This is a genomic window from Gluconobacter sp. P5H9_a (assembly GCF_018812085.1).
Classification (GTDB): domain Bacteria; phylum Pseudomonadota; class Alphaproteobacteria; order Acetobacterales; family Acetobacteraceae; genus Gluconobacter.
On sequence record NZ_JACRVW010000002.1, the window covers coordinates 57,672 to 173,014 of the forward strand.

Genomic DNA, 115,343 nt, shown 5'->3' on the forward strand with positions numbered 1-115,343 from the left:
GTCGAGTGGGCATTTGACGAAGAAACGCGCGTTCTGACGGTATCATCGTCTCACGGGGAAGATGGCGAAGAAGAGTGGATTCAGCACGCGAAGCTACGGGTTCTGGCGAATGAACCATGGGCAGCAGACCCGGTGGCTCCTGAAAGTCTTCAGGACAACCTGCAACACTATATCCCTTCAGAGGCGTTCTATGCGCGGCTTGCAGAACACGGCTTTTCATACGGCCCCGCTTTCCAAACGATCAAAGAGCTGAAGGCTGGCGAGGGTATTGCCTATGCACGCCTTGAATTGGCCGAGGCACAAAGCATCGCAGAGTATTTTCTTCATCCGGCACTACTTGATGGTGCTTTCCAGGCATTGATCGGTGCCGGATACAGTGCTGCGGAAGAGAGAGTTTTTGTTCCGACGGGTGCGCGCCAGATCGTCTATCGCGGCGGACAGCATAAAGTCCTTCTGGCTCATGCGACTCTGACACGCCGTTCCGAAACCGGTATTGAGGGCGATATCCGACTCTTTACGGAACAGGGTGAGCCTGTTGCTGAAATTTTCGGCTTCAAGGCGCGGGCTATCCGGAAACTGACCGCTACAAATATGGGTTCGGACAATGTCCGCCGTTTCTATCGTCCCGCCTGGGTTCAGACGGAATTGCTCCCGCATTTTGCGGAGCCTTTAACCGCACTGGCTCTGGGACGTGACAGCTCTTTATTGGAGCAATTCAGCCAAATCTCTGCTGCTCAGGGGATCATGGTCGACACCCTGAAAATTGACGGTCTGGATCAGACGGAATTGGCAGGCGCATTGTCTCAAACGGCTGATGCAATCCTCTATCTGTGCTCATCCAACGAAGGGGAAACCGGACAACAGGGCATCGCAGAAATTTTGCGTCTTGTTCAGGCAGTCAAGATTTCGGAAGACAGCGAAACTGCGCCAAAATGTCTGATCGTAACGCGGGGAGCAGTATCTGCAGAAGCTCTTCAGAGCGATGATCTGGATACGGGGCAGGCAGCCATTCGGGGGTTTGCACGAGGGATCGCATCAGAGCGACCAGATCTTGCGCTTCGGATCGTCGATATCGGACGCACTGTTGATGAGGCTGTCTTGCAGCAGCTATGCGCAGAGATCGTTCACCAGGATTCAGAAGACGATATTGCTCTGCGTGCTGGCACACGGTCTGTGGGGCGGTTAACACCTTCGGAAACCAAGCCAGACCCCGTTCCAACACTTTATCATACGAACGAAACGTTTGACGGGAAGCTTGTTGGAGTACGTCTTGTCAGCGCATCAAATGGTTCGCTGGACCGATTGCATCATGAGCGGTTTATCTCGGAGCCGTTGCAGCGTGGCCAGGTGCTATTTCGGACGCTCGCTGCAGCGCTGAATTTCAAGGATATCCTGAAAGCAACGGGCCTTATTCCGCAAAGTGTTGTGGATGATACGTTCCATGGCGAAAGCCTTGGCATGGAAGCGTCTGCTGAAGTGCTCGCTGTCGGCGAGGGCGTAACGGACTTCGTGCCGGGGGAACGTTATCTCGTCTCATGGCCGGGGTGTTTTGCGTCTCATTTCACTGCCGACGCTGAAAGCATTTTTGCGCTTCCCATTGAAGGGCTTGGGTCTCCACTTGAAGCCGCCACACTGCCCGTCGCTTTCATCACGGCGTATTATGGTCTGTGCCGTCTGGCTCATCTTGAAAAAGGTGAAACAGTCCTGATCCATTCCGGGACTGGTGGCGTGGGTCTGGCGGCGATCCAGCTGGCAAAGCGGGTCGGAGCACGGATTTTTGCGACTGCGGGTACTCTGGAGAAACGGCAGTACCTCAAGGATCTTGGATGTGAAGGCGTTTGGGACTCCCGGTCGCTTGAGTTCGCGGAAGGGATCAGAGATGTCACGCAGGGGCGGGGTGTCGATGTTGTACTCAACTCATTGCCCGGAGAAGGGCAGACACACAGTCTGTCCATCGTTGCCCCCTATGGACGTTTTGTAGAAATCGGGAAGAAAGACATCATCGAGAAGCGTGGGCTACCGCTAGCGCCTTTCAACGAAAACCTATCGTTCTTCTCGCTCGATCTGGATCGCATGATGCTGGAGCGGCCTGCGTTGATGCGTTCCCTCCTGTCAGACGTTGCAGAACTGTCCAAAATGGGCGCAGTGCAGCCTCTCCCTCTGGAGAGTTTTCCTGCGCAGGATGCTGCAGGAGCCTTCCGTCTGCTGGCTTCTGCAAAACATATGGGTAAGGTCGTTATCGATTACTCCAATCTGGATAATCTCAAAGCCTCACCATTGCCGCGGACACAGCCTCAGGTAGGGGATGGCAAGACTTACCTTGTTACAGGAGGCCTGAGTGGCTTTGGCTGGGCAACGGCTGAATGGTTGATTGAGCAGGGGGCCCGGAGTCTCGTCCTGCTAGGCCGCAGGACACCAGAGGAAACCGGAATCAGCGAGCAACTGTTGGTTCATCGTGCTGCGGGTGTGCAGGTTCATACCATCCAGGTCGATGTCTCTCATGAAGAAGCCATGAAAGATGTCTTCGATGAGTTGGCCTTCACAAGCAATCTTCCGCCGATCAAAGGCATTTTCCATTGCGCTGGCATGCTGGACGACGCCCTGATCTACAATCTGGACGAGGAACGGATTAGTCGGGTTCTCGAGGTAAAAGCTAAGGGAGCAATCATCCTTGACCGTTTGGTCAGTGGCATGAGCCTGGACTATTTCGTGCTGTTTTCTTCCGTGACTACGCTTCTGGGGAACATTGGGCAGAGCGCTTATATCGCAGCCAATGCCGTTCTGGGCGCAATAGCGGCTAATCGCTGGAAAGATGGAGAGGCTGCTCTGGCAGTAGACTGGGGGGCTATTGCGGATGTTGGCATGCTGAGCCGGAACGAAACGGCAGCCCGCGCTCTGGAAGCGGCTGGTTTGAAGGGTATGTCGGCCCGGGACGCACTGGGACACATGCGGGAAATGCTGGCGCTAGAGCTACCCGAGGTTGCTTGTGTTGAGATTGACTGGAAAAAGTGGGCACAGATCGTTCCTGGGGCAAATGTGTTAGCGCGCTTTTCACTGGTACGCCTTGCCGATGCCAGTAACGGGGCGACCAGTGAACGTCTAGCCACGCTCTCGGCGTTGCCGGAGGATGAGCGTCTTCCTTATGTTGTGGAGCAGGTCAAAGTTCTAATCGCCCAGACCCTGCATCTGGAGCCGACAAGCATTGACGACCGTGCACGTCTTTCTGAACTTGGGATCGACTCTCTGGCCGGCGTTGAACTTCAAACGGCCTTGCGGGTAGAATTTGGTGTTGAAGTTTCCATCCTTGTTCTCGCACGTGATGAAAGTATCCGGAAAATGTCCCAGTTTCTTTTGAACAGGGTCAAGATCGGCCAGACGGCACAACTGCCATGATACAGCCCTTCGCCACAGTCCTTGCCGCTGATGGCAAGGAAATGCTGGACTGGCAGCGGAGTACGATCGTTGATGCGCTGTTCTTTCATGCGTCAAGAACGCCGGACCTCAAAGTCTATACTCTGCTCGGAGACGGTGAGAATGAGACGGATGCTGTAACAGCGTCTCAACTTGCCGCACAGGCAACGGCGTTGGCTACATGGCTGCGACGCATGCTTTCGCCGGGCTCCCGTGTATTGCTCCTGTATGAGAGCAGTCTTGATTACATTCGTGGGCTTCTCGGGTGTTTGTGCGCAGGACTGGTGCCTGTCTCAGGAGTGTACCCAAAGGCTTTTGGAGCACGGGACCGGTTTATCGCATTGAGGGACGATGCCGAGGCTGCGGCCGTTATCGGAAACCGCAGTATTCTCACAGAATTTCAGAAGGTTTGCCCTGATAAAATCGATGGTCCACGATTTCTGTGGATACCGACAGACAAGATCCGCCCGTCTGCAAAGCCCGAGAGTGTGGCACATCCTTCACCGGAGGACGTCGCGCTTATTCAGTACACGTCTGGCTCGACCCGTACGCCGCGGGGTGTTCTGCTCACGCACCGCAATATTGCACATAATCTCTTCCGTCAGGCAGAGGCTTTTGGGTATCGGCAGGGCGATTGCGGCGTTAACTGGCTCCCTCTCTCTCATGACATGGGATTGATTGGGGGCGCCCTCATGACACTGGCAACGGGAGGGCGCTGTATTCTGTTGCCGCCAGAAGCTGTTGCTGAAAAGCCGATACGGTGGTTGCAGGCTATTAGTCATTATAGGGCAACGCTTTCCGGCGGCCCGAATTTCGCGTACGGAATGTGCGTGAGGTCTATCGCCCCCGAAGAGGTTGCATCGCTGGATCTGTCCTGCTGGGAAGTGGCGTTTAACGGGGCAGAATATATCCGCGCCGAGACGATGCAGTCGTTCACAGAACGTTTTGCGTCATCCGGGTTTGATGAACGTGCGTTCTTTGCATGTTATGGCCTCGCGGAAGCCACCTTGCTGGTCACAGCCAGCGAGCGCGGGCAGGGCGTATCATTTTGGGAGTTTTCGCGCGATGGTTTGGCGCACGGTCATGCGATGCCGCCGCACAATATTCTCGATAGACGCCTCTTGGCAGGCTGCGGGAGGCCGCCCTCAGATATTATCGTACGAATTGCCGATGCGGACACTGAAGCGGTCCTGCCGGATGGGGCCGTCGGGGAGATCCGTATTCATAGTCCCGGGGTCGCAACCGGATATGTGAACCGCCCTGTAGAAAACAGCCAGGTTTTTCAGGGGCGTGTTGCGGGCGAAGAGGGAACCTTCCTGAGAACCGGAGACCGAGGTTTCCTGTTGGACGGAATACTTTACGTCACTGGGCGGCAGGATAATCGTATCAGGCTAGGCGACAGTGTTCTGGATCCAGAAGATATCATCGCCTGCCTGGGAGAGTTCGAAGCCGATATTCGGTTATTCTCAACTGCGGTATTTGAGGAAAGCACTGAGGATGGGACGACGCTTGTTCTAGTGACGGAACTGCCCTCAGGATCCGCCGGCGATCTGACGCAATTGGGGAAAGCTATTGGCGAGAAAATCTGTGCACATTTTCCCGCCTCTCGATGCCGTATTATTTTCCTGCGTGCCAGTGCGATCCTGAAAACACCGAGTGGCAAAATCCGCGTAGGGGAAACAAAGAAAGAGCTTCTTCAGGGTAATATTCCGATCCTTGGCGAATATACCTGCAGTCCTCTTGGATCTGGCCGGGTGCGTATTCTGAAAATCGCAGAGGGAAAAATGTGAGCATGCGCAGTCCTTCAGCGCCGCCAGTTCAACAAGCCCCCATTGTGCCAGCACTGGAAGGGCCAGGAGGTATCCGCTTCGATTTCAATGATGGCTGCCGCGTTTTTCTTCCAGCGGGGAACTGGCATGTTGTTCTGAAGGACCTGGATACGCATACGATCCTGTTTTCAGAGGATGTATCTCAAGGGATCGTGCAGAGTTCAAAGCGATATTACCTCCGCTTTCAGATCGAGATTACGAAAGACGGTGAACCATTCTTTACGTATGAAATGAACCTGAAAGACCAGCCTGTTCTTGTTCGGATGCGGGAAGGGGGCATTGGAGATCACTTGGCCTGGTTTGGGCAGGTAGCTGAATTCGCCCGCAAACACGAGTGTCACCTGACATGTATCGTGCGCCCGGATATCGCAAATCTGCTCATCCCAGTTTATCCCCATATTCGCCTTGTATCGACCGAAGAAGAGGCGGGATCAGACTATTACGCCACTTATAAAGTTCTCATTTTTTACAACGACGTTGCCCGGAACCATAGTCCGGTCGATTATCGCGAAGCAGGTCTGGAAACTAATGCGGCGCTCATCCTGGGCCTTTCGCGGACATCGCGTCGGCCCGATGTTGCGATTATGGAGGGAGGGAGACCTCTTGAAGAGCGATATGTCTGCATTGCTACCCAGGCAACATCCCAGAACAAATACTGGAACAATCCTTTCGGCTGGCTGGAAACGATCCGCTTCTTAAAAAAGCGAGGGTATAGGGTCATCTGTATCGACAGAAACCGGGTGAACGGGGTCGGAACAATCTGGAACCATATCCCGTATGGGGCGGAAGATTTCACAGGCGCGCTGCCTCTGGCCGAACGTGCCCGATGGTTGCGACATGCGGAGTTTTTTATTGGTCTTTCCAGTGGTTTGAGCTGGTTGGCATGGGCTGTCGGTACGCCTATCGTGCTGATCAGCGGCTTTACGAGGCCAGATAATGAGTTCGAAACACCCTACCGCGTGATTAACTGGAACGCCTGCAACAGTTGCTCCAATGATATCCGCTGTCAGCTCAATCCAGCCGATTATCTCTGGTGCCCACGACAGAGCGGTACAGACAAGCAGTTTGAATGCACCAGACTGATTTCTTCGCAACAGGTGATCGACACAATCATGCAAATTCCCGACCTTGAGGGAGTGTCAGAATGACCGTTGCCAAAGTGAATGACATTTTCCAGTCGATTATGCTTGCTGGCAGTTCGAGTGCGTCTGTTTCAGCGCCGGTCGCCGAGGACCCATCTAGCGAGACCGATAAAGCCCCGAGAGAAGTGGGGGCAGTAGCCTCGGCGTCATCAACCGAGACGACGACATTTCCCAGTCCTTCAAATGTGGCGACACAGGAGGGGCCTGCAGGCATTCGATATGACTTCAATCAAGGTATCCGTGTTGCGGTTCCAGAAGGGAGATGGCGTATTCGGCTTACCGATCTTGATACTGACATGGTTATTTTTGATGGTGAGGGAAGTGCCTCTACTTTTGAAAGTCGGAAAAAGCATTATCTGAACGCAAGGATTGAAGTCTTTAAGGCGGGCATGCTCGTTTTTTCGCATGACTACGATGCTAAGGGTAAAAAGATAGCCATTCTTATGGCCGGCAATACAATCGGCGATACGGCTGGTTGGGTGCCATATGCTGTGCGTTTTGCACGAGATCATGCATGCGAACTCACAGTGATGGTATCCGCGCAGATGAAAGAGCTGCTGTCTGCGTCATACCCAGATATCAGATTTATTGAAAAGCAGGAATTCAGCGCGTTAAAAGACGATTTTTACGCCACATATTACATCGGTTTATTCTTCGGGGATGAAGATAATATCTGGCAGCCTTCTGATTTCAGGCTCGTGGGATTACACAGAACAGCAGGCTATATTCTCGGGGTTTCTCCCGAGGAAGAGCCTCTGCATCTGGATATTTCTGAAGAAAGACCGATTGAAGAACCCTATGTTGTCATAGCCAGTCAGGCCAGTGCACAGTGCAAATACTGGAATAACCCGACAGGTTGGTATGATGTCGTGGAGTTTCTCAAGAGATCAGGTTACCGCGTTATCTGCATCGATCGTGAAATAAAGTATGGTCAAGGTCTTCACTGGAACCAGATTCCGCATAATGCGGAAGATGAGACGGGGGCACGGCCCCTTCAGGAACGCCTCCAATGGCTGAAGCATGCAGAGTTTTTTGTTGGCCTTTCGAGCGGCTTATCCTGGCTTGCCTGGGCGGCTGACACGCCCGTCGTGATGATTTCCGGATTTACACATCCGATAAATGAGTTTCAGACACCATATCGGGTCTTTAATACTAATGCCTGCAACAGTTGCTGGCACGATATTCGCCATCCGTTCATCCACAGTGATTTTCTCTTTTGTCCGCGCCATGCAGGTACCAGTCGTCAGTTTGAATGCACGCGGAATATTACCTCTGGGCAGGTTATCAGCGCCATTAAGGTGGCGATGGGTAACAGGAGAGCGGACAGACAGACCTAATTTGAACTTGCTTTTAAAACTGCCCTGCTTGCGCTCTGCCTGGAGCACGCTACTGTTCAGGTTCTTACGTATCCGGAAGAACCTGAAAGCAGGAGACCAGATTGCAGTATCCATTGAGCAAAGAGCGCAGCAGTCGGCGTCAGTTTCTGATAGGAAGTGCAGCGCTGTCTTGTAGCGCTCTGGTGGGGTGTGCCTCCTCCGGTGAAGGCAAGTTCTATAAAGTGGATGCCTTGGCTCGACAGGCCGTGAAAGACAGAGAGACACCAGGCGTTGTTCTTGCTGTTGGTCATAATGGCGAGATTGCACATCGTTATGTGTGTGGAAGCCGTGCTTTGGTGCCTGCTCGCGAGCCCATGACCTGGGAAACGCGGTTCGATATGGCCTCTCTGACCAAGCCGACAATGACGGCTCTGGCTGTCATGCAGTTGGTGGAACATGGGAAAATCAATATTGACGATCCGGTGGTGCGTTATCTTCCAGAGTTCGCCGCAAACGGGAAATCGGCAGTTACCCTGCGACTTCTGCTGACCCATTATTCTGGGCTTCCACCGGATATCCCGCTTGATGATCCCTGGAGCGGAAAAGCAGAGGCTGTCCGTCTTGCCATGACATCGCCGCTTGCCAATCCGCCGGGGGCAAAGTTTGTCTATAGCGACATCAATTACATTACGCTGGGCCTGATCGTGGAAAAGGTTACAGGTCAGCCCCTGAACCAGTATGTCGCTGACAATATTCTAACGCCTTTGGGGATGTCTCACTCCGGTTACCTGCCCGATGCTGCATTACAGTCAGATATTGCGCCTACGCAGTATGATGACCAACATCACATGCTGCGTGGTGTCGTGCATGATCCGACCGCCCGCCGCATGGGGGGCGTTGCAGGGCATGCGGGGCTTTTCTCCGATGCACAGGATATGTGCCTGTATGCACAGGCGTTACTAGATCGTCTTGCTGGTCGTCCCAGCACGTTTCCGCTTCAAAGAAGTACATTGGAGTTGATGACAACTCCACAACAGCCCGCTGGGAAAACTGATCTGCGAGGACTGGGCTGGGATATCGCCACGCACTATTCCTCCCCACGAGGAGATCTGTTTCCGGCGAGATCATTCGGCCATACCGGCTTTACCGGGACGTCGCTCTGGATTGACCCTGAGAATGGCAGTTATGTGCTCATTCTGACCAATCGGGTTCATCCGTCCGGGGGCCACAGTGTCGTGAAACTCCGGCATGATATTGCCACGGACGCAGCTCGTGCGCTGGGCGTAGCAGCACACGCCTGAACATGTTCTGAATGACGGACCTGTCAAAGCTCAAAAGTTGACAGGTCCGTCATTTAGCATCGCTTTATCGTCAAGACGTAATGGTGTTAGCCATGCGTCTTGTTGATGAAGTTGACAACATTATCGTGCAGTTCAGTCAGAGCCGGTGCATGGGCATAGACCATGTGACCAGATTCATACTGATGAATTTCGATGTTTGAGGCCAGCTTGTGAGGGATCGGGAGATGCTGCATCTCATAGATCCCTTCGAAGAAAGGCGTCCCAAGATCGTAGTATCCCTGATTGAGCATAATCTTCAGGCTCGGGTTCTGTTTCATGGCGCTTGCAAGATCCGGCAGGACGTTTGGCGCGCCCTTGGCTGGACGACCAGCGCCTGGCTGCTTATGCACGAAGGCCCATTTGCCGATTGAATGGGCGCTGACCTTGTATTCTTCGTAGCCGTCATTGAAAGCCGGGTTTGTGCCGTAATGAAGCGTATTGCGCGCATAATCGTTGAAGGCGGACACATAGGCTGACTGCATCGCGGCAAACTGAGGGTCATAGTCAGGGGTCTGCGCCAGTGGATCAATGGCTGGCCCGGAGAAGCGACTGTCCAGACGGCCTGTGTCCATTCCGTCATCGCCGAGCAGGGTTTTGGCAAATTCGCCACCACTGACGCGTAGGTCAGCTTTCTTCAGGTAGTCGACGGGAAGGCCCGTATATTGGTGCAGTTTCTGGGCCGTTTGTTCCAGCTTTTCGTCTGAGATGGCGGTGCCGTCCTGGAGGGCGCTGGTATAGTCCGTCAGAGAAAAATGTTCGACTTCGCTCAGGAAGGTTTTCAGGTCTTTGGGTTGTGCTGGTAATTTGTGATGATACCAGGCCGTGGCAGCGAAGCTAGGCAGGGCAAGGACATAGGGCTGATCAACGCTGGGGTTTGATTTCACATTGTCGATCGAATTGTCGTAATCCAGAATCTGTGACAACAGCATAACGCCATTCAGATCGATGCCTTTTTCAGAGGCAAGCTGGTTGGCGACGATTGCTGAGCGCGTCGTGCCATAGCTTTCTCCGAACAGGTATTTGGGAGAGTTATATCGCCCGAAACGGGTCAGAAACTGAGCAATGAAGTCCGTGAAGGCTGCGGCGTCCGGATCTGTACCGTAGAACGCTTTTTCCTTGTCTTTGCCGACAAGGCGCCCAAAGCCAGTGCCTGGCGCATCAATAAAGACAAGATCCGTAGCATCCAACGGGCTGTCATTGTTATCAATCAGTTTGTACGGGGCCGCTGCTGTGTGGCTGTCATCTGCGGTGACGATACGATGTGGGCCAAAAGCACCCATATGCATCCAGACACTCGAAGAACCGGGACCGCCATTATAAACAAACGTAATCGGACGGTTCTCTGCATGCGCGCCCTTCTTGAAATAGGCCACATAGAAAATGGAAGCGACGGCATCCGGGTTTTTCTTTTCAGCTTTTGGATCGCTGGGGCCGGTATCGGAATCATCCCACCCCTGGGCATGGACAATCAGCGTGCCGGTGACGGCCTGATAAGGAATGTGCTGACCACGAATGGTTACAGCCCCGTCTGATACGACCTTCTGGGGCGTTGTCAGAAACTGCGATGCTGTTTCAGCCTGTTTGACGTTGTCTGAGACCGGGGCCTCCGCGTGAGCTGTGAGACAGGTGGCTGCCAGCAGGCTAACAGCAAGAAAAGAACGGGTCAGGATGCCTGAACGCATGGGTAACTCCTTACAGATTGAAATTATTTTGTAAGGAATACGGAACCGTTACAAGTTCAGGATCTGGTGAGGGAAATGCGGCACCTCTGAACTGTCACGTTCTGTCTCACGAAACAGGGGCATACCGCACTCTTTTCGTTGAAAATAATATTTTCGCAATCTTCAGAACGATCGTTTTCCGGTAGCTGAATGATGATCCAGACGGATGTCCAGATCATCGTTCCGCTCTGTTTCAGGCTGCGGGCGTCAAACGCTGGATGCGCATGGCTTCCTTGCGATGAGCCCCAAGGATATCCCCCAGGTTTTTCAGCACAGGCTGCCCGTTCTCAACCAGAATTTTGCCGTTGACGATAGTGGTTCCCGCAGTCGCCGGAGCGCAGCGAAGCCACGCCTCCACGGGGTCCGTCAAAGCTCCAGCAAGGGAAATGTCCGACATCTGCCAGATAACCAGATCCGCACATGCCCCGGGACGGAGATGCCCTATCTCATCATCCCAGCCCAGGCAGGCCGCTCCACCGCGCGTAGCCATATCCAGAGCGTCTCGGGCCGTCATGGAATGTGGCCCATTGCGGAAACGACCCAGAAGGAGCGCCATGCGGGTCTCCAGCCAGAGCGATGCATGGTCTGTCGAAGCTGAACCGTCACAACCAAGCCCCACACGCATCCCACGACGCCGCATATCCATGGCATCCGCAGAGCCACCTCCAATCATCATGTTGGAGCAGGGACACTGCGCTGTGCAGACGCCAGCATGCGCCAGACGGTCGATTTCGTTAGAGGAGGGGTAAATGTAGTGTGCCACCCAGGAGCGAGGGCTGGCCCAGCCTACACGTTCGAAATATTCTGTCGGTGTGCAGCCATAGACTTCTGCACAATAGCGGTCCTCATCGTGATCTTCTGCCAGATGGGTGTGTAGCCGGAGGTCATATTTGTCTGCCATGGCAGCAGATTCTGTCATGATCCGTTCGGAGACGCTGAAAAGAGAGCAGGGCGCCAGAGCGACCCGACCCATCGCGCCTGGAGAGGCATCATGATAGGTTTTTACCAGCCTTTCGCTGTCTGCCAGAATGGTCTCTTCGTCCTGCACGACGGATGCGGGTGGCAATCCTCCATCCTCTACGGATCGCGTCATGGAGCCGCGAGTGGCATGGAAACGAAAGCCTATATCCTTGGCCGCACGAAACTGGGCGTCGATCAGAAAGGGCTTGGGATGGACATACATGTGATCCATGGATGTCGTGCAGCCCCCCATCAGCAGTTCAATCATTGCAACCGCTGTTGAAAGGTAAACAGACTCTTCGTCCAGTCCGGCCCAGAGCGGATACAATCCCTGAAGCCACTCGAACAACGTCCCATTGGTTACGGGCGCATAGGAGCGTGTGAGATTTTGATACATGTGATGGTGGGCATTGATCAGGCCCGGAGTTACCAGCTTTCCATTGGCCGATATGATTTTTTCTGCTTGTGGAGCAGCTTCTCCGGAGTGACCTGTGGAATGAACGCGCCCGTCTTTAATGGCGATCCATCCATTTGGGATTTCCCAATCCCGATCAATATACAGAGAAGCATTTGTGATGAGGAGGTTGACCGTCATTGCGGCATCCTTTCCCAATAACCATCAGCAAGCCATGATCACTCATGGCTTTCGCAGAAGGCCCTGTTCCGGAGATGCGAAGTCCGGATCGTCATCAAACTTGCTTTGAGCGGGCGAGGAAGGCTTATCGTAGCATCAGGCTCGTCCTGCTGTCACGAGCCATGTGCAGCCCAGAATTCTGCCTGCAATGCAGCTGCTTCCTGTTCCAGCAGAGGCCCTACGACGTCCACTGGCTGCTGGCCAGCAGCAAAGACGGTCCTGCAAGGGAGATCCAGTGTGGGATTTTCCGCGTGATTGCCGGTCATGTCTTTCAGGTCCTTTTCGGACTGGCCGTAAACCACGCGTCCGATCCCGGACCAGTAGATCGCACCTGAGCACATCGCGCAGGGTTCTGCAGAGCTATAGAGCGTGCACAGGCGCAGGCGTTCTGCCCCATAAGCTTTGCTGGCCCGGCTGGCGAGGAGACGCTCGGCATGGGCTGTCATGTCGCATCCTTCTGCGCTGTAGCCATTACCCTGCTCCATCAAAACAGTGCCTGTCTCGTCCACTAGAATAGACCCGAACGGATGATCCCCGCCGTCACGTGCCTTTCTGGCAACATCGAACGCCATACGGAGAAAACGCAGGTCGTCTGTTTCTGTAATCATGCAATCAGTTCCTTATTCCTTGACCAGACGGCCATTGATCCAGACACGATCAATTGTTTCTGGGGAAGCATGACAGACAATTTTCTGGGCACAGCTGGCGGCACTGTCTTGCGACGATAATCGCAGACTGCCTGATGGGCAGCGAAGCTCCAGCGCATCGAACGCCTGTCCGGGCAGGAGTTGTCCACTTGGCACCCCGAGAGCCTCCGCGCCGCCTCGTGTTGCAAGCCAGAACGCTTCCTGAAAATCTATTCTGTGGTTAGGGAGGCCACGTTTTGTCGGCGGAATTTCCGGGTTTGTCCCGCTTTCCAGCATCCGGGACGCGAGAACGGCCTGTCGCGCATTTTCAAAGATGGACGGAGAATACCCGCCGGAAAGGTCTGTTCCCAGCCCACAGTGAACGTGCTCATCGAGAACGTCGCGAACGGGCAGGGCCGCTCCTGCAAAAAAGGCGTTGGAAATCGGGCAGTGGGCAAGTCCGGCGTTGCGCTCTTTGACCAATGTCCGGTCATTCTGGTTCAGGAACCCTGCGTGCGCCAGAATGGTATGGTCTCGCAGGAGACCAAAAGCATCCAGTGCAGACGTGTCTGTCTGGCCTGTTCTCTCCAGAACATGATGGTGCTCCCAGTCACTTTCTGACGCATGGGTCTGCACTCTGACATTCATCTCTGCGGCTAGTGCGCCAAGACCATTCAACAGTGCGTCGGAGCAGGCAGGAATGAAGCGAGGCGTAATAACGGGCTGGACCAGACCGGCCTCGTTGCCTGGCAAGGCTCGGACGGCATGAATGAAGCGTCGGGTTGCATCGAGAGCCTCCTGAGCGCTGGCCTGACGATAGTCTGGTGGACACAGGTCCGGATGATCCATTGCCACTAGTCCAACGAACCCGCGTTGCCCGTATTTGAGGCATGTGCGGGCAAGAACAAGACTGGCTTCTTCGTGGATCGTGGCAAAATAGAGCGCGGTGGTTGTGCCATTTCGCAGAAGGGTTTGAACCAGGTCCTCATAAACCGTGGCTGCGAAGGCTGCGTCCGAATAGCGGGACTCTAGAGGGAAAGTATATGTGCCAAGCCACTCTTCCAGTGGACGATCCAGAGCCGTGCCAGCTTGAGGCCATTGAGGCGCATGAATGTGTAGATCTGTCAGGCCGGGAACGAGGAGAGTGTCGTCTGGCAGGTGAACAAGAGTTTCACTGCTTTGCAGGTCTTGATAGGCCTTTGTTCCGTAGGTTGCGCGACGCTGAATGATCCCGTCGTCGCCAACCAGAATAGCCACATTTTCCAGAACGGCCTCCTGCGGCGTTCGGGATGCCAGCGCCCGGCCGGTGACGACAAATGCACTCACGACAGAGCACCATACGTCACGCCTTTTCCTTTAAGCCAGCGCCGGTAAGCCACGGACGAACGATCTGCCATGGTCGGAATTTCATATTTTCCATCCAGTGGCATCAGGCGAGGGCGCTGGTTTTCAAGAATGATCCTGTCCTGAAGAAAAATGAATTGCTGGAATTCAACCAGTCCGCCCAGTGAGGAACTGTCGTCGATCAGGAACATCACTGGGTGGGCGCGGGAACGGGTTGCGGTCATCGGTTGGACGAACAGAGCGATGACGTCCTGTCTTTCGGGGGAGGCCGGGCAGGTTTTATAAAGAAGCGTCGAGAACGGCGCGGCAACTCGATAGGTATAGTCAGTTAAAATGCCGCCGGACGCAGAGAGTGCCGCCTGAGGCTGGAAGAATGTACAGTCGGTTGCCCAGATTTCCGCACCGTCTTCTCGTGTTTCGATCTGATACCGCCGAACTTCGGTTTCCGGCTCTGCCCCAAGGATATTGGTATGAACAAAGGGGAAGTGGGCCATATCGAGGAAGTTTTCGACGACCCTTAGGCCTGACGAATGTACGGCAATAGACCCACAACATACCAGCCGGCGGTCTGGCTCAGCGGCCTCGGGAATGGCGGGAATGTCCCGGACTGGCTCTCCAAGAGACGTCCAGAGATAACCGTAGCGTTCCTGCACGGGGAGGGGGCGATTGCCGCAGAGCGCCTGAAACGCATTGTTTTCGTCGCGGGAGATCTCAATCATCCGGTCGAGCAGCATGGTCTGGAAAGTCGCATGTGTCAGATCCCCGACCATAGCCACAGGATACCAGTGTGATAACGTCTCTGGATCGGGGCTGGTCATGGCATGGGCAACCTGCTGCTGGTGACGGATGGGAAGAGTTAATCATGCTCTCCGGCATTGATGGAATACAGAATATTGATAAACCGGAAAATTCTTATTGTGAAATGAGATAAGAAAGGCATGATCCAGTGGTTCGGGAGATTCGTTTCGAAGGGCGCTTTGATCCCGAGCTGTTCCGGGATTTTGCCATTGCCCGGGCGCGCCTTCTGGCCGTGGAGATTACAGACATGTCTGTTTCAGATCATTGTTTTTCAGTTCGGCTGGTGGGTGAAGAAGCACTTCTCGGAATGTTCGAGATGGCATGTCTCCTCGGGCCAGCGGGCTGTATTGTGACAGGCACGGAGAGCCTCGGATGACAGGGTGGTTTCCAGTCGCTCTCAGTATGGATGTTCCCGCTGGAACAGCCGCTCCGGCACGCTTGTCTGGCAAAGAAATTGCTCTTTGGCGTGGCACAGATGGTGAGATCCATGCCTGGGAAGATCGTTGCCCACATCGAGGAATGCGGCTGAGTTTCGGTTTCGTGCGGAACGGAAATCTGGCTTGCCTCTACCATGGCTGGCAGTTTGGAGCAGATTCAACGTGTCGCCACATTCCAGCTCATCCTGAACTCCGTGTGCCGGGCACCATTCGCGCGACAGCTTATCAGGTGCAGGAGCGATGCGGAATGATTTGGGTGAGCCTCGATGAGACGCCATCACTTTCGCCCATGCCGGAAGGCGAGGCGTCAGGCGTTCGGAGCTTGCTGGTTCAGGTGCCTTTGCAAACTGCGCGGACGTCTCTCAATATGGAGGCTTCGAACTGGAAGCAGCAGGATAACTGTCTTTTCGCTGTGCATGAACCAGCAGTTGGCCTGACCATGTTGCATGTTGCGTCATGGACTGTCGCCGGGCAGCGGGAGGCTGCGCGACAAGCTGTGCAGTTACGGGATCGTCTGGAAGCCATCAAGGAGACCGTTTCAGCATGAGGTTACGAGACTGGGCACTTGATGACAGATGCTATGCCGTTCGGCTGGGAGCGTCTCTGATGGGAGTGAAGCTGCCTACGGTCACGGATCATAGTGCCTTGGAAAGTGGCCCAGCTCTTGAACTCGTCGACGATGTTCTTCATGGGCCGTTAGAGATCCTGAAACGGCTCGTGACGCTTCCAGACGTCCTGCAGGAATGGAATTCCGGAACGGACGAAATGACGTGGGCAGCGAACGCCTTGGATAGCTTTTCCATCATGCGCAGGACGGTCATGCTGGCGTCTCTTCCTGTTGAAAATCCCGCCCAGCTTGCGATGCCGTTGATGGGCGAGATTGAAGATCGGCTTGCAGAGAACCGCTTGGACGGTCGATGCTGGGTGTCAGGGGATTATCCAGGAGTTGCTGACATCATGCTGTTTCCAGTCGTCGCCTTAAGCCAGGACCTTGAAGTTCCTTTGGATCTTTATCCCGCGGTTCGGAACTTCATAAGGCACTTCAAGGCGCTGCCTGGGTTCATAACGATGCCAGGAGTGCCGGAATGTCACTGAAAAATCCTCTGATGATCCCGCGGCGCTCGGTACTGGCTGCTTTGGGCAGCTCGCTTGTGATGCCGTCGGCTCTGAAGGCAGCGTCACGTCGTTTTGCGCCCATTCGGGAGGAGGATCTTCTGATTGGCTTTGGGCACACCAGCCCCATCACTGACGGGGGATGGAGCCACGCTCATGATCTGGCGGTTCAAGCCGTCAAACGTGCGTATCCAGCCGTCAAAACCCTCTTTGTCGAGAGCGTGCCTTACTCCGCAGATGCAACCCGCATCTTCCGCCAGTTCGTGGCGGAAGGCGCGCAGATGGTGATTTCCACATCCAACTATGGAGACTTCATTCGCGACGTCGCCGATCGTGCTCCAGACGTTGCATTCATGGAGTGTGATGGTCATGCGGTCAGCAATAATCTTGGCTGGTATTATATCACGCACTGGTACGCCAGTTATGTCATTGGTATCGCCGCAGCCCGTCTGAGCAAAACCGGCAAGCTTGGCTACGTGGCCTCTTTCCCAGTTCCTTCCGTTTATGCCAGTGCGAATGCCGTGCTTTTGGGCGCGCGCTCGGTCAATCCACAGGCCACGATGCGCGTGATCTCCATCAATTCGTGGTTTGACCCGCAGGCTGCAACGGAAGCGGGGGCCGCTTTGGTAGACAGCGGCTGTGACTTCCTGTGCGGGATTATGGACGATCCCGGCTATCTGCGTGTCGCGGAGAAACGCGGCGTCTGGGCTGCGATGTGGAACACGGACATGCGTGAGTTCGGGCCCAATGCATATGTCAGCTCTGTCGTGCTGGACTTTGCTGACTACTATATTCAGCAGGTTGGTGCCCGGATCCGGGGAGAGTGGGCGCCAGAGGGACGTTTTCTCACATTGGCCAAAGGCGTCGATCGGGATCGCTGGGGGCAGAACGTTCCTGAGGCTGTACAGAAAGAAGCCGACGCTGCGCGGGACCGGATGCTGGCGGGATGGTCGCCTTTTCAGGGGCCGATCTATGATTCTGACGGAACGCTGCGGGTTCCAGTAGGCCATGTCATGACTGACATGGAGATGTATAACTGGTCGTGGCAGGTTCAGGGAGTGTCTGGTCTTGGCTGATGTCACGCATGCGTCCAACGCGCCTCCCGCTCATCTTGCAGCAGGAACACCGCCCATTCTGGAGCTGGTGAGTATTGCGAAATACTTTCCAGGCGTCATTGCGAACGAAAATGTTTCCCTGAATGTATTCCCCGGTGAAATTCACGCTCTGTTAGGGGAGAATGGTGCAGGGAAGTCCACATTGATGAATGTGGTAACGGGCCTGTATCAGCCCGATGCCGGGGAAATCATTATTGATGGATATGGGACCACGTTTCCGGCCCCCGACGCAGCCATCGCGGCCGGGATTGGCATGGTTCACCAGCATTTTCGTCTGGTTCCCCGTTTTACCGTCGCTGAAAACCTCCATCTGGGCTGGTCTGAAACACCCCGCCGCCTTGCGGGAAAAGATATTGAAGAGCGTGCCTCCGCACTTTCCAAGAAGTTTGGCCTCCCGATTACGCCCTCGGCCGTTGTGTCTTCTTTGTCTGCGGGCGAGCAGCAGCGCGTTGAAATCCTTCGTGTTCTGTCTCGGGGCGCTCGACTTCTTATCCTCGATGAACCAACGGCTGTTCTCAGCCCCGTCGAAGTCGGCGAACTGTTTTCCGCCCTGCGTCGGTTTCGCTCCGAGGGAGGGGCGGTCGTTATCATCAGCCATAAGCTTGATGAGATCATGGCGCTTGCAGACCGGGTTTCCGTGCTGCGGCAGGGGCGACTGGTGGGTACGCATCAGACGTCCGATGTAACGCCTGACAGTCTCGTAACGGAGATGATCGGACGCCCTGTTACACTTGCAACCTCGTATCCCCGGCAGTCTCCTGCTCCGGCAGGCGGTGGGTCTGAACCTCTGTCTCTGAAACAGGTGACGGTGCGGGATGCCGCAGGCGTGGTCCGTCTGGATAATGTCAGTCTCGCGCTTCGTCCGGGAGAGGTTCTGGGGATTGCAGGGGTGACGGGTAATGGCCAGCCTGAGCTGGCAGAAGTCCTGACCGGATTGAAGGCGGCTGAGAGCGGAACGGTTTGTTTGAATGGCAATGCTGCCAATCGTGCAGACCCGGCAATGTTTGCGCATGCGGGCGTGGGTCACGTACCTGAAGACCGGCTGAAACGTGCCCTGATGCCGGGGCTGAGCGTTGCGGAAAACATGGCACTTCGGGAGTATGACCGTCCGCCGTTTGGTGGACGGTTCAGCTTCTCCATGGCGCAGGCGCGCAAGTTTGCCCAGATGCTCGCAGACCGGGCAGGCGTGAAGCTTCCAGGAACACAGGTGCAAATTCGCGGGTTGTCTGGCGGCAATCAGCAGAGGCTGGTTCTGGAACGTGAGATCAGGATTGCCAGTCATGTTCTGGTGGCCAGTTATCCCAGCCGGGGTCTGGATATCGGTGCAATATCAGCCATGCGGGATATGCTCGCCCGTGCGCGTGACGCAGGTGTTGCCGTGGTTCTGATGTCAGAAGATCTGGATGAAATTTTCGCCCTGAGTGATCGTATTGCTGTTCTGTATGCAGGGCGCCTCATGGGGGTCATGGATCGTGCAGACGCAGATCGGGAAAGCATAGGCGCGCTCATGAGTGGCCGTAATCTGTCGGAGGCCGCATGAGCGCCGTATCCCCTCGCACGCGTCTTACGGTTGTTCCGTCTCATCGTATTGCCGTTGGGCGCGGGCTCTCCATCCTTGCGGCTCTGGGCATTGTAGCAATTACGCTCGCCGCGATGGGACGATCTCCGATCGAACTCGCCGGGCTCGTCGTTCGATCGACCGTCGGGTCGCGCTTTGGCATTGAGGATCTCGCACTCTTCATGACACCTCTGATGCTTACAGGGGCGGCAGTTTGGGTTGGGATTCGTGTCAATCTCTGGAATATCGGGGCGGAAGGGCAGCTTTATGCAGGTGCGACGGCAGCGACGGCTGTTGGTTTGTTCACGCATTGGCCCGCGATTGTCGCACTTCCGGCGATGGTTGTAGCTGGCGCTCTGGCGGGAGCGGCATGGATTTTTATTCCCGCTGCGGCCCGGGCCTGGCTTGGAGTCAGTGAAATTGTTACCTCTCTTCTTCTGAACTTCGTGGCCTCGCTGCTTGTCTATTATCTAGCAACCGGACCGTGGGCCGATCGTGTGACTGGTGCCTTGGCCTCAACCGAACGCCTGCATGTGGCACTTCCGGAGCTCTGGGGGGCGGTTCATCTGGGGTTCTTGCTCGCATTGGGTATTGTTGTTGGCTTGGGAGTAGGGCTCGCGAAAAGCCGGTTTGGTTATGAAACGGCTGTGTGCGGCTCCAATCCGCAGGCTGCGCATTATGCTGGGATTAAGGTCGCTCCCCGTATTCTGGCTGTGCTGCTGCTGTCAGGCGCTTTGGCGGGGTTGGCTGGTGTGTTTGAAGTCGCGGGAACTGTTCACCGGCTTCAGGGTGGCCTTGCCAATAATTATGGATATCTGGGCATTGTCGTGGCGCTTCTGGCTCGTGGGTCGTGCTTTGCCCTTATTCCAGCAGCGCTTCTGATGGCACTGATTCTGGATACGGGGATTGTCCTTCAGACAACTCAGATCAGTTCTTCCGCCGTTCTTGCCATTACCGGTCTGCTGGTCCTTGCCATCGCGGCCGGAGACGAAATGGCAGCCTATGTCCGTGTGAACAGGAACTGATCATGGCACTTCTCAGCGACCTTCTCGGTCATGCCGTTCTGTCAGGCGGTGTTCTGGCGCTTGGTGCCCTCGGCGAGGTGATTGCCGAACGTGCAGGTGTTCTGAATCTCGGGGTGGAGGGCTTGATGTCCCTCGGGGCCGTCGTTGCAGTCATGACTGTGAACGCAACGCCTCATCCATGGCTGGGCCTGCTGGCAGCAGGACTGGTCGGTGGGCTGGGAGCAAGTGTGCTGGCGCTCTCCAGCGTTGTACTTCGTGCCAATCAGGTTCTGTGTGGTGTGGCGGTCACCTTCCTGGGGCTGGGTCTTAGTTCTGTAATCGGGCGGTCCGTTGCCGGTGTTCCGGTCTCTGCTGTTTTCGAACCAGTCTCGATCCCGGTTCTGTCTGCCATTCCTGTTATCGGACCTGCCTTCTTTAGCCAGAATATTCTCGTTTACCTGATCTATCTCGTCTTTCCTGTAATGGCGCATTTCTGGCTGTTTCGGACGCGTTCGGGCCTGGATCTGCGGGCCGTGGGCGAAAATCCGGCAGCGGCAGACGCGGTTGGGGTGCCTGTCATGAAGTACAGGGCTCTGGCCGTGATTGTTGGTGGTGTTCTGGCAGGCGTGGCTGGCGCTGATCTGACGCTCGCTGTCGTGCCTGTCTGGTCAGACGGGATGATCGCCGGACGTGGCTGGATTGCCGTGGCGCTGGTGATCTTTGCTGGATACCGCCCAATTGTTGCCGTTCTGTCCGGGCTACTGTTCGGGCTTGTAACGGCAGTAGGGTTCATGGGGCAGGCCAGAGGCTGGCCTGTTGCACCCGCGATCCTGAATACGCTGCCATATCTCGGGACGGTTGCCTGCATTATTGTGCCGATGCTGGCGTTCGCAAAACTGCGCTCTGCCATGGCGGCTCCCGCAGCGCTCGGGACGCCCTATTATCGAAGTGGAAGATAAGCGAACCGGGTGTGGAGTGGGGCGCCAGCAGGCGTCCCAAACACTTTGGTTTGCACCTTTTCCCCATAATCGCGTACTCTGTCTCTTCATTTAGGCATAGAGGGGAGGCTGATGACAAACATTACGGCACTTATTGCAGACGCCGCAGTTTTTGTTTTTCTTCCATGGGTTGTATGGAGGATACTGAAGAAAACAATACCGATTGTGGTTCTGCCAATACTTGTCGGTATATTGATTTCTGTCTGGCATATCCCTGTAAAATCACTTGGTATTCCATCGGTTTATGGGAGCGATATTGGTTGGGTTGCCGTTCTGGTTCTGGCGTTTACTGCTGGCCTGGAAATGTGGCAGTCCCCTGGAAGCGTGGCGGACGATCATGCCCTGCCAGCGCCGACATTGGGGCGTCTGCTAACGGGTGCGGCTGTTGCACTGGGTGGTCCGCTTCTGGTGGGGGCCATACTCGCCTACGAATTTTTTCTGCCACTTCCCGGATGGCATCCGCCACATGCACAGCCTTGGGTCGCCGCAGCGTCTATTGGCCTGTGCATTGCCGTCAGTGCTTTGCCCGTTCTGATCGGCGTGGTGCGTGAGCTTAATCCGTCGCAACGCCCGTTGGGTCAGCTGGCGCTTAAGCTGGCCGTTGTCGACGATGCTGCTCTCTGGATTGGTCTGGCAATGCTCCAGGTTGCCGAGCGTGGGACGGCTGCCCTTCATGGATGGACGGGTCTCGAAGTCCTCGCGATTGCGCTGCTGGTGGGACTGGCCGTTGCCGGAAACTGGGCTTCCCGTCATTTCAGGAACCCGCCTTCCGCTGTTATCTGGATTGCTGTGCCGATTTATCTTGCTGCCGGTTCGTGGGCCAGCATGCAACTCGGTCTGCACGAACTGATTGGCGCTTACTTTGCTGGCGCGATCATGCCGCCGTCGTGGGTTCGACGGTTGCCTGTTGAGAAGGTGGGAACGTTCTCACTCATCTGGCTCGCCCCAATGTTCTTTGGTCATAGTGGCCTGAATATCGATGGTGATGCTCTGACATGGCCATCCGTGATCGCGTCTTTGTCACTGGTTGCAATCTCGATCGTGACGAAAATTTTGGCGGTCTATATTTACCCGCCTGCATCCGGCCTGAGCAGGCGTCAGGCGTTGAGCGTCGGTGTTCTGTTGCAGTGCAAGGGGCTCATGGAAATTGTTGCTGCAACGATTTTCCACGCCCAAGGCATGATTTCAGAGTTTGCTTTCGCATCTCTGATGGTTCTTGCTGTCATTTCCACGGTCCTGACAGGGCCCATGTTCAAGCTGGTCGCGCCCCGATCTTCTGCGGCGCCTTAATTACTTGAAGTGGAGAGGGGTAATTAATCCCCTCTCCATAATAATGCTTCAAAGCAATCAGTGATGCGTTGCCAGCCAATCGTGGATCTGTTCCTGAGTGGCTTTAATAGCGTCCTGACGGACATTGATCGTATTGACAGCTTTTGCTGTCGCGATTTTTGCACCTGTTGTCTTCGTGGACCACGGATCGTTCTGGAGTGCCTCCAGGACCTGTGGGTTATTGGAGCGTGCGGCGATTGAGGCCAGGAAGTCATCCTGTGACCACGGAGCCAGATGCGTGCGAATATCTGCCTCATGCTCCTTCACCAGTTGCCACACCAGGTCAGGATTTTCGCTCGACGCTGCAGTGACGGCCAGTGACCGTGCAATCCGCCCGTTCGGGATGGCTCCGCTATAGGCGAGGGCCACGTTCTTGTGGATCAGATCCGGGTTGGTTGCGCTGGCAAGAGCTGCGAAGTAGCGCAGTTTGAGTTCTGTGGCCTGGGTGGCCCGAACCTTGTCAGCCATGAAATCATATGTCTGGCCATCCGCCGTCTTCATGGCAATGGTCGTAACGGCACCGACAAGATCGGGACGGAGAGAGGCTGGGTTTGCCTTCCAGAGCGCGAAGCGACGCTTGGCTTCCGCAATCACCTGCGGGTCGTTGAATGTTCCAAGTGCACTGATCACCGATGGCCGCAGCATCGTGTCGAGAACGTTCTCGTGCGGTTTTTGGTCCCATCCTAGACGCGCCAGAACCGGTGCCAGACGGCTGCGAGCATATGTCTGGAAGTCATCACGATCGGCATTGCCGATTTCATACTGATCAATCGTTTCAAGGCGGCTGATGATCTCTTCCAGAACCGCAATGTCGCTCTCATGCGCTGCAGTCAGGCTATCGACCAGATCCAGATAAGACCCAAGTTTGGCCTGTCCTGACCGGAAAAGGGCATACTGGTCCCCGAGCAGGTTGGCGCGATCAACGGGAGCAAATTTGCTGAGGGATGTTGCAAGGGCGCCGAGTGCGTCCTTGTCATAAGAAACACGATAATAGCCGCTCTCGCCAAGATTGAGTTTGAAGGCCGTATCGCAACGGGGGGCTGTGATAGTGACGGGTTCAGTGCCCAGAACAAGGGTTTTTGTCGGAAGTCCGGGGCCGCCAGCCACAACCGGAACGCTCCATGTCAGAGGCTGAGCCTGTGGATCATGGATTGTGAAGCGGCTCTGGGTGAGTGTGTAGGTGGCCTGATCATTCTGACAGAACGATGTGACATTAACCTGCGGGATACCCGGCTGCTCCGTAAAGCTGCGCGCTACCTTGGCAACGTCTTCGCCGGAGGTGGAAGAAAGGGCATTCCACAGATCCTGACTGGTAGCATTGCCGAAGGCGTGTGCTTTCATGTAGGCCCGCATGCCATCACGGAATTTGTCCTCACCCAGCCAGCCTTCCAGCATTCGGATGACCAACTCGCCTTTGCCATAGCTGATGCTGTCAAACGCTGAATTTGCTTCACTGACGTTGTGAATGGTCTGCTGGATCGGATGGGTCGTCGAAAGGGCATCAATGCCCATCGTTTCTTCGCGGGTCTCATGCTGACGTGGCCAGATGTCCCACTGTGGGTTCAGCTTGTCCGTGACCTTGATTTCCATCCAGGACGCAAAGCCTTCGTTGAGCCAGATGTTGTTCCACCAGCCCATCGTCACAAGATCGCCAGACCACTGATGCGCCATCTCATGCGCAACGACTTCGTGAATCAGCTCGCGTGTTTTGGGCGTGCTGTTTTTCGGGTCAAACAGAAGCACATTGTCGATGTATGTGAGAGCGCCCCAGTTTTCCATAGCACCGGCCTGATAATTCCCTGGAATGGCCAGCATATCCATCTTCGGGAGAGGATATTTTACCCCGAAATAGCTGTTGTAATACGGCAGAATGCGCTGGGCTGATTCAAGAGCATACCGCCCCTGTTCCTCAAGGCCGGCTGGAGCATAAACACTCAGGGGTGTGCCATCAGCCTCTCCATGAACGGCTCCCATGTCACCGGCAACAAGTGCCAGCAGGTAGCTGGACATGCGAGGTGTTGGGGCAAAGGAAACGCGCTTGGTCTTCGTGTCCTGCTGCGTGGTGCCGATAATGGGCATATTGCTGACAGCAACATCATCAAACGGCAACGTCACATTCAGCTGGAAGCTGGCCTTGAATGCGGGTTCATCCCACCCGGGGAACATGCGGCGGGCATCAGCAACTTCGAACTGCGTCACCAGCATGCGGCGTGCCTGACCGGTGGCTGACGTATAATCGTTGATGTAAAGGCCATTTGGCGTCTTGAGGATTGGGCCCGTGTAATTGATAGAAAGAGTGTGGGGGCCCTTGGGAACAGGCTGTGAAAAATGCAGTGTGGCAGTTTCTGCAGCGTCATCCTGAGTGATGGTCGCATGCTGCGTCCCATCCAGAACGGCACCAGACAGCTTTAGTCCTGCCTGATTGAGAACAATGTCCTGCGTATCTGTCAGGACCGTGACGTCGATGGTTTCCTGGCCCTTGAGGGTCAGATGTTCCGGGTCTGTTTCGAGATCGATGGCATAGGAGGCCGGAACAACGGTTTTGGGAAGTTGGTCTGGTGTCTGCTGGAAGGAAAACGTTCCTTCGGCATGCGCCACCATGGCAAAGGGAAGACCGGCAAGAAGGGTGCTGAAAGCCAGAAGGCGGCGCATAACGATGCGTATCCTTAATCAGTCAGAATATTGAAGAAACAGCGTAACGCTTTGTTTCAATGGTGGCGCAAGGGTCGCACACTCGGTCCTGACATGAAAGTGGGAGGCAGGTTTGATGCGTCTGTCTCTTTAAACCAAGACCTCCCACCGCAGCCTGTATGACCACGATGGGAGTGTTTCTCTTGTTAGGGCGTGAATACTAAACCGTCGCCATAAGAGCTGCATTTCCGCCAGCAGCCGTCGTATTGGTGCTGCAGGCCCGCTCCTGAACCAGCCATTCCAGTGGGTAACGTCCGTCTGCATCTGGTGTGTGCAGGCAGACTACCGGTCCGTCTTTACGTTCCAGTGCGGCCAAGACCTGCTTACGGTCTGTTGCATCGCCATTGCACAGCGCCACATCCACCTGAACGTCTGTTGATAGTGGGAGGATAGAGTCTCCTAGGGCCGCAGGCGGTGGGGGCAGACGGCGCCAGATTTCCGCAGGGATCGCACAGGCATTCCCAGTGAACAGGGCATCTGTGATTTGCTGACACAGATCCTCAAGTGTAGGCCCTGCACACAGCACGGTGCCTCGTGCTGTCAAAGTGTAAACGTTGTCTTCTCCGACAGGGCCGGGGAGGGAAAGGGTTGTTCCCAAAGGCGTTCCGGCAGGCACAACGGCTCTGAAGTCTGGTGCTATGGCCCTTAACCACTGCCCGGCAAAATTCAGAACAACTGGCAGGTCATGGTGCGCCAGAGCACCCAGTTCAGGGCGTCGGGACAGAAGGCGACGCAGGTAAAGCGGACCACCTGCCTTCGGGCCGGTTCCGGAAAGGCCATGCCCCCCAAACGGCTGAGACCCGACGACGGCACCCACAAGGTTACGGTTGACGTAGATATTTCCCGCATCTGAGATGGCTTTAAGGTCTTCAATCGTACTGTCGATGCGTGAGTGAACGCCGAAGGTCAGAGCATATCCGGTGTTGTTGATGGCTGCCATCAACTGCGCGCGTTCTTCGCGGCGATATCTGACAACATGCAGAACCGGCCCAAAAACCTCTCGCCGCAGAGCTGACAAATTGTCGATTTCAATCAGGGTCGGCGGCACAAAGGTCCCGTTTGCGCACTCTTCAGAAATTGCAGACTGATGGATCGAAAAACCACGAGCGCGCATGTCTTCAATATGGCTGAGAATTCCGCTCTGAGCCTCTTCTGTGATGACTGGCCCGACATCTGTCTGCGGAAGAGCTGGATTTCCCGTACGCAGTTCTGCCATCGCCCCTTTGAGCATCGTCAGAACACGATCCGCGCTATCGTTTTGCAGGCACAGTACCCGGAGTGCGCTGCATCGCTGTCCAGCACTGTCAAAGGCGGAAGACAGCACATCCCCGACGACCTGTTCGGACAGAGCTGAGCTGTCCACAACAAGTGCATTCTGGCCGCCCGTTTCCGCAATCAGAGGAAGAGGTGTGCCATCCGCATTCAGGCGCTCGGCAAGCTGCTTTTGGATCAGCCTTGCGACTTCCGTCGAGCCCGTGAAAAGAACGCCGGTTATGCGGGGATCGGCGACGAGCGCTGCTCCGATTTCGCCACCACCTGGAAGAAGTTGTAGGGCTTCTGCTGGCACTCCGGCATCATAGAGAATGCGGATAGCTTCTTGCGCAATGAGAGGCGTTTCTTCCGCAGGTTTGGCGAGAACACTGTTCCCGGCTGCCAGGGAAGCAGAAACCTGCCCCAGAAAAATGGCGAGAGGGAAGTTCCAGGGGCTGATGCAGACGACGGGGCCCAGTGGGGCAGTATTGTCAGCAGTAAACTCGCGGCGGATTTGGGCAGCATAATAGCGTAGGAAGTCTACAGCCTCGCGGATTTCAGACACCGCATTGGAAAGGGTCTTTCCTGCTTCCCGGATAATCAGTCCCATCAGTCTGGGCATGTCGTCTTCGAGGCTCTGAGCGGCCTTCTCCAGACATGTAGCGCGTTCGGAGACTGATGTGTTCTTCCAGACATCAAAACCCGTTACGGCTTTGCTGATGACAGCCCCTACGCTTTCGACAGCCGTGGGTTTGATGCAGCCAATGACATCTGACTTGTCGGCAGGATTAACGACATCCTCGCCCGCTGTTTCACCAAATGAGACCTCCTTATTCAGGGCAACACCAAGTGTTTTCAGAGTGTTTTCGTCTGCAAGATCCAGCCCATGCGAGTTTTCACGCTCAGGCTGGAAAAGGTCGCTTGGTAGGCGCAGGGTGCTGGGGAGGGCATTGGCGGAGAGCGTGACGGGGTCGGTGATCAGCTCTTCCACCGAAACTGCGGGATCCTGAATTCGGTTCACAAAGGACGAATTCGCGCCATTTTCCAGTAGGCGGCGTACGAGATAGGCCAAGAGCGTTTCATGCGTGCCCACAGGAGCATAGACGCGGACAGGCCGATTCAGCTTTTCCGGACCAACAACTTCTTTGTACAGCGTTTCTCCCATGCCGCGCAGGCATTGAAACTCGTAGGATTCAGACGTGAAATCCGGGCCTGCCAAGGCGTGAATGCTGGCCAGCGTCTGCGCATTATGCGTTGCAAACTGTGGGAAAATGGCGTCTGGAGCAGCCAGAAGCTTCTTGGCGCAGGCAATGTAGGAAATGTCGGTATGGATCTTCTGCGTAAAGAGCGGAAAATCCTCCATCCCATCGACCTGGGCACGTTTGATTTCACTGTCCCAATAGGCACCCTTAACCAATCGGACCATCAGGCGGTGATTTGTGCGACGGGCCAGATCAATCACCCAGTCGAGTACGAACGGCGCACGCTTCTGATAAGCTTGGACTACGAAGCCAATGCCCTTCCAGTCTTTCAGGGCTGGATCGAAACAAAGCGTTTCCAGCAGGTCCAGAGAGAGCTCCAGCCGGTCTGTCTCTTCAGCGTCAATGTTGAAGCCGATGTCATAGTGACAGGCAAGGCGCGCAAGTGCTGTCAGGCGAGGGCCCAACTCGGCGAGAACGCGTTCCCTCTGGAGGCGGTTATAGCGCGGATGCAGTGCAGACAGCTTGACTGAAATACCCGGGCCTTGATAGGCGCCAGCGCCTGCCGATGCCTGGCCAATGGCGTGAATGGCCGTTTCATAATCACGGTAATACCGATCAGCGTCCGCCATGGTCGTGGCGGCTTCTCCCAGCATGTCGTAGGAGTAACGGAAGCCTTTTGCGACGAAGGGTTTGCTGTTTTCAAGCGCGTTCGCGATGGTTTGGCCGGTTACAAACTGCTCACCCATCATACGCATTGCCATATCGACGCCCTTGCGGATCACAGGCTCACCGCACCGCCCGATCAGGCGTTTGAGGCTTCCCGGCAGCGCTTTCGTCTCTTCCGTCGACAGGACCTTGCCTGAGACGACCAGTCCCCAGGTCGCCGCGTTTACGAACAGGGAAGACTTGCGACTGATATGCTCATGCCACTGACCGTTCCCGATCTTGTCGCGAATGAGAGTGTCACGTGTGGGAAGGTCAGGGATACGAAGCAGGGCCTCCGCCAAGCACATCAGGGCGACACCCTCCTGAGAGGAGAGATCGTATTCCTGCACCAGATCCTGAACAATGCCGCTACTGCGGCCTTGACGAAGAGCTTCGACCAACCGCCTTGCTGTCTGACGGGCGAGGGCAGCCTGATCGTCCTCAAGGCGAGCTTCACGTGAAAGCTCCGTCACCCGGGGGGCTTCCGCTACACGGGTATGGTCGGTGATGGCCTGACGTAGCGGGGACCGCGGCGGAACGATGGCTGCAAGGGACGCGAAAGGTGAGGTCATGAGGATACCGCTGTTCTGATGGTCTCTCACAGATATTGAAACGTTTGCGAAACAGGTGCCGGTATTTTAAGGAAGACGACGAATTAAATTCGGTTTATCGAACTTATGGAAAATTATATTTAGCAGGTGGTGCGAAGTGGATGACATAGATCGCAGAATTCTGAGGTTTCTTCAGAAGGATGGCCGCATCACGAACATTGATCTGTCACGGCAGATTCATCTGAGCCCGGCCGCTACGCTGGAGCGCGTTAAAAAGCTGGAGCAAAGTGGGGTAATCCGCGGTTATATGGCCCGTCTGGACCCTGAAACCGTCAATCTTGGGCTACTTGTTTTCATTCAGGTTACGCTGGATCGGACCAGTCCGGATATTTTCGAGGCATTTTCTAAAGCACTCAAAACCATTCCTCAGGTCAGTGAGTGCTATATGGTTGCGGGCGGGTTCGACTATCTGGTGAAGGCGCGGGTCAAGGATATGGCCGCATATCGTAATTTTCTGGGGAAAACCCTGACCCGGCTCCCGGGGGTTCGGCAGACGCACACCTATACCGTCATGGAAGAGGTTAAGGCCGATCCCGAATTGCCGATCTGACGGCCATCATTTTCCCAAGTAGGCAGGATGACGGTATGAGGAACGTTACCTTACCCGTGTTCTAACAATGGAGACGCTCCGCCAGATGATGACGCGCCTTTTCCCGGTCTGGGCCATTCTGGTCTCGCTGGCAGCCATCGTGCTTCCCGCGCCGTTCTTGAAACTGTTGCCGGTCATCACACCGCTGCTCGCGTTTATCATGTTTACGATGGGTGTGTCTCTGACAGTGCAGGATTTTTCCCGCATTGCCCGGCGCCCTTATCCTGTTCTGGCAGGTGTAGGATTGCATTATCTCGTCATGCCTTTGGCAGCATGGGGTATTGCGCATCTGCTCGGTATGCCTCCCGGTCTGGCGACAGGCATGGTTCTTGTGGGCTGTGTCTCTAGCGGCACAGCCTCCAATGTGATGATTTTTCTCTCCAAGGGGGACGTCGCGTTGTCCGTCAGTATTAGTGCGCTGTCTACTTTGGTAGGAATTTTTGCAACACCGTTACTGACACGGCTGTATGTGTCTGCGGGTGTCTCTGTTGATAGCTGGGGGCTGTTTCGAAGCATCATTACCATGGTTGCGTTACCGGTTTTTGCCGGTGTGATCGTCAACACGCTGTGGCATCGGACCATCCAGCGGATTGAGAGCGCCTTGCCACCCGTGGCCATGGTGTCCATTTTGCTGATCATTGGTTGCGTGGTCGCTGGCGCCGGTCCTTCTCTGGCTCAAGCTGGCCCCCTCTTGATCCTCGGTGTCATCCTGCATAACGCTATTGGCTTGTTGGGCGGATACTGGGGCGGCAGACTTCTGGGCTTCGATGAGTCCGTCTGCCGAACGCTTGCTCTTGAAGTCGGGATGCAGAACTCGGCGCTCGCCGCAACCTTGGGCCGTCTTTACTTTTCACCCCTTGCAGCGCTGCCAGGAGCAGTTTTCTCTGTCTGGCACAATGTGTCCGGCTCCGTTCTGGCCGCATACTGGGCCGCAAGGCCTCTCAGTAAAAACACGTCACGAATCAAGGCACCTTGAGGTAATCCTGTATTCGCGGAACCATGAAATCAAGAAAGGCTCGCACTCGCGGTGGGCTCTGATGTCCTGCAGGGAAGAGGGCATGAATGTCTTCTTCGTCCTGTATCGTGGCATCACTCAGAACTTCAACCAAGCGGCCAGTCTTCAGGTCTTCACGGACATGATATTCGCCAAGCCGTGCCAGGCCGACGCCTTGCAAGGCCATACGCCTTACCGTTTCACCATTATTCGCCAGAAGGGGGCCATGCACGCGGCGGTCAATCAGCCGCCCTTTTTCCTGAAATGGCCACACAGGGGTGGTGCGCTGGAAATTGAACCCAAGGCAATGATGGCTGTCTAAATCCGCAACGGTCTGAGGCGTTCCGTGGCGTTCAAGATAGGTGGGTGAGGCTACAATCCTGCGTGGCACCGCCCCCAAATGACGGACTGTGAGACCTGAATCCTGCAATCGGCCGACACGGAAGGCGACGTCTGTCCGGTCAAGGTAAAGGTCCGTTACGTCGTCAGAAAGTGAGAGATCAATCAGGATTTCTGGATAGGCATTCCAGAACGCAGGGAGGAATGGCTCCAGTCCAAGGGTGCCGAACGCAACGGACGCATTGACCCTAACTGTCCCTCTGGGCTGCATGGTTCCCGTTGTGAGGCTGCTTTCAATATCATCGAGATCCGCTATCAGGCTGACAGCGCGCGTATAATAGGTCTGTCCCTCCTGCGTTACGGAAAGGCGGCGGGTCGAGCGTTCGATCAGGCGGACACCCAGACGGGCTTCAATTCTGGCGATGAGCTTGCTGACGGTTGACGGCGTCATGACCAGAAGCCGGGCGGCTTCCGAGAAACTGCCGCTTTCGACTACCCGTAGAAAAACCTGCATTTCGCCAACGCGATTGTCCATCTCGATCTCATCTGTGAACGGGTTGCAGGGACTTTCTTCGAAGCGCGCAAACTCTCAAGCGCGCATGATGCCAAGCGTGGATTGCCACCTGCTTGAACAAGGCCGCTGGAAATGTTCTTCGCTACGAAACGGATTAAGAAATTTCCACAATATATCGTTTAAAATCAGAATTCAGGCGGCTCTTTCTCCGGGCCGCCTGAACCTGAAGTTTAGTGAGCCGAACGAACGTCGTTGCTCTTTTCACGGATGGCCCGGAACTCGGAACCACCTTTCCACGTCGGCCAATCATGCGAGAAGGCCGCATTATATCCGACCTGGCGGACAACATCGACGTCCTGCGCCGCACCTCTGACGTCCCAGTCAGGGCTCCAGGCATCGCAAGCCTGATGATAGCAGGCCATATACGCCGTCAGCCATTTGCTGCCTGCGGCTGTTCCACCCTGAAGAAGATCGAACGGGCCAGCCATATCCATAACCGCGAGAACGGGCACGCCAGCCCGAGCGAAAGGCAGATGGTCCGCACGGTAGAAGGCTCCGCGCTCCGGCATGGCTTCCGGTTGGGTTGTACGGCCCTGCTTAAGGGCTGCGGCTGCGAAGTCGTCCTGCAGAGTGTCCTGTCCAGCGCCGATAATGAAGGCATTATGAGCCGGGCCTGCCATCTGCAGTACATCCATGGTCAGGTTAGCCGCAGTCTTGTCCAGTGGTGCCAGCGGATGGGCGACATACCAGCTCGATCCCAGAAGGCCGCGCTCTTCACCGGTCCAAGAAGCAAAACTGACAGTCCGTTTTGGCTTTGGCCCGTTTTTGAAAGCCCGTGCGATTTCCAGAACGGCTGCAATACCAGAGCCGTCGTCAATCGCTCCGCGCCGAATAACGGTCTTGCCTGCGGCATCGGTGCTTTTGCCAAACGCATCCCAGTGCGCGCCGAACATTACAGTTTCGTCGGGATAATCCGTACCCGTGATCTTGCCGATGACGTTCTGGCTCTGGAGGTGATCGACCTTGACCGGCATGTCCACTGAAAGCGTCGTGTCATGAATATTGACCGGATGGAAATCCGGCGAACGCGCCTGACGACGCAGACGGTTAAGATCCAGCCCGGCCCGTGCGAACAATGTTTTGGCTGCATTGCCTTCGATCCAGCCGATCATCGGTACGGACTTCAGGTCCTTATCGTCGTGAAGAATGTCATACTCTTCACCCTGAGGTGCGACGACCGTGCTCCAGGGATAGGAAGCGCCCGGAGTATCATGAATGATCAGCGCTCCAGCTGCACCGCGACGGGCTGCTTCTTCAAACTTGTACGTCCAGCGGCCGTAATACGTCATGGTCTTGCCGCCAAAGCGGCCAGCGACAGGCTCTTCTGGTCCAGCATCGAAATCAGGATCATTCACCAGGAAGACCGCAATCTTGCCGTGTAGATCAACCTGCTTGAAGTCATTCCAGCGACGTTCCGGCGCCGTCACACCATAGCCTACAAAAACCAGAGGGACGTTCGACAGCTGAAGGCGTTCGATCGGCTGGAGCGTCGACATGACGATATCTGTCAGTTGATGAAGCGGCAGAGTAGCCTGACCCCGTGTCTTGATCGTCGCGATTGCTTTCGGATCAGGACGGGTACGGATCATGGGGACATTCTGCGTCCATCCGCCGTTTTCGCCGCCAGGTTCCAGTCCAAGCTTCTGATACTGATCAATCAGCCACTTGACCGTGACGGCCTCACCTGGGGTGCCAGGGGCACGTCCCTCAAATGAGTCCGATGCCAGAACCCGCATTGTCTCCGACATCCGAGCCGGGTCGATAGGGCCGGAGGCGCCTGCGTCAGACGCTGCGTGGGCCCCGGAAACGCCGATCGCGAGCGGAGCTATGGCGAAAGCGGCAAGAGCGGTCGCCAATTTCAGCCGGTTTCGAAGGGAAGGTTTGTGCATCATGTCCTCAGTCTTTGTCATAACGCGTGTCTGACGAGATGAGGGACACCTTACACATCGTATTGCTGATCAGGAAATGGCATAAAATCATCGGACTGGCTGGTTGACGGAAAACGCGTGGCACCCCCATCTACGATTAATGACCAGTCTCACCATTCCGGTTCTCCTGTCCCGCCATCCTCCCGTTGAGGGGAGTGAAGGCCTTTGTTATGGGCGACAGGAAATGGAACTCAGAGCGGGGTGGGAGGCCCAGGCCGCTGGCCTGCTGACCCTTGCAAAGGGCGCGGGCTGTTCAGTCATCTACACGTCACCATCGGCCCGGTGTCTGTCTGTCGCGCGAAGACTTGAGGCGCAGACCGGGTGGCCGCTGCGTTTGGATGACCGGTTACTGGAGCTGAATTTTGGCCAGTGGGAAGGGCTATCTTGGAATGTTGTGCCAAGGGTAGCTCTCGATAGCTGGGCCGAAGATCCTGAAGGGTTTTCTCCCCCCAAAGGTGAAAGTGGGCGAGCGCTACAGGAGCGTGCGCAGTCTTTCTGGGCAGACCTCGTTCAGGCTGGAGAGGCCGCATTAGTGATTTCGCACGGCGGCCCACTTCGTCTCCTTGATGGGCTTGCCAAAGGAGAGAGGGCCAACCTGCTAGCACCTTCAATGCCGCAGGGCAGCAGCAGGCTCTATTACGTCAGCGTTTGATCCACTGACGTCGGTCCGGGTTTCTTGTTTCCCAGCCCATGCGCTCCAGTTCTGGGGTTTTGGCATGGGCTGCGGGGTATCCGATGCAAAGATACGCGATAAGGTTCCATCCCGGCTCGGCATCGAGAAGGTCTGACACGTGCTCAGGCTCAAGAATGGAGACCCAGCCCAGCCCAACACCAGCCGCCGTTGCGGCCAGCCAAAACGTATGGATAGCCATCACAGCGGACCACGTCGTTGTTTCCGGCATGGTCGCACGTCCGAGACCATGTCCTTGATCCGGGAATGTTTCGCAGAAGACGGCGACATGATGCGGGGCATCATCTAATCCGGCCAGTTTGAGCGTCGCATAGGATGCTGCTTGCTCGCCTTCATATCCCTGTAGGGCTTCCCGGTTACAGGTTTCGAAGCTCTTCCGAACGGCTGCTTTTCGCGCTGGGTTTTCAACGAGCACGAAGCGCCAGGGCTCACTCAAACCAACGGAAGGCGCCAGGGTCGATGCATGCAGGAGATCATCCAGCACCGATGCGGGCAGAGGGTCCCGCTGGAAATGTCGCGTATCCCGACGCCATGTGAAAAGGCGCTCCAGATCTTTTCTGAAATCGTCTGAAAAGGCTGGTGCCGTCATGGTTTATCCGTTGCGTGCAATAGGTTTGTCAGCGCCTGCCGTCAGGACACGGGATGCCAGAGGGCCGAAGAGCAGTCCGATCGTAGCCCACAGAACGATCTGCATCCCCAAGGCTGCCTCGCGGAAACGCCAGAGCACTGTGGCCGGGAAATCTGTTGGAACTTCATTGATATCAGGCATGCCAGCTTGTACGGCGGCCACCAGAATGATGAAGACACCAAGAGAGGCTAGCACACCGTTCCAGTGGCCCAGGCGCCGGATGAGTGGTCGGCTGACCATATAGGATGCCGCTGCCGCGCAAAGCGATAAAGCGATCATACCGAAATAGGCTCCGGTTCGTAGGCCGATGGTGGATGGAAGGCCAACAGCAGGCGGATTGGGAGGATATTTCAGGTCTGGCACCAGCACGAACACAATGAATGCCGCGGCTGCCAGAAGTGTTGATAAGGCCCGCGGCGAAAAGCGGCCTGCGCGACCGTACGCAAAAGCAAAAATGGTCGCGAAAATGCCACCGTAGGCCGCGCCATACATAATGGCAGCGGTGAGAAGCCCGAAAGAGGCCTGAACGCCTCGGCTGATAATTTCCGGTTCAGGCGGATCGCCAGCAGCGAGGTCTTTCGCGCTCTCGAATGCAATCGCAAGATTGACCTGCGGCTCTCCAAAAAAACGTGCAAACACGAACGCAAGCAATGCGGCAGCAATCCCGGCAATCATGCCGCGGCTCAAAAGACGACCTGTCATGAAACTATGCTGCGTTTAGTGGCAGGGGAAGCCGAGAAGATGGCGCCCATCATGAACAAATTCATGAACCGCATGCCCTGAAATCAGAGACGTCGCGCCTTGTTCTGCACCAACAAAATAAAGCAGCAGAAGGCTGAGCACGACCGTAAAGGCAGCCCATGGAAGGAGCGTGCGGATCGGTAGCGCAACCGGTGCGGTGATGCTGGCGGGCAGGTGGGACGGGGAAAGGCTCTGGCTCATAATAGGCTCCGCTGGAAAAGCGCGTTCTGCGGTGGAAAATTGATAAAGGAGGTCTGGCTTCGCAACGTGATTTCACGAGCATTACAGTGGCGCGACCGCACCGGATTTGCGCCGGCTTCTCCCTGCTTCCGCTAGGAGAGAGGATGTAGCGTTTCGTGAGAAAGTGTCAACTTTTCCATGCTGAGGCCAGCACTGTCAGGAGAACGCACTCGGCAAAACTGGCCGTTGCTCCCAGCACGTCTCCTGTATATCCGCCGAGTAGTTTTCGGGCGACGGCGCGAACTCCAAGCATCGTGCACAGTGCGGCAAGAAGAGTTTGGAGGCCCAGTTGTGCGGGAAGGAAAATCACCGTCACGCAAAAGCCGGAAAATAACGCGCCTAGCAGCTGATCCCTTGTCAGGCTGGAGAGCTGCTGTGCCAGCCCATTGTCACGAGCAGGCTTTGTGAGGAACGTCAGAAGAGGGAGTACTGCGCGGGAGAGCGCTCCCGTGACAGCCATTGCCGGCATGACCATTGCAGTAGGCAGCGCTGCTAATGCCTCAACGCGGACGATCAAGCTGATGCCCAGAGCCAGCGCACCATAGCTGCCGATACGACTATCGCGCATGATGGTCAGGCGCTTTTCAGGAGTATGGCCTCCACCACAGCCGTCCGCCATATCCGCCAGTCCGTCTTCGTGCAGGCCTCCGGTTAAGAGAACTTGTAGGCCGACGCTCCAGGCCGACGCTACCAGAGGGGGAACACTCAAGGCGCTCAGCAGCAAGAACATTGATGCGCTGAGAATACCGACAAGCGCCCCGACCAGGGGCCAGCACCAGACAGACCGCGCCAGAGACCAGCCTTCTCCGCTAACGCGCAGCCATCCCAAGGGAAGGCGGGTCAGCAGGCCCGCACCACAGGCGATGTCTTCTCGAATGGTGCGCCAAAGCCTCATTGAATGGAGACTTCTGATTGGGAAACGGCAGCCTCTGCGAACGTCGCCATACCGTTGTGGCAGGCCAATGCCGCTCTGAGGATGGGAATGGCAACGGCAGACCCAGATCCCTCTCCAAGGCGCAAGCCCAGGTCCAGTATTGGTTTCAGCCTGAGGGCATCTGCCAGCTTGCGGTGACCAGCCTCAGCGGAACAATGCGAGAGCTGTGTGTGGTCGAGTGCTGAGGCGGTCAGTTTGATCAATGGCAGCACGGCTGCGGTACAGACGAAGCCGTCAAGCAGAACCGGGATACGATGGTGTCTGGCGGCCAGAACACTTCCGAGTATGGCGGCTAGTTCGTAACCACCCAGACAACGTGCGGCATCCAAGGGGTCGTTAAGTGACGCCGCGTGTGCACACAGAGCCTCATCAATAACAGAAGCCTTGAGGTTAACGCCCGCCTGATCGAGACCTGTTCCGCGTCCTGCCCAGTCCGCGCCTGTGCCCCCCAGAAGTGCTGCGCAAAGTGCGGCGGAGGGGGTTGTGTTGCCAATACCCATTTCGCCTGGGCAAAACAGATCCAGCGCGGGGGATACGGCGGTGTATCCGACCGAGACCGCATCAAGGAATTCCTCGTTGCTCATAGCTGGGAACTCTGTGAAATCTGCTGTGGCCTTTAGATTTCGGACGGGCACAACAGCAAGGTCCGCACCTGCATTCCGGGCAAGCTGATTGATTGCTGCGCCGCCACGCTGGAAATTCGACCCCATCTGGGCCGTAACATCCGAAGGCCACGGAGATACCCCCCGACGGACCACACCATGATTGCCTGCAAAAATCGTTATCTGAACGTGTTCTAACGTTGGTTTCTGATGGCCTTGCCATTCACCGAGCCAAATGGACAGCTCTTCCAACCGCCCGAGGCTGCCGGGAGGTTTGGTCAGAGTTGTGTCTCGCTCCGCTATCAAGGCGGCGACTTTCGGGTCGGGCTCTGGAAGTGTCAGGCAGGCAGTGCGAAGTTCTGCCATGCTGGCGAAAGGAGGCTGACAGGGCGAGGGCATGATGTGCGGTGGCATGAGAGGTCTTTTGTGCTGTTATCAGGGACCATGCAAGAAGAAGGCGCAGGAGACATTGTGGCACAGACCATCATGCAAACAGGACTACCGGATGTGTCACTGGTCCTCGGGGGCGCCAGGTCAGGAAAAAGCCGGATCGCTGAGGCCCTTATCACTGACCTTCCGGCGCCTTGGATCTACCTCGCGACCGGTCAGGCTTTTGATGAGGAAATGCAGGCCAGGATAGATTTGCACCGTACCACCCGTGGGAACAAAGGCTGGCGTACAGTTGAAGAGCCATTTGATATCGCAGGTGTTTTACAGGCCGAGCAGCGCGCGCCGGTCCTGGTTGATTGCCTGACTTTATGGCTGACAAATCTCATTCTGGAAGATCGTAATATTCACACGGCGACGAAAGATCTTCTCGAGGCGTTGCAAACACGGAAAGGCCGGACCGTTCTTGTGGGCAACGAGGTAGGGCTCGGAATTGTCCCGGACAATGCCCTGGCGCGGCGTTTCCGCGATGAAGCGGGTCTTCTTCATCAGAAGATCGCCGCAGTCGCCGGAGAAGTGCTGTTCGTGGCGGCGGGTTTGTCTTTGAAAATGAAATGAGCCCATTTCCCGGACTTTGACACGCTTTCATCCCAGAGATAGGAGAGGGTTTGATGGTTCCTCTGAGAAGAGGATGAAAAGGGAAGCTGGTGCGGCCTTAGAAATAGGTCAAACCCGGCACTGCCCCCGCAACTGTGGACGGTTTTCTGTCCTGCCAGTCTTTCTTTCAGGAAAGGCAGCCACTGGATTTCGATCTGGGAAGGCCCGGTGGGAGAGGAGGTGCTAATGGCGCCTCAGCCGTGAGTCAGGAGACCTGCCATCTGAGCCAAGTGTCATGATCCGGCGGGGTGCCCGGACCGTGAGGGCGCGCCATCATGTGCGTGTCACTTTCGCGACTGCGAAGGCCTTTCATCGCGCCTTTTGTTATGCCGTTGTGGCTGCAAGAGAGACGAATCTATGGCAGATACCCTGCCTTATGCTGAAGCGGGCCAGTCATCCGTTTCGCCAGTTTTCCACGTCTGTGTGACGTGTCGTCGCGGTCTACCGGTTGGGAATGACCCTGTTCAGGGGCGGCAGCTCTACGATGCCTTGCTTGACCAGGCTGCTGAAGGCGATTTCAGCGTCCAGCCCGTTGAATGTATGGCAGCCTGTAGCCGAGGCTGTATTGCCACGCTTTCCATGCCGGAAAAATGGACTTTTGTTCTAGGTGAACTTGGTCCGGAAAAGCTGTCTGACCTGCTGGCTTACCTTCAGCTTTACCGAGCATCGAAAACCGGAACAGTGATGCCGTCAAAGCGACCTGCATCGCTTTCTGATATGGTTATCGCCCGACTTCCATCTTCATTGTCTGCTTCACAGGAACTTTCATGATGTCCCAGACTGTTTCAGGCTCAGGTCGCAAGATTCCGGTTACGATCATCACGGGTTTTCTGGGTGCAGGGAAAACAACCCTTCTGCGAAATCTTCTCGCACAGGCTGATGGGCGCCGTATTGCAATCGTCGTGAACGAGTTCGGTTCACTTGGGATTGACGGTGAAATTCTACGGTCCTGCGGGATCGAAGGATGTGCTGACGAGGATATCGTCGAGCTCACCAACGGATGCCTCTGCTGCACGGTTGCAGACGACTTCATTCCGACCATGGAGGCTCTGATCGATCGTCCTGATCCGCCAGAGCACATCGTGATCGAGACATCTGGCCTTGCGCTGCCCAAGCCTCTTCTCAAGGCATTCAGCTGGCCCGGGATTCGTACCCGCATGACCGTTGATGGTGTGATTACGCTGGTGGATGCACCCGCTGTTGCCGCGGGTCGCTTTGCGGACGATCCGGAAGCTGTTGCTGCACAGCAGGCTGCCGACCCTTCTCTGGATCATGATAATCCGTTGGCTGAAGTCTATGAAGATCAGTTGAATGCGGCGGATCTGATTGTTCTGAACAAGACTGATCTTTTGGACGAAGTCGGGATTGATGCGGTTGAAAAGGGCATTACAGAGGCTGTGCCGCGGAAAGTTATTACGCTGCGCGCAGTAGAGGGACGCCTGGACCCCGCTGTTCTGCTGGGGATTGGTGCCGGTGCCGAAGACGATCTTCAAGCGCGCCCGTCCAATCATGATGGCGCAGATGATCACGAGCATGATGACTTCGAGAGTTTCGTCGTGGTCCTTCCGGAGCAGAAAAGTGCTGAAGCGTTACTCAAACGCCTGAGCGAGGTTGCGGGGCAATTCGATATCCTTCGTATGAAAGGCTTTGCAGCCGTGCAGGGTAAGAAAATGCGATTGGCCGTGCAGGGGGTCGGGACCCGTTTCCGTCATGAATTTGATGTGCCTCTCGCAGATGCAGGCCGGGACGGGCGCCTCGTCGTAATTGGCCAGACAGGCCTAGACCGCGCAGCCATCGAAGCCGCACTGCTGGCGGACTGACCTGATGCATCTGCTTGTCCGGGAACGACACGGAATAGACGATCAGGACGTGGCCGAGGATCTCGGTCATGCGCCTGCTGACGTCGTGTTTCTGTCCTTTTCGGATAGCGATCTTCTGGCGCTTGAGAGGGCCTATTCCCGTCTGAATGAGCAGACCCCGACCGGTGCAGGTTTTTCGTTACGGCTGGTCAGTCTTGCTCGCCTCAGACACCCCATGTCGGTCGATTTATACGTTGAGCAGACCATAGCATCTTCTCGCTGCGTCATCGCACGGCTTCTGGGTGGCGTGGATTACTGGCGCTATGGGGCGGAAGAAATCCGGAATTTTTGTAGCAGGAACAGCATTCCACTGGCTCTGTTGCCCGGAGATGCCCGCCAGGATGCACGGCTTAAAGAGTGGTCAAGCGTCGAAGCAGAAAACCATTCCAGACTCACGGGGTTTTTGAGGGAAGGTGGTCCTGAGAATGCGCGTCGTGCCCTTTTGCTCATGGCTCATCTTGCCGGACATGGAGATGACGTTTCAGGACAACCCGCAGCGCTTCCCCCAGCTGGAATTTATCGCCAGACGACTGCGGATTTTCCTTTAAGAAGCACAATCGTTTTCTACCGCGCTCACCTTCTGGCTGCCGATACAGCAGCGATTGACGGTCTTGCCGATGAACTGGAAAAGTCCGGGGTCGCGACAGATGTTCTATATGTCGCATCGCTGAAGAACCCGGATGTTGCCGAGTGGATTCAAAGCCACCTGATTGAAACCCAGCCAGACATTATTCTGAACGCGACTTTCTTTGCTGCGCGAGGGAAAGAGGGGGCATCTCCTCTTGATATTGCTGCTGTTCCGGTTCTTCAAATTTTGCAGCCTAGTGTGACAGCCTCGGCATGGGCTGAGAGCGGACGCGGCCTGTCGCAGTCCGACCTCGCCATGCAGGTCGTTTTACCAGAACTTGATGGGCGGATTTCTTCGTCTCCGATCTCCTTCAAATCCGAAACAGTTCCGGGGGATGCGGCAAGGCATATGCCCTTTCAACAGGGTATTGCCGCTGCCGCAGAGCAGGCTCTCGCATGGGCAAGGCTTAAAAAAACGCTCCCGCGCGAGAAGCGTCTTGCGATCGTCCTTTCTGATTATCCCGGTGCGGATGGACAGACTGCACACGCCGTCGGGTTAGATACTTTTGCCAGCCTTGAATCCATCTTGAAGGCCTTGAAACAGGCAGGGTATGACTGTGGAGCTGCGAAAAGTCCCGCCAGTATGGCGTTGGTGGAGGCTTTGTGTGAAGACCTGCCGCAGCCCTGCTTGTCTCTGAACGATTATAACGAACTCTTTGCGCGCTTGCCCGCTCCCTTCCGGGACGCTGTGACCCAGAGTTGGGGCACCTCTGCGGAAGACCCCGCCGTTCAGGACGGTTCATTTTGTCTTAAATTCGTTGTGCTTGGTAACATCCTAGTCGCTGTCCAGCCCGATCGTGGCAGCGCGCAGGACCGTAAAGCCCAGTACCACGACCCTGATACACCCCCACGCCATGCCTATATCGCGTTCCACCTCTGGCTACGTCATGTCTGCCAGACAGATGCCATGGTTCATCTTGGAACGCATGGCACACTCGAATGGCTGCCCGGCAAAGCTGTAGCGCTTTCCAATCAGTGCGCTCCCGCCGTTCTTCGCGGCGCTTTGCCGGTTCTGTATCCCTTTATCGTCAACAATCCGGGAGAAGCAGCTTCGGCGAAACGTCGTCTCGGCGCAGTCACCATCGGACATATGACACCGCCTGTTATGAAGGCCGGACTTGATCCGGACATGGCAGAGCTGGAACAACTGATCGATGAGTTTGCAGAGGCTGATGGTCTGGACAGGCGTCGTGGCGCCATTCTGAAGCGTGATATTCTGGACCGAGCCACGCGCATGGGGCTTTTGAGCGAAAGTGGCGTCAAAGCGGGGGAAGGTGACGAAGCAGAGGCTCTGGCGCGGCTGGATGCTTATCTATGTGATGTGAAGGACCTTCAGATCCGTGATGGTCTGCATGTTTTCGGTCAAGTAGCACCACATGCCGAAAAATTAGCCGAAATGGTGTCTTCTGTCGCACAGGTGCCGCAGCAAACGGTTGCTACTCTGATCGAAGCCAGCGCAGATGCGGAAATGAAGGCACTTCTGGCCGGGCTGGAGGGACAGTTCATTCAACCCGGTCCGTCTGGTGCTCCGACACGTGGGCGAGTAGACGTTCTGCCGACTGGCCGCAATCTTTTCACGCTTGATCCGAGAGCTGTTCCCACGGCTTCTGCTGTGGAGCTGGCCCGAACGCAGGCAAAGCAGATTCTGCTGTGTCATTTGCAGAACGAGGGCGAGCCGCTTCAAAGCATCGTTATAGATCTATGGGGTTCCTCCACCCTGCGCACGGGAGGAGAGGATCTGGCGCTGGCTCTGATCCTGATGGGAGTTCAACCTACGTGGGATGCGTCGAGTGGTCGGGTATCAGGATTTGAAATTACACCGCTGGCTGTTCTCGATCGTCCACGTGTCGATGTGACACTTCGGATTTCAGGATTGTTCCGGGACGCCTTTCCGGCACAGATTTCTCTTTTCGATCAGGTGGTTGAAGCTGTTTCCTGTTTGGAGGAAGGCGAGGAATGGAACCCGTTGTCTGCCCGTGTGAGAAATCTGGAAGGTGATGCTCGAAAAATTGCTGGAGCGCGGATTTTCGGTGCAGCGCCCGGTACGTACGGGACAGGCATTGAAGACGCTCTCACGCGGAGTAACTGGGAAGACCAATCTGAGCTCGGTCACTCCTATCTGGACGACAATGACTGGATGTATGGTGGCGGTCGTGACGGGACACGTAGCAGCGCAGCATTGGCCCAAAATCTGGCACGGGCAGATGCAATCCTGCATGTGCAGGACCATGCAGAGACGGATATTCTCGAAAGTCCGGATTTTGCTGCTCATGAGGGTGGGCTTGCAGCGGCGGCAGCTCTGCTAGGGGCCGATCCCGTCCTTTGGCATGGCGACACGTCCCGTGCGGACGCGCCCCGTCTTCGGAGCGTTGAAGACGAAGTGAAACGCATCGTTCGAGGGCGTCTGGCCAATCCCCGTTGGCTGGCAGGGATGCAGCGGCATGACTATCGGGGAGGCGCCGAAATTGCCCGGGGACTGGACGCGCTCTGCGCTTTCGCCGCGACCCTTTCTGTTCGGTTCGACCAACAGTTTGACTTGGTATTTGCCGCAACGCTTGGCGATGACACCTGTGATACTTTCCTGAAAAGCGCTAACCCCCAGGCACGTCAGGCAATGCGCACGCGGTTTCAGGACATGATCCGTCGAAGCCTCTGGCACCCGCGCCTGAATAGCGTGTCTGCGGTGTTGGAGAGTGGGAGCGAATGACAGTCCCCCCCCTTGTTCGCGGCTGGTGTCCGGATATGTTCGCGCCGATGGAAGCACGAGACGGATATCTGGTCCGTATCCGTTCCCCGCTCGGTGGTTTTGAGGGGCCACAAGTGCTGGCTATTGCAGAGCTGGCACGACGTTTCGGAAACGGCGTTGTTGAGCTGACCAATCGTGGCAACGTGCAGTTGCGGGGATTTTCTTCGACTGGTGCAAAACTCGCGTTAAAAAGCGCACTGGCAGAAGGGCTTGTAGATCCTGATCCAGCGAAAGAGCGCCGAAGGGCCATTCTGGTTTCATCCCTTGCTGGCTTGGATCCTGCATGTAATCCGGAGACGTTGGACGTCGCCCAGTCGCTTCAGACGGCGCTTCTTGAAGAAAACGCATTGTCGGCGCTGAGCGGCAAGTTCGGTTGGGCCGTTGATGGTGGCGGGTATGTTCCAGAAGGCACGTTATCAGCGGATATTGCCCTTCAGTCCCGCCCGGATGGATGGTCAGTTGTCTGTGGTGCTATGGAAACCGGAGTGCTGGATAACGCTCGGGCTGTCAGAGCAGTCGTGGTGATGTCCCGGATTTGTGCAGAAAATTCTGACCTTGGCCGACCATCGCGAGACACCGATACAGCAGCATTCGTCCTCGCGAAGGCCGGGCTAGAGGGAATTCCGTGCAAACGGCAAGGTACTTGTCCGGTGTCTCTCATAGGGCCATTGCCGGGGAAGGTCATGGGCGTTGGTGTGCCATTCGGCCGATGCCATACCAAAGACTTTGAGGTCCTTGTCGAACTTACCGGGACATCACGTCTGCGGATCACACCTTGGCGTAGTGTTCTTCTGCCGCAGCAGGACGGAACATGGCCCGGCTTCATCACCAATTTGGAAGATCCATTGTTGCGAGTGGAAGCCTGTATTGGCCGTTCCGGGTGTGCGAAAGCCACCGCAGATGTTGTCGAGACAGCCTCGGCTCTGGCATCTGATGTGCCGCCCGGCTGTGTGCTGCATGTTTCAGGCTGCATAAAGGGGTGTGCGCATCCCCGTGCGGCAGATATGACGCTTGTTGCTGATGACGAGCATTATGAGGTTGTGCGCAATGGGCGCACAACAGACAGGCCATCATGGCACGATAGGGATATTCCGCAGATACGGACCTTGTTGCGTCATGAATTGAAGGAGACACAGGTTTGAGCGCCGGACCCTCTTCCTACGACTATATTCGGGATGGCGCGGCCATTTATGCCCGGTCTTTCGCAACGATCCGTGCAGAGGCCGATCTGTCGGGTTTTACGCCTGAACAGTCCAAAATCGCAGTGCGCATTATTCATGCATGCGGAATGGTGGAGGTCGCAGGGTCAGTCGCCATGACGTCTGATCTTGTTAGCAAAGCGCGTGCAGCGTTGCAGGCGGGTAAGCCAATCCTGTGTGATTCCGAGATGGTCGCCCATGGTGTTACGCGCGCCCGGTTGCCAGCCAATAATGCCGTTATCTGCACGTTGCGCGATGAACGGACGCCAGATCTTGCCAGACAAATTGGTAATACGCGCTCTGCCGCAGCTCTTGATCTTTGGGGCGATCAGATTGAAGGGGCTGTTGTAGCGATTGGCAACGCTCCGACAGCGCTTTTTCACCTTCTCGAGCTCATTGATGCAGGTGGCCCGCGCCCCGCAGCAATTATCGGTATGCCTGTTGGCTTTGTAGGGGCCGCAGAGTCCAAGGATGCACTGGCGGCGCGGCCTGACCTTGCACATGTCATTGTACGTGGCCGGCTGGGCGGAAGCGCCATGGCTGCCGCTGCCCTAAACGCCCTTGCCAGCGAGGCAGAATGACAGCTGCAACAGTTTACGTCGTTGGCGTAGGGCCGGGTGATCCGGAACTTATGACGCTCAAGGCAGCGCGGGTCATTTCAACAACTCCCGTCATCGCCTATTTTTGCCGCCATGACAAAATGGGCCATGCGCGGAAAATCGCTGACTCGCACATTACGCCGGGCGCGAAAGAGCTGCGTTTTGCGTACCCCTTTACGACGGAGCGCCTCGTTAATGATCCGTCCTATCATACTGATATGTCGTCGTTTTACGATGAGTGTGCGAAGCAGATTGCGATCGAAATAGAGGCTGGTCGGAGCGTTGCTCTTCTTTGTGAGGGAGACCCATTTCTGTATGGGTCCGCCATGTATGTGTTTGATCGGCTTGAGCCTGTCGGACCCTGCGAAGTCATCCCCGGAATCACAGGAATGAGTGGATGCTGGACGCAAGCGGCACTCCCCATGACGCATGGTGATGATGTCTTGTGCGTCCTGCCTGCCACTATGCCGGAAGATGATCTGGCTCAGTGGCTGAAGCAGGCTGATGCAGCCGTGGTGATGAAACTGGGACGCAATCTTCCGAAGCTTCGCACAGCACTGGAACGTGCGGGGCGATTGCAGGACGCCGTCTATGTGGAGCGGGGGACGCAGGAAGAGGCCCGTGTTCTGCCACTGAATGACATGGATGGTGCAGCTCCATATTTCTCTCTGGCGTTGTTGCCAGGGCGCCGGGGTGTCCGGTGAGCCAGATCTTCGTCATTGGTCTCGGGCCGGGAAAGCCCAGCCAGCGAACGCCTGAGGCTGAAGAGGCACTTGCTCAGGCAACAGATGTCATAGGATATGGTCCATACGTGGATCGTGTGGATCTGCCAGCTCATATCACTCGTCATCCATCGGATAATCGTGTCGAACTGGATCGCGCTCGCCATGCCCTCGAACTTGCAGAACAGGGGCGTTGTGTGGCGATCGTGTCAGGCGGGGATGCGGGCGTGTTTGGCATGGCAAGCGCCCTGTTTGAAGCCATCGATCACGAACCAGATCGATGGAATGGTATGAATGTCAGGGTCATTCCCGGTGTTTCCGCCGTTCTGGCTGCCGCAGCCCGTATTGGCGCGCCCCTCGGAGGCGATTTCTGCGTCATGTCCCTGTCTGATAATCTCAAGCCCTGGGAGACAGTCTGCCGGCGCCTGACTTTGGCCGCGCAGGCGGGCTTCGTTATTGCGCTCTACAACCCCCGTTCAAAGGCACGTCCCTGGCAGTTGGGCGAGGCTTTCGAAGTGKTGCGTCAGGAATTGTCTGGAACGGTGCCTGTTGCCTTCGCAAGGGCTATTGGAAGGACTGATGAAAGGCTGCACCTAACCGATCTGAGCCATGCTGATCCTGAACTGGTGGATATGAGTACACTTGTTCTGATCGGGACCATTCTGACACGTCGCATCGTGCGGCCGGATGGGCAGGCATGGCTTTATACGTCCCGGTCTGTGCCCGCGTGATAATGGCGTTCCAACCAGCTCAGCGCTTCTTCGACGGTCGTGACACTCTCCGCTGGCGGCAGCGTCGGGCGGTCAATCATGATAACGGGCAATTTCAACGCTCTGGCGGCAATCAGCTTGGCAGCCGTCGCATCAGCTCCAGCATTCTTGGTCACGAGAACCTGCACAGAGTGGTCTCTCATGAGCGCGATTTCGCTGTCCACCGTGAACGGAGGGCGGGCAAGCAGAAGCGTGACGTTAGGCGGCAGGGACAAGGGATCAGGCTGGTCGATACTGCGCAGAATGTAGTGATGATGCGGAGCCTTCTGGAACGGCAGCAGGTCCTTGCGGCCCGTCGTCAGAAAGACAGTGCGCGCGGCCGCCCCCAGCGCTTCTACAGCGGCATCAATACTGGGAACGAACGTCCATTGATCGTCAAGCTGGGCTTTCCAGCTAGGGCGGTCTATCCGAAGCAGAGGACGGCCCATTCGTACACATGCCGTCACGGCGTGTCGGCTCATTTGTGCGGCGAACGGATGAGTCGCGGACACCACTGCATCAATGTTCTCTGTAGCCAAGAACGTTTCCAGCCCCGAAATGCCGCCAAATCCGCCAATGCGCACAGGGATTCCGGGAAGAACTGGATTTTTCGTCACGCCAGCGAGAGAAAAGACTGGCTCGAAATCCTTTCTTTCCGCGAGATGTTGCGCCAGTTGGTTGGCCTGTGTCGTGCCGCCAAGGATCAGAACGCGCATGGATTTGGTTCCTTTGCCGGAGCAGGCCGATGAAGACTCCATGGCTGAGCGTTATCGGAATTGGCGAGGATGGTGTCGAGGGGCTTTCGTCTCTCGCACGTCAGATCGTTCGCCAGGCCGAGTTTGTGATTGGCGGTGAAAGGCATCTTGAACTGGCTGCGAGTTTGATCTCCGGGCAAGCTGAACCTTGGGGTTCACCGTTTTCATCTGGAGTGCGCCGTGTTCTTGAACGGCGCGGACGATCCGTCACCGTTCTCGCATCCGGGGACCCGTTCTGCTTTGGTGTGGGAAGCACGTTGGTACGCCATATTCCGCCAGAGGAAATGCTCTGTGTGCCAGCGCCGTCTTCAATATCCTGGGCCTGCGGGCGCCTTGGATGGGCTGAACAGGACGTGCGTGTCGTGTCGCTCTGTGGGCGCCCGATTGAGACATTGGTCCCGCACCTTCAGCGGACTATGCGGCTGATTGGTTTGTCAGAAGACGGTAGCACGCCGAGAAAAGTCAGTCAGTTTTTGACTGGGCGAGGCTTTGGGCCCTCTCGCATTCATGTCATGGAACGGGTAGGCGGGCTCAATGAGCAGTCGCGTGTAATCGTGGCTTCGGACGGGCTCGAAGATGTCGATCCTCTGAACCTTATGGGAATTGAAATCGAGGCGGCTCCAGGGGCGAAGATGATCCCCCTTTCCAGCGGTTTAGAGGACGATCTGTTTGAGCATGACGGGCAGATTACCAAGCGTGAAATTCGTGCGGTTACGCTTTCAACATTAGCCCCGCATCCCGGAGAACTCCTTTGGGACATTGGTGGAGGGGCCGGGTCTGTCGCCATTGAGTGGATGCTTCATCATCCCGCCAATCGGGCCATCGTCATTGAGAAAAATCCACTTCGGGCGGCGAGAATAGCGAGGAATGCCCTGAAATTGGGTGTGCCGGGACTAAAGATTGTGGAAGGCACTGCGCCTGATGCTTTGCCTGATCTTGAAAGACCAGACGTCGTTTTCATAGGCGGAGGGCTGGCGCAAGTGGATATTTTCATGCAGGCGAGAGCCGCACTCCCTGTTGGCGGACGTCTTGTTGCCAATGCCGTAACGCTGGAAGGTGAAGCGGTTCTATCCGCTCAATATACGCGCTATGGCGGGACGCTAACACGGATCGGCATTGAACGGCTTGATGCTGTGGGTGGGCTGCATGCTTTCCGGCCCGCCATGCGTGTGACGCAATATGCGACAGTGATTTCTGAGGACAGGTTATGATCGTCGCGGGTATCGGCTGTCGACCAAGAGTGGACGAACAATCCCTGCTGGATATTGTCATGCACGTGACGTCTGGCCGCAGGTTCGATCGGCTTGCTGCTCCGGAGTTCAGAAAAGCAGAGCCAGCCATTCCGGAGCTGGCAAAACGTTTGAATGTTGAGCTTGTGTGGATTGATACGGAAAGCCTGACAGAGCGTCAGGTAGAGTGCGAAACCCATTCCGCAATTGCTTTTGAAAAGACAGGATTCAGCTCGGTGGCGGAGGCTTGCGCGCTGGCCGGTGCCGGGCCAAAAAGCCGTTTGATCGTTATGCGGCAGAGTGGAAAAGACGTGACCTGTGCCCTTGCGCAGTCAGTTGAGACATGAGGAAAGAGAACGGATGACGGTTCATTTTATTGGTGCAGGACCGGGCGCCGCTGATCTTCTGACGCTGCGAGGCCGCAATCTTTTGGCCTCATGTAAAGTCTGTCTGTATGCGGGGTCTATCGTCCCGGCGGAAATGCTGGAGCACTGCCCACAGGACGCCCGCAAGGTGAATACTGCGCCGTTATCGCTGGACCAGATCGAGCAGGAATACATCCGGGCACACGCTAAAGGGCAGGACGTCGCGCGTCTTCATTCTGGGGATCTGTCCATCTATAGCGCAGTGGCCGAACAGACACGCCGCCTGGATAGGCTGGGTATTTCCTGGACAATGACGCCGGGGGTGCCTGCATTTGCGGCAGCGGCATCTGTCTTGGGGCGGGAACTCACTGTTCCGGAAGTTGCCCAGACAGTCGTGCTGACGCGCGTCAGTGGCCGAGCGTCTTCCATGCCAGCGCGTGAAACACTCTCAGCCTATGCTGCGACCGGCGCTACACTGGCCATTCATCTGGCAGTGCATGCGCTGGACCGTATCGTTACGGAATTGCTGCCACATTACGGACCGGAGTGCCCTGTGGCGGTGGTGGCACGGGCAAGCTGGCCGGACCAGATGACCATTCGCGCCACACTTGGCACTCTTCTTAAAAAAGCGGCAACTGACCCAGTGGAGCGTACTGCTCTTGTTTTGGTTGGCCCCGCGCTTGCGGTGGATGAATTTCGGGAGAGTGCGCTTTATGATCCGGATTATCAGCGCCGGTTCAGGTCTGGATCATCAGCCGGATGACTGCGTCCTACGCAGTTGCCTTGTCGGTCAAAAACCATAACGTCCAGAGCAATACTGTTGTCTTCCAGAACGCTGCTGGCAAACTGGTACGCAGCCTGTGCGATGTGATTGCCCAGCGGAATATTCTGCCCGGCAGCAAGAAGAAATGCTTCTGCGACCGTGGGGGAAACTGCAATAGCATCGGCCAACTCCGCGCTCGCGCCTGCCTGCATTGCCAGCGCGGCAAGAGCTGGCATATCTACGGTCCCTCGCTTGGAATGCAGATCCATCCGCCCCTGAGCCAGCTTGGTCATTTTGGCGATGCCTCCGCCGATTGTAAGGCGAGGGACCGGGTGTCGACGAATATATTTCAGGACGCCACCTGCAAAGTCACCCATTTCGATCAGCGCTGTTTCAGGCAACCCATAGAACGCCTGAACAGCGCGTTCGGAAACATTTCCTGTGGTCGCGGCCAGATGGGGCAGATGCAGTGCGCGCGCGACGTCGATCCCGCGATGAATACTGTCAATCCAGGCCGAGCAGGAGAAGGGAACGACAATTCCCGTTGTGCCAAGAATGGACAACCCGCCCACAATGCCCAGCCGACTATTCAGCGTTKTTCTGGCCAGCGTAACGCCATTTTCAACGCTGATTGTGACCTCAGCGGAGGCCCCCTGAAGTGCGAGACAGATCATCTGGCGGGGGACGGGGTTAATGGCCGGTTCACCCGGCGGAAGGGGGAGACCCGGGCGCGTAATTGTTCCAACACCATCGCCTGCGCGAAAAATAATATCTTGCCCCTTAGGCAATGGGCGCACATCTGCCCGGATAAGGGCGCCGTGCGTGACATCGGGGTCGTCTCCGGCATCCTTGACGACCGCTGCCCAAGCGCCCGTTTTGTTCATCCCATGAGCAGCCAGTGCAAACGCCGCCTGTTTGCCTCCAGGCAGCGTGATGGACACGGGATCAGGAAATGTTCCAGTCTGGAGCGCTATCCATGCAGCTTTGGCCGCAGCGGTCGCGCAGCTTCCGGTCGTCCAGCCATATCGCAGAGGGGAGCCTTGGGCAGTCATCGGAGACAGGATACGATATTTCATGCTGAAAGCGAGACATGCCATCGGAAAGGATCGCTGATATGACCCGCGCGATCATGATTGCCGCGCCTCGCTCAGGGGGGGGTAAAACGACGGCCACGCTTGGTATTCTGTCAGCTCTGAGGGCCAGAAATATCGAAATTCAGGCCGCCAAAACAGGCCCGGATTATATTGATCCAGCGTTCCATGAGGTTGTAACCGGGCGTTCCAGCTTGAACCTCGATAGCTGGGTGATGATGCCTGAGCTTCTCGAAAGCATGTTGGCGCGTGCGGCTGAAGGTGCGGATCTTTTGGTCGTTGAATCTGCTATGGGGCTGTTCGACGGCTTGCTGGGGCCTGCTGACGCGCGCGGTGCACCGTCCGATATTGCGGCTCGTTTTGGTATTCCGGTTATTCTTGTGCTGGATGTATCAGGGCAGGGCCAGTCTGCTGCGGCCATTGCTCACGGTTTCGCCACGCTCGATCCCGCTCTGCATGTTGCCGGTGTCATCCTCAATCAGGTTGCGTCCCCACGGCATCTGGCTATGGCCCGTGAGGCCATTCTGGCCGCAGGCATCCCCGTTTTGGGTGCATACATGCGGGACACCACTCTGAAACTTCCGGAGCGACATCTTGGCCTTGTGCAGGCACGGGAACAAGACACACTGAAAGACCTTCTTGTTAGCCTACGGGAGAGGACGGAAAATTCGCTTGACCTCGATGCCATCATGGCCGCGGCAGCACCTCTCGATATTGAGGATCATGGCTGTGTTGCCATAAATCCTCCGGGGCAAAGGATCGCGGTTGCCGATGATGCCGCGTTTTCGTTCCTTTATGGGCATGTGGCGCAGAGTTGGAGGAATGCAGGAGCCGAACTTGTTCCGTTTTCTCCGCTGGCAGATCAAGGGCCAGATGAAGACTGTGATGTCTGCTGGCTTCCGGGGGGATATCCGGAGTTACATGCTGAACAACTGGCGGCATCCCGTCACTTTCAATCCCGTTTGGTGAAGTTCTCGGAGACACGACCAGTTCATGGAGAATGCGGAGGCTTCATGGCGCTGGGAGAGTTTCTGGAAGATGCAAACGGTGTGACGCATAAGATGGTGGGCCTTCTGGGGCACGGAACCAGTTTTGCGAAGCGTAAAATGAATCTGGGATATCGTGAGGCGATACTGGCAACAGACTGCGCGCTGGGGTCAAAAGGCAGTATCTTTCGGGGACACGAATTTCATTATGCCCGCGTGATCCAAGCCGGAGCAGACGAGCCTCTCGCAACCTTGAGAGACGGCTACGGCAATGATCTTGGGATGGCCGGAGGCTGTCGTGGACTGGTGTCCGGATCATTTTTTCACGTGATGGCACGTAGAGACAGGAAGTGAGCATGAACACCACGGATGATGCGGCCCGGCACCGGGAAAAAATGCAGAAACGCAAAGACGTGCAGGACAAGGAAGTTGCGTCAAAGACTGTCGAAAAAGGCGTTCTGGCGGTTCACACAGGCCCGGGGAAAGGTAAGTCTACCGCAGCATTTGGTCTCGCGCTGCGTGCGCTAGGCCATGGAAAGCGGGTTGTTGTTGTGCAGTTTATCAAGGGCGCCTGGGTGACTGGAGAGCGCGCTGCGTTGGAACGCTTTGACGATCTGGTAGAGTGGCACACGATGGGCGAGGGGTTCACTTGGGAAACGCAGGATCGCTCAAAGGATATTGCTGCCTGCGCCCGGGCGTGGGAGGTGGCGCAAGCTGCCCTGAAACGCGACGATGTTGCTCTTGTGGTTCTCGATGAACTGAATATCGCCCTGCGATACGACTATCTGCCACTGGAGCAGGTTCTGGAAGACCTGAAGGCGCGTCCTGACATGCAGCATGTCGTCATAACCGGGCGCAATGCCAAACCAGCCCTTGTGGAAGCTGCGGATCTGGTAACGGAAATGACACTGGTAAAACATCATTTCAGTGCAGGTGTGAAAGCTCAGGCCGGGTTCGAATTCTGATGACGCAGCGGAAGCGCCCTAGGGCTCTTATGTTTCAGGGAACGGGCTCCAGCGTTGGGAAATCTGTGCTTGTTGCAGGGATTGCCCGAGCCCTGATACGACGTGGCCTTACAGTGCGCCCGTTCAAGCCTCAGAACATGTCAAACAACGCCGCCGTGACCAGAGACGGAGGCGAAATTGGGCGTGCCCAGGCGCTTCAGGCCCGGGCCTGTGGGGTTCTTCCCACCGTGGACATGAATCCTGTGCTGTTGAAGCCTCAGAGCGAGACAGGATCCCAGCTGGTGGTTCGGGGGAAAGTGCGAGGAACCGTGCGGGCTCGTGCTTATCAGGACGTCAAGACAACTCTTATGCCAGACGTGTTGTCCGCGTTTCGCACTTTGGCGGCAGAAGCTGATATCGTTTTGATTGAAGGGGCCGGATCGGCTTCAGAGGTCAATCTGCGGACAAACGACATTGCTAATATGGGTTTTGCCGAAGCTGCCGATGTGGACGTCGTGCTCATTGGTGATATCGACCGGGGGGGCGTGATTGCCAGCCTTGTGGGAACAAAAATGGTGCTGTCAGGGCAGGATGCAGGGCGGATCAAAGGGTTTATCGTAAACAAAATGCGTGGAGACGCCTCGCTTTTTACCGATGGCATGACCACTATTTCACGCCAGACGGGGTGGGAAAAGCTTGGTCTCGTCACACACTGTACGCATGTTGGTGACCTTCCCGCTGAAGACGCATCTGATCTTGTGAACGAAACGCCAGTAGGCGACGGCTTACGGGTTGTCGTGCCGCAGCTACCCACGATCGCCAATTTCGATGATTTAGACCCCTTGCGATCTGATCCGGGCGTCACTCTGGAGATCGTGGCACCTGGTCGGCCCCTTCCAGTTTGTGACCTTGTGATCATACCAGGCTCCAAGGCGACTATTTCTGATCTGGCATTTTTCAAGAAACAGGGATGGGACATAGACCTGAAGGCGCATATCCGGCGTGGCGGTCGTGTTCTTGGTATTTGCGGTGGGTATCAAATGCTTGGAAAATCCATTGAGGACAAGGATGGGATCGAAGGCCCCCCGGGTCTCGTCGAGGGCTTGTGCTTGCTGGACGTGCAGACGGTTCTGACAAATGATAAGTGTTTGACAGAAGTGAGTGGATTACTGGTGCCGGAAGGGACCCCGCTCACTGGCTATGAAATTCATGTCGGGCGAACTGCTGGTCCTGATACTCAGAGGCCATTTGCAACGGTAGACGGTGAGCCTGAAGGTGCCGTTTCGCCAGACGGACGCGTTTGGGGAACCTATCTGCATGGGGTTCTGTCTGGTGGAGATGCGCGGAAAGCTCTTCTTTCACGTGTAGGGGGCGCCGGGCATTCTGACCTTCAGGATCATGGTGAGCGGGTTGAGGCCGCGCTGGATGCCTGGGCGGACCATCTTGAAGCCTGCATTGATCTGGATGCGCTTCTTACATTGGCTCGACCTGTCTAATCCTTCACAACCAGAACAGAAGGGTGAGCAGGACCAGCACTGCTCCCTGAATGAAGCAGGCCCGACGGTAGAGGGTGAGAGCTCGCCAGAGGTCGTCAGCGGTTGGCGTGGCACGGCCTTCGCCCATCCATGAATCTTCGACTAGAAGGCCGTTATAAACTCTGGGGCCAGCAAGCTTGAGGCCCAACGCACCTGCCATGGCAGCTTCCGGCCAACCGGCGTTTGGGGAGCGATGGTGGCCTGCATCTCGCCGGACTGCTCGAAATGCCTCAGTCGGGTTAGTATCGCGCATCGTGAGTGCTGCCAAAACAAGCCATAGAGCGGATAGACGGGAGGCGGGAAGGTTCACCAGATCGTCCAACTTCGCAGAAGCCCACCCAAAGGCTTTGTGTCGAAGCGTGAGGTGACCGATCATGCTGTCTGCTGTGTTAATTGATTTGTAAGCGGTTGCGCCTGGCAGACCACAGAGGGCAGTCCAGAAAAGTGGCGCAACAACGCCATCGGAAAAATTCTCAGCCAGACTTTCAATAGCCGCGCGTACTACGCCCGCTTCATCAAGTTGCTCAGGATCACGGCCAACAATTATGGAAACCGCTTTCCTGCCACCTGCCAGTCCCGCTGTCTGCAGGCCAGTGTGGACCGCTCGGACATGTTCCCACAGGGAACGTTGGGCAATCAGAGTGCTGGCCATAATTCCTTCCATCCCCCAGGCAAGTAGAGGGGAAAACAGAAGGTGCATGCACTGAAGGGCCATGCAGACAACTAGGAGCGGAAAGCCAACGAGGATCGTCAGGCAGACCATTCCCCATAACCGTTGCCGGAAAGCGCTATCCTGCGAGCGGTTGAGCGAACGATCCAGTCGCGCAATAAGGGCACCAATCCACATGACTGGATGGCCAATCTTGCGAAAAAGCCAATTCGGATAACCGAAAGCGGCTTCAATCGCACAGGCCAGACAGGCAACGGACAGTGTGTGGGACAGGAGGGAGAAAGTCATGGGCCTGTGTGTTTCATCCGGATGGCTTGATCTAGCATGATGCGATCGGTGCTGGAAAACATGCCGGTGCATGGGGGGCAGGTGCGGCAGGTGATGTCGCGTTTCCCGCAGGCCCCGAGGCCTTTCATAGACCTTTCCACGGGCATTAGTCCTTACGAGTACCCCCTTTCTCCCGTAGAGATGTCCATGCTCACCCGGCTACCGGAAACAGCAGATGAGGCGGCGCTCCTAAAAGCAGCAGCGGCAGCTTACGGTGTGCCGAATGAAGACATGATTGTAGCGGGGCCGGGCACACAGTTGCTTATCGCTTTGTTGCCCTTGGTGCTGAAGGCAGAAAACGTCTTCATTTTCGGACCCACCTATTCTGGCCACGAACAGGCATGGAGAAACGCAGGGGTCAATGTGTCGATCGTGACGGATCTTCAGTCCTTAAGAGCTGCCGCAGGGCAGGCAGGGGCTGTGTGCGTAGTCTGTAATCCGAATAATCCAGACGGTCGATGTCTGCCTGTCGAGACGCTTCTGGAACTCTCAAAGCGCTGTGCAGTCTCCGGCGGGTGGTTAATCGTAGATGAGGCGTATGCGGATTTCGAGCATGAAAGTGCTGCCGCATCTTTCCCGCAAACCGGCCTTCTGGTTTTGCGCTCTTTTGGGAAAACCTACGGATTGCCGGGCGTACGGCTTGGTTTCCTTATTGCGTCTGACGGAACGGCGGATCAACTTCGGAAGCTGATAGGGGATTGGGCGGTCAGCACCCTGGCACTCTCCGCAGGACGTCAAGCCCTGTCGGATCAGGACTGGCTGGGTAGAACGAAAGCGCGGTTGGAGCAGGACGCGCAACGTCTTGCAAAAATCTTAAAACGGGCGGGTCTGATCATTAAAGGAAACACGCTTCTGTTCTGTCTGGTCAGTTCAGATGAGGCGGCTTCTCTATGGGCATTCCTCTGTGGATGCGGCATCGTGACCCGCGCGTTCCCGGAGCGCCCAACGGAACTGCGATTTGGTCTGCCGCGGGATAGTGCTGGTTGGGATCGTCTAGAGCGCGCGCTTCAGGAATGGTCAAAGCTCGTAAAATGAAGCTGTTCTGTTTTGCTCTCCCCCCATACCCGTCTGTGAAGCGGAGCGTTTTCCCCGAAAGCGGTGAACAACGTAACACAGAGTGCCTGGAAGGGAGTTTTTGGCCAAAGTCCCTGCCCATCCTGACAGGGTGCAACTCTGATGCAGCATGGCTTGAGGCTCATTCCGAGTGTCCTGTTACCGTGGATGAGCGACTTAGGGGCCATGACTATGGTGATTGGTGCGGACAGAGCCTTAAAACCCTATCGCCAGTAAGTCTGTCACAATGGATGATGGACCCCGATTTTTCACCGCCGGCTGGTGAGAGCCGGACCAAAATGTATGCCCGTCTTGCCGGGTGGCTATCAGACATCAGGGAGGCGCAAAATCCCGTAATTTTGGGGGTGGACGCTGAGGTCGTGCGAGCCCTGACTTTGCTGACAATGGGCCTGAATGCAGAAGCGGTGGGGAAGCTGGATATTCTTCCGCAGAGTTGGAGCGTCCTGTCTTTTTACAGGACGTGGCGGGTCCAGGCCGTTTCCGTTCCGAACAATAGAATAACGTTTGAAGTTATTTTCGGCTCAGAAAACGATCGTTAATCCAAGCGGCTGCGCCGACGGCAACAAGAATGGGCCCGAGAATAAAAAGTACAGCCACAAGGGCCACCAGAATAATAATACCAAAAGACATTTTATTTTTCTCCTTATTCAGAACGGGAACTGTTACGTTCTGAATCACGTTTGCCATAGTTCCTGCGCATATTCGCCAAGTTTATGCTTCACGATAACCTCTGAAAAGGGGAATGATATGCGTTATTTTCTCATGATTCTACTGGGGGCTGTCGTCACCCGTTTCTGGCTGCGGATAGCCTCTGTTCAAACTGTCCGACGGGTCGCTGCACCCGTGCCGGCTCTTCCAACTCTATGATACTTATTTTTGTACGGCAGAGGCATAAGTCAGCCTGTAGAGCGAGCCGGAAAAATCGTCACTAACGAGAATGCTGCCGTCAGGCATTGGTTGAACATCTGCCGGGCGGCCAAAAGTCCGTCCGTTCCGCCGAAAACCCCAGATTAAGGGCTCTGGTTGCTGTGGATGGTCTGTACTATCAAATTTTACTGTAACGACCTGATACCCTGATGGAACGCTCCGGTTCCACGACCCATGTTCTGCAATCAGCAATGCACCATTTAAGGAACGTGACGCGGCAGGGCCTTCGTAAAATCGCAAACCTAATGCTGCGACATGGGCCCCTAGCTTCAGGGCCGGCGGAGTAAACTCACCGCAGGAGTGGTCTGTTCCGTAATGGGGATCGGGGACATCTCCCTGATGGCAATACGGATAGCCGAAAGACTGTTGGGGCCGTGTAAGGGTGTTTAATTCGTCAGAAGGGACGTCATCGCCCATCATATCGCGGCCGTTATCCGTAAACCACAGGTCCTTTCCTGTTTTTCGCCATGCTAGACCAACTGAGTTGCGAATGCCGTAAGCCACGTCCTGCCTGTCGGTGCCGTCGGGCTTCAGGCTGATGATTTTTCCAAAATCACGCCCAACATCGCAGACGTTGCAGGGCGCCCCGATGGTCACGTAAAGCCTTCCATCTGGCCCGAAGGCGATAAACTTCCAAAAATGGTCACCGTCACTGAAGGGCAAATGATCTGTGATGACTTCCGGTTTGGGGGGATCATCCAGATGATCTTCGATATCTCTTAAAACCAGAAGTCTTTCTGGTTCAGCGATATAGAGATCTCCGTCGTGAAATGCGACGCCTGAAGGCGTCTCGAGGGCACTGGCGACAGTTCGGACCTGAACCGGTTTTCCGGGATTCCCAACACTGGAGACGGCATAGACCTTTCCGGGCCCCATCGAGCCAAGGAAAATAGTTCCCCTGTCTCCAAGGGCAATTTCCCGCGCACCACGGACATCAGCGGATACGATCTCTAGATGGAAGCCCCGAGCGACAGACAAATTTTTCGTGGAGGGAGCACCCCATGCTGACGGGACAACGCATGAACCTATTATTGAGACGAGCAGAAGCTTCCGGAGCATGACGCACCTCATTAATGGGGCAGTTCTTGAAGAACAGCGCCGTTCATAGCAAACGGATGAGGGGAACAGAGGTTTTTAGCTAAAGCCCACCTTCTTTCGTGCGCTTATCAGAAAATGTGATGTCACGAAGCATGTCTGGCAGCGGGTTCACCTTATCCTTCCCTGGTTCTCATGCGTTAGCGCCCCAGTTGCTTAATGTACGCAATCTGTCCTGTTCACTGAAATGGCCATACCTCCAGAGAGCTGGTCACGGACAGTCATGGGAGTTCCGGTTCTATGGTCGACACGTCTCCTCGTATGCCGCGTGCAGCAGAAGCAGCTCTGCGAATGCTGGCGCTTGATCTGCATTGGACATGGAATCACGAGGCGGATCTGCTTTGGCAGATGATCAATCCGGACCTCTGGGACAGAACTCATAATCCATGGATCACTCTGACCCGCACACCCAAGGCTCAGCTACGCGATGCTCTGCAGAATGCGGACGTTCGGCGTCTTCTAAAAGCCAGTATAGAGCGCCGCAAATATGAGTTCGAACGTCCAACATGGTTTGCGGAAAACCATGGTCAAACGGAGCTGTCTGAGGTCGCCTATTTCAGCATGGAATATATGCTTAGCGAGGCACTCCCGATCTATTCTGGTGGTCTCGGAAATGTGGCCGCTGATCAGCTTAAGGCGGCGAGTGATCTGGGTGTTCCTGTTGTCGCTGTCGGGCTCCTTTATGCGCAGGGCTACTTTCGCCAGGTTATTACTCCAGCAGGCGAGCAGCGCGCGCTCTATCCGTTTAATGATCCTGACCAGCTTCCAATACAGCCAGTCCTGACCCCGGACGGGGACTGGTTCCGACTTTCTGTCCAGACAGCGACTGGTGAAATCTGGCTTCGGGCCTGGAAAGCCGTTGTAGGCCGGGCAACCCTTTATCTTCTGGATACGAACGATCCGTCCAATCCTCCGGCTGTTCGCTGCATCACAACTCAGCTTTATGGTGGAGATGCGGAGCTTCGCTTACGGCAGGAGATGGTGCTGGGCATTGGGGGCTGGAGGTTGCTGCATGCTTTAGGGCACCGGCCAGATATTTGCCACCTGAACGAGGGACATGCAGCATTCGCAGCGCTGGAGAGGGCCCGCTGCCTTTCGGAAGAAGAGAAAATCCCGTTCGCGCAGGCTCGGGCTATTGTCCGCGCTGGAACAATCTTCACAACCCACACTGCTGTGCCCGCCGGGTTTGATCTTTTCCCGCCCAAACTCATTGAGAGCCATCTCACGTTCTATGCCGAAGAGCGTCTCGGGATGCCCATTCAGGATTTTCTTGCGCTAGGGCGGCTTGATCCAGAGAATGGCGATGAATTCTTCAATATGGCTTATCTGGCCGTTCGAAGTAGCGGTGCTGTCAATGGCGTGAGCCAGTTGCATGGCGCTGTCAGCAGGTCCCTGTTCACGCCCTTATTCCCGCGGTGGCCACAAAGCGAAGTCCCAGTCTCTCATGTGACAAACGGCGTTCACACTCCGACCTGGGATTCAGTAGCGGCTGATGAACTTTGGACCAAGGTCGGGGGGAGAAGTCGGTGGGAAGGCAATCTGGAAGGTCTGGGCGATGCTGTGCGGCGCCTTGACGACACAACTCTTTGGAAGAGCCGGTGTGAGTCCCGCGCAGGATTTGTTCAGGCTCTGGGAGAGGAGCTCTCTGCCCGGCAATGTATCGTTGGTGAAGACGGGCTATGGTGTCTGCCCGCGCCAACCCTGAACCCTGACGCCCTGACAATCGGGTTTGCGCGGAGGTTTGCTACTTACAAGCGCCCGGATCTTCTACTGTACGACGAGGAGCGGCTCGTCCGTCTGTTGCGACATGCTGATCGCCCGGTTCAGATCATTCTTTCAGGTAAAGCTCATCCGCGTGATCAGGAGGGGCAAGCCATGATCACGCGCTGGGTGCGCTTCTGCCAACGTCAGGATATCTTAGGGAAAGTCATATTCCTCGCCGATTACGACATGGCTCTGGCGCAAAAAATGGTTCAGGGAGTGGATCTGTGGCTGAACACACCGCGGCGCCCTTGGGAAGCCAGCGGAACCAGCGGCATGAAAGTTTTGGTGAATGGTGGCCTGAACCTGTCGGAACTCGATGGATGGTGGGCTGAGGCCTATGCGCCAGAAGTTGGCTGGGCGCTCGGGGATGGTCTGGAACATGCGGGAGATCCGGCTTATGACCATTCTGACGCGCAGGAACTCTACAGACTGTTGGAAGAGCATGTTCTTCCTGAGTTCTATGAACGCGATCCCAGCGGAATACCGCGCGCATGGGTGGCGAAAATGCGCGAAAGCATGGCGCGCCTGACGCCTCAGTTTTCCGCAAACCGAACGGTTCGCGACTATACGGAGCAGTTCTATCTAACAGGCGCACAGCGCTACAGACGTCGCTTGGCCGAACACGGGGAGGATGCTGGAACAGTTCGGGACCAGCAGAAAGCCCTCTCTGCCGGTTGGAGTAGTCTCAGGATCGGTGAGGTTGTCATTCCCGAGAGTGGGGGAGAACAGAAAGCTCATGCATTCATTCATCCCGGTATGCTCGACCCTGCTTTGTTCAGTGTTCAGTTCTACGCCAATCCGCAGAATGGTCATCCACGCATCAAGTCCCTGACACAGGCAGAACATCTTCAGGATGGTTGGATTGCCTATACTCTTGAGACAGAGCTCCCTGCGCCTGCGGCAGAGTGTACGCTACGGATCATTCCAGCAGCAGACATTCTCAGCGTTCCACTGGAAGCTCCTTTTATCCTCTGGCAACGTTAGGGCATGAGGGCTTACGCTTCATGAGTGGTCATGCTGGAGGGGAAAGAACAATGATCCGAAGCCTTTTGCCGCAACGTTTGACATTTCGCTTTCTGCCAGAAGCATGGCCTCTCATTCGACATCACCCGATTATTGCTCCATCGTTGAAAAGTGTCAGGCCTCGCCATCGGGTCTGGACGTTCCATGACACGGCATCGGGTCTGCTGTCTCGCCATGATTGGGCGCTGTGCACAGGGCGGGAAGGCCGTTTTTCGGTTCAGGGGCTGGAGCCTGTAGCATGGTCTGGCTTACCGAATATGAAGTCTTCAGAACGATGGGTCTGGTCCAGGAAGGGATTACGTCCCGAGACAACGCTGCTTGAAGCCACTCCGGCTGCGAACCTGGATCTTTCAGGTGCATTGCTCCCAATATACCGATCGGATTTCTGGCAGTTACAGGGGGAGCAGGCGTCTGATGATCACACCATCAGGATTACTCTATCTCGCGGATCGGTGCAGGCTGGAGAATTGGCGGAAGCTGTTTGTACGCTGGATCTGAGGCTGGTCAGAGGGGATGTGCGCAGTCTCTACGGCATGGCGCAGACCCTGAATGATCTGCCCATTTGGCTGACGGGGGAGACCGTTCCTATGAGGGGCGTCCGGCTGGCAACAGGCCTCTATCCCGATGGTGCGATGGTTAAAGCTCCTGTCTTTACAGGTGATGTAACTGTTGGGGAGGGCTGGAGCCAGTCTGTCCGAGGGCTTCTGGCGGCTTTTCTGACTCTTCAGCCATCAGCCGAGCAGGGAAGCGTCGCGGGCGTTCACCAGATGCGAGTGGCTCTTCGGCGGCTACGGACAATCCTGAAAGCCTTTCGCCCTCTGTTTTCAAAAGGCGCGTTTGAGAATGAAGCGAGGGTGTTGCAGAAAATTGGACGATCTCTCGGGAATGTCAGAGATTGGGATGTTTTCCTGACCGAGATTGTACCTAACCACCTGACCGAAAAGGCTCGGGCCGAGTTTAGCCAATTTGCAGAAGAAAGACGATCAAACGCTTTAGGGCAGATGCGGCAGAATTTGACTGATCCTCGCATAACTTCTGCACTGCTTTCTTTGGCGCAGAGTACGGAAGATCCCGCAACTGTCTTTGGGCCAAAACTTACCGGAGCACTTTTGGAAGATCATGCGCCTGTTTTGCTGGATAGAATGGCGCGCAAGGTCCAGCATCGGGGGCGTCATATCGGGAAACTATCAGACCGGCAGCTTCATAACGTCCGCAAGGCATTGAAAGGGCTGCGATACAGTATCGAGACTGTTCTTCCCCTTTATAAGGGCCGCCACCTCGAAACCTACATGAGCCATTGCAAGGATTTGCAGGAACTGTTCGGTCGTTTCAATGATGCCGCAACAGCAGAGGCCCTGGTGAACCAGGCGATCAGTGAAAGGCCGGATCTATCCGAGGCAGGGGACGCGATCATCCAGGCTGCACATCAGGATCGGAAGAAGATCCTTAAGAAACTCCCCAAACGATGGAAGAATTTTTCGAAAGATGCCCCGTTCTGGTGCGAGTGAGGTTATTTCCTTGTGTGTAGCGGAAACCCTTGGTCATGCTCTGGCTTATGATTCTCAGAGGCGGCCGACGAATATGGCTGATTGCTGCCGGGAGTAAAGATCATGGAGAGACGCTGGGTTTTTTTGACAATCATTGTCGTGGTTGCCGGACTTATCATGATATTATTGTGGTCTAGACAGACCGATCCTGGAACGACCGGACCGGATACACATACCGAAAAAACGGCCCCACAAGCTCTGAACGCGGTAGATCCTTACCTATGGAGCCCCGCCCATTTGCAGAGAGCTTATGAAGCCGCCTGAAATATCCCTCAGAAATTCGACCTGAGTGTGAACATGAAGTTCCGCGGCTCTCCATAATAGTTGTAGTAGTAGAGATTGCCCAAGCGCTGATAATAGCGCTTGTTGGCAATATTATTGAGCGTCGCGGAGAGGGAAAGATACTTGTTCCACTGGTATCCCGCCTGAATGGATCCGATGATATATCCACCCTGCGTTACGGTGCGGTTTGTCCCGAAGGTACTGGTCTGCGCATTGAGGCCGCCGCCAATACTCCAGACGTTTTTCTGCGCACCGCGATAGGGTTCGAAACGGTAATGTGTCCAGAGTTTCCATAGATGTTTGGGTGAGTTGCCAGCATAGGTCAGGCCAGACTGTGTCGCGCTACCGTTATTGACGATCCTGTTATCGTTGTAGGTATAGCTGGCATTAATGTCCCAGCCCTCCAGGGGGCGACCGATCAATTCTGCTTCCGCGCCCTGACTGCGCGTCTTACCTGTGGCGACATAGCAGTCATCTATGCCACCAGGGCCACAGATGGCGCCGATTGTGCCGTTATATATAGCCTCATTTTTCTGGATGATCTTGTAGCCAGACAGTGTCATGCCGAGGTGCCCGTGGAAGAACTCTCCCTTGATGCCACCTTCAAGCTGATTGCCACGAACAGGCGCAAGACGTCCCGTTGTGTCAAAGACTGACTGGGGCGAGAAGGTGGAGACGTAACTGGCATACATTGAGATGTTGGGTCGCAAGTGCCAGACCGCGCCAATATAGGGCGTCAAAATGCCTTGCTGGTCGATATCTGTGTTGGTTCTGCCCACATAGGGCGAGATTCGACGTGTCTTGCTGACGTACCCGCTAACGCGTCCACCGATCAGGAGAGCAAAGCTTGAGATCGGTTTGATCTGCGCCTGACCATAAACGCCCCATTGTGTGGACGGCTCCCAATAGCGATTGGTGATTGTAGGGAGGGCAAGGGACGGGATGGCATTGTTGGCACTGATCGGGATTCCAGCCAGGGCCGTATAGGTGCGAGAGTTTGCACTGGCGCCGCCGCCTTCATAGAGGTAACGGTCATAGTTTGCTCCCATCATCAGGACGTGTTTCTGTCCAAAAAGATGAAGAGGCCCAGTGACGTAGGCGTCCAGACCGTCATTGGTCTCATCATAACGTGTGTTGGCCGCGACGAAATTTCCGCTCTTTGCACCGGCATTATAAGCGTTGAGATAAGCGTATTGCAGCGTCGTGGCCGCGATCCGATGACGGTAGTTGAAGCGCCCGCGCCAACCATGAGAAAAAAGATGTTCGAGTTGTGCCTCGACTTCTGTCATGGGCACTTCGGATTTACCCCAGTTCGCGCCTATGAAGGTGCTGGTGGGTAAATCAAGATCTGCACCATTGCTGGCTCTGGGAAGGCCCATGTAGCGGGTGGTATCGTTGCTTTGAGACGTTACAGAGACTGTCAGTGTGTCGTGACGCGTCAGGTGCACATCCGTAACCCCATAGATCGTCCATCGCCGATCATAGGCGTTGCTATAGAACTGATTACGGTCTGTTCCTGCGACGACCAGTCGGGCCGAGACGATTTTCGAATTCACGACGGGGCCGCCAATATCAAAAGTGGCGTGATAGTTGTTCCACGAGCCGGCAGAGAATGAAGCATTCCCCTGGAACTGCTCTGTCGGGCGCTTATGAACGAAATTGACACTCCCGCCTGGTGTGCTGGAACCTTGCAGCATTCCATCCGGTCCCCGAAGGACCTCAATCCGATCGTAGATGGACAAATCGTATTGCTGACTGAACGTCAGACCGCTCATGGAAGGAACGCCGTCATACTGAGCCTGAAGCGAAAAGCCACGGGCTGTATAGCCACCTGTTCCATCACCGTACATGTTAACGTTGACACCAGCGACCTGTTTGAGAGCTGCATCAATCGTATTGAGATTCTGGTCCTTCATCTGTTGACTGCTGAGAACAGAGATGGATTGCGGAATATCCATCGGTTTGAGAAGCATCTTGGTCGTGGAGACCGCGGAAACCGTATAGGTTCCGGTGCCGTCTGTGGACGCATTGCGTCGATGTCCCTGTACAAGAAGCTGTTCAATGCTACCAGGCGTATTATCTTCCTGCGCAACGTGTTTGCGCTGCACATTGTGAGACTGTTTCGAAGCGGAACGTTCCTCTGCGTTACTCGTCGCTAAAGATGATTTCTTGCGTGTATCTGGCGAACCCTCATCAACTGCAGCAGCGAAGGCACCATTGCATGTGCCTGAGAGGAGGAGCGCCGTAAAAAGCATTGGACCAAAATTTGTACGTTGAGGAACGTTCGACGCTGGAAGTCTCATGGAACGGGCTAACTGCCTCCGCTGGAATGAATTTTCACGGGAATTTCAACCGAGTTCCCGTCTTTCTTAAAGTTACAAATGATATTCATTCTCAAAAACTTCAATCTTTAATTCACTCAAATTCGCAGTTGTTACATTCAGCGCAGCTTTCCTGCCACCTTGAGCGGGCAAGTATTTTCTACAAAAAAAGAATTACGAAAGCGGATGTTTTTTCAAGAATCGTGCTGTGTGAAAGTCTTTCTATCCGTTCAGGCGTGAGTTGACCTCACCGTCTGCCTTTGAATGCCAAGCCCTTCGATTTCCACTTCCAAGACATCCCCCGGTTCGAGATAGACTGGGTGAGGCTTGATGCCCACGCCGACGCCCGCAGGTGTACCTGTTGCAATGATATCGCCTGGCATTAGTGTCATGTAGTGGCTGACATGTGAAATGATGCTGCGGACGTCAAAGACCATGTTGGAGGTATGTCCCGTCTGTCGACGTTGTCCGTTGACATCTAACCGCATGGAGAGTGCTTGCGGATCGACAATTTTGTCAGCAGTCACAAGCCATGGTCCCAAGGGTCCGAATGTGTCGCAGCCCTTGCCTTTGTCCCACTGGCTTGTCTGCATCTGAAATGAGCGTTCAGAGACATCATTGGCGACACAATATCCCGCCACATGCTCCAAAGCCTTCTCCGGGGAGACGTAGGCCGCTTTCGTGCCAATAATGACTGCGAGCTCGACTTCCCAGTCCACTTTGGTGGCTTGTTTAGGGATCAGGATACCATCGCTCGGACCCGTCAGGGCAGAGATGGCTTTCATGAATACGATTGGCTCTGAGGGGAGGGGAAGGCCTGCTTCCTCGGCATGATCCCGATAGTTCAGGCCAATGCAGATGTACTTTCCGGCACCTGAGAACGGAATACCGTAGCGTGGTGCTTCTGAAACGACAGGGAGAGTGTTCGGATCAATGGCCCGTAAGGCGTTTAGCTGCTCTGGAGACAGGTGGGCAGCCGTAATATCAGGCAGAATCCCTTTGAGGCTTCGCAGCATGCCAGTGTCATCAATGAGTCCAGGTGTTTCCTGATCCAAGGGACCAAAACGACAGAGCTTCATCCTGCGACACTTTCTGTCCAGAGTGGGGAAGCATGAGATTAGGCATGTTTTGGTTTCTCTTCCAAGGATTGAGGGGCCTCCATTGTTCAAATTGATAACTTCAGTTATTGATATGTTATAACATACGTGTTTGACTATATGGGAGTTTCGGTTATGCCCCTGCTCAATGATGGTTCCCCGGAAGGGGATGAAAAGGGAACGCAGTGAAATGCTGCGGCTGCCCCCGCAACTGTGAGCGGTGAGGCTGATCACGATGGGTTCCGGGAACCCGGCCACTGGGGCGTTAGCCTTGGGAAGGCTCGCGATCTGCCGATGATCCGCAAGCCAGGAGACCTGCCATCGAAAATGGTCATGGACGAAGCGAAAGGGCGGGGTGCACCGGACGCAGCAGGATGGTTCATCCTGCTCATCGTAGTGACGCATTGTTGAGTGAAGTTTGCGTTATCCATGAGGAAAATCAGTTTTGTCGGTGTGTTGCCCGTTGCGGCATTGACCGTTTTTCAGCCTGCGTTCGCCCAGACAGAAGACGTCAGGAAGGCGGCTGCCAAAGCGAAAGAAGAACACATTACGGCGCACGGTCGGGCGCAGCCGCTGAAGGATAGTGCTGTTATCGGGGGCAGGCTCGGGCTGGCGGTTCAACATAATCCTGCGACGATCAATATGATTCAGCGCAGCGTGATGGAGCAGCGCGGTTATGTGCACGCTGAAGACGCCGCAGACAGTGCACCGGGTGTTTCTTCCGGTGGATCTCCAGGAAGTCCGGCGCAGATGATGATGCGTGGCTTCAGCGGAAATCAGGTTTTGATCCTGAGGGACGGAATTTATTACGGCCCGACCACGATGGTGAACCGTCCGCTCAACAGCTTTAATCTTGAGAGCGTTCAGGTTCTCAAGGGGCCGTCGTCTGTTCTGTACGGGCAGGGCGCTGTTGGCGGCACTGTGGATATGCGAACGCGTGACCCTGCGTTTGATGGGCCGCATGCTAATGCTCTGGTATCTTATGGCAGTTTCAATACGTGGAATGCTGGCGTGGGCGGTTCGGTTCCCATTACTGACACGCTGGCCATTCGAAGTGATTTCAGTCGTACCTCGTCTGATGGATACGTTGCTGGCGCAGATCCACACAGCAACGATTTCACGACAACGTTGCTCTGGCACCCTTCGAAGAAATTCACAGCCCGCTTTGGCGTCGACTATCTGACAGATCGCTTGTCGACGTATTATGGAACCCCTTTGGTCCCGCTGGCTCAGGTCCATGATGGTGTGGGCGGCCTGCTGTCGTCTTCCAAGGGATTAGGCGTAAGCCGATCATCGCTCTGGCGGTATTACAATGCCAAGGATGCAAAAGCTGGCTCGGTCAATGTGACCCCGACGCTCTATCTGACGTGGCAGCCAACGGAGAACATGACGTTCCACAATAAGACCTATGTCCTTTACGCCAAGCGTAACTGGAATAACGCTGAGTCCTACAGCTATATCGGTTCAGCCGGGCAGACGGACGCAGCCGGAAACGCCATCGCACCCGGTCGGGTCGGCCGGGATCGGTTCTATGTTTATATGAACCAGCATCAGGTGGGTGACACGCTGGATGGTCAGTTTGATTTTCATGTTTTCGGAATGAAGAACCGTCTGGTCGTCGGTGGAGACGCGTATTATGTGCGGCTCATCCGGAACCGTGGTTTTCCAGACGCGACATATGCAGACAGCGTTTCTCTGAGTAGCCCCGAAAGCACGGCCGGGGGGAGTTTTGCTGGTGAGTATCCATATACAAAATCTCCCACAACCATGGTGGACGCAGGCATCTTCATGGAAGACGTCCTGACCGTGCGGGACGATCTGCGTGTGGTGGGTGGATTTCGTTACGACTGGCTGAAACTGGACCGTCAGAATTATCGTCAGTCCGGTGCGTTCAATCCTGCGACAAGCTTCAAGGGGAATTACAATCCTGCCAACTTCAGGATTGGCCCTGTTTATGATCTGACAGACAACATCAGCCTTTACGGCGTGTACACAACGGCTGAAGATCCGCCGGGCTCCAATATCTTCCTGGTTAATAAAGGCCAGTTTTCACGCCTGAGTCAGTCCAGACAAGGAGAAATCGGCGCCAAGGGGTCTTTCTGGAAAGGGCGTCTGTCCTCTACACTGTCTCTGTACGATATTCGCCGTACCCGAGTTCTCGTTGCCACTGGAGTGGACAGCGTGGCAACGGCGGGCGTTCAGAAGTCACGGGGKGTGGAATGGCAGGGGGACCTCACGCTGGGCAAACACTGGAGCCTGTCGGGAAATGTTGCCTATACGTGGTCTCGTTATGGATCATTTCATCCCTCGACGTCAGTGAATGCCTCCGGGAACGAGGTCCCGAACGTTCCGGCTGTCACGGCTAACCTGTGGGGTGTCTGGTCCCGGGTTGCAGATTTGCCGGTCGATCTGGGGGCTGGCATGCGTTACGTATCTGCCCGCAAGGGCGATTACGCCAACACCCTGAGTCTGAAAGACTATGCGCTCGTCAATCTTTTCGCGGCATGGCACGCCTATCATGGCGTGACGGTTTATGGCCGGGTAGACAATGTGGGAAACAAGCACTTCATTCAGTGGGCTGATACCAGTTATCCGAGTGAAGTGATGCTGGGGGCGCCGCGGTCTTTCTCAATCAGTGTTCAGGCCGGTTTCTGATCGTGCCTGAGGTTGTGCTTCAGACACATGGTGCCGGGTATGACTGCATACTCTCTTTGACGGATTTCTCCGTCAGGGAGGGTGAGCATGTTGCACTCATTGGCCCGAATGGTGCAGGGAAAAGCACGCTTCTGAGGCTCCTTGCTGGATTGGTTTCGCCCACGGAAGGGGAGATAGTTCTGGAAGGAACGCTACTCAACACCCTGTCCAGACCAGCGGTAGCGCGCGAGATTGCATGGCTTTCCCAGACCGATGATGTAACTCCTGAATTCATAGTTGAGGATTATATCGCACTTGGTCGTCTCCCGTTTCGGGGCACTCCTCAGGCGCAGCAGGATACTGCGGCTCTGCAAACGGCGATCCAGTATTTCCGTGTCGAACCTTTTTTAAAACGGTCGATTGGCAGTCTTTCTGGTGGTGAGCGTCAGCGTGTGATGTTGGCGCGATGTCTGGCCCAGACCCCCAAAATACTGTTGCTGGATGAGCCCACCAATCACCTGGACCTGGCGGCCAGAGCAGAACTGTTAAGTTTATTGCGTGACCTTCCTCTGACAATCGTGGCCGTCCTGCATGACCTGTCTTTCGTGCCTGACTTTGCGCCGCGAACTCTCTTGATAAGGGACGGAAAAATCATTCTGGATGGGGCGTCTTCTGAGGTTCTGCTCTCTTCGGAACTAGGGCATGCGTTCGGCTTGAATGTTCATCCCGTTCAACTGGATGATGGCAGCACGACGTTCGTTTTTAGGCCGCGAGGCGCATGAAAACGCCTGCTTTAATTCTGTTTCTCGGGTTTTGTGGCTTTGCTGTACAAACGGCCTTCGCCTACCCGGTTACCGTGCAGAGCTGCGGGAAGCCCGTAACGATCACGCATCAGCCAGAGCATGCTGTCATCCACGACGTTAATATGGCGGAAATGGCTTTTGCTCTGCATTTGCAGCCCTATATTCGTGGTTTGACGGGGATATCAGGCTGGAACAAATACACACCGGGTTTCAAAGCTCAGCAAGGCGATATCCCGGAAATTGCAACTCACTATCCCAGTCTTGAACAACTGCTTGATGCCGGAGCAGATTTTTTCTTTGCTGGCTGGAATTATGGGATGCATGTCGGTGGAGATGTGACACCCGAGACCTTGGCAATTCAGGGTATTCCGACGCTTGTTCTGTCTGAAAGCTGCTTCAGGGCAGGGCAGTCTACGGCTCTTCCAACGTTAGACCTTCTGTATAGCGACGAAGAAAAACTTGGACAGGTTTTTGGCCGGGAGCAGCAGGCTCGGCAACTGGTTGAAGGTTGGCAGAGGCGCGTTCAGCACATTCAGGATCGTCTTAAGGGCCATCACTCGTTACGTGTTTTTCTCTATGACAGTGGACGCGATCGGCCATTTACAGCTGGCCAATATGCCCTCGCGACAGAGTTGATCCGGATCGGCGGGGGCGAAAATATTTTTCGTGATCTACCAACAAACTGGGGCGCTGCCTCATGGGAAAACGCAGGTTTGCGTGATCCTGAAGCTATTTTGGTGATGGATTACGGGGCCGGTGTTTCAGACAGTCTGAAATTTCTGCGAAGCCAGCCATTGCTGATAGAGAGTACGGCCCTGAAGACAAACCGTGTTCTGGTTGTGCGCTATGATGAAATGACGCCGTCTCCCGCCAATATCGATGTGATCGAAAAGATTGCCACCTTTCTCCATCCGGACGCAGCACCTTGATGAAGCGTGTTCTTAGCATCAGCGCTTTGCCGGCTCTGAGTGTGCTGGCATTTTTGGAAGTTACGCTCGGAAGTGCTTCTCTTCCCTGGTATTCGTTGCAAGCGGGTCTTTTGGCCGGTCCAGCCAGCCATGATATTGCTGCCCGGATCATCTGGTCCCTGCGAATGCCAAGGCTGGTTCTGGCCTTCTTGACCGGAGCAATTCTTGCCGGTGCAGGAGCGCTTCTTCAGGCCGTAACCCGTAATCCCTTGGCAGATCCGTTTCTCTTCGGGCTATCCTCGGGCGCAGCGACAGGCGCTGTTGCTGTCATCGTATTGTTGGGGGACGTTTTCGGCGTCTGGACGATCGCTTTTGGTGCAGTCGGTGGAGCATTTCTGGCAACTTCTGCGCTTTTATTGCTGGTCTCATTTAGATCCCGGTCTGGCGCGCGGGTCTCAACGGAACGGATGCTGCTGTCTGGTCTGGCGATTTCCTTTGTCTTCTCTACTCTGACAAACCTGCTAATCTTCTGGGGTGATCGTAATACGGCTCAATCCGTCCTGTTCTGGACGATGGGCAGTTTTTCCGCCGCTCGCTGGTCGGCCCTGCCACTTGTAATGCTGGGGCTTTTGCCCGTGATCTTCGGTAAATGGGCCTTTGGCGCTGATCTGGATGCTTTGATGGCCGGGGAGGAAACCGCAGCGTCCCTCGGGGTACAAACAAGAAAGCTACGGCTTTGTGTTCTCGGCCTTTGCGCGTTTAGCTGTGCAACGACAGTGGCTTTGTGTGGGCCGATCGGCTTCGTCGGATTGATTGTGCCTCATCTCATAAGGCCCATCTGGGGACGGTCTGTTCGAAATATTCTTGTCCCCGCTATGGTCGCGGGGGGGATGCTGACAATCCTTTCAGATCTTCTCAGCCGCTGTCTTTTGCCGTCTCAGGAGCTGCCAGTTGGGATAGTCATTTCTGCGATAGGCGCCTGTTTCCTGCTGGCTCTTCTAACGCGGCGCTGATGTGTCTTTGGCGTGTTTGCCTCAGAGAGATACCGTGATACCGCCGTCCACATACAAAACATGGCCATTCACAAACGAGGATGCTGCGGACGCAAGGAAAATACAGGCACCCGTCAGCTCATCAAGCTGTCCCCATCGACCCGCCGGTGTGCGCTTCTCCAACCACGTTGAAAATTCTGCATCATTTACGAGCGCAGCGTTGAGTGGCGTGTCGAAGTAACCCGGCGCAATGGCATTGCACTGAAGGCCGTGTCTTGCCCACTCTGTCGCCATCCCCTTGGTCAGATTCCCCACAGCCCCTTTGGTGGCCGTATAGGGGGAGATATTCGGGCGGGCGAGGGCCGTCTGGACGCTGGCAATATTGATGATCTTACCCTGTCCACGACCTAGCATATGTCTCGCAACAGCCTGTCCAACATTGAAAATGGACGTCAGGTTTGTTTGAAGAACCTTCTGAAACATCTCTGGTGGGAAGTTTTCCAACGGCGCGCGGTGCTGCATTCCTGCATTGTTGACCAGAATATCAATGGGCCCGGTATCTTCTTCGAAGCGATCGACTGCCGTTCGAACAGCAGCATGGTCGGTCACGTCGAAAGGAAGTGTCTCTACACCTCCCAGTTCCTGGGCGGCCACCGAGAGTTTGGAAGCATCTCGCCCATTCAGAACGACTTCAGCGCCTGCGGCCTGAAGGCCTTTGGCCAGACTGAAGCCGATACCTTGAGACGATCCCGTAATCAGAGCGCGACGTCCCGTCAGGTCAAAAAGAGATACACTCATGGAAAATCCTTCTTCCTTTGCTGTGTCAGCGCTCTGCAAACGCGGATCAGATGAACATTGAAATACCAACGCAGAAGACCAGTCCCAGAACGGCAATAATCGTTTCCAGAACTGACCAGGTCTTGATTGTCTGCGGAACGGTCAGGCCAAGATATTCTTTCATCTGCCAGAAGCCGGCATCGTTCATGGGGCCGAAAGCCACGGACCCTGCGCCGGTGGCAATCACCATAAGTTCTGGCGATACGCCCTGCGAGTGCGCGAGGATCGGCCCCGCAATGCCGGAGGCCGTGCTCATGGCAACAGTAGAAGATCCGCAAGCGACGCGGACGATCGCGGCGAGAAGCCACGCCAGAACGAGAAGTGGAACGTGCGCGCTGACGGCCGCGTCCGTGATAGCTTTTGAAACGCCACTATCAATGAGTTCACGACMAAAGCCCCCGCCTGCACCAACCAGAAGCATGATCAGGGCCGTTGGGCCAAGACACTCATTGGTGAAGCGAAGAATGGTTTCCCGTGAAAAGCCGCGGGCCAGCCCCAGCACGTAAAACGACATGACGGTTGCCAGAAGCAGCGCAATGTCCGTATTGCCGATGAAGTGCAGAAACATGTTTGGTGCGCTTCTCGGAGTCGTAAACATGTCCGCGGAAGAGCCGATCAGCATCAGGATGACAGGGCATGTGATGGTCAGGACGGTAACCGTAAAGCCTGGGAGGTTTGTCGGGATTTCACGCCGTACAAACTGTTCTGCCAACGCATTCTTTTCTGTGATCAGAACACGGGGGCTGATGAAGCGCGCGAATAGCGGGCCCGAGATGGCCGCAATCGGTGTTCCCAATAGAACGCCCCAGAAAATCGTTGTTCCCGTGTTGGCGTGATAGGCCGAGAGGGCGAGCAGCGTTGCCGGGTGAGGCGGGATCATGGCGTGCGTAACGGAAAGCGCCGCACCCATGGGAAGGGCCACTCGCAGCAGCGATGTTTCTGTTCGGGCTGCAAGAACGAAAGCGAGCGGGAAGAGCAGGACAACGCCAACTTCGAAGAAGACTGGCAGCCCCACGAGCAGGCCAATCACCATCATGGCCCAGTCGATCCGTTGACGACCCGCGCGCTCTGAAATTGTCAGGGCAATACGGTCCGCGCCGCCGGATTCAGCCAGCATTTTGCCAAGCATGGTGCCGAGCGCAATGATCGTGCCGACATGCCCGAGGACGTGCCCTGCTCCAGCCTCGAAAGACGCAACAACTTTGTCCGCAGGCATACCCGAGCAGAGAGCCAGCAGAATGGAGACGCTGAAGAGAACGATAAAGGGATTCAGACGAAAACGCGCAATGAGTACGACGACTGCAATGATTGCGGCTGTTGCCAGCAGAATGGCAAAGGTTGTTGTCATATGGAACGCAGCCCTGTCAGAACGAGGAAACAGTTCAGAAGCGGAAACCAGAAAAAACCGTTACGTGAGAGGCTCCTGCAGAGAACTGAAACTTTCTCAGACCCATACGCCGATTGCCTCAAAGAACGGATGTAAAGTCTGCGTCATGATCTCGGCAGAAGGCTTCCACCATGGCTCAAGTGCGTGGGTTGAAGAATATGGAAGCTGTCAATTTTTAAATTATTCCTGCATTTTTCGCTCCTGACCCGACATTAAAGAAGCGTCTGAATGACGGGAACTTGAACGCAACGCATCAGTGAAGTGCCGCGTCAGGAGTCTGTACGGTGACAATGGCTACGGCTTTGTCTGTTCGTGCTACGATGCCGCAAGTCTGAACGCATTGACCTCAAGGACCACACAATGATCCCGTTTTCCGTTCTTGATCTCTCAATCATCACGCGGGGAGCAGGCCCTCGCGAGGCGTTCAGGAATACAATCGATTTTGCTAAACTGGCGGAAAATTTGGGGTTTCATCGGTACTGGCTGGCTGAACACCATTCCATGCCGGGAATTGCGTCCGCGGCAACGGCTATTCTGATCGGTCAGGTGGCTGGGGCAACGACCCGTATCCGGGTGGGCTCTGGCGGAATCATGCTCCCAAATCACTCGCCCCTTGTTGTCGCAGAGCAGTTCGGAACATTGGAGACGCTCTTTCCTGGCCGCATAGATCTGGGTCTGGGCCGGGCACCAGGTTCTGACCAGAGAACAGCGCGTGCATTGCGACGCGATCCGTCAGCGCCTGACAGGTTTCCGGAAGATGTTGTTGAGCTTCTGCATTACTTCGAGCCCATGGCGGCGGAAGATACGCATTTGATCCGTGCCATTCCCGGAATGGGCCTGCGCGTTCCGGTCTGGATTTTGGGGTCGTCTCTGTTTTCGGCCGTTCTGGCCGCCCAGTTGGGGCTACCGTATGCTTTTGCGTCTCACTTCGCGCCAGCGCAGATGGAGGAGGCCATTACCCTTTATCGGTCACGGTTTGAGCCGTCCGAGAGATGCGCGCGGCCTCATGTGATGCTGACAGTCAATGTCATCGCAGCGGATGAGGAAGCAGATGGCAAGCGCCTGGCGACGTCACTATACCAGTATTTCATGGCCTTGCGCCGCGGGCGCCCTATCGCGTTTCCGCCTCCTGTCAATGATATCCTGTCGTTGTGGTCGGCAGAGGAGCAGGTGCTGCTTGAGCAGACACTGGCTTATACGTTTGCGGGGTCCAGAGAGAGTGTAACGGGACACCTGAAACGCTTTTTGGAACGCCACAAACCTGACGAGCTGATGGTGGCAGTCCCGATTCATGATCAGGACAGCCGCAAGCGCTCGCTTGAAATTACAGCCAGGATCAAGGCAGACGTGGGGGCTTGATCAAGTCTGGGACATGCGTCGCTTCAGGTCTTGATGGATTTGAATGAACAGGTCTCTCTGGGCGTGGCTGCCACCAATGTCCTGCAAGTGAGGAAGCGCAGCGTTGAAGGAGAGCAGGGCTGAAGCGTTTCCATTGTGAAGATAGGCGTTCAGCCCACGGGCTAAAGGAATGCCCACCAGATCCCACGCTCGCTGATCTGGTAGGCTTTGCCCGGAGAGGCCCTCGATACGTTGCAGCAGATGCTGCCCTTCCGGACGATGGGCGCGGAGTAGTCCGTAAAGATATTGCAGAGTCAGAAAGGGCTGACTGACATCGTCCTGTCGTGAAGCGAGCCAGTTCGCCAAATCCATCCATCGGTCTTCGACGTCAGCTCCCGCCAGCTCCAGACGGACCAGAAGGGATACTGCGCCAACTTGATCCTGTGAGAAGCTGCGTTCTCTGGTCCAGCAATGCTGGTCATAAACTGAAACAGCGTCGCTTACCCGATTGCGTGCAAGGTAAAAGAGAGCCAGATGCCACCACAGGTGCGTGTCCATGAAGGAGGTCAGCGTTTTCCAGCCAGCAGACCGCTCTTCAAGAAACGCGGTACCTTCATCAATGCGTCCCTGCGTCAGGAAAACATGAGCAAGGGCATGTTGGGCCCACGGCTCCGATGGATCCATGGCAAGAGCTGTGCGGGCAGAACGCTCAGCGGCAGGCAAATCATGGCACTGCTCATAGGCAAAAGCCAGCATACCGTGGAGGGCGGCAACGTCTCCGGCGGCATCTTCGCTGCGTAACGCAACGGCCAGCATGTCCTCAAAGCGACCCCGGATGAAATCGTGGTACTGCCGAAGTTTCAACGTCACCAGATCGCGCGGCCACTGAGCGAGTATACGATCTGTCAGGCGAATAATAGCCTCTGGATCATCCGCAATAGAGGCCTCCAAAACTGAAAGCAGAAGCTTTTCACGCGGAAGGGCACTGGTAACGGATTGAGCTGCGCGTTCATGATATCGGCGCGCTTCTGAGGGAACATCACCTGTTTCAGACAGCATCCAGAGCAGCCCGGCATAGGTGTTCGCCAGGCAGTCTTCTGACTGGTCTGCAACTTCGAGAATTTTGACCAGACGCAGGTCATATCCAAGGTAACCAAGGATAAAATCATTGATGCCAGCGATCGTAGACGCTTGGTCAGCAGAAATATCGTTGTTCAGAACGTCCTGAGTCATGGCGCCTCTCCCGGAGAGGAGGAGAGGCACTGAAGTTCTCTTTCAATGTACTGGTTTACGATAACAGGCTGTTCCAGCATGATTTGATGACCACAGGCTGGCAGGATATCCAAAGTGCTGGTGGGGAGAAAATCATGCACTTTTCTGACTTCCGCCAGAGGGACGATGCCATCGTTCTGACCTGCAAGAATATGCACCGGCTTGCCAAAATGGCGCAGGATTTCCGTATTGACCGGGCCAGCACCGGAGCGGACAGCATTGATCATGAACAGGCTATTGCGCTTCGTCGCCTGACGCTCGGTTTTGAGTATCTCTGAATCTACGTCCGGAGCCCATGCCAGCTTTTCGAAGCGCGCCTGTAAAGCCGGTCTTGCAAACGAGACGAGCCAAAAGGGCAGACGGTCCATCCAGTTTCCAAACATCGGCCCCTTCAGGGACGGGGCAAGAGATGCCGGTCCCAACAGAATGAGGCCATCAACGGGTATGTCCTCTCCAGCAGCAAGTAATCCGGAAATCCATTCCAGCGTGATGCGGCACCCAAAGGAATGAGCGACGATGATGCGTTTGCGGGAGGGGAAAGCTTCCAGAACAGCGGCAAGGTCTTGTACCGAAAACTGACTGGAAAAAACCTGTTCATGCTTGGAGCGCGCACTCTCGCCATGTCCAAGCGCATCCCATGCGACGAGATTGACGGGTTCTTTGGAAAACCGGTCCCACTGCAGCCGCCACTGCTGACGGTTCCCGCCCAATCCGTGCACGAAAAAGAGCGTTGTGTCGCTTCCAGTCTGTTTTGAAGATACGGCAAGCCTGCGGCTTGGAACGCGGAAGAATGTTTCTGCTGGTGGAAGTGTCTCAGTCATGGCTGGTATTCCTCCCAAAACGTTCCTGCCACGTGGGGCGAGTGGGCTCGCCTGGCAAGGGCGATGCCTCATAAACGCCGCGCGCGATCGCACGGGCTGTGACCTGCGTGGCCGTATGCAGAATTTCGGTCCACTCCTCAATGGACGCGGGTGAGGGTGCATCGCCTGTAGCGATGCCGAACACTGCGTCTCCATCCTGTGGGAGATGCGCGGGGAAAACGCCACGTGCGACGCCATCCTGCGCCAGAATGGCCAGCCGTTTGGCTTGAGCTTTCGTCAGGGTAGCATCAGTGGCAATAACGCCGATTGTGGTTCCAGCGACGTAATTCGGCTTCATGCGGAGCTTGAGGTCATCTGCTGTCAGATGTGGCGGGAAGCCGTGCCCTCCGAACTCCTCACCTTGTTCGAAAGGCGCGCTCCAGAAGTGCGGTCCGTCTCCAATCGTGGCCGTCCCGACAGCATTGACGACCATAAGCGCTGCGACCGTGTGCCCGCTGGAGGTTATGGCGCTGGCTGATCCAAGTCCCCCTCTTACGGTCGCAGTGGTTGCGCCCGTTCCGGCGCCTTCGGTCCCTAGTTCGAAGGGACCGTGAGATGCTGTTTGTGCGGCCTGATAGCCCAGTTCCGCATAAGGCGAGTATCGCCCCCAGTCTTTATCCCCTCCGTTCACGAGGTCAAAAAGACTGGCCTGCACTACAATAGGTACGCGGATCTGGCCGTCTGGCGTGGGAAGAGCGTCAAACTCTTCTCTCAGCCATGCCTGCACGCCGGCGGTTGCATCCAGACCATACGTCGATCCACCGGACAGCACGATGGCGTGAATGCCATCCACCAGCATTTCTGGCTCTAGAAGCGCGTTTTCCCGAAGCGCAGGGGCTCCACCAAGAAAGCTGCCAGAGGCGACAACTGGCCGGTCGAACACAAGCGCCGTCACACCAGTTCTTTGTTGAACATTGCGCACATTTCCGACGCGAATGCCGGGAATGTCCGTGATGAGATTATGGCGAGTTCTGGAAGTCATGATGGGTGTGATTTCAGAGGCTGGCGTTGATGAGGGCGCGTGTTGTCGGGTGTTGAGGGTGCGTCAAAACGTCCGCTGTGGGGCCCGTTTCGACAATTTTCCCACCATCTAAAACGGCAATACGATGTGAAATGTGTCGGATTACAGCCAAGTCATGACTGACAAAAATATATGACAACCCATGACGCTCCTGCAGATCCAGCAAAAGGTTCAGAACGACGGCCTGAGTGGAGACGTCCAGCGCCGAAACAGCCTCGTCTGCCACGATAACATCGGGGCGGGTTACAAGCGCGCGGGCAATTGCGATACGCTGTCTCTGGCCTCCGGAAAATTCCCTCGGATAGCGGCTGATGGCGTCTTCCGGCAGAGCCACGTCTGCCAGAACGTCAAGAACACGACGGTTCCTTTCTTCAGCACTCAAACTGGTCTGATAAAGAGGTTCTGCTACGATTTTTTCCACCGTCTGCCGAGGGTCCAGAGCTCCTTGTGGGTCCTGGAAAATCATCTGGATGTGGGGTCTGAAGCGGTGGCGGGCAACGCCGGTGATGGACGTAATATCCTGTTCTTCAAAGAAAATTTGACCACTTTTCGCACCGACTAAACCCGTGAGGATACGAGCCAACGTAGATTTTCCGCTCCCAGAGGACCCAATAAGCCCCAGTGTTTCGCCCCTATCTACGTGAAGCGAGACATCTTGTAGAATGGTCCTCGGTTTCTGGGGGCGAAACAGCGATGTTCCCCGGCCTGCAACATCGTACTGGATATTCCGGGCTTCCAGAAGGTGGCTCATGGCTCCACCCCAGACGCCAGATTTTCTGGCACTGGCAGGCGTGTCAGCGGCGGATGGTTCACTCCGTGTAGGGACATGCTCAGTAAAGCACGTGTGTATGGGTGCTGAGGTGCTGAAAAAAGTCTTTCCGTCCTTGCGCTTTCCACGAGTGTCCCGTGTTGAAGAACCAGAACATGACTGGCTTTATGGCGGATCAGGCCCAAATCATGGGAAATCATCAGAATGGCCATCTGATTTTCAGATGCAAGATCCTGGACCAGATCCATGACCTCGGCTTGGGTCTGGCTATCCAATGCGGTTGTGAACTCGTCAGCAATCAACAGTGCTGGTTTGCACGCGATTGCGATAGCCAGAAGCACACGCTGTCGCTGACCGCCTGACAGCGTGTGAGGGTAGTCGTTTGCTGAAACCCTTGCACTGAGGCCAACACGATCCAGAAGCTGATGAACGGCCTCTTTGATTTCGCGACCTGTCATGGCGGTGTGCAGTCGGAACGTATCCCCGATTTGCTGACCAATCCGACGGACTGGATTAAGCGCGGTCATGGGTTCCTGAAAAACCATGGCAATCTTCTGACCGCGCAGGCTTCGAAACTGGTGCTCCGGAAGAGAAATGAGGTTCTGGTCTTCAAACAGAGCCTGACCTGACGTTTCAAAGCCATCAGGGAGCAATCCCATAAGCGTACGGGCAAGCGTGGATTTTCCCGACCCAGACTCTCCCGTGATAGCGACGGTTTCACCAGCGTTCATGGTGAAGGACAAAGGATGCAAAATAGCTGTGGAGCCAGCACGAACTGACAAATTTTGAACGGATAGAAGGCGGGTCATGACGGCTGTCCTTTCAGTCGATTGAAAGGGCGCTCCAGAAGGTCACGCAGGCCGTCGCCAAGCAGATTAAACCCGAGCACCAGAACCATCACGGTCACACCTGGAATTGCAACAAGCAGGGGGTGGTCAAAAATATGGATTTGATAAGACGCGAGCGTTCGTCCCAGATCTGGCTGTGGAGGCGGCGCCCCAAGCCCTAGGTAGGATAGGCCGGTTTCTGAGAGAATGGCCAACGCTAAAGACGTCGAGGCATGAACGATTAGGATGGGCGCGATGTTCGGAAGAACATGGCGAAGGATCGTATTGATTGAGTTCAGCCCTGCCATGCGGGCGGCTGCAATGTAATCGAGCACAAGAATGGAGTGTGCGGCCTGTCGGGTAATCCGGATCTGGGCTGGGATGCCGAAAAGTGCAATAGCAAGAATTTCGCCAGTGGCAGAGGCGCCTTGCGCTGTGACGAGCATGGCGGCAATCAGAATAGGGGGAAAAGCCAGCCCCAGATCTGCTGTGCTCATCACGGCTTTGCCGCGCAAACCGCCGTAAGCCGCAACGAGCCCCAAGGCTGTCCCAATGACTGTCGCAAGTGTCACCGCAATCACGGCGATTACCGTGCTGTTGAAAGCCCCTGTCAGGACATAACTCGCAATGTCACGTCCGAACGGGTCCGTTCCCAGTGGGTGAGAGAAAGAAATCGGAGCGTAACGATGCGCGATATCAATCAGAGGAGAGCGGCCACCCCGCCAGATCCATGTAAGTGTTGCTGGGACAAGGCACGCCAGAAGAAGGGCACTTCCAGCAATTAGGCTCCTGTTCGTGCGAAGCCAGGTCATGCACTTTCTCCTGCAAGACGCGGGTCCAACCAGCGAACAATGATGGAAAGTGCCAGATTGAGCAGCAGGACACCCGCGACAATCAGCATGACAAGGTTTTGTACGACCGGAATGTCACGCTGGTTCACGGCTTCCAGAAGAAGTTTTCCGCAGCCGGGAATATTGAACACGCTTTCGACAATAATTGCTCCGGTCACCAGAACGGGAAGCTGAATGCCGATCAGGGTTAGAACCGGAATCAATGCATTCGGGATGGCGACTTTCCAGAGAACGGCCGTGCGGCTGTAGCCTTGAGCGCGTGCTGTCCGGATAAAGTCCTGGTTCAGAACATCAATGAGAGAGGAGCGCATGAAGCGTGCCGCGATGGCTGCCTGTGGGATGGCGAGCGCGACTGTGGGGAGGAAAAGAGCTCGCAGTCCGGTGAAAAATCCTGCGTTCCAGCCCGTAAATCCTCCTGCCGGAAACCAGTGTAGCGTCAGGGAAAACAGCAGCGTCATCATCATGGCGAGCCAGAAGTCCGGAATGGATTTGAGGAACTGCAACGTTGCCATGACGGCAAGATCAAGACCTTTCCCACGATGAGTGGCTGCGATGGCTCCCGTGGGCAACCCAATGAGAAGAGCGAGGCCTGTTGCTAGGAGGATCAGAGGGAGGGTGCTCTGGAAGCGCTCAAGAATCAGCCCACGAACGGGGACATCATAGGTGTAACTCGTTCCAGCCTCTCCGTGCATCAGGCCAGAAATCCAGCGCAGATACCGTGTTGCGGGGGAAGCATCGAGGCCTAGCTGGTGATGGAGAGCCGCGATGCTGTCCGGGCTTGCATCCAGCCCAAGCATCACCGTGGCCGGATCCCCCGGAAGAAGGTTCAACAAAGCGAACACGATCACACTGGCAACTGCGAGAACCACCAGTCTTCCTGAAATGGCAGAGGCAAGATTTGTCATCATGGTTGCCACGTCACATCTGCCATAGGGCAGGCTGCGATTTGCTGGTCGATCCATAAGCCGGAGATATGCCGGTTCAGAACGGTGTCCCGAGGGCGGGAATATAGGAAAACGTTGGGCTCATCCTGCGCGAGACGGTCCTGCATGGCGATGGAGAGGCGATGCCGATCCTCCGCGTTGTCGCTGGCTTCATACTGTTCAAATAGCTCATGAAACTGCGGGCTTTTGTAATGAAAATAGATGTTATCCCGATCATAGATCCCGATGTCGTGCGGCTCTGTATGGGCAATGACTGTCATGTCAAAAGAGCCCTGCCCAAAAACACGGCCCAGCCATGATGGCCATTCCAACGGCTGCAACGTAACGATCAGGCCAACCTGCTCCAGATAAGCGGCAACGATTTCGCTCGTATCGCGAGCATAGGTGATGGGCGGGTAAGAGAGCGTCAGCTGCGTTCCCGGTTTGATGCCAGCCTCTTTGAGAAGCTCCCGTGCACGTTCCGGATTGTATGGGTACCGATCGGGGAGTGCAGCATAGTCTGGGTCATTGGGAGCCATATGAGATTGCAGGACTGTCCCGTCTCCGTCGGCACCAGCCTGAATGAGGGCCTTTCGATCGATAGCGTAGGCAAGAGCTTGACGTACGCCAATGTCATTGAATGGCCTGCGAGCATTGTTCAGTGCCAGAATGGCTTTGAACGGAAAGGTGCCTCGAACGACCTTGATGTTAGGATTTCCTGCAAAACGGCCAAGAATTTCAGGGGCAGGGAATGAGGGATAAGCATCCAGTTCCCCTGCCAAAAGCGCATTGCTGGCGGCAAGCGGATCAGGCATGAACCGGAATGTGACAGCCTTCAGTTCTGGCGCCTTTCCCCAATAATCGGGATTACGGGACAGGGTGACGTGATCGCCTCTTTGCCAAGCTTGAAAGAGGAACGGTCCTGTTCCGATGGGATGGCTGGCGTTCTTGTCTGCTGATGAGGGTGACAGGATGGAGGCATCATTCCACGCAAGCTCATAGGTGAAGCTGCCATGGGCTTTTTTGAGTGCGATATCTGCGTGGGTGGTGTCGGGGCAGCTTACATCCGCGATGTTTGTAAAGAATGTACGATCGGGGTTTGTGCTGGACGTCGCCCCTGCACGCAAAAGGGAAAACCGCACATTTTCACAGGTTAGGAGTGCCCCATCATGGAAATGAACGTTTTCTTGCAAAGCAAAATGATAAACGCGGCCTTCATCTGAGACAGTCCAATCCCGTGCAAGCAGGGGTTGGACGTGCCCGTCACGGTCCAGTCGCGTCAGGCCCTCATAGACATTGTTGTATGTGATTGTGCCGATGGCCTCGCTCGGGCTGCGGGTCGGGTCCAGGCCAGGCGGCTCAATAGAGACGCCAATGCTCATTGTGTCGCGCGTCTGAGCCAGAGCAGATGTGCCCAGGCTCAGACCAGCCATGGTTAAAAGAGCAAAAGTTGACTTCATGGGGTCTCGCCGGGAGCCGGGCGCTTCAGGCCAAGATGCTCGCGCAGAGTGGAGCCTTCATAGGCTGTGCGAAACAGGCCGCGTCTCTGAAGTTCTGGCACCACATGCTCCACAAACGTTTCAAGGCTCTGCGGCAGAATGGGAGGCATGACATTGAACCCGTCTGCCGCGCCCTCCACAAACCACTCTTCAAGCTGATCTGCAATCTCCTTTGGGCCACCATAGATGGACCAATGGCCGCGAGCGCCGCTAACCTCCAGATACAGGTCCCGTAGGGTCATGTTGCGCCGCTTGGCCATCTCTACCAGAAGTGTCTGGCGGCTGCGGTTTCCGTTGAAGTCGGCCGGGGCTTCTGGAAGAGGGGCATCAAGGGGGAGGCCACGGAGATCTGTGCCCGTCATGCCGCCCAGCAGGAATAACCCAACGTCAGGATGGGTAAGTTCGTCAAGTTCGGCCTTCAGATCTTCCGCTTCCATCTGTGTACGACCAACGAGCGGATATACGCCTGGCATGACTTTCAGGGATGCGGGGTCTCGCCCAATTTCCCTCATACGGCGGTGGAGATCGAGGCGGAACGCTTTTGCTTCCTGAATGTCCTGCTGTGCGGTGAAAACCATTTCTGCGGTTTCGGCAGCCAGTTGGCGGCCTGGTTCAGAAGAACCCGCCTGCACAAGAACGGGTCTGCCCTGTGGCGAGCGGGGAATATCGATCTGACCCGCTGCAGAGAGAAACTCGCCCTTGAAGTCGAAGGGACGTCGGCCCTCTGGCGCAAAAAAGGCGCCGCTTTCTGTGTCCCTCAGGAAGGCATCATCGCTCCAGCTATCCCAGAAATTTTCTACAATCTGTGCGAACTCTCGGGCCTGACGATAACGGTCCGCATGCGGGACATGGCTCGGACGTCCGTAGTGAATGGATTCCTTGACGTTAGCCGTTGTGACAAGGTTCCATCCGACACGTCCGCCGCTGATCTGGTCAAGTGAGAGGAACTGCCGGGCGAGGTGATAGGGGACAGAGTATGTTGTGCTGACAGTGCCGATCAGGCCAATCTTATCTGTTGTGGCAGCAAGCGCGGCAAGAAGCGTTAAAGGTTCGAAAGATGCTGCATATGTCATTCTGCGGAAGCCATCGATTGTGGCTTCGTCGATGGAGCTTGTAAAATCTGCGATGAACACGGCATCAAATAATCCCCGTTCAGCTAGGCGTGCCTGTTCAAGCTGACGCTTGAAATTGCTTCCTGCATCAGGGGCAGATCCAGCATGACGCCAAGCCGCCGCATGATGGCCAGTAGGGAGAAGAAATGCGGCGAGTTTCATCTGGGAAGCCATGGATCTTGATCTCTTGTTTTCAACGCGTTCAGAAACACAAAAAAATTGTTGCATTCACAACATAACCTGTTGTGAATCGTTTTTCTATCCCTTAAACGCAATTAAATAGTTGTTTTAAAGAACGACGAAGAAACTTAGTTATTAGGCGGAACCGATGCACGACGTCCTCACTGCTCCGTACCGCAGGAATGCCCTCCTTGTTCGTGGGCGTATCGCACTGATTTCCAGCGTTGCATTCCTGCCGCTCTGGAATGTTGCTGCGGCTGCGGAAGAGAATGCTACGAAAAAGCCCACCCAGGCTGCGTCACGGAAGGGAAGCACTGTCCCTACGGCTGCTCATTCCCAGATTGCATCCAAAGTGCATGCGGCTGAACCTTCACGGGTGGAAAATGTTGTCGTGACGTCTGAGCGTCGTGCAGACAGCCCGCAGAACATTGGTACATCAATCAGTGTGGTTTCCGCAAAAATGCTGGAAAACCGAAACATTAACAATGTGTTCGATCTCCAGTATGCCACGCCATCACTTCAGATCCAGCCTTCCTATGGAAGTGGACAGTTCACGTATACCATCCGTGGTGTCGGCTTCAACAACTACTCCAGTAATAATTCCCCAACAGTTGGTATCTATATCGATGAGGTGGCAAACCCGGTTCCGTTCGGCATCAATGGAATGATGTTTGACATGCAGCGCGTGGAAGTTCTGCGTGGGCCTCAGGGCACGCTTTATGGACGCAACACCACGGGCGGCGCCATCAATTATATTACGAATAAGCCCACCGACAAGCTGGCTGGGGGCGTAAGTGCTCAGTATGGCCGTTTCGATAGCGCCAAGATCGACGGTTATATTTCCGGCCCAATCAATGACAAGCTGAAATTCCGTCTCTCCGGCGAAACACAGCAGGGCGGGGCGTGGCAGTACAACCCTGAAGCGCAAGCGCATCTTGGCAACGTCAATCGTGGTGCCGCCCGCTTGTTGGTGGACTATGCACCGTCAGAGAGCTGGAAAATCGAATGGAATCTGCATGGCAGCCGTGACCGGTCTGACGGAACAGGGGTTTACGCCTGGCGCCCGATTACCAGCCTGAGTTCGACCAATCCAATGCCGGCATCTACCAGTCGCTACAACACGCGCTGGGGTACGTCAGCGCAGTTTGCCAAGGAAACCGGACTGACACCGGACCAGAAGCCTTACAGCCATATTGATACGGGCGGGAGCAGCTTGCGGGTTGAGAAGCACCTTCGTGATTTCACGATCACGAACCTGGCCAGCTATGACTACATGCAGCGGAATGAATACGACAATTTTGATGACTCATCGCTGTCACTCGCCGATGTAAAATTTAACACGCGCGCCAATGTGGTGGCAAATGAACTGCGGTTCTCATCCAATACGTCCGGGCGTCTTCACTGGATCGGTGGCATTTACTACGGGCACCAGTGGTTGAATGATCGCTACCAGTCTGGCTTTGAAGCGCTCTATAATACAGATGGCGATGTCCGTTATTCACAGACGGTCAATACCATCAGCGGATTTGGTCAGGTTACCTATGACCTGACGCCAAAACTGCAACTGGTCGGCGGAATTCGTGTCGAACACGAAAAGCGGACCCTCGACAATGTGTATGCTCATTATCTGGTCGGGGGCGTCGTCACGAACCCGAACAACTCTCTGGCTCAGCAGTCTCAGTCCTATACGCTGCCATCTGCAAAGTTCAGCGTTCAGTATCATCCGTTCAGTCATGACATGACGTATTTCACCTTCAGCAAAGGTGTAAAATCCGGTGGCTTCACGGTGTACAACTCATCTGACGTCACGCAGATGACGAACCCATTCAAGCCTGAGCAGCTTTATTCTTTCGAAGTGGGCAACAAGCTGATCCTGCCGCGGTATAACCTGCGAGTGAATGCTGACTTCTTCTACTATGACTATTTTGACCGTCAGGTTCAGTCCATCGCGTACAGCCCGACCACGGGCTCTGCCATTGGCCTGTTCGTCAATGCGCCACGTTCCCACATGTTTGGTGGGGAATATGAAGTCGAGTGGTCTCCGGTCCCTGGGCTGCATGTGGCGCAGTCTGGCGCTTATGTTGAAGGCGCATACGATGAGTTCAGTGCGGTCACGAGTTCCAGACGAGTTAATGGTGTCTGGGTTGGCGTGAAGCAGGACGTCTCCGGACGTGGCATTGAAGTCCCGCATTTCACAGCCAATGGTTCTGTGGATTATACGTGGCGCGTCGGCAAATACGACCTCGTTTCTGGTGTTGATTACAGCCTGCGTACGACGAGTACGGCCCTGAACTCTGCCAATACGATTCCGGGATATACCCTCTGGGGTGGATATATCTCTTTTGCCCCGCATAAGGGGCACTGGAAGATCGAGGGCATTGGTCGCAACATCACGGACAAGCATTATGACGTGACGCGCGGCTATTTTGTGGGTGGCGACAACATTGCAGTTGCTGGCCGGCCAGCAACCTGGGAAGTGCGCGTTCGCGCAGACTTCTGAAAAAGCGAGGGATGGCGTTCTTGCCATCCCTCTGATTTTTTCAGAACGAGGCCGCCACCGTGCCAAAGAACATGCGTGGCGGTGTAGGATAACCCACATACGTTGAGCCATCTCCCGCGGTGATGGTGGACCAGGAGCGCGTGTTCGTCAGGTTGCTGACGTTGAACTGGAGCTTGAGGCTCTGCATGTGCGGGATATGCTTGAACGTATAACCAGAGCTGAAACCAAGCTGGAACCTTGGTGGCACCATGACGGTATTTGTGATTGTACCTGGACGGACGCCCATATAGGTTCCGAAGAGCTGAGCGTTGAAGCCTGCCTGATTGTAGTTGATGGCGAACTTGTCAGACCAGACAGGAATAGCCGGGACTTTCTCGCCTTTTGTGGCGTAAAGCGTGGTGCCGTCCATGAAATCGCTGCCGTAGATGCTGCTGACATAGGAAACGGCATCGTAGATCGAGAAGTGCTGCCCGAACCGTAGTGTGAAGGACAGATCCATACCATTTGTCGAAACGCTGCCAAGGTTGGCTACAGTGCCACCAACGCCAGAAATTCCCTGATTAGGCGGCTTGATCGAGCCAAGACGATTGAAGAAATCGACATGGTAATACTCAAGCTGACCACTGATCCCGGTGAGTGGGCCGAGAAACAGCGGTCGATTGGTTCGAATGCCGGCTTCATAGGTCCAGGACGTCTCTGGTTTTCCTGTTTTCTTGAAGTCTTCAAATGCTTCCTGGCTGGTCACGGCCCAAGGTGACGTGCTGCCATACCCCGTCTGTGCGAACGAATTCATGTTCTCCTGAATGTTGGCAAATAGCTGCTCATGGGGCGTGAAGCTCCACAAGGCACCAAAAGCAGGAAGAAAGGGCTTGTAAGACGGGATCGTTCCGCCAGCCACTGTGTGGGTGCTGGTATCAACAATTGTTTTTGCGCCCTTAACCGATGATGCCAGAGACTGCGGCAAAGCAGCGACGGGCAGCGTGCCGTTGGTATAAACCATCTCGGACTTGAAGCCTGCTGTCAGGGTCAGATGGGGCGTTACGCGCCAGCTATCCTGCAGGTGTGTGACAAATGTGTTCGTGTAAAACGCATTCATCCACTGAGTAAAAAGAGGATTGGTCGCGCGCTTATAAGGCGTCAGTGTGTCTGTTGCAGTGAGCGGATACCAAAGACGCCCCTGTGTGTTGTTGTTGCGTTCGTACCACCCGCCAACCTCAATATTATGGTGGCCCAGATGATAGTGCAGGGTGCTGGTCAGGCCTCCGCGATAATCTTCATACTCCGTCGTACGAACAGCAAAACCCGTTCCGCCGGTTGCATTCCAGACCTTTGGGTCAATTCCAGCATTGCTATACGTGAACTGACCATTCTTGATGTATTTGGATCCAGTCGGGTCCAGGTAGCTCCCAAGGATCGTCAGGATAGCGTTGGTGCGAATGGACGTTGCGACCACACCTGCGCCATCGTCATAGTGAAAGTAAAGCTGGTTATCCCACGTTAGGTTTGGAGAAAATTTGTGCGAGATTTTCAGATAGGTGAGGTAATCGGTTCGCTGCGCTGCTGAGTAATAGTATTTATTATTGGGCGTTCCCGGGGCTGCGGATTTGGAGGTCATGGCAGGGTAGTTGGCCATGGCGGCGTTCAAATCAGGGAAAAACGCACCGCGAGCATAGAGGTCTGTCGGCGCTGTCAGGCCTTGTGTGTTGGGCTCTGCTTTGTCCTGCCAGTCAAAATACGCCGTGATGGTGGTGTTTTCACCTTTATGAACAAACTTGCCGTTTACCTGATAGCCACCCTGATTGTTTCCTGCACCAAGATTCCAGGGTCTGGCATCTTGCCGTGAGAAAGAGACGTAGGCCGCGTTTCCGTTCCCAAAATTACCTGTGTCTAGACGGGCATAGGTGCGAAACGTGGAATAGCTGCCGAAAGTCTGCCGGATTGTTGCGCCGGCTTTTGCTTTCGGGTCCCGCGTATTGAACTCAATCGTTCCGCCCAGGTTACTGGTGGACGCTGTTCCGAGTGCGCCCGCCCCAGAGGACAGGGACGTTTGGCCGATATTTTCGCTGATGGCGGCTCGTTGCGGAGAGAGGCCAKTATAATTGCCGTAAGCGCCTGCACCGAGTGGCACGCCATCAAGGGTATAGCCAAGCTGGCTGTTGGAGAAACCGTGAACGTAAATGCTTGAGTTCTGCTCGTTGTTTCCCCACGGATCAACATTGGTGAACGTCACGCCCGGCAAGAGATCCAGTGCCTGCATCGGGTTCTGACCCGGCATCATTTCCTGCATCTGGTCGCCGCTGATGCTCAGCACAGACCGCGTTCGATGGCCTGTTGCAACAATCTGCTCAATGTCGCGCGCATCCCGGGTCCGCGATGCGCGTATGCGCTTTGGGAGGCGTTTTGTAGCGGCACCACGTCGAATGACCATTCCGCCGCCTGGAGCAACCTCGGCAACCAGACCACTCCCACTGAGCAACCGCGCGACGGCTGCGTCAGCTGACAGGGCACCATTAACGGACGGAGCCTCAAGGTGGCCCACCAGTTCAGGGGAAAAAATGACACTCTGTCCGGTCTGTTGGCTCAGGGATTCCAGTGCCTGTGCCATTGGCTGACGGTTAATGTGAATATTCGCTGTGGCTGACGGTGTAGCCAGAGCAGAATGGGTCAGAATGGTCGTCCCTACAGTCAGAAGCAGAACTGCGCGAAGGGGGCACCGGACGTTGACGGCCATGTATTCTCTATCCTGTTGGTGATCGCAGAAGGCGGTCTCGACAGGAAGACAAACGAAAACTGAAAAACCTCAGCATTGTTCAACGGTTTTCATGAAACCGTCATAAAGCACGAAAGATGAAAACGTTTCCCTGTTCCTGGAGCGTCAAGGGAAGAAGGCGCGGAAGCATCCGCAAAAACATCTCGCCCTGCGACACAAAATAAACCCCGCTTAACCGCATATTTGAAACAGTGGGCGACGCCAGGATAATCTGACGTTGGCTATACCGTCGGATTTCTAAAACAGCCTCTTCCAGAGGCGTATTGCGAAAAATCAGACGTCCGGTTTGCCAGGAAAGAAGCGCTTCGATGTTGGGATAATCGATGCTCACCGCACCATTCTGGGCAATGCGAAAGCGCTGCCCCGTTCGGATCCAGATATCACGCGCGGCAGTTGTTCCGCTTCGGAGCAATATCCTGCCCCGAAGCGCCGTGATGTCTGTGCAGTTCTGTTCCATGCGGACATTAGCTGAGGTCTGTCGTGAGAGCCGAACTATGACGTTTCGAACTGAGAGGTGGAAATCTGATGGGCTTTCAGGGGAAAGCAGCACTTGTCCGTGCTCCAGTCGCGCGCGGTGCCCATCTTCAGACAGCGTCATCCGGCTTCCTGAATCCAGGAGGCATGTGCCGTAATCAGGCAATGCAATGCGAAGAGTATGCCCAGTCGATGCCTGCAGAACACGGGACGCCCGGGCAGTCTTGTTCATCGGCACAAGTGCGATGAGCGCAGCTGAGGCAAGGGCCAATGCACTTCTACGCCCTAACGAAAAACCATGCGTATCTAAGCGTTTTGCGGGCGTTGCAGGAATGCTTTGTGTTGGAACCCCGCCGCCAAGCTCCCAGTAATCCGTCAGGAGTTCAAAAGTATTGGCGTTACAGGTGTCCTCACGCATCCACTGTAAAAAGCGGGCACGATCCGTGTCGTTACAATCGTCAGCGTGCAGGCGCGCAATCCAGAGGGCGGCCTGTTCCCGAACTGCGAACTGCTTTTCGGAAGGCATTAATGGTCCATCCAGGAAGCAAGGAAGACAAGAGCTTTTGCGATATGCTTTTCCACGCTGCTTTCGCTCATTCCCAGCGTTAAAGCAATCTCCCGATACTTCATTTTTTCAACACGATTGAGAAGAAAGGCCTGCCTTGTCTTTTCGGGAAGCTGTCTGCAACCCTCGTGGAAGCGATCCATTCTTTGGCCTGACGCATAAACGTCTTCCTGGGATGGCCCAGGATCTTCTATTTCTAATGTAATATCCCGATCATCGCTGAAAGATTGCAGGCGCGATGAGGCTTTTTTCAAATCATTGAGATGCAGGTTGAGCGCACTTCTGGTGATGTATGCCTCCGGATGCGTCACGTCGTCTTTGGCGCGTTCATAATAATTCGCCAGCGCCGTCTGCAGATGATCTTCAGCATCATCGCGATGTGTCAGGCTTTTGATGCGGCGGCAAAGGCGCAGCCATTCCTGCTGACAGGGAAACCAGTTTTCCGCCAAAGCTTCTATCATCCTGTTTTAAAGATGGACTGCCTGAAGCGCTCCATTACGGATTTTGGCGGGGTGGGTCTGTGACAGTTTCATGAAAAAAGGCTGAAGGGCATGGGCAAACGCTCTCATTCGCTGTCTTGGAAAGAGTGCGACCGCTCGATTTCAGCGAAAGATTTTCCATCATGCTTTTAAACCGCCGACGGGTACTGACAGGTCTGGGAGCCGGGCTCCTGTTTTCCTATCGCCTGAAGCAGTTGTCTGCTGCCGCCCCGAATAATCTGGACAAGACTCCTGAGTTTGATGCATCGCCCTTTCAGTTGGGTGTCGCGTCTGGAGATCCGGCACCAGACGGTTTCGTAATATGGACACGCCTTGCGCCACACCCGCTGGAAGAGGCGGGAGGAATGAAGCGCCTGAAGCCCGTTCTGGTGGACTGGGAAATCAGCGAGGATGAGCGTTTCTCAACGCGCCTGCGGTCGGGGCAGACCATTGCTCACCCAGAACTCGCTCATTCCGTTCATGTTGAAGTTTATGGGCTCCAACCCGATCGGCCTTACTGGTATCGTTTCCATATTGCCGGACATGAGAGCCCGATAGGTCGTGCCCGTACTTTGCCGTTGCCCGGTGCAAGCGTGCAGCGTGTAAGGTTCGCCGCGGCAGGGTGTCAGCACTACGAATTTGGATATTACAGTGGCTGGCGAGCTATCGCGAATGAGAACGTCGATTTTGTTTTCCATTACGGTGACTATATTTACGAAGGCCCCGATATTGGGGCAGGCGTACACACGGTTTATGGAAAGCCATTTACGGCAATCCGTCGGCACATCGGGCCGGAAATCTATTCCCTCGACGAATATCGCCGCCGTTACGCGCAGTACAAAATTGACCCGGATCTACAGGCTGCTCATGCCGCTGCGCCATGGCTGGTAAGCTTTGATGATCATGAAGTTGATAATAACTGGGCAGGGGATACCGATCAGGACGGAACTCCGGCGGATATTTTCCGTCTGCGTCGGGCATCCGCCATGCAGGCCTATTACGAACATATGCCTCTTCGTATCAGCTCTCTTCCAGATGGCAGTCACATGCAGATGTACCGAAGCTTCTGCTTTGGTGATCTGATGAATACGTTCGTGCTGGACACCCGTCAGTACCGGAGCGATCAGGCTTATGGTGATAAAGACGTTCCGCAGGGACCGGATGTCTGGTCACCCGAACGCACAATGATGGGACAACAGCAGGAATCCTGGCTTTTTAACGGGCTGGGACAGTCTGACACGCGGTGGAACCTGCTGGCGCATCAGGTCATGGTTATGGATCTTGCTCACCGTAAGTCAGCCCATTCGGAGCTGCTTTACAGTATGGATCAGTGGTCCGGTTATATGCATAGCCGTAACCGACTGCTTCAGTTCATCGGAGAGCACTGCCCTGGAAACGTGGTCAACGTGACGGGCGACGCACATCGGCATTATGCGGGCAATCTTGTGATTGATCCCGCCAAGCAGAAGCCAGTGTCGGTGGAATTTCTGGCGACGTCCATTTCGTCAGGCGGTGATGGCGTTGGAGATAATGACGCCCATAGCCAGTCGGTTCGGCGTGAAAACCCGCATCTTAAGGCAACGACAGACAAGCGTGGCTATGTGTTGTGCGATGTTGGCCGGGACGTCTGGCGAGCAGATCTTAAAACTCTGGATCAGGTGAACAATCACGATGGACAGCTCTCAACCTACGCCAGTTTTGCAGTTGAGCGTGGCAACCCAGGCCTTCAAAAGGCCTGAGTGGATATTTCGGCCATCAGGGCGTTTCGTCCTGATGGTTTGAGGTCATGCGAAAGCAGGTCAGCAAGCCTGCGAGAGACGTAAAGAACAGAACCAGTCCCATCGGTAAGGCACTGGTTTTGCTCAGTCCGACGAGAGGAGCAGCAACGCCGCCAACCAGGAGGTTGAGAGAGCCGAGGATGGCACTCGCACTTCCTGCACGGTGGCCTTGCTTGGCAATGGCGAGAACAAATGTAGCCGTCAAAATCATGCCGATGCACGTCATGTAAAGGAAGATGGCTGCTACCAACAGGAAGAGCGGTCCTTTCAGTGTCGCGATAAGCGTGATCAGTGCGGCCGCGGTTGTGATGCAGATCACGGAGGCCCGAAGCATTGTATTGGTTCGTGCCATGCTGCCTGCACGGCCAATCAGCCAGCTCCCACCGACGAGTGCCAGACCATTAATTCCGAACAGAAGACTGAATGTCTGGGGCGAGACGCCGTAGATGTCCTGATAGACGAAGGGCGTGCCGGCCACATAGGCAAAGCTGCCGCCATGGATCAGCCCCACAGTCAACGCATGCCCAATGAATTCCCGGTCCGTCAGCAGACTATGGAATGTCTCTAGCGTCGAGCGTGCTGAATTGGGGAGACGACGGTGTAATTCAAGAGTTTCATTCAGGCGCCCGCCAACCAGACCTAGCGCCACGACGCCAAAGCCTGTCAGGAACCAGAACATGGTGCGCCATGTTGCTGATGGCAGGGCCAAAATGGCTCCGCCCATCATCGGCGCTACCATGGGGGCAACAGCATTGATGATCATCAAGCGAGAAAAGAACCGTGCGAGTTCCGGCCCATTGAACACGTCCCGCACCACCGCCCGGGACAGAACCAGTCCGGCTGATGCTGTGAGGCCCTGAAGAAAGCGGGCAACGATGAACGCTGTGATGCTGGATGAAATGGCGCAGAACAGGGATGACAGCGCAAAAAGCGCCATCGCTGCCAGCAACGGCCCTTTTCGGCCGCGTGAGTCGCTGAACGGGCCCACCATGAGCTGTCCCAGAGCCAGCCCGATCAGGGTGCTGGTCAGGCTGAACTGAACCGCGGTCTCTCCAGCGTGGAAATCATGCCCGATACTGGGGAAACCCGGCAGGTACATGTCGATGTTAAGCGGACCGAGACAGGTCAGCAGTCCGAGGATGAGGATAAGATCCCGTTGGGCGGGACGTGATGTCTCGGTAGTGGGATCAGTCATGGACTGGAACCTTGATAATGGTGACGCCAGAGGCTGTCATGCGGGTGAGTTCGTCTGTCGGGGCATCATCGGTAACGATCAGGGTCTGGACAGTTTCAAGAGGGGCAACAGGGAAGCGCCCCCCGGACCCGATCTTGCTTGCCTCGGCCATAATCACCACGTTTTCGCTCCGGCTCAGAACCTCACGTTTGAAGGCGGCTTCTTCATGATCCCAGACACTTGGTCCTTCGGCGGAAATGGCCCAGACGCCCAAAGAGCAGAGATCAAAACGGTAGTGCTGAAGAGACTGGACGGCGACTGAACCTGTCACGCCACCCGTTGTTCCTTCCAGACGTCCGCCAATCATAATGGTTTCAATCTGGTCTGCGTCGCTCAAAGCAACAGCAACGGCGGGACTGGATGTGACCACAGTCAAAGGTGTATCGCGGGGAAGCGATCCAGCCAGCGCAATATTGGTTGAGCCTGTGTCGATGAAGACAACCTGCCGCGGCTTGAAAAGCGTTGCGGCCTGCCGTGCGAGGGCGTTCTTCAGTGGAACCTTTTCGCCCATTCTTGCCCGGATGTGAGACGCATTGGGCTGTAGCCGCAGTGCGCCGCCATAAACGCGTCGACATTCTCCTGCTTCAGAAAGCTCACGCAAATCGCGCCGGATCATATCAACCGGGACGGTCCATTCCGTGGCCAGATCAGCTGCGACAACACGGCCATGGCTTCGCAGACGGGCGCGAATGTGGCTGAGACGTTCGTCCTTGAGAATGGGACTTTCTCCAAAACGGGTTAAAACACGCGCAAACCGTCATAAACGCGCATAACCTGTCAAGAAGTTTTGCATGTCCCTCTGTTTTGAAAGGGAAGGTGTGGCAGATCAGAAACTCAGGACAGCATCCAGATTGAACCACAGCATGTTGTTCGTCCCGTTATTCACCGTTCTGGAGGAGACTGTGCCGGATTGATTGAAGGGGTGTGTTCCATTCAGGGATTTGTCCAGACGGATTTCAGGTCGGACGGTCAGGCTGGCTGGACCCAGATGTCGGTTGATGAAGCTGGGTCGGTACGCCACCCCAACTGTCAGGTCTCCGTATGTGGTTGGCAGGGCGTTATAATACTCGAACGGGCGGTTTCTCAGCGAGTTTGTGTAGGACATGTCGCTGGAATACTGGTTGATGATGCCGCCAGTGTTGTCTCGGAAGATCTCACCTCGGACGTTGAGTGTGAGGGATGGCCGGATGTCCCACGACAGATATGAAGAAACGCCATACGCATCGTCGCGCGACGCATCGTCATGCAGATAGAGGGCTTCTGCCATGACGGACAATGCATCTGTTACGTGATAGGTGGCGAGAAGATCCGCATTATACTGCATGAGATCGTTGGCGGACCGCCCGATGCCCGCACTGTTCCATCCGGCGGGTGAGACAATCGTGCGGCCATTATTTGCCTGCGGGCCGAAATGGCCAATGGCATGGACATTCAGCTTGCCGCCCATCAGATTATTCCAGGCAAAGCCAAAGTAGCCTTTGGGTCTGCTGTTGTTTCCAGCACCTCCGAAGGTTGTGGAATTGCCTGCATCGATGCCAAGGATCCAGTCCATGTGATGGCTTAAATGCATCGTGGCCACGACGCCTACCGTCTCGAAGGGAACGATATAGTCGGCAGCGTAGTTGAAAGAATAGAACGGACGGGCGAGGGCTGGTGTGCCTTCAGCGCCCATCAGGCCATACATTTGACCGGCCTGGAAATCGATGCCGTGATGGAAAATCCAGGGCGTGTGGATGTCTATATGGGCCTGTGTGGGGGCCCACTGGTACAAGCCGCTAATCGTGCCGTCGCCCATTCCGATCGTTGGGTCGAAACGTGAGTCAGATCCGTACATCATCTCTACGACAAACCCGATCCCGTAACCGCTTCCGATGGAGGTGACGGGATGGGAGAGAGAGCCCATGATCTGGTTAAGGGTCACGGTATTCGCGCGATCCAGATAAAACTGCCCGAAATTGCGTCCAGACCTCGTCCACGGGTTCCCGCTGATACCTGCTTCGACCGTGAGATGTCCGACCAGGCCATCCCAATAGGTAAGGGGACGTCCGGCTTTTGGGGAGAAAAGATTTCCGGCTTTCAACGCCGGAAGATCAGGGTCTCCGGCATCGTTGGTATGGGATGCTGTTGGCGGTGGTGTAGGGTGATTGGGATTAGGCGTGCCGTTTGGCGTGATAGTCGTGTTTGAAGAGGCCGCCGCCTGCGCATAGGCGAAAGACGGCAGGGCGGTTCCGGCCAGCAGACAAAAGATTGCCATGACGTGTTTTTTTGACACGCGAAATTCCGTTCCTGAATGTTTCGGAAGGGTCGTGAGGAAAAACGGATTAGATTTCTGACGCTGCCTGCTTCTGCCCGTTCTGGTATTTCCGCATGAAGAAGAGGCTCAGTATCGTCATGAAGGCCACGTAAATCAGGCAGACTTCTGGGTTGTAATACGTGACAGCGACCAGAAGGATCACAGCGCCTGCCAAGGCAACGCCTGGAAGAACCGGGTAGAGCGGTGCACGATAACTGCGCGGCAGGGCGGGTTCCGTCTGGCGTAGGCGAAACAAGCTTACCATGCTGAGAATGTACATCGTCAGGGAACCAAAGACGGCCATGGTGACAAGCGTTGCCGTCAAAGACTGACCGTGGATCGAAATGACGTCATCAGAGAAAATGGCAGCAATGCCAATAACGCCACCGGCAATGGTCGCGGTGTAGGGAGTGTGGAAGCGTGGATGCACCTTGCCGAGAACAGCGGGCAGAAAGCCTGCCCGCGCCATTGCGAAAATCTGGCGAGCATACCCCATGATGATCCCGTGCAGAGACGCGACAAGTCCAAACAGACCCAGCCAGACCAACATATGCAGCCAGCCGCTATGTGCGCCCACAACATGTTTCATCGCCTGAGGCAGGGGATCATTCAAGTTGGCCAAAGCATGCCAATCCCCCGCACCACCAGCGAATACCATGACGCCGAAAGCCAGTGCGACCAGCGTTAGAACACCCGCAACGTAAGCGATGGGGATGGATCGGCGAGGATTGCTGGCTTCTTCCGCCGCCATGGCAACGCCTTCGATAGCCAGGAAGAACCAGATGGCGAAAGGAATAGCCGCGAAGATGCCACCCATAGCCTCCAGTCCGAAATGTGGGGCAACGCCCCATCCGTCGTGCAGGAAATTGTCCCATGAAAAAGCGGGAGCAACGACGCCCATGAATACGAGCAGCTCAATGATTGCGGCGATTGTGATGAACAGTTCGAACGTGGCGGCAATATGGACCCCCACGATATTGAGCGCCATGAAGACGATATAGGCGCCCAGTGCTGCCACCTTTGGGTTCAGATGAGGAAACTGAACGTTCAGGTAGGCTCCGATGGCAAGCGCGATGGCCGGCGGTGCGAAAATGAATTCAACCAGTGTGGCCAGACCCGCAATCAAACCACCCCAGCGACCAAGCGCACGCTGGCTGTAAGCGAACGGCCCGCCCGCCTGCGGGATGGCACATGTCAGCTCCGTGAAGCTGAAAATGAAACTGGTATAAACGAGCGCGACAAAGACTGTGGCAATCAGAAAGCCTAACGTCCCCGCTGTTGCCCAGCCGTAGCTCCATCCAAAATATTCACCCGAAATGACGAGACCAACTGCAATTCCCCAAAGATGAAACGCACTAAGGGACTTGTTGAGATGCGTCGGAGCAGTGCTCATTGGTCATTGTCCTTTTCCAGGGTGGGAGTGGTGTTTTCGATCAGAGGGGCATCTGGAGCCGCGTCTTTGAGGCCGACGCCAGTGAGTTTCAGATGGCGCGCTTCACGCATGAGCCACGCCAGCTTTGTCGCGGCGGCCGGGATGGTCATGCCATGAGCATGAATGTTGGAGAGGCAATTCCGTGTTGAATCCGGGCAGCCCACAAAAGGCGCATATGTCAGGTACACGCCCAGACTGTCCGCGACGCTGAGACCGGGTCGCTCGCCAATCATCATCACGACCATTCTCGCTCCGAGAGTGACTGCAATGTCGTCTCCCAGAGCGACGCGCGCCTGTGTCGCAATAACCAACGGGGCGATTTTCCAATGCGGAAGGCGGCTCTTCATGGCCCGAAAGAGCGGGATGGCGTTTTGCTGGGTGGCAAAAGAAGACAGACCATCGCCCGCGACGAACACCACGTCCCAGTCACCTTTTGTGAGGGTGCCGAGCGTTTCTGGAGCCAGCCGGCGGCCAAGATCGGGGCGACGCAGATAAGTGGACCGGTCTGGTGCGCGGCTATGAACGATCAGATAGGGCTCAGACCCTAAAGTCGCTGTCAGGGCTGAAACGTCCAAAGGTGTGTGGACTGCGTCGCGGGCCTGGGCATGAGAGGCCTGAAAATCGAGCACATCCTCGGTTTTCAACGCGTTTCCTGCGCGACCCAGGCCGATCCGGGCACGGGTTAGACGCCGCAAATCCTGCCAGAGGTCTGCTGTGTGCGGTGGAATAGAGGGCGCGTTGCGATCATCCGTCATGGTCAGCGCGCCATTTCACCAAGAAGGGTCTGGCCGGGTGGAATATCCAGCATGCGCTCCGTTTGCGGATCATAGAGGCCCATTTTTTCCAGCCAGCCTGCAAATTCTGGAGCCGGCTTGAGGCCCAGAAGCTTCCGAAGGCTCAGAAGGTCATGGAACGACAGGCTCTGGTAATTGAGCATGATGTCATCAGCTCCTGGCACCCCGATCAGAAATGTGATCCCGGCAGCTCCCAGCAACACCATCAGGTTGTCCATATCATCCTGATCCGCTTCGGCATGATTGGTGTAGCAGGCGTCACACCCCATCGGGACGCCCAGCAMCTTCGCGCAGAAATGATCCTCCAGCGCGGCACGGATGATCTGCTTTCCATCATACAGATACTCCGGCCCAATGAATCCGACGACCGTATTGACGAGAAGGGGGTCATAGGCGCGAGCCACAGCATAGGCGCGTGCTTCTACCGTCTGCTGATCAACGCCGTGATGGGCATCGGCGGACAGTGCAGCGCCCTGACCCGTTTCGAAATACATGACATTGTTGCCAATCGTACCGCGGTTCAGCGCTCGGGCGGCCTCATGGGCTTCCTTCAGAATTGAGAGGCTGACTCCGAAACCTTCATTGGCTTTTTGGGTGCCTGCGATGGACTGAAACACCAGATCAACCGCGCCACCACGGTTCATGATCTCGAGCGTGTTGGTGACGTGCGTCAGAACGCATGTCTGTGTGGGAATGTCATAGCGCTGGCGGGCATGGTCCAGCATCTCCAGCAGGGCAAGACCATTGGAGACGCTGTCTGTTGCCGGGTTGATACCAATGACGGCATCGCCCATGCCGCGCAAAAGACCATCAAGCGTAGAAGCGGCAATACCCCTCAGATCATCTGTAGGATGGTTGGGTTGCAGACGTGTGGACAGACAACCTTCGAGGCCGACGGTATTGCGAAATTTTGTGAGAACGCGGATCTTGCGCGACACTGTCATAAGATCCTGATTTCTCATGATCTTACTGACGGCAGCGGCCATTTCCGGTGTGATGCCTGGAGCTGTGGCTGCCAGTGTTTCTGTCGTGGCGTCTTCGGACAGCAGCCAGTCCCGGAAGCCAGCAACAGTCAACGATGAGAGCCGGGAGAAGGCGTTCCGGTCGTGTGTATCCAGAATCAGGCGCGTCACGTCATCCCTTTCGTAAGGAATGAGTTCTGATTTCAGGAATGTGTCGAGGGGGAGGTCTGCGAGAGCGTAACGGGCAGCCACGCGTTGAGCGTCGGAAGAGGCAGACAGGCCCGCGAGTTCATCACCAGAGCGGGCAGGAGACGCTTTGGCCAGCAGCATCTTCAGATCATCAAAGGTGTACTGTTCCCCTCGCAGGGTGCATCTGTAAGCCATGGCCAGAGTCCTCTGCCTTTGCTCATCCCGAAAGTCGCATTTGGGAGAATCAAGGTTTTGTCCGTTATCGCAATTATATCTCTTTCGGACCGAGTTTGACTTGACCCGAAACAACAACGTTTTGACATTTGACGACAATGCGGCCAACACTCGTGTCAAGTGAGCAGCAACAGGAAGACACCATGTCATCCTTTCCCAAGTCTTCCGGATCAGACGTCTATGTCTTGGCGGCCGCCGCTGCCGGTGTGGAAAAATTCCTTACGGAGCAAGGCGGAGACATGGACCGGATCGCTGGGCGGTCGGGTCTTTCAACGCATCAATTCGCCATGCCAACAGATACATTGAACCTGGGCGCGTACTGCCGTCTGTTTTCCGAAGCCGAAACAGATACGCACGACGGAAACATCGGTCTGCATTTCGGGCAACAGTTCAGACCGAGGCAACTCGGGCTGATTGGTTACATCGCGCTTTGTTCAGAAACAGTGGGGCAGGCGGCGCAGAATCTGGCGACTTATTTCGGGTACCATCAGGCGCAGACCATCACACGGTTTGTTGAAACGGATGATCATGTCCGGCTCGAATACATGATCGCGGATACGGCCATTCAGGACAAACGCCATGATGCCGAGCTGACGATGGGCATGTTTGCCAATATCTTAAGGGCTGGTCTTGGTGCGGACTGGTGCCCGCAGGACGTTCTTTTTGCTCACGAGCAACCGGAGCAGGCTTCCGAGCATCGAGAAGCGTTTCAGGCCGATGTCCGCTTTTCTGCCGGGATGAATGCTTTAGTGTTCCGGAAAGAGGGGCTGAAAAAGCCTATGCCAGACGCCGATGCTGCCCTGCTGCAGGTGATGAAATCTTCCCTTGTGACTTTGGCGGGGGCGGCGGGGCACACAGTGCCCGAGTCAGGTCCAAGCCTTAAAGAGCAGGTTATGATGCATATCCGGAAATCAATGCCGCAGGGTGGCTGTGAGTTCTGGGATGTGGCAGAAAAACTGTCTCTCTCGCCTTGGACTCTTCAACGTAGACTTGCCCACCTCGGCCTTTCTTATTCCGGACTACTGGATGAAACACGCCAGATAGATGCGTTGCGGTATCTGGCAGAGCCGGGCAAAGATGTCAGCGAGATTGCGTCTCTCCTTGGATATACCGAAACCAGTGCTTTCAGCCGTGCGTTCAGACGATGGTTCGGGGTCTCTCCGCGGGTCTGGAGACAGCAGAACAGCGTCTCAGCGAGCTCTAACTGACTGTCGCACGTTCATCTGTCGGTGTGGTATGGAAGAGGAATGAGTGTTGAAGTCATGCCCGGCCTGTCCCTGCGGGAAGAGGACCTAAGAGTTACCTATATCCTGGCGTCTGGCCCAGGTGGACAGAACGTCAATAAGGTTGCGACAGCTGCGCAACTGCGTTTCGATGTCTCCGGTTCTGCTGCTCTGTCAGAGCGGATACGAACCCGTCTTTTAGAAATTGCGGGCAGTCGGGCGACCCGGGATGGGGAAATCGTTCTGACCGGGCGGCGCTTCCGGACGCAGTTACGCAATCGGGAAGACGTTATCGAGCGTTTGGCAGAAATGATCCGTGAAGCCGCGCATCGACAGGCCTACCGGGTGCCGACACGCCCCGGAAAAGGAGCGCGGCAGCGCCGACTGGATGGAAAAGCCCATAGGGCCGGGATCAAACGCAATCGTCGCATCCGGCTTGATGATTGAGAGGGAGAATAGATACATGACGTTCCAGCTTTCTGCCCTGGAATGGGGCGCAGGACCCAAGGTTCTTGAAGTCTTTCTGGAACCGACCTGCCCATTTTCCGTCAAGACCCTGCGTAAAATACCAGATCTCCTTCAACTTGCGGGGCAAGACCGTCTGACGGTTCGTGTGCGGCTCCAGTCCCAGCCGTGGCATATGTTCTCCGGCGTCATTGTACGGGCCATTCTGGCAGCATCCTTGCTGGAGGAGGGGGCAGAAGCGGCTCTAGCCGTCATGACAGCTGTTGCAGATCATCGGGAAGAGTTCGAGTTCACGGATCACTGTCGTGGGCCGAACATGGAGGCTACTCCCGCAGACATTCTCCAGCGCATCGAGGTCTATAGCGGCGTCCCACTTGCTGAGGCCTTTGTTCGTCCCGAGGTGACGGCAGCAGTCAAATGGCATGCTCGTTACGGTCGCCAGAATGGCATTCATGTCTCGCCAACCTTCATGGTGGATGGTCTGATTGATCCAGCCTTCAGTAGTGGCGACAGTGTGGACGAGTGGGGAGACAAGCTGTTTCCCGTAAAGGACTGACGAGACAGAGAGATTGGACGTTATGCGGCTTCTTCAATACAGTCGCCACAACGTTTAGCAGTCAGGACTTTTCAATGACTTCCAACCTCTGGACCAGAGCGGCTTTCGCACTCTCGTTTGCCGCGCTCGTTGGCACTGAAGCACATGCTGCCGCAGAAAATCCGTTCTTCAGCGCCAGCACACTCCCGTATCAGGCTCCCCGCTTTGACCTGATCAAGGACAGTGATTACGCGCCCGCTTTTGAGCGCGGTATGGCAGATCATCTGCGCGAGATCACAGCGATTGCCAACAACAAGGCCGCTCCGACATTCGAAAACACGATTGTCGCCATGGAGAAGTCAGGTCGTCTGCTGGATCGTGTGCAGGAGACGTTCTTTGGTGTTTATCAAGCCAATAGTGATGCCGAACTGGACAAGGTTGAAAGCCGTGAAGCGCCACGTCTGTCTCAGCATGAAGATGAAGTCTATCTGAATGAGCGCCTGTTTGCGCGCGTAAAGGCAATCTACGATGCTCGCGCAAGCCTCAATCTGAATGCAGAGCAGGCGCAGCTTCTGGATGTTTATTACCAGCAGTTCGTTCATGCGGGCGCCCAGCTTTCCAAAGCGGACAAGGTCAAGCTGAGGGCCATCAACACGAAACTTGCTAATCTTGAATCTGCCTATCAGCAGAAGCTGATTGCCGCTGCAAAAAATGGCGCTCTGGTCGTTGATAGCAAGGAGGCGCTTGCAGGACTGGATGACGGGACGATCGCCTCCGCGCAGAAAGACGCTGAAAGCCGCAAGCTTTCCGGTAAGTGGGTTCTGCCGCTCCAGAACACAACGCAGCAGCCAGCGCTGGAAAACCTGAGCAAGCGCGAGACGCGTCAGGCCTTGTTCGATCAGAGCTGGAACCGTGCAGAGAAGGGCGACAAGAACGATACGCGGTCCACAATCGCAGAACTCGCCCAGCTTCGGGCGCAGAAGGCGGCCCTGTTCGGCTACCCGAGCTTTGCGGCCTACACGCTGTATGATCAGATGGCGAAGACGCCGGAAGCTGCCGAAAATTTCATGAAGCAGCTTGTTCCTGCGGTTGCAGCTGAACAGAAGCGAGAAGCTGGTGTGTTGCAGGACGCCATCCATCGGGATGGTGAGAACTGCACACTAAAGCCCTGGGACTGGAGCCGTTACGCGGAGCAGGTCCGCCATGAGAAGTATGCGCTCAACCAGGATGAAGTGAAGCCATATTTCGAACTGAAGACCGTTCTGACAGACGGTGTTTTCTTTGCTGCCAACCAGCTTTACGGAGTGACCTTCAAACAGCGCACTGACATCCCGGTTTATAACCCTGATGTCATGGTGTTTGAGGTTTTTGATAAGGATGGTTCACAGCTTGGCCTGATGTATTTTGATTACTTCAAGCGTGATACCAAATCCGGCGGCGCATGGATGTCCAACTTCGTGGGTCAGTCCACCCTGCTGGGCACGAAGCCGGTCATCTACAACGTAGCCAATTTCACAAAGGCCGCACCAGGTCAGCCGCAGCTCATCACGTCTGACGACGTGACGACCATGTTCCATGAGTTTGGGCATGCCTTGCATGGACTGTTTGCCAGCCAGACATATCCTTCGATTTCAGGGACAAGTGTCGCAAGGGATTTTGTTGAGTTCCCGTCTCAGTTTAACGAGAACTGGGCGCTCGATCCGAAGGTCCTCTCCCATTACGCTCGGCACTACAAGACTGGCGCTCCGATGCCGCAGGAACTGGTCGCCAAGATCAAGAAGGCTGCCCGTTTCAATCAGGGCTACGCCTTGGGTGAGATCGTCGCTGCAGCAGAACTGGACATGAAATGGCATGCTCTCCCGGCGTCAGCACCGCGCCAGGATGTGGATAAGTTTGAAGCTGACGCCCTGAACAGCATGGGACTGGACGTGGCCAACGTGCCACCGCGCTATCGTTCCAGCTACTTCCTGCATATCTGGTCCAATGGCTATTCTGCCGGATACTATGCATATCTGTGGACCGAAATGCTGGATCAGGATGCGTTTGCCTGGTTCACGCAGCATGGTGGCTTGACGCGTGAGAATGGTCAGCGTTTCCGCGACATGATCCTGTCCAAAGGGCACACGATGGATTATGGCCCGATGTTCAGTGCATTTTACGGGAAAGACCCAGACATTGAGCCGATGCTGGCGCATCGCGGCCTGACGGCTGATAGCCAGAAGTAAGATGTTACGGACGGGTGGGAGACCATCCGTCCGTAAGTGTCTTTAGAAACTGGATGATTTGACTGCGCTCCTGAGGTGTCAGGGTAGGCAGGTCATTTGGTTTTCGATCCATCGGTGCGTCCGTGCGATCAAGGTTAGAGCGATACTGGGGCGGGAGATCATCCGGAACCTGAAGATGGCCGTGTGTGTCACGGCTGTAGAAGCGTTCTGGGTGGATGTCTCGCAGGACGTAGAAATCCAGAACCTGATGAAGGTCATGAAACACGCCATTGTGGAAGAAGACCTTGCGTTCTGCCACATTGCGTAGGGTGGGCGTCGCGAACATACCGCAGTAAGCCGACGACGTCTCAATGCCCCCCGGCATAACTTCACACACTCCCAGATCGAAATGCCCCGTGTCGTACGGCCCCATCAAAGCCTGATTGCGCGGGGAGCCCAGTGCTTCGTATTGGCGATCCGTAAGAAGGGGTGGAAGATTACCGGGAAGCGCACGATCCAGGTGACAGGCTGCGCAGTTGCCTTTTGTCGGATCGTTGAAGAGCCGATATCCGGCACTCTCTTTCGGTGTGAAACGAGCTTTCCCTTCAAGCCAGGCATCGAACTTGCTGTCATAGGCATGAAAAGATGGATCTTCGATCTGGTAGCGCGCAAGAGCAAACAAGGCTTCAGACAGCAGCAGGTCAGGGGATGCGTCAGTCGCGGGGGCGCCTAGAGCTTTTAGCCGTTGGATATACTTGGCATTTTCAAGCCGATGAAGCGCAATCTCCGGGGTAGAGGCCATTTCAGCCGGATCATAAAGGGGGCCTGAAGCCTGCTGCTGGAGCGTATCGGCCCGACCGTCCCAGAACATTCCTCCTTGAGGCACCATACTGATCGTTGGGGACGCGGCTGCATTCTTTGGCGACCTATTAGCATCGGGTGCTGCCGAAGCCAGAACGGGTGCCGTCTCACTTTCTGGATTATCCGGGCCAATGCTGAAATTTGGCACATGCTCCAGATATGTCAGGGACGGAATGGCTCTGCGGCCTTGGCTTGCCAGTGTTGGGCCTCCCAGAAACACGGAAGCAGCATCGGAAGGCCCGTAATGATGTTTGGGGCTGTGACAGGATGCACAGGACAGACGTCCTGATCCTGAGAGCAGGGGATCGTAAAAGATTTCACGTCCGATCTGCGCCATCTCGGAAAGAGGTGCATGAGACGGCCGATGTAACTCGACCGGACATGGGTTGCTTCCGTCCGGAGTTGGCAAACATTCATCCGAAGCGGCGACTTGACTGGCCAGCATGGCGGACATTAGCCCGCCAGTCAGCGCCGCTTTGAAAGAACGGAATAAAACGGTCAAAGCGATGTAGCAGGAGCCTGTTGAACAGCTTCACCTGTCTCCGGATTCAGGAAAACGGGTGTGAGGTGTGGTGTCTGCTTGAAGTCGAACAGGTCAGACAGATCGGTGGCCTCTGCGTCAAACGATCCTTGCCCAAGACGCTTACCGTGAAGCCAGTTATCTTCAATGAAACGGGTGATGGAACTCTGGGTAATCTGGGTATGACTGACGTAATTATGCTTGGCCCATGGAGACAGCACGATTAGAGGAATTCTGGTTCCCGGACCACAACGGCCGTTGACCGGCTGACCAGATACACCGGTTGAAGCTGGTGCCGTACCGCAGCGTCCGGGTCCATTGAGCTGATCTGCCGGATTATCATAGGAACCGTGGGTTGGCGTGACATAAGCATGATCGTACCAGCCATCGGAATCATCGTAAGCGATTATAATGGCCGTATCGTGCCATTGCGGGCTTTGCTGAATGAGATTGATCGCGTTCACCACGCCCTGCTGTTCGTCCAGTGGGTCCGAATAGCCGGCATGGCCATCCTGAAAGGCTGGCATTTTCAAAAATGATACGGCAGGCAGATCTCCTGCCGCGACGACTTTATAAAAATCTTTCAGGTCATATTGATGGTTAGCCGGGTCTCGGTGGATACCATCCTGCTGAAACGTACGCCCAATGGCGCTGAGCGATGATGGTCTCACATGCGTCGGATTGGACGTTGTGGCGTAATACTGGAACCAGTTGTGATGAGGAATGTAATCAACCACATTCTGGGCCACGACAGAAGAATAGGTTTGGCGGTTACAGCCTGTCGTGCCGTCAGCGTTATGAGCGGTCAGATCAAACCCCCCCATAAACCCGCCCCATGTCAGGTTCTTTTCGTTCAGCAGGTCGCCGATGTTCCGGCTGGTCATCATGACCTGTTCAGTCGGAACAGAGCAGACATCTCCAGCCGGATCAATATCATTAACCATGGTCCAGCCACCTTGCCCGTCCGGAATGAACGGTGACTGGACAGTTAGGGTGGACCGTCCCTGCGAGCTTTTAACGATCTTCATGCCATTGGTTTGCCCGGAGACCACTTCCAGAGCACCAGGAGTAGAGGGGCCATAAGTGTCCGTATAGGTAGCGTCACTCATGGCGAAATTCTGGGCGTAGTTCCACAAAGCCGTAACAGTGTTACCGTCAAAATAGCCCATCACCTGGCCGCGCGTTGAGAAAGCTCCGACGCCCCCCGGCGCACCACGACCGGTATGACGAGGGAACAGGTCTGCCAGCCCGTGATGATAAGCCTGTTGCTCAGCCGTGTAGGCGTGGTTCTGATCGGCAGTGCTGGCCTGTGTTCTGTCTAGACGGAAGGGCAAAGACGCATCTCGGCCGTTTTCAGCGCGAGTGTTAGGGTTTTTTAGCAGAAGAGCGGCCGCGATGAGCGTATTGGCGTTCGGCGTGGCTGCCGCCGCATGAAAAGCAGGCTCTCCGGCAGGGTTCGCTGCCGATGGATACGTTCCGAAGTAATGATCGAAGGAGACGTTCTCCTGATAGATCACGACCAGATGATGAATTGGAGTTATTGCCTCCGGAGGCTGCGTTTCAGCGGCATGGGCCGGGGCGTGGAGGAATGGGAGGAGCGTGGTGAGGAGGAGAGCTGAACGTAAAGTCATGCAGGCAGAAATCTAGCTTCTCTGGTGAGACTGGGAAGTGCGGCGTTTGTTATCTTGTTCTGTACTGGCAAACAGGAGGTGGAGGCTAGAACTTTTGTCCTGTACGATCTGGTTGTTCCAGGCGGTCATGAGTGTTTCCCGCCAGAGTTCGTGAGGCTGCTTTAACGTGGACTGGTTCATTGGAAAGCCTTCTTGATGAAGCAGGCGACAGAGCCAATGGCACCATAGCGGACGAATGAGCGGGGAAATATTATGGTTTGATTAAATAGAAACCAAATATACTTTTATTTTGTGTGACATTTAGAATTCTGCACTTTGCCGCTGCGTCGACAGGGTCGATCATTGCGCTTGGGGTGTGCTTTTTTCTGGCCTATGTGTTTGATCTTGCCAATAGCTTCCATGTATTGAAAATGCTGGTGTGACAGTCATTGGCATGAATTCTCTCAAGCTGAAGAGCGCAGTGGTCTGGCCCGGCCTGATGAATCTTCTAGGTTTGTTGCTTGCAGTATTGCAGTTGCTTACACCTTGATAGAATTGTTTCTGCACAATATTCGATTGTCCCAAAACTCTGTCGCTACAATAATAGTCGCCCTGTTTGCTCGGCATCCGGACAAGGGTCTAAAATCGTTTTTCATGCTGAGTCAGTAAAAGATGGATTCTTCGATCATTGTCCGGAACCTTTACCAATTCTTCGTCCGGATGAAAGGTCTGGGTATTTTCTTCAATGATTGAAGAAGCCTAATACGGTGAGCCAATAGGGCGGGGATCTAGAGTTTCGTAACGCCAGACACCATTCCGGCGTTTGGAACGGCAGCACACGTCTTGTACTCTGCTATACCGATTAGAAGGCACTTACGACCGTACTACCTGTGAGGCATAAGAGAGTCTGTCTTCTGCCTCACAGGTAGTACAGGAGCAATTGGGCCTGTTAGACAGGCTCAATTGTAGAAAGGTATTTACCAGACGGTAAAGCCTGCATCGACGTTAACGATGGCACCGGTCATGAGGCTGGCGGCGTCTGAAGCCAGGAACTGCACGACGGATGCCACTTCATCCGGCTGGCCAACTCGGCCCATTGGGGTTCCGGCGATCCAGGCGTCATAGAGTTCCGGCTTTTCCATGCCGAAACGCGTCAGGGTTGTCTCAATATAAGTCGGGGCCACGGCATTGGCGCGAATGCCATGAGGGGCCCATTCTGCGGCCAGCGAACGAATATACTGGTGTACGCCCGCTTTTGACGCGTTGTAGGCCGCCTGCTGCTGGGGGCGATTGACGATTTGTCCGGACATGGAGCCAATCGCAACGATGGCGCCCTTTTTCTGCTCGATCATGATCCGGCCAACAGCTTGGCAGCACCGGAACATGCCGTTCAGGTTGATGTCCACCTGTTTAAGCCACTGCCCATCCGTCATATCCTCGGCTTTGACCTCGGAAATACAGATACCGGCACAGGCAACGAGAATATCCAGATGCCCCTCTTTCTCGTGAAGGGTTTTGATTGCGGATTGAACGCTCTCCGTGCTGGTGACATCCATCCGGATGCTATCCACATTCAGGTCCTGCTTGCGAAGGTCTTCCGCGGATTGTGCAGCAAGAGTTTCATCCAGATCTGCAATGATGACGCGTGCGCCTGCTTCTGCCAAAGCCGTGACGCAGGCGAGGCCAATATTCTGTGCACCGCCCGTAACCACTGCGACGCGACCGTCAAGACGAAGTTTTTCCATGTACATGATGTATATTCCTGGGAAGAAAAATCAGGCGGCAAGGGGATGACGGCGGCAGGCCTCGAACGCCAGGCCATCAGGGGCGAAAAGGTGGCAATGCTGCGGAGGAAGCTTCAGGCTGACCGGCGTGTCGACTTCGAGGGTTGTGAAACCGTCTGTCTGAACAACGATGATCTGCCTGTCGGCACAGCGGACATGAACCAGCGTGATGGCACCGAGGCGCTCGATAACTTCCACAACCCCGCTATCATCACTCGCGGGAGCCAGCTCAACGTGTTCTGGGCGAATACCGACTGTAATCTTGGTTCCGGGCAGAATATCCGGTGGCGACACCGGCACATGAAGAAGAGCACCGTCCCGGAGTTGAACGCTCGATCCGTCGTGCCCGCCGTTCTGGAAGATTGCGGAGAAGAAGTTCATGGGAGGTGAGCCGATGAACTTGGCGACAAACAGGTTGCGCGGGTGGTGATAAAGCTCCAGCGGTGAGCCAATCTGTTCCACAACCCCCTTCTGGAGAACCACGATCTTGTCCGCCATTGTCATGGCTTCCACCTGGTCATGGGTCACATAGATGGTGGTCGCGTTCAGCTTGCGATGAAGAGCCGAAAGCTCCACTCGCATCTGGCCTCGCAGGGCTGCATCCAGGTTTGAGAGAGGTTCATCAAACAGGAAGACCTTCGGGTTACGTACGATGGCGCGGCCGATAGCAACGCGCTGCCGCTGACCGCCTGAGAGCTGACCTGGCTTGTGATGCAAGTAGGGTTCAAGCTGAAGCGTGGCGGCAACATGCTTGATCTTCTCGTTCCGTTCTTTCTCCGGCACCCCAGCAAGTTTGAGGCTAAATTCCATGTTCTTGTAGACGTCCATGTGCGGGTAGAGCGCGTAGGACTGAAACACCATGGCAAGGCCGCGTTTTCCCGGTTCCACGTCGTTGACGCGCTGACCGTCAATCAGAAGGTCTCCCGAAGTGATGTCTTCAAGGCCTGCAATCATACGAAGCAGCGTGGATTTTCCGCAGCCGGACGGGCCGACAAAAACCACGAATTCACGGTCCTCGATCGACAGCGAAATGCCTTTGATAATTTCTTCCGTAAGATAGGTTTTACGGAGGTTCTTGAGTTCAAGCGTTGCCATGAATCAGGTCCCGTTCCTGAGCGTTTGGGGGACGGAGAATGCGAGGGTAGCCATCATTTGACGGCTCCAAAGGTGAGGCCACGTACGAGCTGTTTCTGGCTGATCCAGCCCAGAACAAGGATCGGAGCGACTGCGAGTGTGGATGCGGCGGATAGCTTGCCGAAAAACAGTCCTTCCGGTGAGGAGAAGGAAGCAATGAATGCCGTGAGCGGAGCGGCATTGGAGGAGGTAAGATTGAGAGACCAGAAAGCCTCATTCCAACACAGGATCAGCGACAACAGGGCTGTGGAGGCGATCCCTGGCAGGGCAAGGGGAAGCAGGACCATTGTCATTTCCTGCCAGCGTGTTGCCCCATCCATGCGACCAGCCTCAAGAATTGGGGCAGGAACTTCCCGGAAGAAAGTAAACAGCATCCAGACGATGATGGGCAGGTTCGTCAGCATGTTGACGATGGCCAGGCCTGTGCAGGTGTCCAGAAGGTGAGTGCTGCGAGCCAGAAGATAGATTGGTACGAGCACCCCAACAGGAGGCAGCATGCGTGTCGACAACATCCACAGCAACGTCCCGCGTGTGCGCTTTGAGGGCATGAAGGCCATCGAGTATGCCGCCGGAATGGCAAGCAGGAGCGCGCCCACAGTAGCGCCAACCGAGATGATGACGGTGTTGAAGGTGAAGTGCCAGTAACTTGCGCGCTCGAACACTTCCGCGTAGCTGCTGAGGGTCGGCGCGAAGATCAGTTGGGGCGGTGTTGAGACCGCCTGAACTTCGCTCTTGAAGCCTGTCAAAATCATCCAGAAAATGGGAAAGAAGAGCCATAGCGCAATACCCCAGCCCAGACAGGTGACGGCGATTTTTGTACTGCGTTTTGTCTTGATCGCCATCTCACACCTCCAGGTTACGTGCGACAGAGCGCACGAGGAACATCGCAGCGACATTCGCAATAATGATGGCCAGGACACCACCAGCAGAGGCGCCGCCGACATCAAACTGAAGCAATGCGCGGGAGTAGATGAGATACGCCAGGTTGGTGGATGCCACTCCAGGGCCGCCTGCCGTCGTGACGGAGATCTCCGCAAAGATTGTCAGCAGATAAATCGTCTCGATCATCACGACGACGCTGATAGCGCGGCTCAGGTGAGGGAGAATGATATGACGGAACTGAGCGATCGGACCGGCACCATCCATCCGTGCGGCCTCTTTCTGCTCGCTATCCAGTGACTGGACGGCTGTGAGGAGAATGAGGACGGCAAATGGCAACCATTCCCAGCTGACGATCATCATGACTGTCAGGAGCGGGAACCGGGCAAGCCAGTCAATTGGCGTTAAACCGACAGCCCGCATCATGGCGGAATAAACGCCATAGATCGGGTGCAGCATCAGGTTCTTCCACAGCAGGGCAGACACTGTCGGCATGACGAAGAACGGAGAAATGACCAGAACACGTGCAATGCCGCGCCCGAAAAACTCCTGATCGTAAAGGATGGCCAGAAGCGTACCACCACCTACGCTGATGATCAGGACGCCAACGACCAGAATGACTGTATGCAACAGGGAGTACAGAAAATCCGGATCAGTCAGAAGGTACCAGTAGTTGCTGAAGCCAGCGAAGCCGTGAAGTGTCGGGTCAATCAGATTGTAGTTGATCAGCGAGTACCACAGCGTCATTGCCAATGGGACGAGAGACCAGACGAGAAGGATCAGAACGGCAGGCGAGAGGAGCAGAAGCCCCGTTCGCTTGCCCTTGCGTTCTGATGCCCCTTTTGGGGGGCTGTGTTCTAGAACTGCCTGCATGGCACTCTGCCTTACTTGGCGCGGCCGGACTGGCGCAGCGAACGGGTGACAGAAGATTGTGCGGCAGTCAGTGCCTGATCCACGGTCATCTGCCCGGAAAGGGTCGCGGCGACCGTCTGTCCGACCTGAGTACCAACCGCCTGGAATTCAGGAATTCCGACAAACTGTGCTCCGGTATAGGGGCGCGGTTCTGCTGTTTGTCCACTCGGGTCGGCAGTCTTGATCGCGTTCAGAACGAACGACGCAAACGGGGCAGCTTTCTGGTACTCGGGGGCAGCATATGTCGAGGCGCGGGTTCCAGCGGGAACGGCAACCCATCCCTTTCGGTCCGCAACCAGCTTCACGTATTCCTTGGAGGTTGCCCATGTGATGAAGGTCTGGGCGTCCGTGCCCTGATGGGAACTGACGGGAACGGCAAGGCTCCAGCTCCACAGCCATGTTGGCCCCTTGCCGTAGGGGCCTTTGGGGGCCGACGCGAAGCCGACCTTGTCGGCTACCTGAGACTGCTTCGGATCGAACAGGAGGCCGCCGGCAACGGTGGAGTCAATCCAGATGCCGCAATGTCCGCTCGCGAAGAGTGCCAGATTTTCATTGAAGCCGTTGGATGTGACGCCCGGTGGGCCGTCTTCCTTCAGCGCCGAGACATACCATGTCAGAGCTTTTTTCCATGCGTCTGACGTCAGCATTGGCTTCCAGGACATGTCGAACCACTGAGCACCGTATGTGTTCGCCAGTGATGAGACATAGGCCATGTTCTCACCCCAGCCAGGCTTGCCACGAAGACAGATGCCATAGACCTGTCCTGACTTGTCTGTGATCTTGTCGGCGAACTGCCGGATCTGATCGTAGGTGGGGGCGTCTGGCATCGTCAGACCGGCTTTCTGAAACAGATCCTTGCGGTAATAGGTCATCACGCTCTCGGCATAGAAGGGCAGAGCGTAAAGCTTGCCGTCTGATGTCAGGGCCTCCCGAACCGATGGCAGCACATCGTTGATGTCGTACGCGGCGTCCGGCTTGATTTCTGTGAGCCAGCCCTGTTTCGCCCAGATGGGCACTTCGTAATTCCCGATCGTCACAACGTCGAACTGACCGGTTTTCATGGCAATGTCGGTTGTGACGCGCTGGCGCAGAACGTTCTCTTCGAGAGTGACCCAGTTGAGATGAATATCGGGATGCGCTTTTTCAAACTCCTGCGACAGCTGACGCATGACGATCATGTCCCCGTTGTTCACGGTTGCGATTGTCAGGGTGCCTGCGGCTTGCGCAGTAGAAAGAACTGAACCGCTCAAGAGAACTGCAAGGGTGCAGGCTGTTTTCAGACGGGACATAGAACTCAGACCTTTGAAAAAAGAGCTGTGAACGGGATTACGGACGACAGCTTGGGTTTTCGGGAGGGAGATCAGTGAGCGGACGTTTTTTCCAAAGCGTCCTGCATTTGCTGACGCCATGCGAGCTGGCTGGCGAGCATATCGTGGCAGATCGACCGCTTGGCTGTGTGATAGGTATGGGTCTTTGCATCTGGTAGAATTTCGCTGCCGGCGTGGCTCATCTGAGCCATAGCTGCGCGCAAAGTGGTATATTGCCCGCTGGCGACAGCTCCCAGAATTGCTGCCCCGAGAAGAACAGAATCAGGCTCTTTGGGCAGAAGGATACGACAGCCAGTGGCATTTGCATGTTCACGCAGGAAGATGGGGTTCTTGGTGCTTCCTCCCGTGGCCAGAATTGTGTCGATCCGGTAGCCTTGGGCATTGAGGGCATCGATGATGTCCTTCGTGCCGTAGGCCAAGCCTTGAAGGGTTGCCAGATAGAGTCTGGCGAGATCATCCGGCGTCGCTGACAGGGCGAGGCCGCTGATAACGCCCTTCAGATCCGGGTCTGCATGGGGAGAACGATTACCATGGAAATCTGGTAGTAGGTGAAGATTGGCTGTACTGCTTCCTGGCAGTTTCCGGGCTTCCAGCTCTTCAATCCGGGTATTGAGGAGGGCATAGATATTACTGCCTGATTGCTCAGCCTGCCGCTTGAGCTCAGGCCCCGCCGCATGATGAGAAATCACGAAATCAATCAGCGCTCCGGTTGCTGACTGACCTGCTTCATTCAGCCACATATCCGGGACCATGGCGTTCCAGTAAGGCCCCCATACTCCGGGCACGAAACGGGCCTCCTTTGACGCCGCCATATGGCAGCTGGATGTGCCACAAATTAAAGATATTGAGCGCTCAAGAACGGCATCAGAAATTGTGCCTTCCGCTTCGATACCCAGAATGCCAAGCCCACCAGCATGAGCATCAATTGCTGAAACACCAACGGGAATACCAACTTCTAACCCTAGCTCCGCCGCGGCCTGAGGGCTCAAACCATCCCCGACGACACCCCCAAGCGGGCGAATATCATTGCCGATCCGGGCGTAGTTGTCAGCCGTGAGGTCTTCCAGACCGATAGCCTTGAAATATGTGTCATCCCATCTGTCTTCATGAGCCAGATAGGTCCATTTGCAAGCTGTTGAGCAGGCTGAACGGGACAGGTATCCGGTTGCGCGCCAGGTCAGGAAGTCGGGGAGGTCAAAGAAATGGCCGGCTCTGGCGAAAATGTCGGGAAGGTTA

93 protein-coding genes and 2 riboswitches (2 of these 95 cut by a window edge) are annotated in these 115,343 nt (G+C 55.5%); of the genes, 45 read left to right on the plus strand and 48 right to left on the minus strand.

What is annotated here, in order from left to right; translation table 11 throughout:
* The 5 genes from KP708_RS02300 to KP708_RS02320 all read left to right on the plus strand — a co-directional run.
* A protein-coding gene (locus KP708_RS02300; RefSeq protein WP_371822715.1) for an SDR family NAD(P)-dependent oxidoreductase crosses the window boundary here: on the plus strand, positions 1–3,393 show its 3' portion. Its footprint begins 2,940 nt before the window's first position; only the last 3,393 of its 6,333 coding nucleotides appear in the window; its start codon lies off the left edge, out of view; it ends in the stop codon at positions 3,391–3,393.
* The gene (locus KP708_RS02305) at positions 3,390–5,201 is read left to right on the plus strand and encodes a fatty acyl-AMP ligase (RefSeq protein ID WP_215750200.1); all 1,812 of its coding nucleotides are present in this window, start codon (positions 3,390–3,392) and stop codon (positions 5,199–5,201) included. Before KP708_RS02300 ends, KP708_RS02305 begins: the two co-directional genes overlap by 4 nt.
* A gap of 2 nt (positions 5,202–5,203) precedes the next feature.
* Entirely contained in the window at positions 5,204–6,388 is a 1,185-nt protein-coding gene (locus tag KP708_RS02310; RefSeq protein WP_215750202.1) for an autotransporter strand-loop-strand O-heptosyltransferase, read from the plus strand.
* The gene (locus KP708_RS02315; RefSeq protein WP_215750204.1) at positions 6,385–7,719 is read left to right on the plus strand and encodes an autotransporter strand-loop-strand O-heptosyltransferase; all 1,335 of its coding nucleotides are present in this window, start codon (positions 6,385–6,387) and stop codon (positions 7,717–7,719) included. Before KP708_RS02310 ends, KP708_RS02315 begins: the two co-directional genes overlap by 4 nt.
* 101 nt (positions 7,720–7,820) lie before the next feature.
* The gene (locus tag KP708_RS02320) at positions 7,821–8,999 is read left to right on the plus strand and encodes a serine hydrolase (RefSeq protein WP_252347382.1); all 1,179 of its coding nucleotides are present in this window, start codon (positions 7,821–7,823) and stop codon (positions 8,997–8,999) included.
* 86 nt (positions 9,000–9,085) lie between these two features.
* Here the strand turns inward: KP708_RS02320 and KP708_RS02325 are convergent, their stop codons facing one another.
* From KP708_RS02325 to KP708_RS02345, 5 genes are all read right to left on the minus strand, one after another.
* Positions 9,086–10,720: a S10 family peptidase gene (locus tag KP708_RS02325; RefSeq protein WP_215750206.1), complete on the minus strand. Its 1,635-nt coding sequence runs from the start codon at positions 10,718–10,720 to the stop codon at positions 9,086–9,088.
* Positions 10,721–10,952: 232 nt separating this feature from the next.
* Entirely contained in the window at positions 10,953–12,314 is a 1,362-nt protein-coding gene (locus KP708_RS02330; protein ID WP_215750208.1) for an 8-oxoguanine deaminase, read from the minus strand.
* A 152-nt stretch (positions 12,315–12,466) separates the two neighbouring features.
* A complete protein-coding gene (locus KP708_RS02335; RefSeq protein WP_215750210.1) occupies positions 12,467–12,961 on the minus strand; it encodes a nucleoside deaminase in 495 nt (164 codons plus the stop codon).
* A gap of 12 nt (positions 12,962–12,973) precedes the next feature.
* Entirely contained in the window at positions 12,974–14,305 is a 1,332-nt protein-coding gene (locus KP708_RS02340; protein WP_215750212.1) for an amidohydrolase family protein, read from the minus strand.
* Complete coding sequence (locus KP708_RS02345; RefSeq protein WP_211502966.1) at positions 14,302–15,141, minus strand: aromatic ring-hydroxylating dioxygenase subunit alpha; 840 nt, start codon at positions 15,139–15,141, stop codon at positions 14,302–14,304. Before KP708_RS02345 ends, KP708_RS02340 begins: the two co-directional genes overlap by 4 nt.
* 128 nt (positions 15,142–15,269) lie before the next feature.
* Here KP708_RS02345 and KP708_RS02350 point away from each other — a divergent pair, with 128 nt between their 5' ends.
* From KP708_RS02350 to KP708_RS02385, 8 genes are all read left to right on the plus strand, one after another.
* Positions 15,270–15,497 (plus strand): hypothetical protein, encoded by a 228-nt coding sequence (locus KP708_RS02350; protein WP_099212816.1) that lies wholly within the window; start codon positions 15,270–15,272, stop codon positions 15,495–15,497.
* Positions 15,494–16,105, plus strand: a complete 612-nt coding sequence (locus KP708_RS02355) for a Rieske (2Fe-2S) protein (RefSeq protein WP_215750214.1) — start codon at positions 15,494–15,496, stop codon at positions 16,103–16,105. Before KP708_RS02350 ends, KP708_RS02355 begins: the two co-directional genes overlap by 4 nt.
* A complete protein-coding gene (locus KP708_RS02360; protein WP_215750215.1) occupies positions 16,102–16,653 on the plus strand; it encodes a glutathione binding-like protein in 552 nt (183 codons plus the stop codon). The genes KP708_RS02355 and KP708_RS02360 overlap by 4 nt, the downstream gene beginning before the upstream one ends.
* Positions 16,644–17,747, plus strand: a complete 1,104-nt coding sequence (locus KP708_RS02365) for a BMP family ABC transporter substrate-binding protein (RefSeq protein ID WP_215750217.1) — start codon at positions 16,644–16,646, stop codon at positions 17,745–17,747. The genes KP708_RS02360 and KP708_RS02365 overlap by 10 nt, the downstream gene beginning before the upstream one ends.
* Entirely contained in the window at positions 17,740–19,326 is a 1,587-nt protein-coding gene (locus tag KP708_RS02370; protein ID WP_215750219.1) for an ABC transporter ATP-binding protein, read from the plus strand. The genes KP708_RS02365 and KP708_RS02370 overlap by 8 nt, the downstream gene beginning before the upstream one ends.
* A complete protein-coding gene (locus KP708_RS02375; RefSeq protein ID WP_046901946.1) occupies positions 19,323–20,369 on the plus strand; it encodes an ABC transporter permease in 1,047 nt (348 codons plus the stop codon). The genes KP708_RS02370 and KP708_RS02375 overlap by 4 nt, the downstream gene beginning before the upstream one ends.
* 2 nt (positions 20,370–20,371) lie before the next feature.
* A complete protein-coding gene (locus tag KP708_RS02380) occupies positions 20,372–21,307 on the plus strand; it encodes an ABC transporter permease (protein WP_215750221.1) in 936 nt (311 codons plus the stop codon).
* 111 nt (positions 21,308–21,418) lie between these two features.
* A complete protein-coding gene (locus tag KP708_RS02385) occupies positions 21,419–22,636 on the plus strand; it encodes a cation:proton antiporter (RefSeq protein WP_215750223.1) in 1,218 nt (405 codons plus the stop codon).
* 57 nt (positions 22,637–22,693) lie between these two features.
* Here the strand turns inward: KP708_RS02385 and KP708_RS02390 are convergent, their stop codons facing one another.
* Entirely contained in the window at positions 22,694–25,327 is a 2,634-nt protein-coding gene (locus KP708_RS02390; RefSeq protein ID WP_215750225.1) for a M1 family metallopeptidase, read from the minus strand.
* Between the two features lie 199 nt (positions 25,328–25,526).
* A complete protein-coding gene (gene putA, locus KP708_RS02395; RefSeq protein WP_215750227.1) occupies positions 25,527–29,096 on the minus strand; it encodes a bifunctional proline dehydrogenase/L-glutamate gamma-semialdehyde dehydrogenase PutA in 3,570 nt (1,189 codons plus the stop codon).
* Between the two features lie 136 nt (positions 29,097–29,232).
* Between putA and KP708_RS02400 the strand changes: the two genes are divergently transcribed.
* Positions 29,233–29,685 (plus strand): Lrp/AsnC ligand binding domain-containing protein, encoded by a 453-nt coding sequence (locus tag KP708_RS02400; RefSeq protein WP_215750228.1) that lies wholly within the window; start codon positions 29,233–29,235, stop codon positions 29,683–29,685.
* Between the two features lie 85 nt (positions 29,686–29,770).
* Positions 29,771–30,700: a bile acid:sodium symporter family protein gene (locus tag KP708_RS02405; RefSeq protein WP_215750230.1), complete on the plus strand. Its 930-nt coding sequence runs from the start codon at positions 29,771–29,773 to the stop codon at positions 30,698–30,700.
* Here the strand turns inward: KP708_RS02405 and KP708_RS02410 are convergent.
* Both KP708_RS02410 and KP708_RS02415 read right to left on the minus strand, forming a co-directional pair.
* Positions 30,687–31,592 carry a LysR family transcriptional regulator gene (locus KP708_RS02410; protein ID WP_215750232.1) on the minus strand — a complete coding sequence of 302 codons (906 nt, stop codon included), beginning with the start codon at positions 31,590–31,592 and terminating at the stop codon, positions 30,687–30,689. The two genes, KP708_RS02405 and KP708_RS02410, sit on opposite strands and share 14 nt — an antisense overlap.
* 209 nt (positions 31,593–31,801) lie before the next feature.
* Entirely contained in the window at positions 31,802–33,520 is a 1,719-nt protein-coding gene (locus tag KP708_RS02415) for a M20/M25/M40 family metallo-hydrolase (RefSeq protein WP_215750519.1), read from the minus strand.
* A gap of 139 nt (positions 33,521–33,659) precedes the next feature.
* On the opposite strand from KP708_RS02415, the gene KP708_RS02420 reads away from it, so the two are divergent.
* Positions 33,660–34,211 (plus strand): histidine phosphatase family protein, encoded by a 552-nt coding sequence (locus KP708_RS02420; protein ID WP_215750234.1) that lies wholly within the window; start codon positions 33,660–33,662, stop codon positions 34,209–34,211.
* Here KP708_RS02420 and bluB read toward each other — a convergent pair.
* The 5 genes from bluB to cobT all read right to left on the minus strand — a co-directional run bounded on the left by bluB (position 34,201) and on the right by cobT (position 37,794).
* Positions 34,201–34,839, minus strand: coding sequence for a 5,6-dimethylbenzimidazole synthase (gene bluB / locus KP708_RS02425; RefSeq protein ID WP_215750236.1), 639 nt, complete (start codon positions 34,837–34,839; stop codon positions 34,201–34,203). The genes KP708_RS02420 and bluB overlap by 11 nt on opposite strands.
* 3 nt (positions 34,840–34,842) lie before the next feature.
* Positions 34,843–35,580 (minus strand): CbtA family protein, encoded by a 738-nt coding sequence (locus KP708_RS02430; protein ID WP_215750238.1) that lies wholly within the window; start codon positions 35,578–35,580, stop codon positions 34,843–34,845.
* 15 nt (positions 35,581–35,595) lie between these two features.
* Complete coding sequence (locus tag KP708_RS02435) at positions 35,596–35,820, minus strand: CbtB domain-containing protein (RefSeq protein WP_215750240.1); 225 nt, start codon at positions 35,818–35,820, stop codon at positions 35,596–35,598.
* Between the two features lie 166 nt (positions 35,821–35,986).
* Entirely contained in the window at positions 35,987–36,754 is a 768-nt protein-coding gene (gene cobS, locus KP708_RS02440; protein ID WP_215750242.1) for an adenosylcobinamide-GDP ribazoletransferase, read from the minus strand.
* Complete coding sequence (gene cobT, locus KP708_RS02445; RefSeq protein ID WP_215750520.1) at positions 36,751–37,794, minus strand: nicotinate-nucleotide--dimethylbenzimidazole phosphoribosyltransferase; 1,044 nt, start codon at positions 37,792–37,794, stop codon at positions 36,751–36,753. Before cobT ends, cobS begins: the two co-directional genes overlap by 4 nt.
* Before the next feature lie 45 nt (positions 37,795–37,839).
* On the opposite strand from cobT, the gene cobU reads away from it, so the two are divergent.
* From cobU to cobJ, 8 genes are all read left to right on the plus strand, one after another.
* Positions 37,840–38,400, plus strand: a complete 561-nt coding sequence (gene cobU / locus KP708_RS02450) for a bifunctional adenosylcobinamide kinase/adenosylcobinamide-phosphate guanylyltransferase (RefSeq protein ID WP_371822722.1) — start codon at positions 37,840–37,842, stop codon at positions 38,398–38,400.
* 37 nt (positions 38,401–38,437) lie between these two features.
* Positions 38,438–38,676: riboswitch (cobalamin riboswitch) on the plus strand.
* A gap of 120 nt (positions 38,677–38,796) precedes the next feature.
* Positions 38,797–39,210: a DUF1636 domain-containing protein gene (locus KP708_RS02455; RefSeq protein ID WP_215750244.1), complete on the plus strand. Its 414-nt coding sequence runs from the start codon at positions 38,797–38,799 to the stop codon at positions 39,208–39,210.
* Entirely contained in the window at positions 39,207–40,259 is a 1,053-nt protein-coding gene (gene cobW / locus KP708_RS02460) for a cobalamin biosynthesis protein CobW (protein WP_215750246.1), read from the plus strand. The genes KP708_RS02455 and cobW overlap by 4 nt, the downstream gene beginning before the upstream one ends.
* A 4-nt stretch (positions 40,260–40,263) precedes the next feature.
* Complete coding sequence (gene cobN, locus KP708_RS02465) at positions 40,264–43,632, plus strand: cobaltochelatase subunit CobN (protein WP_215750247.1); 3,369 nt, start codon at positions 40,264–40,266, stop codon at positions 43,630–43,632.
* Positions 43,629–44,813 (plus strand): precorrin-3B synthase, encoded by a 1,185-nt coding sequence (cobG, locus tag KP708_RS02470; protein ID WP_215750248.1) that lies wholly within the window; start codon positions 43,629–43,631, stop codon positions 44,811–44,813. Before cobN ends, cobG begins: the two co-directional genes overlap by 4 nt.
* Positions 44,810–45,451: a precorrin-8X methylmutase gene (locus KP708_RS02475; protein WP_202207942.1), complete on the plus strand. Its 642-nt coding sequence runs from the start codon at positions 44,810–44,812 to the stop codon at positions 45,449–45,451. Before cobG ends, KP708_RS02475 begins: the two co-directional genes overlap by 4 nt.
* Positions 45,448–46,173: a precorrin-2 C(20)-methyltransferase gene (locus KP708_RS02480; RefSeq protein WP_215750249.1), complete on the plus strand. Its 726-nt coding sequence runs from the start codon at positions 45,448–45,450 to the stop codon at positions 46,171–46,173. Before KP708_RS02475 ends, KP708_RS02480 begins: the two co-directional genes overlap by 4 nt.
* Complete coding sequence (cobJ, locus tag KP708_RS02485; protein ID WP_215757137.1) at positions 46,170–46,922, plus strand: precorrin-3B C(17)-methyltransferase; 753 nt, start codon at positions 46,170–46,172, stop codon at positions 46,920–46,922. The genes KP708_RS02480 and cobJ overlap by 4 nt, the downstream gene beginning before the upstream one ends.
* Here cobJ and KP708_RS02490 read toward each other — a convergent pair.
* Positions 46,895–47,656: a cobalt-precorrin-6A reductase gene (locus KP708_RS02490; RefSeq protein WP_215750251.1), complete on the minus strand. Its 762-nt coding sequence runs from the start codon at positions 47,654–47,656 to the stop codon at positions 46,895–46,897. The two genes, cobJ and KP708_RS02490, sit on opposite strands and share 28 nt — an antisense overlap.
* A gap of 29 nt (positions 47,657–47,685) precedes the next feature.
* Here KP708_RS02490 and cbiE point away from each other — a divergent pair, with 29 nt between their 5' ends.
* The 3 genes from cbiE to cobM are packed head-to-tail and all read left to right on the plus strand — an operon-like array spanning position 47,686 to position 50,052.
* Positions 47,686–48,906, plus strand: coding sequence for a precorrin-6y C5,15-methyltransferase (decarboxylating) subunit CbiE (gene cbiE / locus KP708_RS02495; protein ID WP_215750252.1), 1,221 nt, complete (start codon positions 47,686–47,688; stop codon positions 48,904–48,906).
* A complete protein-coding gene (locus tag KP708_RS02500) occupies positions 48,903–49,271 on the plus strand; it encodes a cobalamin biosynthesis protein (RefSeq protein ID WP_215750253.1) in 369 nt (122 codons plus the stop codon). Before cbiE ends, KP708_RS02500 begins: the two co-directional genes overlap by 4 nt.
* Before the next feature lie 13 nt (positions 49,272–49,284).
* Positions 49,285–50,052: a precorrin-4 C(11)-methyltransferase gene (cobM, locus tag KP708_RS02505; RefSeq protein WP_215750254.1), complete on the plus strand. Its 768-nt coding sequence runs from the start codon at positions 49,285–49,287 to the stop codon at positions 50,050–50,052.
* On the opposite strand, the gene KP708_RS02510 is transcribed toward cobM, so the two are convergent.
* Complete coding sequence (locus KP708_RS02510) at positions 50,016–51,104, minus strand: cobalt-precorrin-5B (C(1))-methyltransferase (protein ID WP_215757153.1); 1,089 nt, start codon at positions 51,102–51,104, stop codon at positions 50,016–50,018. The genes cobM and KP708_RS02510 overlap by 37 nt on opposite strands.
* A 62-nt stretch (positions 51,105–51,166) precedes the next feature.
* Between KP708_RS02510 and KP708_RS02515 the strand changes: the two genes are divergently transcribed.
* The 3 genes from KP708_RS02515 to KP708_RS02525 are packed head-to-tail and all read left to right on the plus strand — an operon-like array spanning position 51,167 to position 54,569.
* Positions 51,167–52,483 (plus strand): cobyrinate a,c-diamide synthase, encoded by a 1,317-nt coding sequence (locus KP708_RS02515; protein ID WP_215750255.1) that lies wholly within the window; start codon positions 51,167–51,169, stop codon positions 52,481–52,483.
* A 2-nt stretch (positions 52,484–52,485) separates the two neighbouring features.
* The gene (gene cobO / locus KP708_RS02520; RefSeq protein WP_211510999.1) at positions 52,486–53,094 is read left to right on the plus strand and encodes a cob(I)yrinic acid a,c-diamide adenosyltransferase; all 609 of its coding nucleotides are present in this window, start codon (positions 52,486–52,488) and stop codon (positions 53,092–53,094) included.
* Positions 53,095–53,123: 29 nt separating this feature from the next.
* Positions 53,124–54,569, plus strand: a complete 1,446-nt coding sequence (locus tag KP708_RS02525) for a cobyric acid synthase (protein WP_215750523.1) — start codon at positions 53,124–53,126, stop codon at positions 54,567–54,569.
* A 4-nt stretch (positions 54,570–54,573) separates the two neighbouring features.
* Here the strand turns inward: KP708_RS02525 and cbiB are convergent, their stop codons facing one another.
* Positions 54,574–55,566, minus strand: coding sequence for an adenosylcobinamide-phosphate synthase CbiB (cbiB, locus tag KP708_RS02530; RefSeq protein WP_215750256.1), 993 nt, complete (start codon positions 55,564–55,566; stop codon positions 54,574–54,576).
* 36 nt (positions 55,567–55,602) lie between these two features.
* On the opposite strand from cbiB, the gene cobD reads away from it, so the two are divergent.
* Together cobD and KP708_RS02540 are read left to right on the plus strand one after the other, a co-directional pair.
* The gene (gene cobD / locus KP708_RS02535; RefSeq protein WP_215750257.1) at positions 55,603–56,640 is read left to right on the plus strand and encodes a threonine-phosphate decarboxylase CobD; all 1,038 of its coding nucleotides are present in this window, start codon (positions 55,603–55,605) and stop codon (positions 56,638–56,640) included.
* Positions 56,637–57,218 (plus strand): histidine phosphatase family protein, encoded by a 582-nt coding sequence (locus KP708_RS02540; RefSeq protein ID WP_215750258.1) that lies wholly within the window; start codon positions 56,637–56,639, stop codon positions 57,216–57,218. Before cobD ends, KP708_RS02540 begins: the two co-directional genes overlap by 4 nt.
* 331 nt (positions 57,219–57,549) lie before the next feature.
* Here KP708_RS02540 and KP708_RS02545 read toward each other — a convergent pair whose 3' ends face one another.
* Positions 57,550–58,665, minus strand: a complete 1,116-nt coding sequence (locus KP708_RS02545; protein ID WP_215750259.1) for a sorbosone dehydrogenase family protein — start codon at positions 58,663–58,665, stop codon at positions 57,550–57,552.
* A 276-nt stretch (positions 58,666–58,941) separates the two neighbouring features.
* Between KP708_RS02545 and glgP the strand changes: the two genes are divergently transcribed.
* Both glgP and KP708_RS02555 read left to right on the plus strand, forming a co-directional pair.
* A complete protein-coding gene (glgP, locus tag KP708_RS02550; protein ID WP_215750260.1) occupies positions 58,942–61,449 on the plus strand; it encodes an alpha-glucan family phosphorylase in 2,508 nt (835 codons plus the stop codon).
* A gap of 50 nt (positions 61,450–61,499) precedes the next feature.
* A complete protein-coding gene (locus tag KP708_RS02555) occupies positions 61,500–62,996 on the plus strand; it encodes a CHAD domain-containing protein (protein ID WP_252347386.1) in 1,497 nt (498 codons plus the stop codon).
* Between the two features lie 311 nt (positions 62,997–63,307).
* Here the strand turns inward: KP708_RS02555 and KP708_RS02560 are convergent, their stop codons facing one another.
* The gene (locus KP708_RS02560; protein ID WP_371822725.1) at positions 63,308–65,425 is read right to left on the minus strand and encodes a TonB-dependent siderophore receptor; all 2,118 of its coding nucleotides are present in this window, start codon (positions 65,423–65,425) and stop codon (positions 63,308–63,310) included.
* Between the two features lie 443 nt (positions 65,426–65,868).
* A complete protein-coding gene (locus KP708_RS02565; RefSeq protein WP_215750262.1) occupies positions 65,869–66,717 on the minus strand; it encodes a fumarylacetoacetate hydrolase family protein in 849 nt (282 codons plus the stop codon).
* 153 nt (positions 66,718–66,870) lie between these two features.
* Positions 66,871–67,073, plus strand: a riboswitch (cobalamin riboswitch).
* A gap of 91 nt (positions 67,074–67,164) precedes the next feature.
* Between KP708_RS02565 and KP708_RS02570 the strand changes: the two genes are divergently transcribed.
* The 4 genes from KP708_RS02570 to KP708_RS02585 are packed head-to-tail and all read left to right on the plus strand — an operon-like array spanning position 67,165 to position 72,093.
* Complete coding sequence (locus KP708_RS02570; RefSeq protein WP_215750263.1) at positions 67,165–69,390, plus strand: TonB-dependent siderophore receptor; 2,226 nt, start codon at positions 67,165–67,167, stop codon at positions 69,388–69,390.
* A gap of 2 nt (positions 69,391–69,392) precedes the next feature.
* Positions 69,393–70,151 carry an ABC transporter ATP-binding protein gene (locus KP708_RS02575; RefSeq protein ID WP_215750264.1) on the plus strand — a complete coding sequence of 253 codons (759 nt, stop codon included), beginning with the start codon at positions 69,393–69,395 and terminating at the stop codon, positions 70,149–70,151.
* Positions 70,148–71,101, plus strand: coding sequence for an ABC transporter substrate-binding protein (locus KP708_RS02580; protein ID WP_215750265.1), 954 nt, complete (start codon positions 70,148–70,150; stop codon positions 71,099–71,101). The genes KP708_RS02575 and KP708_RS02580 overlap by 4 nt, the downstream gene beginning before the upstream one ends.
* Positions 71,101–72,093, plus strand: coding sequence for an iron ABC transporter permease (locus KP708_RS02585; protein ID WP_215750266.1), 993 nt, complete (start codon positions 71,101–71,103; stop codon positions 72,091–72,093). Before KP708_RS02580 ends, KP708_RS02585 begins: the two co-directional genes overlap by 1 nt.
* 21 nt (positions 72,094–72,114) lie before the next feature.
* On the opposite strand, the gene KP708_RS02590 is transcribed toward KP708_RS02585, so the two are convergent.
* Together KP708_RS02590 and KP708_RS02595 are read right to left on the minus strand one after the other, a co-directional pair.
* Positions 72,115–72,870 (minus strand): SDR family oxidoreductase, encoded by a 756-nt coding sequence (locus KP708_RS02590; RefSeq protein WP_215750267.1) that lies wholly within the window; start codon positions 72,868–72,870, stop codon positions 72,115–72,117.
* A gap of 46 nt (positions 72,871–72,916) precedes the next feature.
* Positions 72,917–74,257, minus strand: a complete 1,341-nt coding sequence (locus tag KP708_RS02595; RefSeq protein WP_215757138.1) for a gluconate:H+ symporter — start codon at positions 74,255–74,257, stop codon at positions 72,917–72,919.
* Positions 74,258–74,656: 399 nt separating this feature from the next.
* Between KP708_RS02595 and KP708_RS02600 the strand changes: the two genes are divergently transcribed.
* Complete coding sequence (locus tag KP708_RS02600; RefSeq protein ID WP_215750269.1) at positions 74,657–75,655, plus strand: LLM class flavin-dependent oxidoreductase; 999 nt, start codon at positions 74,657–74,659, stop codon at positions 75,653–75,655.
* Here KP708_RS02600 and KP708_RS02605 read toward each other — a convergent pair whose 3' ends face one another.
* From KP708_RS02605 to KP708_RS02645, 9 genes are read right to left on the minus strand one after another with little or no spacing between them, the layout of a single operon-like run.
* Positions 75,656–76,867 carry a tetratricopeptide repeat protein gene (locus KP708_RS02605; protein ID WP_215750270.1) on the minus strand — a complete coding sequence of 404 codons (1,212 nt, stop codon included), beginning with the start codon at positions 76,865–76,867 and terminating at the stop codon, positions 75,656–75,658.
* Positions 76,864–77,727: an alpha/beta fold hydrolase gene (locus KP708_RS02610; protein WP_215750271.1), complete on the minus strand. Its 864-nt coding sequence runs from the start codon at positions 77,725–77,727 to the stop codon at positions 76,864–76,866. Before KP708_RS02610 ends, KP708_RS02605 begins: the two co-directional genes overlap by 4 nt.
* Positions 77,720–78,748 carry a P1 family peptidase gene (locus KP708_RS02615; protein ID WP_215750272.1) on the minus strand — a complete coding sequence of 343 codons (1,029 nt, stop codon included), beginning with the start codon at positions 78,746–78,748 and terminating at the stop codon, positions 77,720–77,722. Before KP708_RS02615 ends, KP708_RS02610 begins: the two co-directional genes overlap by 8 nt.
* 13 nt (positions 78,749–78,761) lie before the next feature.
* Positions 78,762–79,538 (minus strand): ATP-binding cassette domain-containing protein, encoded by a 777-nt coding sequence (locus tag KP708_RS02620; RefSeq protein WP_215750273.1) that lies wholly within the window; start codon positions 79,536–79,538, stop codon positions 78,762–78,764.
* Positions 79,535–80,365, minus strand: coding sequence for an ABC transporter ATP-binding protein (locus KP708_RS02625; RefSeq protein WP_215750274.1), 831 nt, complete (start codon positions 80,363–80,365; stop codon positions 79,535–79,537). Before KP708_RS02625 ends, KP708_RS02620 begins: the two co-directional genes overlap by 4 nt.
* Entirely contained in the window at positions 80,362–81,195 is an 834-nt protein-coding gene (locus KP708_RS02630; RefSeq protein ID WP_215750275.1) for an ABC transporter permease, read from the minus strand. Before KP708_RS02630 ends, KP708_RS02625 begins: the two co-directional genes overlap by 4 nt.
* Positions 81,192–82,142, minus strand: coding sequence for an ABC transporter permease (locus tag KP708_RS02635; RefSeq protein WP_252347387.1), 951 nt, complete (start codon positions 82,140–82,142; stop codon positions 81,192–81,194). The genes KP708_RS02630 and KP708_RS02635 overlap by 4 nt, the downstream gene beginning before the upstream one ends.
* Positions 82,139–83,617: an ABC transporter substrate-binding protein gene (locus KP708_RS02640; RefSeq protein WP_215750276.1), complete on the minus strand. Its 1,479-nt coding sequence runs from the start codon at positions 83,615–83,617 to the stop codon at positions 82,139–82,141. Before KP708_RS02640 ends, KP708_RS02635 begins: the two co-directional genes overlap by 4 nt.
* Positions 83,614–84,942: an LLM class flavin-dependent oxidoreductase gene (locus KP708_RS02645; protein WP_215750277.1), complete on the minus strand. Its 1,329-nt coding sequence runs from the start codon at positions 84,940–84,942 to the stop codon at positions 83,614–83,616. Before KP708_RS02645 ends, KP708_RS02640 begins: the two co-directional genes overlap by 4 nt.
* Before the next feature lie 154 nt (positions 84,943–85,096).
* On the opposite strand from KP708_RS02645, the gene KP708_RS02650 reads away from it, so the two are divergent.
* Complete coding sequence (locus KP708_RS02650) at positions 85,097–87,448, plus strand: TonB-dependent receptor (protein ID WP_215750278.1); 2,352 nt, start codon at positions 85,097–85,099, stop codon at positions 87,446–87,448.
* Between the two features lie 40 nt (positions 87,449–87,488).
* Here KP708_RS02650 and KP708_RS02655 read toward each other — a convergent pair whose 3' ends face one another.
* The 3 genes from KP708_RS02655 to KP708_RS02665 all read right to left on the minus strand — a co-directional run bounded on the left by KP708_RS02655 (position 87,489) and on the right by KP708_RS02665 (position 91,706).
* Positions 87,489–90,179, minus strand: a complete 2,691-nt coding sequence (locus tag KP708_RS02655) for a TonB-dependent receptor (RefSeq protein ID WP_215757139.1) — start codon at positions 90,177–90,179, stop codon at positions 87,489–87,491.
* A gap of 100 nt (positions 90,180–90,279) precedes the next feature.
* Positions 90,280–91,218 (minus strand): DUF4880 domain-containing protein, encoded by a 939-nt coding sequence (locus KP708_RS02660; RefSeq protein ID WP_215750280.1) that lies wholly within the window; start codon positions 91,216–91,218, stop codon positions 90,280–90,282.
* Positions 91,218–91,706 carry an RNA polymerase sigma factor gene (locus tag KP708_RS02665; RefSeq protein ID WP_252348074.1) on the minus strand — a complete coding sequence of 163 codons (489 nt, stop codon included), beginning with the start codon at positions 91,704–91,706 and terminating at the stop codon, positions 91,218–91,220. Before KP708_RS02665 ends, KP708_RS02660 begins: the two co-directional genes overlap by 1 nt.
* A gap of 173 nt (positions 91,707–91,879) precedes the next feature.
* Between KP708_RS02665 and KP708_RS02670 the strand changes: the two genes are divergently transcribed.
* Complete coding sequence (locus tag KP708_RS02670; RefSeq protein ID WP_215750281.1) at positions 91,880–93,475, plus strand: alkaline phosphatase; 1,596 nt, start codon at positions 91,880–91,882, stop codon at positions 93,473–93,475.
* 16 nt (positions 93,476–93,491) lie between these two features.
* Here KP708_RS02670 and KP708_RS02675 read toward each other — a convergent pair whose 3' ends face one another.
* The 6 genes from KP708_RS02675 to KP708_RS02700 form a co-directional block, all read right to left on the minus strand.
* On the minus strand, positions 93,492–94,709 hold the full coding sequence (locus KP708_RS02675) for a Bcr/CflA family efflux MFS transporter (RefSeq protein ID WP_211509897.1): 1,218 nt from the start codon (positions 94,707–94,709) through the stop codon (positions 93,492–93,494).
* On the minus strand, positions 94,702–95,466 hold the full coding sequence (locus KP708_RS02680; RefSeq protein WP_215750526.1) for a DeoR/GlpR family DNA-binding transcription regulator: 765 nt from the start codon (positions 95,464–95,466) through the stop codon (positions 94,702–94,704). The genes KP708_RS02675 and KP708_RS02680 overlap by 8 nt, the downstream gene beginning before the upstream one ends.
* A gap of 108 nt (positions 95,467–95,574) precedes the next feature.
* The gene (locus KP708_RS02685) at positions 95,575–97,020 is read right to left on the minus strand and encodes an outer membrane beta-barrel protein (RefSeq protein ID WP_215750282.1); all 1,446 of its coding nucleotides are present in this window, start codon (positions 97,018–97,020) and stop codon (positions 95,575–95,577) included.
* Positions 97,021–97,069: 49 nt separating this feature from the next.
* Entirely contained in the window at positions 97,070–98,434 is a 1,365-nt protein-coding gene (gene eat, locus KP708_RS02690) for an ethanolamine permease (protein WP_215750283.1), read from the minus strand.
* The gene (eutC, locus tag KP708_RS02695) at positions 98,431–99,228 is read right to left on the minus strand and encodes an ethanolamine ammonia-lyase subunit EutC (RefSeq protein WP_215750284.1); all 798 of its coding nucleotides are present in this window, start codon (positions 99,226–99,228) and stop codon (positions 98,431–98,433) included. Before eutC ends, eat begins: the two co-directional genes overlap by 4 nt.
* Positions 99,229–99,230: 2 nt before the next feature.
* Positions 99,231–100,613, minus strand: coding sequence for an ethanolamine ammonia-lyase subunit EutB (locus tag KP708_RS02700; RefSeq protein ID WP_215757140.1), 1,383 nt, complete (start codon positions 100,611–100,613; stop codon positions 99,231–99,233).
* Positions 100,614–100,795: 182 nt separating this feature from the next.
* Between KP708_RS02700 and KP708_RS02705 the strand changes: the two genes are divergently transcribed.
* The 4 genes from KP708_RS02705 to KP708_RS02720 all read left to right on the plus strand — a co-directional run bounded on the left by KP708_RS02705 (position 100,796) and on the right by KP708_RS02720 (position 105,100).
* Positions 100,796–101,860: an AraC family transcriptional regulator gene (locus tag KP708_RS02705; protein ID WP_215750286.1), complete on the plus strand. Its 1,065-nt coding sequence runs from the start codon at positions 100,796–100,798 to the stop codon at positions 101,858–101,860.
* A gap of 39 nt (positions 101,861–101,899) precedes the next feature.
* On the plus strand, positions 101,900–102,322 hold the full coding sequence (arfB, locus tag KP708_RS02710; protein ID WP_202207900.1) for an alternative ribosome rescue aminoacyl-tRNA hydrolase ArfB: 423 nt from the start codon (positions 101,900–101,902) through the stop codon (positions 102,320–102,322).
* 16 nt (positions 102,323–102,338) lie between these two features.
* On the plus strand, positions 102,339–102,896 hold the full coding sequence (locus tag KP708_RS02715; protein WP_215750287.1) for a DsbA family protein: 558 nt from the start codon (positions 102,339–102,341) through the stop codon (positions 102,894–102,896).
* A 74-nt stretch (positions 102,897–102,970) separates the two neighbouring features.
* Positions 102,971–105,100 (plus strand): M3 family metallopeptidase, encoded by a 2,130-nt coding sequence (locus KP708_RS02720; protein WP_215750288.1) that lies wholly within the window; start codon positions 102,971–102,973, stop codon positions 105,098–105,100.
* 4 nt (positions 105,101–105,104) lie between these two features.
* Here KP708_RS02720 and KP708_RS02725 read toward each other — a convergent pair whose 3' ends face one another.
* The 8 genes from KP708_RS02725 to KP708_RS02760 all read right to left on the minus strand — a co-directional run.
* Complete coding sequence (locus tag KP708_RS02725) at positions 105,105–106,277, minus strand: cytochrome-c peroxidase (RefSeq protein ID WP_215750527.1); 1,173 nt, start codon at positions 106,275–106,277, stop codon at positions 105,105–105,107.
* A 161-nt stretch (positions 106,278–106,438) separates the two neighbouring features.
* Positions 106,439–108,091, minus strand: a complete 1,653-nt coding sequence (locus KP708_RS02730) for a phospholipase C (protein WP_215750289.1) — start codon at positions 108,089–108,091, stop codon at positions 106,439–106,441.
* A 956-nt stretch (positions 108,092–109,047) separates the two neighbouring features.
* The gene (locus KP708_RS02735) at positions 109,048–109,821 is read right to left on the minus strand and encodes an SDR family NAD(P)-dependent oxidoreductase (protein ID WP_046901882.1); all 774 of its coding nucleotides are present in this window, start codon (positions 109,819–109,821) and stop codon (positions 109,048–109,050) included.
* A gap of 24 nt (positions 109,822–109,845) precedes the next feature.
* Positions 109,846–110,949, minus strand: a complete 1,104-nt coding sequence (locus tag KP708_RS02740; RefSeq protein ID WP_215750290.1) for an ABC transporter ATP-binding protein — start codon at positions 110,947–110,949, stop codon at positions 109,846–109,848.
* Between the two features lie 53 nt (positions 110,950–111,002).
* Positions 111,003–111,830 (minus strand): carbohydrate ABC transporter permease, encoded by an 828-nt coding sequence (locus KP708_RS02745; RefSeq protein WP_202207895.1) that lies wholly within the window; start codon positions 111,828–111,830, stop codon positions 111,003–111,005.
* Position 111,831: 1 nt separating this feature from the next.
* Positions 111,832–112,740 carry a carbohydrate ABC transporter permease gene (locus tag KP708_RS02750; protein WP_046901879.1) on the minus strand — a complete coding sequence of 303 codons (909 nt, stop codon included), beginning with the start codon at positions 112,738–112,740 and terminating at the stop codon, positions 111,832–111,834.
* 11 nt (positions 112,741–112,751) lie between these two features.
* Positions 112,752–114,068 carry a sugar ABC transporter substrate-binding protein gene (locus KP708_RS02755; RefSeq protein ID WP_099213045.1) on the minus strand — a complete coding sequence of 439 codons (1,317 nt, stop codon included), beginning with the start codon at positions 114,066–114,068 and terminating at the stop codon, positions 112,752–112,754.
* Between the two features lie 71 nt (positions 114,069–114,139).
* Positions 114,140–115,343 carry the 3' portion of an FGGY-family carbohydrate kinase gene (locus KP708_RS02760; RefSeq protein ID WP_215750291.1) on the minus strand. Its footprint extends 443 nt past the window's final position, so the window shows 1,204 of its 1,647 coding nt (coding positions 444–1,647); the start codon falls outside the window, past its right edge — the gene reads right to left on this strand; its stop codon occupies positions 114,140–114,142.

Bases quoted from the DNA above. Each gene is read 5' to 3' on its own strand.
- KP708_RS02380 (WP_215750221.1), top strand. From the start codon at position 20,372: ATGGCACTTCTCAGCGACCTTCTCGGTCATGCCGTTCTGTCAGGCGGT.
- KP708_RS02670 (WP_215750281.1), top strand. From the start codon at position 91,880: ATGCTTTTAAACCGCCGACGGGTACTGACAGGTCTGGGAGCCGGGCTC.
- KP708_RS02730 (WP_215750289.1), bottom strand. From the start codon at position 108,091: ATGACTTTACGTTCAGCTCTCCTCCTCACCACGCTCCTCCCATTCCTC.
- KP708_RS02415 (WP_215750519.1), bottom strand. From the start codon at position 33,520: ATGCACAAACCTTCCCTTCGAAACCGGCTGAAATTGGCGACCGCTCTT.
- KP708_RS02705 (WP_215750286.1), top strand. From the start codon at position 100,796: ATGTCATCCTTTCCCAAGTCTTCCGGATCAGACGTCTATGTCTTGGCG.
- cbiE (WP_215750252.1), top strand. From the start codon at position 47,686: ATGAAGACTCCATGGCTGAGCGTTATCGGAATTGGCGAGGATGGTGTC.
- KP708_RS02720 (WP_215750288.1), top strand. From the start codon at position 102,971: ATGACTTCCAACCTCTGGACCAGAGCGGCTTTCGCACTCTCGTTTGCC.
- cobW (WP_215750246.1), top strand. From the start codon at position 39,207: ATGATGTCCCAGACTGTTTCAGGCTCAGGTCGCAAGATTCCGGTTACG.
- KP708_RS02615 (WP_215750272.1), bottom strand. From the start codon at position 78,748: ATGACTTCCAGAACTCGCCATAATCTCATCACGGACATTCCCGGCATT.
- cobG (WP_215750248.1), top strand. From the start codon at position 43,629: ATGACAGTCCCCCCCCTTGTTCGCGGCTGGTGTCCGGATATGTTCGCG.
- KP708_RS02490 (WP_215750251.1), bottom strand. From the start codon at position 47,656: ATGCGCGTTCTGATCCTTGGCGGCACGACACAGGCCAACCAACTGGCG.
- bluB (WP_215750236.1), bottom strand. From the start codon at position 34,839: ATGACGGCACCAGCCTTTTCAGACGATTTCAGAAAAGATCTGGAGCGC.
- KP708_RS02325 (WP_215750206.1), bottom strand. From the start codon at position 10,720: ATGCGTTCAGGCATCCTGACCCGTTCTTTTCTTGCTGTTAGCCTGCTG.
- KP708_RS02620 (WP_215750273.1), bottom strand. From the start codon at position 79,538: ATGAGCCACCTTCTGGAAGCCCGGAATATCCAGTACGATGTTGCAGGC.
- KP708_RS02605 (WP_215750270.1), bottom strand. From the start codon at position 76,867: ATGACTCAGGACGTTCTGAACAACGATATTTCTGCTGACCAAGCGTCT.
- KP708_RS02345 (WP_211502966.1), bottom strand. From the start codon at position 15,141: ATGACCAGCCCCGATCCAGAGACGTTATCACACTGGTATCCTGTGGCT.
- KP708_RS02385 (WP_215750223.1), top strand. From the start codon at position 21,419: ATGACAAACATTACGGCACTTATTGCAGACGCCGCAGTTTTTGTTTTT.
- KP708_RS02410 (WP_215750232.1), bottom strand. From the start codon at position 31,592: ATGGACAATCGCGTTGGCGAAATGCAGGTTTTTCTACGGGTAGTCGAA.
- KP708_RS02650 (WP_215750278.1), top strand. From the start codon at position 85,097: ATGCACGACGTCCTCACTGCTCCGTACCGCAGGAATGCCCTCCTTGTT.
- KP708_RS02435 (WP_215750240.1), bottom strand. From the start codon at position 35,820: ATGAGCCAGAGCCTTTCCCCGTCCCACCTGCCCGCCAGCATCACCGCA.
- KP708_RS02755 (WP_099213045.1), bottom strand. From the start codon at position 114,068: ATGTCCCGTCTGAAAACAGCCTGCACCCTTGCAGTTCTCTTGAGCGGT.
- KP708_RS02600 (WP_215750269.1), top strand. From the start codon at position 74,657: ATGATCCCGTTTTCCGTTCTTGATCTCTCAATCATCACGCGGGGAGCA.
- KP708_RS02500 (WP_215750253.1), top strand. From the start codon at position 48,903: ATGATCGTCGCGGGTATCGGCTGTCGACCAAGAGTGGACGAACAATCC.
- KP708_RS02455 (WP_215750244.1), top strand. From the start codon at position 38,797: ATGGCAGATACCCTGCCTTATGCTGAAGCGGGCCAGTCATCCGTTTCG.
- KP708_RS02305 (WP_215750200.1), top strand. From the start codon at position 3,390: ATGATACAGCCCTTCGCCACAGTCCTTGCCGCTGATGGCAAGGAAATG.
- KP708_RS02750 (WP_046901879.1), bottom strand. From the start codon at position 112,740: ATGCAGGCAGTTCTAGAACACAGCCCCCCAAAAGGGGCATCAGAACGC.
- KP708_RS02310 (WP_215750202.1), top strand. From the start codon at position 5,204: ATGCGCAGTCCTTCAGCGCCGCCAGTTCAACAAGCCCCCATTGTGCCA.
- KP708_RS02740 (WP_215750290.1), bottom strand. From the start codon at position 110,949: ATGGCAACGCTTGAACTCAAGAACCTCCGTAAAACCTATCTTACGGAA.
- KP708_RS02525 (WP_215750523.1), top strand. From the start codon at position 53,124: ATGTTTCAGGGAACGGGCTCCAGCGTTGGGAAATCTGTGCTTGTTGCA.
- KP708_RS02590 (WP_215750267.1), bottom strand. From the start codon at position 72,870: ATGAGTGTATCTCTTTTTGACCTGACGGGACGTCGCGCTCTGATTACG.
- KP708_RS02420 (WP_215750234.1), top strand. From the start codon at position 33,660: ATGACCAGTCTCACCATTCCGGTTCTCCTGTCCCGCCATCCTCCCGTT.
- KP708_RS02375 (WP_046901946.1), top strand. From the start codon at position 19,323: ATGAGCGCCGTATCCCCTCGCACGCGTCTTACGGTTGTTCCGTCTCAT.
- cobU (WP_371822722.1), top strand. From the start codon at position 37,840: ATGCAAGAAGAAGGCGCAGGAGACATTGTGGCACAGACCATCATGCAA.
- KP708_RS02745 (WP_202207895.1), bottom strand. From the start codon at position 111,830: ATGGCGATCAAGACAAAACGCAGTACAAAAATCGCCGTCACCTGTCTG.
- cbiB (WP_215750256.1), bottom strand. From the start codon at position 55,566: ATGACTTTCTCCCTCCTGTCCCACACACTGTCCGTTGCCTGTCTGGCC.
- cobO (WP_211510999.1), top strand. From the start codon at position 52,486: ATGAACACCACGGATGATGCGGCCCGGCACCGGGAAAAAATGCAGAAA.
- KP708_RS02645 (WP_215750277.1), bottom strand. From the start codon at position 84,942: ATGGCTTCCCAGATGAAACTCGCCGCATTTCTTCTCCCTACTGGCCAT.
- KP708_RS02405 (WP_215750230.1), top strand. From the start codon at position 29,771: ATGATGACGCGCCTTTTCCCGGTCTGGGCCATTCTGGTCTCGCTGGCA.
- KP708_RS02355 (WP_215750214.1), top strand. From the start codon at position 15,494: ATGACAGGGTGGTTTCCAGTCGCTCTCAGTATGGATGTTCCCGCTGGA.
- KP708_RS02625 (WP_215750274.1), bottom strand. From the start codon at position 80,365: ATGACCCGCCTTCTATCCGTTCAAAATTTGTCAGTTCGTGCTGGCTCC.
- KP708_RS02480 (WP_215750249.1), top strand. From the start codon at position 45,448: ATGACAGCTGCAACAGTTTACGTCGTTGGCGTAGGGCCGGGTGATCCG.
- KP708_RS02430 (WP_215750238.1), bottom strand. From the start codon at position 35,580: ATGACAGGTCGTCTTTTGAGCCGCGGCATGATTGCCGGGATTGCTGCC.
- KP708_RS02330 (WP_215750208.1), bottom strand. From the start codon at position 12,314: ATGACGGTCAACCTCCTCATCACAAATGCTTCTCTGTATATTGATCGG.
- eat (WP_215750283.1), bottom strand. From the start codon at position 98,434: ATGAGCACTGCTCCGACGCATCTCAACAAGTCCCTTAGTGCGTTTCAT.
- KP708_RS02585 (WP_215750266.1), top strand. From the start codon at position 71,101: ATGAAGCGTGTTCTTAGCATCAGCGCTTTGCCGGCTCTGAGTGTGCTG.
- KP708_RS02565 (WP_215750262.1), bottom strand. From the start codon at position 66,717: ATGAAGCTCTGTCGTTTTGGTCCCTTGGATCAGGAAACACCTGGACTC.
- KP708_RS02715 (WP_215750287.1), top strand. From the start codon at position 102,339: ATGACGTTCCAGCTTTCTGCCCTGGAATGGGGCGCAGGACCCAAGGTT.
- KP708_RS02365 (WP_215750217.1), top strand. From the start codon at position 16,644: ATGTCACTGAAAAATCCTCTGATGATCCCGCGGCGCTCGGTACTGGCT.
- eutC (WP_215750284.1), bottom strand. From the start codon at position 99,228: ATGACGGATGATCGCAACGCGCCCTCTATTCCACCGCACACAGCAGAC.
- KP708_RS02635 (WP_252347387.1), bottom strand. From the start codon at position 82,142: ATGATGACAAATCTTGCCTCTGCCATTTCAGGAAGACTGGTGGTTCTC.
- glgP (WP_215750260.1), top strand. From the start codon at position 58,942: ATGGTCGACACGTCTCCTCGTATGCCGCGTGCAGCAGAAGCAGCTCTG.
- arfB (WP_202207900.1), top strand. From the start codon at position 101,900: ATGAGTGTTGAAGTCATGCCCGGCCTGTCCCTGCGGGAAGAGGACCTA.
- KP708_RS02335 (WP_215750210.1), bottom strand. From the start codon at position 12,961: ATGATTACAGAAACAGACGACCTGCGTTTTCTCCGTATGGCGTTCGAT.
- KP708_RS02735 (WP_046901882.1), bottom strand. From the start codon at position 109,821: ATGTACATGGAAAAACTTCGTCTTGACGGTCGCGTCGCAGTGGTTACG.
- cobM (WP_215750254.1), top strand. From the start codon at position 49,285: ATGACGGTTCATTTTATTGGTGCAGGACCGGGCGCCGCTGATCTTCTG.
- cobS (WP_215750242.1), bottom strand. From the start codon at position 36,754: ATGAGGCTTTGGCGCACCATTCGAGAAGACATCGCCTGTGGTGCGGGC.
- KP708_RS02545 (WP_215750259.1), bottom strand. From the start codon at position 58,665: ATGCTCCGGAAGCTTCTGCTCGTCTCAATAATAGGTTCATGCGTTGTC.
- KP708_RS02580 (WP_215750265.1), top strand. From the start codon at position 70,148: ATGAAAACGCCTGCTTTAATTCTGTTTCTCGGGTTTTGTGGCTTTGCT.
- KP708_RS02640 (WP_215750276.1), bottom strand. From the start codon at position 83,617: ATGAAGTCAACTTTTGCTCTTTTAACCATGGCTGGTCTGAGCCTGGGC.
- KP708_RS02675 (WP_211509897.1), bottom strand. From the start codon at position 94,709: ATGACTGATCCCACTACCGAGACATCACGTCCCGCCCAACGGGATCTT.
- putA (WP_215750227.1), bottom strand. From the start codon at position 29,096: ATGACCTCACCTTTCGCGTCCCTTGCAGCCATCGTTCCGCCGCGGTCC.
- KP708_RS02360 (WP_215750215.1), top strand. From the start codon at position 16,102: ATGAGGTTACGAGACTGGGCACTTGATGACAGATGCTATGCCGTTCGG.
- cobN (WP_215750247.1), top strand. From the start codon at position 40,264: ATGCATCTGCTTGTCCGGGAACGACACGGAATAGACGATCAGGACGTG.
- KP708_RS02390 (WP_215750225.1), bottom strand. From the start codon at position 25,327: ATGCGCCGCCTTCTGGCTTTCAGCACCCTTCTTGCCGGTCTTCCCTTT.
- KP708_RS02555 (WP_252347386.1), top strand. From the start codon at position 61,500: ATGATCCGAAGCCTTTTGCCGCAACGTTTGACATTTCGCTTTCTGCCA.
- KP708_RS02660 (WP_215750280.1), bottom strand. From the start codon at position 91,218: ATGCCTTCCGAAAAGCAGTTCGCAGTTCGGGAACAGGCCGCCCTCTGG.
- KP708_RS02540 (WP_215750258.1), top strand. From the start codon at position 56,637: ATGAAGCTGTTCTGTTTTGCTCTCCCCCCATACCCGTCTGTGAAGCGG.
- KP708_RS02315 (WP_215750204.1), top strand. From the start codon at position 6,385: ATGACCGTTGCCAAAGTGAATGACATTTTCCAGTCGATTATGCTTGCT.
- KP708_RS02515 (WP_215750255.1), top strand. From the start codon at position 51,167: ATGACCCGCGCGATCATGATTGCCGCGCCTCGCTCAGGGGGGGGTAAA.
- KP708_RS02630 (WP_215750275.1), bottom strand. From the start codon at position 81,195: ATGACCTGGCTTCGCACGAACAGGAGCCTAATTGCTGGAAGTGCCCTT.
- cobD (WP_215750257.1), top strand. From the start codon at position 55,603: ATGATGCGATCGGTGCTGGAAAACATGCCGGTGCATGGGGGGCAGGTG.
- KP708_RS02725 (WP_215750527.1), bottom strand. From the start codon at position 106,277: ATGGCGCAGATCGGACGTGAAATCTTTTACGATCCCCTGCTCTCAGGA.
- KP708_RS02610 (WP_215750271.1), bottom strand. From the start codon at position 77,727: ATGACTGAGACACTTCCACCAGCAGAAACATTCTTCCGCGTTCCAAGC.
- cobT (WP_215750520.1), bottom strand. From the start codon at position 37,794: ATGCCCTCGCCCTGTCAGCCTCCTTTCGCCAGCATGGCAGAACTTCGC.